This window comes from Rhodanobacter sp. Soil772 (genome assembly GCF_001428385.1).
GTDB lineage: Bacteria > Pseudomonadota > Gammaproteobacteria > Xanthomonadales > Rhodanobacteraceae > Rhodanobacter.
In genome coordinates this window covers 1,030,046-1,120,754 of the sequence record NZ_LMSK01000002.1, presented here as the reverse complement: position 1 = coordinate 1,120,754, position 90,709 = coordinate 1,030,046, and the positions used below count along the sequence as shown (strand labels likewise).

The window sequence follows — 90,709 nt, the reverse complement described above, 5'->3', positions numbered from 1 at the left end:
TTCAAGGCGGACGGCTTCGCCGCCGCTTAACTCCAGCGTTAGGCCTCAATGAGAAACTTCGCTCGTATATTGGCTTTGTTGTATGCGGTCGTCGTTGGCTTGGCGGCACTTTGGGCTTGGTACACCGATGTGACGCTGCTTCATGCAGGGCGCGAGCACATGCTTCCTGACATTCTGTTGTTGATCGTGTCGCTGCCGACGTCCAACACACTTGATTTCTTCTACGAGCGTTCGCCGGCATTTTTTGCAGCGCCGTTCGCGCAGCTCACATGGCTAACGGCTTGCGGTGCTTTTCAGGCAGCTGTGCTTTACTTACTTGCCACGCTCGTACCAAAGGTGCGCAGTGCGGCCTAACATCTCGTTCAAGGCGGACGGATAGTTCCTTCGCTTTAGTGGACACCCTGAACTAACATTTCAGGAGTGTTCCATGCCCAAGCCAGGCCCCCGAACCACCACTCGCTACAGCGACGAATTCAAGGCCACTGCCGTGCGCTTGAGTTCGCTTCCCGGCGTGCTCGTGCAGGATGTCGCCGCGTCGCTTTACATCCATCCCTTCATGTTGTCTCGTTGGCGCAAACAGGCGCGCGAGGGCGAGATCATGACGAAGGGTGTGACGGTCGATCCGCCCACGAATTCAAAGCGACGGCCGTCGTTTGAGCCAGTTGCCTGGGGTCGCGGTGCAGGATGTCGCCGCGTCGCTTTACATCCATCCCTTCATGTTGTCTCGTTGGCGCAAACAGGCGCGCGAGGGCGAGATCATGACGAAGGGTGTGACGGTCGATCCGGCGGTRTCCGCCGAGCTGAAAGAGTTGCGGCGGGTCAAGAAGGCCTACGAGCAACTGAAGATCGAGCATGACGTTTTAAAAAAAGCGATCGCGTTCACTTCCGCTCGAAAAGCGAACGCTTTGCCTTCATCGAGCAGCAGCAGGAAGCCGTCCCGGTGAGAGTGCTTTGCCGCCTGTTCGGTGTCAGCGCCAGCGGCTACTACGCCTGGCGTGAACGCTTTGCCTTCATCGAGCAGCAGCAGGAAGCCGTCCCGGTGAGAGTGCTTTGCCGCCTGTTCGGTGTCAGCGCCAGCGGCTACTACGCCTGGCGTGATCGCCCGGCCAGCGAACGCGCGCAGGAGGATGCCCGCCTGATGGATCGGGTCCGTCGGGTGCACCGCGACAGCCGGGAAACCTATGGCAGCCCGCGCGTGCACGCCGAACTGCGCCAGCAAGGCGAGACCGTGGGTCGCCGCCGGATCGAGCGGTTGATGCGTGAGCATGCCGTACAAGCTTGCTCGGCCACGCTGTATCGGCGCACACCGGGGCTCGGGATAGTTCCTTCGCTTTAGTGGACACCCTGAACTACCATTTCAGGAGTCCTCAGCATGCCCGGACCGGGTCCAAGAACCACGTATCGGTACACCGATGATTTCAAGGCGCCGGCCGTCCGTCTGAGCCAGTTGCCCGGGGTCGCGGTGCAGGGTGTTGCCGCGTCGCTTTACATCCATCCGTTCATGCTGTCTCGTCGGCGCAAGAACGGCGCCAGGTCTCACCAGCGAGGGGATCGCCATGACCCACCCAAGCGCCATTGCACTGACCGGGTTCATTGCCTGGGCTCTTCTGCTGCTCGTACTGATGGAAATAATCCGGACGCAGCTTGTCCTGCGTAGGAAAATTCCCGCCAACGGGTTCGTTCCGGACAACGCAAACCTCTCGCCCTTCATGCAGCGGCTGGCCAGGGCCCATGCCAACTGTGTCGAAAGCCTTCCGGTGCTTGGCGGGCTGTTGCTGGTCGCCATCGTCACCGGACACACCTCGGTTACCGACCCGGCGGCCTATCTGTTCCTTGCTTGCCGCGTGTTCCAGTCGCTGGTGCACCTGGCGTCGGTGAGCGCGGCCGCGGTTACTGTTCGTTTCTCCGCCTTTGCCGTGCAGATGATCATCGGCGTGTACTGGGCCGTTGGCCTTCTTGCGCTGATGTGAGGCGCATGAAGGGCGCCGCTCGCGCCAAGGTGGAGCAAGCGCATCCTGACGCAGGCGGACGGCCGACCACGCATTCAAGCCGAGGCCGGTTCGCCGCCGGCATCGAGGCAAGGCAGGGGCGGGCAAACGAGCGAGAGCGCGTCGCCCGGGCCGGCCCGGCTTATGCATCGACTTAACCTGCCGGCGTGCAGGCTGGAAAGTAAACCCGATGTCCGGCATGTTGGCGGAACCGCGCCACGCCGCACCGCGTGCCTGGCGCGCCGCGTCGGGCAACGAAGCCTGCCAGCCTTATGGAGAGAGTCATCACCATGCCGACACCCCGCTCGGATGCCCTGGTCTTTTTCGGCGCCACCGGCGACCTGGCCTACAAGAAGATCTTTCCGGCATTGCAGGCGATGATGCTGCGCGACGGGCTGGACCTGCCGATCATCGGCGTGGCGCATTCGGGCTGGAACGTGGAGCAGCTGCGCCAGCGCGCGCACGACAGCCTGGCGCAGGCGGCGCACGAGCAGGGCGGCACCGTCGACGAGGCCGCGTTCGCGAAGCTGGCGGCGCGGCTGCATTACGTCGACGGCGACTACAACGACGCGGCCACGTTCCAGCAACTGAAGCTGGCGCTGGGCGAGGCGCAGCGGCCGCTGCACTACCTGGCGATCCCGCCCAGCCTGTTCGGCGTGGTGGCGAAGAACCTGCAGCAGGCCGGCTGCGCGGACGGCGCGCGGATCGTGGTGGAGAAGCCGTTCGGCCGCGACCTGGCCTCGGCGCAGGCGCTCAACCGCACGCTGCACGCGGTGTTCCCGGAGTCGGCGATCTTCCGCATCGACCATTACCTGGGCAAGGAGCCGGTGCAGAACCTGCTGTATTTCCGCTTCGCCAACACCGTGCTGGAGCCGGTGTGGAACAACCGCTACGTGGACCGCGTGCAGATCACCATGGCCGAGCAGTTCGGCGTGGACGGCCGCGGCGCGTTCTACGAAGGGGTGGGCGCGATCCGCGACGTGCTGCAGAACCATCTGCTGCAGGTGACCTCGCTGCTGGCGATGGATGCGCCGATCGGCAACGACCCGGAGGCGCTGCGCGCCGAGAAACTGCGGCTGTTCCGCGCGATGCGCCCGCTCGATCCGGCCGAGGTGGTGCGCGGCCAGTTCAGCGGCTACCGCAAGGTGCCGGGCGTGGCCGCCGATTCGAACGTGGAGACCTTCGTGGCGCTGCGCCTGCACATCGACACCTGGCGCTGGGCCGGCGTGCCGTTCTACATCCGCGCCGGCAAGCAGCTGCCGCTTACCACCACCCAGGTGGTGGTAGACATGAAGGCGCCGCCGCTGTCGGTGTTCGACCCGGTCGGCGCGACGCAGTCGAACTACTTCCGCTTCCGGCTCAGCCCGGAAGTGATCATCGCCGAGGGCATGCGGGTGAAGCAGCCGGGCGAGGAGATGCGCGGCGAAGCGGTGGAGCTGGTCGTGCGGCATGACCTGGCGCCGGAGAAGTCGCCGTACGAGCGCCTGCTCGGCGACGCGATCCGCGGCGACAACGCGCTGTTCACCAGCGACGAATGCGTGGAGGCGGCGTGGGCGGTGGTCGACCGCGTGCTCGCCCATGAGGGTCCGGTGGAATTTTACGAACCGGGCAGCTGGGGCCCGCCCGCGGCGGCGCGCATCGTCCGCGGCGACGAAGGCTGGCACGACCCGCAGATGGAGGAGGGCAAGCCATGTTGAGCAACCACGCGCCCGAGGCCGCCGCGGTGGTGTTCCTGCTCGACGTGGACAACACCCTGCTCGACAACGACCGCTTCGGCGCCGACCTCGGCGAGACGCTGGAAGCAGCGTTCGGCCCGGCCGGGCGCGAACGCTACTGGACGATCTACGAGGAGCTGCGCCAGCAGACCGGTTACGCCGATTACCTGGGCGCGCTGCAACGTTTCCGTGCCGGCCTGGACAACGACCCCTCGCTGCTGCAGATGTCGGCCTACCTGCTGGACTACCCGTTCGCCGACCGGCTGTACCCGCACGCGCTGGAAACCATCGCGCATCTGCGCACGCTGGGGCCCACGGCCATCCTTTCCGACGGCGACGTGGTGTTCCAGCCGCGCAAGATCCAGCGCGCCGGACTGTGGGCAGCGCTGCGCGGCGAGGTGCTGGTCTACGTGCACAAGCAGCAGATGCTGGTGGCGATGCAGCAGCGCTATCCGGCCGCGCACTACGTGATGGTCGACGACAAGCCGCACATCCTCGCCGCGATGAAGCAGCGCCTGGGCCGCAAGCTGACCACGGTGTTCGTGCGCCAAGGCCATTACGCGGCCGACAGCGCTGACGAAACCATCGAGCCGGCGCCGGACCTCACGATCGCGTGCATCGGCGATCTGCGCCGGCGTAAGCTTGAAGACTTCCTGCCGAGCGCACCCGCGATCAACCTGCCGGCAGACTGAAATTCTCGTATCGATCGCATCGGAAACATGGAGCAAGCATGAAAGCGACCCGCCAATTGCACGACCTCGGCCAGAGCCTGTGGCTGGACAACATCACCCGCACCCTGCTCGACGACGGCACGCTGGCGCGCTACATCGCCGAGGACTCGATCACCGGACTGACCTCGAACCCGAGCATCTTCGACGCGGCGATCGGCGGCGGCGACGCCTACGACGCCGGCATCCACGCCAAGACGCTCTCCGGCATGGGCGGCGAGGCGCTGTTCACCGAGCTGGCGCTGGAGGATCTGCGTCGCGCCGCCGACCTGTTCAAGCCGGTGTTCGACGCCACCGCCCAGGTCGACGGCTGGGTCTCGATGGAAGTCTCGCCGCTGCTGGCCGCCGACACCGCCGGCTCGATCGCGGCGGCGCGGCACATCCATCACCAGGGCAATCGCGACAACCTGTTCGTGAAGATTCCCGGCACCCCCGAAGGCGTGCCGGCGATCGAGGAAGCGATCTTCCTCGGCATCCCGATCAACGTGACCCTGCTGTTCTCCTGCGCGCACTACCAGGCCGTGGCCGAGGCGTACCTGCGCGGCATCGAGCGGCGCCTGGAAGCCGGGCTGGACCCGCACGTGGGCTCGGTCGCCTCGCTGTTCATCAGCCGCTGGGACGTGGCCGCCAACCCGCAGCTGCCGGCCGAGCTGCACAACCGACTGGGCATCGCGGTAGGCCGGCAGACCTACCGCGCCTACCGCGAACTGCTGGCATCGAAGCGCTGGCAGAAACTCGCCGCCGCCGGCGCCCGGCCGCAGCGCCTGCTGTGGGCCAGCACCGGCGTCAAGGACCCGTCCGCACCGGACACGCTGTACGTCAGCGCGCTGGCCGCGCCGGACACCATCGACACGATTCCGGAAAAGACCCTGCACGCGTTCGCCGATCACGGCCAGCTGCACGGCGTGCTGCCGGATGACGGCGGCGATGCGGATGCGCTGCTGGCGCAGGTCGCCAAGGCCGGCGTGGACATCGACGCCTTGGCGCTGAAGCTGCAGCAGGACGGCGCCGCGGCGTTCGTGAAATCGTGGCAGCAGTTGCTGCAGCGAATCGCCGACAAGGCCAGCGCGCTCGACGCGAAATCGCGGGAACCGATTGCCCGATGAGCCACCTCGCCCTCACCACGCGCCCGCAGTGGCAGGCGCTGCAGCAGCACGTCACCACCCTGGGCCAGCAGCACCTGCGCGAGCTGTTCGCCGCCGACCCGCGGCGCGGCGAACGATTCGTCGTCGAGGACGTCGGCCTGTATCTGGATTATTCCAAGCAGCGCGTCGACGCCGATACCCTGCGCCTGCTGCGCGAATTGGCCGAGGCGTGCGGCCTGCCGCAGCGGATCGAGTCGATGTTCCGCGGCGACAAGATCAACACCACCGAGAACCGCGCCGTGCTGCACGTGGCGCTGCGCGCGCCGGCGGGCGAGAAGATCCTGGTCGACGGCCACGACGTGGTGGCGGACGTGCACGAGGTGCTCGACCGCATGGCCGCGTTCTCGGACAAGGTGCGCAGCGGCGCGTGGCTGGGCCACGGCGGCCGGCGCATTCGCAACGTGATCAGCATCGGCATCGGCGGTTCGGATCTCGGCCCGGTGATGGCGTACGAGGCGCTGCGCGACTACAGCCGGCGCGACATGACGTTCCGCTTCGTCTCCAACGTGGACGGCACCGACTTCGCCGAGGCCGTGCGCGAACTGGACGCCGCCGAGACGCTGTTCATCGTCTGCTCGAAGACCTTCACCACGCTGGAAACGCTGGCCAACGCGCACGCCGCGCGCGCCTGGTGCCTCGCCGCGCTGGGCGACGAGTCGGCGGTGGCGAAGCACTTCGTGGCGGTTTCCACCAATGCCGACGAGGTGGCGAAGTTCGGCATCGACACCGCCAACATGTTCGGCTTCTGGGACTGGGTGGGCGGGCGCTACTCGATGGATTCGGCGATCGGCCTGTCCACCATGCTGGCGATCGGCCCGGAGCATTTCCGCGCGATGCTCGCCGGCTTCCACGCGATGGACGAACACTTCCGCCACGCACCGCTGGAACGCAACCTGCCGGCGCTGATGGGCCTGCTCGGCATCTGGAACAGCAACTTCCTCGACGCCGCCACGGTGGCGGTGCTGCCGTACGAGCAGTACCTGAAACGCTTCCCCGCCTACCTGCAGCAGCTGACCATGGAGAGCAACGGCAAGCGCGTCACGCTGGACGGCAGCGCGGTCGACTACGCCACCGGGCCGATCTACTGGGGCGAGCCGGGCACCAACGGGCAGCACTCGTTCTATCAGCTGATCCACCAGGGCACGCGCCTGGTGCCGTGCGATTTCATCGGTTTCGGGCAGCCGCTCAATCCGCTCGGCGATCAGCACGATCTGCTGATGGCGAACCTGATTGCCCAGGGCGAGGCGCTGGCGTTCGGCAAGACGGCCGAGGAAGTGCGTGCCGCCGGCACCGATGCGGCCCTGGCCCCGCACCGCACCTTCCCCGGCAACCGACCCAGCACCACGATCCTCGCGCAGCGGCTGACGCCGCGCGTGCTCGGCAGTCTGATCGCGCTGTACGAGCACAGCGTGTTCGTGCAGGGCGCCATCTGGGGTATCGACTCGTTCGACCAGTGGGGCGTGGAACTGGGCAAGCAACTGGCGAAGACCACCATCGCCGAACTGACCGCACCGAGCGAGCCCGCGCTCGCGCACGACAGCTCCACCAACGCCTTGATTCGCCGCTATCGCCAGCTGCGCGACAGCCAGACAACGGAAGGTCCATGAGCCAGCAGATCAGCCCTCTCGCCGGCAAGCCGGCACCGTCGTCGATCCTGGTCGACATCCCGCAACTGCTGGCCGCGTATGCGGACCTGAAGCCCGACCCGTCGGTGCCGGCGCAGCGCGTGGCCTTCGGCACCTCCGGCCATCGCGGCAACTCGTTCGAGCGCAGCTTCAATGAGGCGCACATCCTGGCGATCAGCCAGGCGATCTGCGAGTACCGCCGTTCGAAAGGTATCGACGGCCCGCTGTTCATCGGCGCTGACACCCACGCACTGTCGCAGCCGGCGTTCGAGAACGCGCTGGAAGTGCTGGCCGCGAACGGCGTCGAAGCGATGATTTCCAGCGGCGGCGAATACACCCCGACGCCGGCGGTATCGCACGCGATCCTGGTCTACAACCGTGGCCGCAGCTCGGGCCTCGCCGACGGCATCGTGATCACGCCGTCGCACAACCCGCCGGACAACGGCGGCTTCAAGTACAACCCGACCAACGGCGGCCCGGCCGACAGCGACATCACCAAGTGGGTGGAGAACCGCGCCAACGCCCTGCTCGAAGGCGGCCTGAAGGAAGTGCGCCGGATGCCGTACGCGCAGGCACGCAAGGCGGCCACCACGCACGAACACGACTATCTCAACAGCTACGTCGCCGACCTCGCGAACATCGTCGACTTCGACGTCATCCGCGGCGCCGGCGTGCACATGGGCGTCGACCCGCTGGGCGGCGCCGGCGTGCACTACTGGGCGCCGATCGCCGATCGCTACAAGCTCGACCTCACCGTGGTCAGTTCGGTGGTCGACCCGCAGTTCGCCTTCATGAGCGCGGACTGGGACGGCAAGATCCGCATGGACCCGTCGTCGAAGTACGCGATGCAGCGGCTGATCGGGTTGAAGGACCGCTACGACGTGGCGTTCGCCTGCGACACCGACCACGACCGCCACGGCATCGTTACCCGCAGCAGCGGGCTGATGGAGCCGAACCACTATCTTTCGGTGCTGGTCGACTACCTGTTCCGCCATCGGCCGCAGTGGGGCGCGCATGCCGCGGTGGGCAAGACCGTGGTCAGCACCGCGCTGATCGACCGCGTGGCGAAACGGCTGGGACGACGGCTGTACGAGGCGCCGGTCGGCTTCAAGTGGTTTGCGCCGGGCCTGTTCGACGGCTCACTCGGCTTCGGCTGCGAGGAAAGCGCCGGCGCCTCGCTGCTGCGCCGCGACGGCACGGCCTGGTCCACCGACAAGGATGGCCTGGTGCCGGCGCTGCTGTCGGCCGAGATCACCGCACGCGAGGGCAAGGACCCGGGCGAGCTGTATGCGCAGCTGACCCGCGAACTCGGCAAGCCATTCGCCAGCCGCGTCGACGCCGCCGCCACGCCGGCGCAGAAGGCGAAGCTGGCGAAACTGTCGCCCGATCAATTGAAGAGCGACCAGCTGGCCGGCGAGAAGATCGAGCAGGTGCTGGACAAGGCGCCCGGCAACGGCGCCGCGATCGGCGGCATCAAGGCCGTCGCCGCCAGCGGCTGGTTCGCCGCGCGGCCGTCCGGCACCGAGGCGATCTACAAGGTCTACGCCGAAAGCTTCCAGAGCGAAGAACACCTGCAAGCGTTGTTGAAGGAAGCCCAGAGCATCGTCGATAGCGCGCTGACCTGAGCTTGCCTTTGTCCGTCATTCCCGCGCAGGCGGGAATCCAGTGACTTCAAGGGAAAAGACACTGGGTCCCCGCTTCCGCGGGGATGACGGGAGTACCCCCACTCACCCGGAGAACCGCCATGTCCCACACCCTCGACCAGCAATGCATCGACCTGCTGCGTTTCCTGTCGGTGGACATGGTGCAGAAGGCCAACAGCGGCCACCCCGGTCTGCCGCTGGGCGCCGCGCCGATGGCCTACGCGCTGTGGACGCAGCACCTGAAGCACAACCCCGCCAATCCGCACTGGCCCGACCGCGACCGCTTCGTGCTGTCCGCCGGCCACGGTTCGGCGCTGCTGTACAGCCTGCTGTTCGCCACCGGCTACGACCTCACCCTGGACGACCTCCAGCAGTTCCGCCAGTGGGGCAGCAAGACGCCCGGGCATCCCGAGTACGGCCACACGCCAGGCGTCGAGATCACCACCGGCCCGCTTGGTCAGGGCCTGGCGAACGCGGTGGGCATGGCGATCGGCGAGGCGCATCTGGCCGCACGCTACAACCGCGACGGCCACGGCGTGATCGACCACCACACCTGGGCCATCGTCAGCGACGGCGACCTGATGGAAGGCGTGGCCAGCGAGGCGGCGTCGCTGGCCGGTCATCTCAAGCTGGGCAAGCTGGTGTGCCTGTACGACGACAACTATGTGACGCTGGCCGGCGGCACCGACATCACCTTCTCCGAAGATCGCGCGAAACGCTTCGAGGCGTACGGCTGGCAGACCATCCAGGTGGCCGACGGCAACGACCTGGCCGCGATCCATGCCGCGCTGGACGCTGCCCGCGCCGACACCACCCGGCCCTCGCTGATCCTGGTGCGCACGCACATCGGCTACGGCTCGCCCGAGCAGGACACGTTCAAGGCGCACGGCTCGCCGCTGGGCGTCGAGGACGTCAGGAAGACGAAGGAGAAGCTGGGCTGGCCGGTCGAACCGGATTTCCTGCTGCCGCCGCCCGCGCTGGCACATTTCCGCGAGGCGCTAGACCGCGGCGTGGAGGAAGAACGCGCATGGAATAGCCGTATGGACGTCTATACGAAAGCCTTCCCCGAGCTGGCCACCGAGTTGCAGGGCCGTCTGGATGGCGAACTGCCGACGGGCTGGGACGCGGATATCCCGGTGTTTCCCGCTGACGCCAAGGGCCTCGCCACCCGCGTCGCCGGCGGCAAGGTGATGAACGCGGTCGCACCGAAACTGCCCGCGCTGGGCGGCGGCTCGGCCGACCTCGATCCGTCCACCCACACCGCGCTGAAGGACCTGGGCGACTTCAATCCGCCGCTGGCGGCAGGCGAGGACAGCCAGGGTTCCGACGGCGGCGGCTGGAGCCATGCCGGGCGCAACCTGCACTTCGGCGTGCGCGAGCATGCGATGGGCGCGATCGCGAACGGGCTGGCCGTGCACGGCGGCTTCGTGCCGTACGGTTCGACCTTCCTGATCTTCTCCGACTACATGCGCCCGGCGATCCGCCTGGCCGCACTGATGGGCCTCCACGTGGTGCACGTGTTCACCCACGACAGCGTGGCGCTGGGCGAGGACGGCCCCACCCACCAGCCGGTGGAACAGCTGGCCAGCCTGCGCGCGATCCCCAACCTCAGCGTGATCCGACCCGCCGATGCGAACGAAACCGCGGTGGCGTGGAAGGTGGCGCTGGAAACGAGGAAACGGCCGGTGCTGCTGGCATTGACCCGGCAGAACGTGCCCACGCTGGACCGCAGTCGCTACGCCAGCGCCGACGGCTTGCGCAAAGGTGCGTATGTGCTCAGCGATGCAAAGGACGGCAAGCCGTCACTGATCCTCATCGCCAGCGGCTCCGAGGTCGGCCTGATCGTCGAAGCCGCCGAGCAGCTGCAGGCCGACGGCATCGCCGTGCGCTGCGTCTCGATGCCGAGCTGGGAGCTGTTCGATGCGCAGCCGCAGGCGTATCGCGACAGCGTACTGCCGCCTGATGTTTCAGCACGGCTAGCGGTGGAACTGGGCGTCTCGCAAGGCTGGGACCGCTACGTCGGCGCGAAGGGCGACATGCTCGGCATCGACCACTTCGGCGCCTCCGCCCCCGCCGAGGTGCTGCTGCGCGAATTCGGCTTTACCGTCGACAACGTCGTGAAGCGGGCGAAGGCGTTGCTGGCTCGGTAACACCGAATCCCGCGCAATCGTGCGGGATCACAAAACGTGTCCCGACAAACCATCAAGGCGACGGACGGAAGGCGCGCCCGAGCATTTATTAACGGCTTATATCAACTTCTATGCAATTCTTGCTATAAATGCCAAGAACTCGCTAGAGATGGCCATGGATCCCTACAGCAATCCCTTCAATCCCGGTGCCGGCGTCAGTCCACCCGAACTGGCCGGACGCTCGGAGGTGCTCAGCCAAGCCATCACCGCACTGGAACGCACCAAGCGCGGTCGGCACGCCAAGTCATTGATGATTCTTGGCTTGCGCGGCGTGGGCAAGACCGTATTGCTGAACGAGATCGCCCGGGAAGCCAGTGAACGGGGTTATCTCATCGAGCAGATCGAAGCACGCGACGGCGAAGATTTGCGCCAGTTGCTGATACACACCCTACGCAAGGTGCTCCTGCAACTGGATCGAAGCGCGCAGGCCATCGAAGCCGTGAAAAGAAGTCTCCGCGTGCTGCGCAGCTTCATCGGCAATGTCACCGCAAGCGCCGGCGGCGTGGACGTGACCTTGGGCGTGGACCCGGAAATCGGACAGGCGGACAGCGGCGATCTGGAAGCAGACATCAAGGACGTTCTGGTAGCTGCTGCACGAGCCGCGCAGGCGGCCTCCCGTCCGGTGGCCTTGTTGATCGACGAACTGCAATACGTGCCGCGCGTGGAACTGGGAGCGCTGATTCGCGCCATTCACGCCATAAACCAGGCGGGATTGCCGCTGTTGCTGTTCGGTGCGGGCTTGCCGCAGTTGGCAGGCCAGGCCGGCGATGCCAAGAGTTATGCCGAACGGCTGTTCGATTTTCCGCGACTGGACAGGCTGCTGGAAGAGGATGCATACAAAGCGATCCGCGAACCCGTGGAGGAAGAAGGCGCCCGTATCGAGGACGCCGCACTGGCGGAAATCTATGCGCAGACCCGTGGCTATCCTTACTTTCTGCAGGAATGGGGTTACAACGCATGGAACGTGGCTGCTGCCAAGGTCATCACGGTGGACGCCGCCACTGCCGCTACCGACCAGTCCATCCGCAAGTTGGACCAATCCTTCTTTCGTGTGCGCTTCGACCGGTTGACACCGCTGGAACGCGACTACATGCGTTACCTGGCAGAACTTGGCGAAGGCCCCCAGCGGTCATCCGACGTCGCCAAAGCCATGGGCCGGGGCGGAAGCAGCCTGGGACCAACCCGCGACAACCTGATCAAGAAAGGCATGATCTACGCACCGGAACACGGCCTGATCGCTTTCACCGTGCCGCTGTTCGATGAGTTCATGCGGCGCGTCATGCCGCTGCCGCCATAACGGAGGCGCCTCGACACGACGGGACAAGAATCCTCAGTTGCGCGACTGCAGCTTCGACAGCAGGCGCAGCAGTTCCAGGTACAGCCAGACCAGGGTCACCACCAGTGCGAACGCGCCGTACCACTCCATGTACTTCGGCGCGCCGGACTGGGCGCCGGTTTCGATCAGGTCGAAGTCGAGGATCAGGTTGAGCGCCGCGATCACCACCACCACCGCGCTGAACGCGATGCCGACGCCGCTGCTGCCGCTGATGAAGCCCATCGAGTGGCCGAAGAAGCCCATCGCGAAGTTCGCCAGGTACAGCAGCATGATGCCGCCGGTGGCGGCGACGATGCCGAGCTTGAACTTCTCGGTGGCACGAATCAGCCCGCTGCGGTAGGCCAGCAGCATCGCCGCCATGGTGCCGAAGGTCAGCCCCACCGCCTGCATCACGATGCCGGGATAGCGCATCTCGAAGATCGCCGACAGCGCGCCGATGAAGACGCCTTCCACCACGGCGTACAGCGGCGCGGTGATCGGCGCCCAGGTCTTCTTGAACACGGTGACCAGGGCCAGCACCAGGCCGCCGATCGCGCCGCCGAGCACCAGCGGCAGCATCGCCGGCAGGCTGTCCGGGCCGCTGAAGCGACCCCAGCTGAACATCGCGCCGACCAGGACCAGGATCAGCAGCAGACCGGTCTTGTTGACCGTGCCGTTGATCGTCATCGCTTCGTCGCCGCGCGTGAATACCGCGCCGCTGGCGGCGTCGAGGAAGGTGTTCTTGTTGAGCGCCGGATTGCCGCTTTGCATGATCTGCTCCCGTGGTTTGCCGCCATCGTAGCGGCTTTGCCGTCGCCCTGCGCCAACGTGCCGTTGTGCCGGCACGCGGAAACTACGCGACAATGGCAGCCTGTCGAATGTCGCGGAGTCCCGATGAACCCTTCCACCCTGCGTATCGCCACCCGCAAGAGCGCGCTCGCGCTGTGGCAGGCCGAGCACGTCGCCGCGCTGCTGCGCGCGGCGCATCCGGGGCTGACGGTGGAGCTGGTGCCGATGAGCACCCGCGGCGACGAGATCCTGGACCAGCCGCTGGCCACGATCGGCGGCAAGGGGCTGTTCCTGAAAGAGCTGGAGGTGGCGATGCTGGAAGGCCGCGCCGACCTCGCCGTGCATTCGCTGAAGGACGTGCCGGCGCAGCTGGAGCCGGGCTTCGTGCTGCCGGCGATCCTGCCGCGCGCGGATGCGGCCGATGCGTTCGTCAGCAACGATTACGCCGACCTCGCCGCGCTGCCCCACGGCGCGCGCGTCGGCACCTCGTCGTTGCGGCGGCAGGCGCAGTTGCGCGCGCTGCGGCCGGATCTGGTCCTGCTCGACCTGCGCGGCAACGTCGGCACCCGGCTGGGCAAACTCGACGCCGGCCACTACGACGCGATCGTGCTGGCCTGCGCCGGGCTGGAACGGCTGGGCCTGGCCACGCGCATCCGCGCGCGGCTGGCCGCGCCGGACTGGCTGCCGGCGCCGGGCCAGGCGGCGATCGCGATCGAGGCGCGCGAGGGCCAGGTCGGCGTGCTGGCGCTGCTGGCCGTACTGGACGATGCCGATACCCGGCTCACCGTGAGCGCCGAGCGCGCGATGAACCAGGCCCTGGGCGGCAGCTGCACCGTGCCGATCGGCGCCTGGTGCATGCTGGGCGAACACGGCCTGCACCTGCGCGGCCTGGTCGGCGACGCGGCCAGCGGCCGGTTGCTGCACGCCGAAGCCAGCGGCCCCAGCGACCAGGCGGTCGCGCTGGGCCGCAAGGTGGCGGCGACGCTGCTGGCGCAGGGCGCCGGCACCCTGCTCGGGCTCTGAGACACCACCTCACGCAAACGGCCCTCCCGCCGACGCGGAAGGGCCGTCATGGCCGCGCTTCGGAAGTAGCGGCTTAGAAGCTGTAGACCAGGTTGGTGGTGGTCAGCGTGTCGGTCTTCTTGGTGCCCGGCAGCACGTCGCTGTTGTGGCGCACCTGGAAGCCGACCTTCAGCGCCAGCTTGGTGGTCATGCTGACCGCCAGGCCCGCGTCGTTCTGCAGGTAGGTGTTCTTCGAACCCGCTTCCATCAGGAACGTGTCCTCGAACGCGGTGTTCTCGGTGAGCTTGTACTTGTAGTTGGCCAGGCCGCGGGCAACTATCTCGCCCTCGGTCGGCTGCTGCTGGTGCACCACCACGCCACCGACCACCGTGTCGACGTCGGCCGGGCGGTAACGCTTGTAACCAGGGCCGATTTCGAACGACAGCTCGTTGCGCTCGTCCTTCAGCGCGATGTAGCCGTAGCCGAGCGAGACGATGCCCTGCCACAGGTTCGCGCCGAAGTCGTCGTGCTCGTAACGGGCGGCGCCGACGATGTAGCTGCGCGGGTCGAGCTTGAGGCCGACCGAGGCACCGCCGTCATAGCGGTTCGCGGTGGTGTTGAACTGCTCGACGGTGTTGCCGGCCGTATCGACCACGGTCTGCTGGCTCTTCGAGCGCAGCGCGTCGATGAAGAAGTTGTTCTTCCACTGCTCGTTTTCCTGGCTCAGGCCAAGCTTGGCGTTGACGTTCTCCGAGCGGGAGTTGCCGGTGGCCGAGGCAAAACCGAATTCGCCCGAACCGGTCCAGCCGCCGTTGTTGGCCGGGCTGGTGTCGGCGTCCTGAGCCTGGACGGCGAAGCTTGCGAAGGCAGCCAGCAGCAGGCCGGCGATCAAGGTCTTTTTCATCGAGAAACGATCCATTTGTTAAACAAAAGTAAGCTAGCTACCTTAACGGGACGGCTTGAACTCGCAATGAACGGCGCTGCAAAGCCATCCGCACGTGCTTCACCCGGCCGCCAGCAATTCGCCTGCCAGCGCCGTTTCGTAGACGTGCTGTTCCAGCATCTTGCCCAGCAGGCAGCTGGGCACCGCCACCGCCGCGGCCAGCAGGCCACCGCCGAAGCGTTCGGTCAGCAGCAGCGCGGCGCACGGCAGCACGTAGACGAAGAGCGCCGCCACGAAGCGCGCCGGCGGCACGTTGCGCATGTCCATGTCGCTGCCCCCGCCATGCGGTGCGCCCAACGACTGCCAGCGCATGCCTTCGAGCAGGCCCAGCAGCAAGGCCAGCGCCAGCAGCAGCAGAATCCAGGGATATACGCTGTGCGGCGGCTCCAGCCCGCCCTGCGCCATCGTGCACAACCATAGCCACAGCCCGCCGCCATACCAGGCGGTGACCAGTCGGCTCACCGGCAGCGACGACGACACCCGCTGCAGGCCGGGCGACAACTGGCTGCGGTAGCGGTAGGCCGTATAGACCAGGCTGACCAGGCTGCACAGCATCAGCACCGCCCCGGCCACGCGCATCGCCAGGGTATGCCCGTGGCCATCGCCCAGGATGATCACCAGCAGTACCGGCAGGAAGGTCACCAGCGCCATCAGCGCCGCGCGGGTGGGCCAGCGGTCGCGGCCGGGCTGCCAGCCGTACCAGTCCGATGCCGCCGGCAGCCGCAGGCAAACCAGCAGCAGGCCGGCACCGACCAGCGCGGTGCCGAGTATCAACGGCATCCGCATGTCGCAGCGGCCGATCTGCTCCATCCCCAGCGCCAGGCCCATGCCGAGCCAGATCCACAGGCCGTAGCCGCTGATCGCCAGCACCCGCAGCAGGATCTCCGCGTAACCCGGCAGGTGCGCGTGGACACCGCTGGCGTCGGGGTCGGGCATGGCGTCGGGCGACAGTTCGCGGATGGGCGGCATGGGACGTCCAATGGGAGTCGGTGGCGATGCACGCGGCGACTTGCGGCCGCCACAGGCCGCCGCCATGCTACACAACGCCTCTTCCCCACGATATGCCGACGACCCCATGGATCGCTACGAACGCATACTGACCCTGCACCGACTGCTGAAGTCGGCGCACTACCCGATTCCGCTGTCGCGCCTGCTCGGCGAGCTGGAGTGCTCGCGCGCCACGCTGTACCGCGATGTGGCCTTCCTGCGCGATGCGCTGGGCGCGCCGATCGAAAGCGCCGGCACCGACCAGGCCGCGTTCCGCTATGAAGTGGGCGAGGGCGCGAAGTTCGAGCTGCCCGGGCTGTGGCTGACGTCCGACGAACTGGCCGCGCTGCTGGCGCTGAACGAGCTGATCAGCCGCTCCGGCCCCGGCGTGCTGGCCGGCGCGCTGGCGCCGTTCAAGGCGCGCATCGAGGGCCTGCTGTCGCATCAGGACAGCGGCAAGGCGCTGCCGATCGAGCGCATCCGCGTGGTCGCCTGGGGCGAACGCAAGCTCGACCAGCAGGTGTTTCGCATCGTCGCCGGCGCGGTGCTGGAGCGCAAACAGCTGCGCTTCCGCTATCGCGCACGCACCACCAACGCGGACAGCCGCCGCACGGTGTCGCCGCAGCGGCTGACCCACTACCGCGACAACTGGTACCTCGACGTGTGGGACCACGACCGCCACGCGCTGCGCAGCTTCGCGGTCGACCGCATCGCCGACGCGCAGGCGCTGGACACAGCCGCCACCGACGTGGCCGATGCCGACCTCAACGAGCTGCTCGCCTCCAGCTACGGCATCTTCGCCGGCAAGCCGAAGGCGTGGGCGACGATCCGTTTTTCGCAGCACGCCGCTCGCTGGGTCGCCGACGAGCACTGGCATTCGCAGCAGAAGGGCGAGTGGCTGCCGGACGGCCGCTACGAGCTGAAGCTGCCCTACTCCAACTCGAAGGAACTGCTGATGGACGTGCTGAAGTACGGCCCGGACGCGGAGATCGTGGCGCCGCTGTCGCTGCGCGAGGAAATGAAGATCCTGCTGCAGCTGGCCCTCGGCGGCTACCAGCCGCCGCAAGGCTGAGCGATGGGCGCCGCCGATGTCGCCACTGCCGCCCCGGCACCCGTGCCGCGCAAGCCGACCGTGGCGCTGGCACTCGGTGCCGGCGGCGCGAAGGGGCTGGCGCACATCGGCGTGATCGAGGAAATCGAGGCGCAGGGTTTCCAGATCGTGGCGATCGCGGGCGCCTCGATGGGTGCGCTGATCGGCGGCATCCATGCGGCGGGCAAGCTCGACGTGTATCGCGACTGGGTCTGCGCGCTGGCCAAGCTCGACGTGCTCAAGCTGGTCGACTGGACGTTCACCGGCGGCGGCCTGATCAAGGGCGAAAAGATCATCGAGACCATGCGCGGGCTGATCGGCGACGTGCAGATCGAGGAGCTGCCGCTGACCTTCACCGCGGTGGCCACCGACATCGAGCGCGGCCGCGAGGTGTGGCTGAGCCGCGGCGGCCTGTTCGATGCGATCCGCGCGTCGATCGCGATCCCCACGGTGTTCCGCCCGCACCTCATCGACGGCCGCCGGCTGGTCGACGGCGCCCTGCTCAATCCGGTGCCGGTGACGCCGCTGATCCGCGAAACCGCGGACTACCTGATCGCGGTCAGCGTGGACGGCCCGGCGGTGACGGTCACGCCGCCGGAACCGCCGATCCAGCCGACGACCGTGGAAAACGGCTATCGCCACCGCATCGGCGAGTTCATCGGCCGGATGATCCCGCGTGGTGAAATCCGCCCGCGCGAGCCGGGCACGTTCGAACTGCTGGCGCAGTCGATGGACCTGATGCAGGCGAACCTGTCGCGCCTGCGCCTGGCCGCGTACGCGCCGGATCTGCTGATCCAGCTGCCGCACAACATGGCCCTCGCCTACGAGTTCTACCGCGCGCGCGAACTGATCGAGCTGGGCCGCGTGCAGGCGCGCGTGGCGCTGGCGAACTGGCCGCGCGCCGGTACGCCGCAGCGCGAGGCCTGAGTCGCGCGCCTCAGCCTCAACGCGGGCCGTGCGTGTGCAGCCAGTTTTCCAGATACGCCTTCATCGCCACCGCGTTGTTGTGCTCTTCGTCGCGTGCGCCGTAGAGCAGGGTGACGTGGTGCCGCGCGGCCCGTTCGGCCAGCGGCTGCCAGTGCTCGGCCAGCGCATCCAGCTCGCTGGCGTAACGGTGGCGGAAACCGTCCCACAGTGCCGGATCGTGCCCGAACCACTGGCGCAAGGCGGTCGACGGCGCCAGCTCCTTCGCCCACAGGTCCAGCAGCACCGCCTCTTTCTTCAGCCCGCGCGGCCACAACCGGTCGATCAGCACGCGATAGCCGTCGGCTTTCGCGGCCGGTTCGTAGACACGTTTGACGGTGATGCTCATGGGCGGTCTCCCGAAAGGAAGATCCCCAGCATACGACGACCGGATCAGCCCGACGTGATCTGGATCAGAGTTCCTCGACCGCTGTCACCTTGCCGCGACGCATCAGCCACGCCACGCCACGCAGGTCGGCCAGACCGACCCACAGCCGATCAAGCATGCCGTACTTGGACACGCCGGCGGTGCGCGGGCGATGGCCGACCGGCACGCTCTGGCTGGCGAAACCGGCGCGTTTGACCAGCGCCGGCAGGTAGCGGTGCATGTGGTCGAAGTAGGGCAGGCGCAGGAATACCTCGCGCTCGAACAGCTTCAGGCCGCAGCCGGTGTCCGGGGTGGCGTCCTTCAGCATGCGCGAGCGCACCGCGTTGGCGACCTTCGAGGAGATGCGTTTGTTGAAGCTGTCGCGGCGGGTGGTGCGCCAGCCGGCGAGCAGCCGCGTGTCGGCCGATGCCGCGTCGCGCGCGGCGAGCAGCTTCGGGATGTCGGCCGGGTCGTTCTGGCCGTCGCCGTCGAGCGTGGCGATCCACGGCGACACAGCCGCACGCACGCCGTTCCACACCGCCGTGCTCTGGCCGCTGCGGGTGACGTGGTGCAGCACGCGCAGCTCCGGGTGCAGCGCCTTCTGCGCGGCGAGCACGGCGCGGCTGTCGTCGCTGGAATCGTCGTCGACGTAGATCACTTCGTAGTCGACCCGGCCGCGCAGCGCGGCGGCGATCTCGGCCAGCAGCGGCGGAATGTTGTCGCGTTCGTTGAAGACGGGGACGACGACGGAGAGTTGCGGCATGGGGCAGGCCTTTCAGCGGAACGGGCGCTGCGCCTGACGCAGCAACGGGGCAGTTTAATGCCAAAGCGCAGACGGCTCCTCCCCTGCGCATCCCAAGGGGAATCTCGACAGCGAAAGCTGGAATCCAGTGCCGTTGCGTTTCAAGGGCTTGGAGTCGCTGGATCCCAGCTTTCGCTGGGATGACGAGCTTGAAGCAGGGTTATTCGAGGTGTCCCAAAGGGACTTCCTTCAGGCGAGGGGGTTTGCCTTTGACTTGAAAGACACGATCAAGAGCGACCCCACCCCAGCCCTCCCCTGCTTTGCGAGGGAGGGGGCAAAGCAGGGCTTCAGCGGATCTTGCCGAGAATGCCTTCCAGCTCGTCGTTGCTGTGGTAGTGGATCACCAGCTTGCCGTGGCCGCCGCGGCCCTGGGCCAGTTCGACCCGAGTGGCCAGACGCTCGGCCAGTTCGCGTTCCAGCGCGGCGATGTTCGGGTCGCGCGTGGACGCGTGCTTGGCCTTGCCTTTCGGCGCGGTCTGCGCGCGGCGCGCGGCTTCTTCCAGCTCGCGCACCGACCAGCCCAGGGTCGAGGCCTGGCGCGCCAGCGGTACGGCGATGGATTCGTCCAGGGTCAGCAGGCAGCGGGCGTGGCCCATCTCCAGCTTGCCGTCGTCGAGCAGGCGCTTGATCGACTCCGGCATCTCGGTGAGCCGCAGCATGTTCGACACCGAGGCGCGCGAGCGGCCGACTGCGTCGGCGGCTTGCTGGTGGGTGAGGTCGAAGTCGTCGATCAGCCGCTTCAGCGCGTCGGCTTCTTCCAGCGGGGTGAGGTCCTGGCGCTGGATGTTCTCGATCAGCGCCATCGCCGGCACCGCCGCCTCCGGCACCGCCTTCACCAGTGCCGGCAGTTCGCTCAACTGGGCGCGCTGCGCCGCCCGCCAGCGGCGCTCGCCGGCGATCAGCTCGTAGCTGTTCCTGCCGATCTCGCGCACCACCACCGGCTGGATCAGGCCCTGCGCCTTGATCGACGCGGCCAGTTCGTCCAGCGCCTCGTCGTTCCAGTGCCGCCGCGGCTGGTACTTGCCGGGCTGGATCTGCTGGATCGGCAGCACGCGCAGTTCGCCTTCCTGGGTCAGCACCGACGGTGCGGCATCGCCGGCGCCGCCGAGCAGGGCGTCCAGCCCGCGTCCCAATCCACGTTTTTTTGCAGCAGCCATGCCTTATTCCTGATGGTTGGCGGCCGGCGCCTTGAGCGTCGGACCGCTGTCGCCGTGCGCAGGCGCGGGTGGTTCGATGTCTTCGACCGGAAGATCGACCGGCCCGCTGCGCGGCAGCCCGCGCTCGCGCCGGATCACCTCGCCGGCCAGGCCGATGTAGGCGATCGCGCCGCGCGAGCTGCGATCGTACAGATGGATCGGCTGGCCGTGGCTGGGCGCCTCGGCCAGGCGCACGTTGCGCGGGATGATCGAGCGCAGCACCTTGTCGCCGAAATGCTGGGTGAGCTGGGCGGAGACTTCGTTGCCGAGGTTGTTGCGCACGTCGTACATAGTGCGCAGCAGGCCCTCGATCTCCAGCGTGGGGTTCAACCGGTGGCGCACCGCCTTGACCGTGTCGAGCAGGCTGGACAGGCCTTCCAGCGCGAAGTATTCGCACTGCACCGGAATCAGCACGCCATCGGCGGCGGTCAGTGCGTTCAGCGTGAGCAGGTTCAGCGACGGCGGGCAGTCGATCAGGATGGTGTGGTAGTTCGGCGCGATCTTCGCCAGCACTTCCTTCAGCCGGTGCTCGCGGGCCAGCGCGTCCATCAGTTTCAGCTCGGCCGCGGTGAGGTCGCCGTTGCCCGGCAGCAGGTCGTAGTGCGCGTCGGTGGGCACGATCGCCGCGGCGATCTCCACTTCCTCCAGCAGCACTTCGCAGCCGCTCGCCTTGATGTCGCGCTTGTTGATGCCCGAGGCCATCGTGGCGTTGCCCTGCGGGTCCAGGTCGACCAGCAATACCTTGCGCTTCGCGGCGGCGAGCGCAGCGGCGAGATTGACGGCAGTGGTGGTCTTGCCGACGCCGCCTTTCTGGTTGGCGACAGCGATGATGCGGGCCATGGATGGATAGCTACCGTACGCGGGAGGGCTAGTGTAATGCCTCGCCCAGCCGAGTGCTGCCTGCGCTCAGGGCCCGATCCGCGCGCCGCTGGCGGCATCGAACAGGTGCAGCCGCTGTGCCACCAGCCCCAGCGCCAGCGTGCTGCCCGGTTCGGGCAGGGCCCGTGGCGCCACCCGCGAGACCAGCGCCTGGTCGCCGTAGCGCAGGTTGAGAAAAACCTCGTTGCCGACCGGTTCGAGCACCTCCAGCTGGGCGCTGAGCGCGGCGTCGCCGGCAGCGTGCGGCTGCAGGTCTTCCGGACGGATGCCCAGCACCACCTCGCGATCGCGCCACGGCTGCCATGCCGCCGCCTGCGCCGGTTCGCCCAGTGCGATCCCGCCGTGCGCGGTGGCCAGCGTCCAGCCGCGGTCGTGACGCAAAGTGCCGCGCAGCTGGTTCATCGCCGGGCTGCCGACGAAGCCGGCGACGAACAGGTTGGCCGGTTTCTCGTACAGGTTCATCGGCGTGTCGATCTGCTGGATCACCCCGCCATCCAGCACCACGATGCGCTGGCCCAGGGTCATCGCCTCGATCTGATCGTGGGTGACGTAAATCATGGTGGCCTTGAGCTGACGGTGCAGCCGCGCGATCTCCACCCGCATCGACAGGCGCAGCTTGGCGTCCAGGTTGGACAGCGGCTCGTCGAGCAGGAATACCTTGGGATCGCGCACCAGCGCCCGGCCCAAGGCCACACGCTGGCGCTGGCCGCCGGACAGCGCGCCGGGGCGCGAAGCCAGCCGCGCTTCCAGCTCCAGCGTCTTTGCCGCCGCGGCCACGCGCTGGTCGATATCGGCCTGCTTGTGGCCGCGCAGCTTCAGGCCGAAGCCGAGGTTCTCGGCCACCGTCATGTGCGGGTACAGCGCGTAGTTCTGGAACACCATCGCGATGTCGCGGTCCTTCGGCGCCACCTCGTTGACCACGCGGCCGTCGATGCTCAGCGTGCCGCCGCTGATCGACTCCAGCCCGGCGATCATCCGCAGCAAGGTGGTCTTGCCGCAGCCGGACGGCCCCACCAGCACCAGCAACTCGCCGTCGGCGATCTCGAAACTGGCCTCGGCCACGCCGACGTGACCGTTGGGGTAGACCTTGCGCAACTGGTCCAGACGTACGGCAGCCATGGGTATCTCCGGTGGGGGTTGGCCACGACGGCCCGTCTCCGCCGCAGCATGCGCTTGCCTGCACATCGGCGAAACATTCGGCTATTCTGCCCATGTAATCGTTTACATCAAGCGCTTTGATCGCAGGACCTCTCATGACGCACCCCCGCTTCCGCTTTCCCGACGGTTTCCACTGGGGTGCCGCCACCTCGGCCTACCAGATCGAGGGCTCGCCGCTGGCCGACGGCGCCGGCCCCAGTATCTGGCAGCGTTTCGCGCATACGCCGGGGATGATGGTGAACGGCGACACCGGCGACGTCGCCTGCGACCACTACCGTCGCTACAAGGACGACGTGCAGCTGATGAAGGCGCTCGGCCTCAAGGGCTACCGCTTCAGCATCAACTGGGCGCGGGTGCTGCCCGAAGGCACCGGCCGGGTCAATCCGAAGGGGCTGGATTTCTATTCGCGGCTGGTCGACGAATTGCTGGAAAACGGCATCGCGCCGAACGCCACGCTGTTCCACTGGGACCTGCCGGCCGCGCTGGACGACCGCGGCGGCTGGCTCAACCGCGACAGCGCGCACTGGTTCGCCGAGTACGCCGAGGTGATGTTCAAGGCGCTGGACGACCGCGTGCCGCGCTGGTCCACGCTCAACGAGCCGTGGGTGGTCACCGACGGCGGCTACCTGCACGGCGCGCTGGCACCGGGCCATCGCAACAAGTACGAGGCGCCGATCGCCGCGCACAACCTGATGCGCGCCAGCGGCGCCGGCATCCAGGCGTATCGCACGCATGGCCAGCACGAGATCGGCGTGGTGTTCAACATCGAGCCGAAATACCCGCACTCGGACAGCGCCGAAGACCTCGCCGCCACCCGCCGCGCGCATGCCTACATGAACCAGCAGTTCGCCGATCCGGCACTGCTGGGCAGCTACCCGCCCGAGCTGAAGGAGATCTTCGGCGACGCCTGGCCGGAGTTTCCGGAAGACGATTTCAAGCTGACGAAGCAAAAGGTCGACTTCGTCGGCATCAACTACTACACCCGCGCCGTGGTGAAGCACGACCCGAACCAGTACCCGCTTAAGGCCTCGCCGGTGCGCCAGCCGAACAAGACCTACACCGAGACCGGCTGGGAAGTATTCGAGCAGGGCCTGACCGACACGCTGACCTGGTTCAAGCAGCGCTACGGCGACATCCCGCTGTACATCACCGAAAATGGCTCGGCGTTCTACGACCCGCCGGTGGCCGAGAACGGCGAACTCGCCGATCCGCTGCGCACGAACTACCTGCGCAAACACCTCAAGGCGCTGCACAAGGCGATCGCGGCCGGGGTGAACCTGAAGGGCTATTACGCGTGGTCGCTGATGGACAACCTGGAGTGGTCGCTGGGTTTCTCCAAGCGCTTCGGCCTGTACCACGTCGATTTCGCCACCCAGCAACGCACGCCGAAGGCCACCGCGAACCTGTATGCGCAGGTGATCGAAAGCAATGGCGGCGTGCTGGACGAATAAGCTCGCTCAGACGCGGCCCAGCACCAGCAGATGGCGCTCGGCCGGCAGCCCCGGCACCACCAGCTCGTGCGTGCCGCGCACTTCGAACCCGGCCGGAATACCCGGCAATTCGTCGTCCGGCCGCTTGCCCTTCATCGCCAGCCAGATCCCGTCCGGCGCCAGCAGGTGGCCGCCCCAGCCGAGCATGTCGGCGAGGCTGGCGAACGCGCGCGCGGTGACGCAGTCGTACTGGCCCGCGACGTCTTCCACCCGCGACTGCACGGCGCGCACGCCGTCGAGTTTCAGCGCGCGGATCGCTTCGCGCAGGAAGCGCACCTTCTTGCCGTTGGAATCGACCAGCAGGATCTCCCGCCCCGGCGCGGCGATCGCCAGCACGACGCCGGGCAGGCCGGGACCGGTGCCCAGGTCGGCCAGGGTTTCTCCTTGCACGTACGGCAGGATCGCCAGCGAGTCGAGCAGGTGGCGGGTAACCATTTCCGCCGGGTCGCGCACGGCGGTGAGGTTGTACGCCGCATTCCAGCGCTCCAGCAAAGCCTGGTAGTCGAGCAGCCGCGGCACCGCGCCGGCCGGCAGCTGCAGCCCCAGCGTGGCAATGCCCTGTTCGAGTCGGGCCTGCAAGGCGTCGCGCGTGGTCATCGGGGGTACTCGGGGAGCGTGGGGCGCAAAGTATCCGTGGCTCGCGCCGGCATTGCCAACTCCGGCAAAAGAAAACCCGCCGAGGCGGGTCGAAGACTTGCAAATCCCCTGCAGCGCGGGCGCTCTCGGGCGCCCTGGCGCAATGCCGTGGTCAGGCGACGTCGAGGTCGACCCGGGTCACCATCATGCCGCGCTCGCGCAGCGCGCTGTTCAAGGATTGCTTCACCCGCGCGCCCAGATCGCGGCGGTCGGCACGATCGGCGGCCGGCTCGCTGCGCAAGGCTTCCTGCGCGCCGCGGCGGATCAGCTGGTCGACCTGCTCGAACACCGCATCGGCGCGCTCCGGCTCCAGCACCTGCCAGTACACCGTGCCGCGCACGTCGTGCGCGTCGGCCAGCGGCTCCTCGAAACGCAGGGTCTGGCCGGCCAGGTTGATCTTGTGCGTGACCCGATCCAGCACCGGCAAGACCAGGTGCGTGCCCGCCTGCAGCACGCGCAGCAGCTTGCCGCGGCGATACAGGCTGTAGACCTGACCGGCCGGCACGTGCTTGACCGCGCTGGCGATCAGCACGGCGGGCACAACAAGCAGCAGGGTCAGCAGAATCATCATGGTCTGGGAAAACAGTAGCTTGCCTATGGTTTCTACAAATTCGCGGTAGCTTGAGGGTACAGCTACCTGAGCCCACAAAGATTAACCTTCATTTAACGGCGAAATCGAATCTTTAACAATAGACCGCAACCCGCGTATTGGCGACGCCATTCACAGAATCGACAAGTCCTTGAAGGGCATGCCCGAATCATGCCAACGAGCCGGTTGCTGCACTGCCGTAGCACGTTTTCCACGCATCACCGGCGACGCACTGGCGATCTATCCGGCATGCCCGTCGCGAATGGCCAAAAACTGCTGCGACGCAGCATAAAGCCGACTTTACAAGCACTTTACAATGCGCCATGAAAACGTTTACGTTGCCGCTGCAATGCGGTTTCCGAGCCCTTCCCGGACAACTCACGACATGTCGGCAGCAACCATCAAAGATGTAGCGCGCGAGGCCAAGGTATCCGTGGCATCGGTGTCGCGCGCACTGAATGGCGGCCGCGGGGTGACCGCGGAGACCAGCCAGCGCATCCGCGAGGCCGCGCTGCGCCTGCGCTACGTGCCGCACGCCGCGGCGCGCATGCTGATCACCCGCCGCACCAACACCGTCGGCGCGCTGCTGCCGGACCTGTACGGCGAGTTCTTTTCCGAGCTGATCCGCGGCATCGACCTGGCCGCGCGGGCGCGCGGCCTGCACTTGCTGGTGTCCAGCTCGCACGACGATGCCGCGGCCGCCGCCGTCGCGCTGCGCGCGATGCAGGGCCGCGTCGACGGCCTGCTGCTGATGTCGCCGCACGCCGATGCTGACTTTCTGCGGCAGAATCTGCCGCAGGATCTGCCCACCGTGCTGATGAACACCCGGTTGGCCGGCACCGACTACTGCGCGCTGTCGGTGGACAACGACGGCGGCGCCCGGCTGATGGTCGAGCACCTGCTGTCGCTGGGCCACCAGCGCATCGCGTTCATCCAGGGCCCGTCCGGCAACCGCGACGCCAGCGAGCGCGAGTTCGGCTACCGCGAAGCACTGGCCAGCCATGCGCCGGGCAACCCGGTGACCACCCTGGGCGGCGATTTCAGCGAGGAATCCGGCTATCGCGCCGGCCAGCAGGTGCTGGCGATGCGACCGCGGCCGGACGCCGTGTTCGCCGCCAACGACATGATGGCGATCGGCTGCATGGCAGCCTTGCGCGAGGCCGGCATCTGCGTGCCCGAGGAAATCGCCGTCTGCGGTTTCGACGACGTGCCGATGGCGCGTTACGTGACGCCGCCGCTGACCACGATCCAGGTGCACATCGCCGAGCTCGGCGAACAGGCGATGGAGCTGCTGGGCAAGCAGATCGACAACCCCGGCAGCGTCGCCACCGGCACCCGCCGCCGCGTCCGCGCCGAACTGGTGGTACGCGCGTCCAGCGGCGCGCCGATCGCGTAGCAGGCAGGAAATCAGGACCGGCGCAGGACCGCGCTGGCTGAAACCGCATCGACACGAGGCGGTTTCTCATGAACGGATCGTGGGGGCATTCCGCCCGCGGGCAACACAAAGCAACGTGACAGCACTGTCTGTCGTATCGAAATTTTGCCGGGGAGGGTAATCATGAAAACGTCTTTGCACTTCAGAAAGAAAATGTTGGCGAGCCTGATCAGCGCGTCGGTGGCCGCCATCGCCGGCGCACCGGCGGTCTCATGGGCGCAGACGGCCAATGCCACCTTGCGCGGCAACGGACCGGCCAACACCGATGTCACCGCCAAGAATGTCGCCACTGGCAGCACACGCCGCACCAGGATCGGAGCCGACGGCAGTTATGCGCTGGTCGGACTACCGCCAGGCACTTATCAGGTTGATGCCGGCCCCGGCACCCAGCAAACCGTCACGCTATCGGTGGCGTCTACCGCGACGCTCAACTTGGCGGCCGCCGCTACGGCACCGACCGGCCCGGTCACCACGCTCGGTGGCGTCACCGTTACCGGCATCAGCCTAGTGGAAGTAAAGACATCCGAAGTTGGCGCGACAATCTCGCAGCACCAGATCGATACGATCCCGCAGGTATCACGCAACTTCCTCGAGTTTGCGGACACCGTCCCGGGCATGGTCTTCAACGTCGATTCCTCCGGTCATACCTCGCTGAAAGGGGGCGCGCAAAACGCCAGTTCGGTAAACGTCTACATCGACGGCGTCGGCCAGAAGAGCTATGTCAAGGAAGGTGGCGTCAGCGGCCAGTTCGCCAGCCAGGGCAACCCGTTTCCACAACTGGCGATCGGTCAGTACAAGGTGATCACGTCGAACTACAAGGCAGAGTACGACCAGATATCCAGCGCTGCCGTCACCGCCGATACCAAGTCCGGTACCAACGAATTCCACGGCGAAGTATTCGGCACCTATACCAACGACAGCCTGCGCGCCGAGACACCCGCTGAAGAAGCGGCGCACAAGAAATCCAAGTCACACGAGAAAGAATACGGCTTCGCCATCGGCGGCCCGATCATCCAGGACAAGATGCATTTCTTCTTCACTTACGAGGCGAAGAAGTTCGATACCCCGGTAACGGTGGTGCCGGGCGTTACCAACACGATCGGCTATCTGCCAGCGGATGTCGCGGCCCAGGCCGGTCCTTCGGATCTGCCTTTCACCGAAGACCTGTACTTCGGCAAGATCGACTGGGAGCCGACCGATCGTGACCGCTTCGAACTGAGCGCACAGAAGCGCCAGGAAGACCAGTACGACAACATCGGTGGCGCGACCGCGCCGCCGGCCGGCATCAACGCCATCAATAACGACACCCGTATTGCTTTGCGCTGGCAGCACAGCGGCGACGCCTATTTCAACGAGGTGCTATTCACTCACGAAAACGCCTACAACAATCCGACCTCTTTGGGCAGCGGCAACGGCGCGGTTTACACCTTCGATCCGATGAACGACCAGACGATCCTGATCACCGGCGCGGCGAATGCGCTGGCCACCCAGAAAAAGGGCCAGAAAGGTCCCGCGCTGCAGGACGACCTCACCTTCAACGATCTCAACTGGCACGGCGATCACGTTGTCAAGATGGGCGTGAAGTACAAGATGGTGGACCTCAACGCGCAGGATGCAGGCACCAGCAATCCGCAGTTCTTTTACAACGTGAACACGACCGGCACTTCGGCGACGCCGTACAAGGCGTTTTTCCCCAATCCGGTGCCGGGCCTGAGCCCGGTGGCGAAATCGTCGGACAAACAACTGGGCATGTATATCCAGGACGATTGGGCAGTCAACGACAAGCTGACCCTCAACCTGGGCGTGCGCTGGGACTACGAGCGGAATCCGTCTTACCTCAACTACGTGACGCCGGCCAACGTAGTAGCCGCGCTGAATGGCCCGAACCCGGATTCAACCGCGCCGGCGGGGCAAACCTATGCCCAGGCATTAGCTTTGGGCGGCGTCAATGTAAACGATTACATCAGCACCGGCCACAACCGCAAGGCGCAGAAGAACGAATTCCAGCCGCGCCTCGGCTTCTCCTATGACATCAGCGGCGACGAGGAGCACGTGGTCTTCGGCGGTGCCGGCCGTGCCTATGACCGCGACCTGTACGACTACCTTCAGCTGGAACAGACCAAGGCCTCACTGCCGGAATCCACCGTGTATTTCCGCCAACCCGGTGCCGTCGGCCCCTGCTACAACAACGGCGCGCCATGTTTCGACTGGGATCCGAAATACCTCAATGGCGTCGGCAACCTGCAGGCTTTGCTGACGACGACCAACGCCGGCAATGAAGTGGATGCCATCAACAACCATCTGAAGGCACCGTATTCGGACCAGTTCAGTCTCGGCATGCGCAACAAGATCGGCGACTGGAACACGAGCGTCGCGGTCGCGCGCATCCTCAGCCACGACGGCTTCGTGTTTACCCTGGGCAACCGCTACCCGGACGGCTCGTTCTTCAAGAACGGCAGCCAGCCCTGGGGCAACGGCGTGCCCGGCTTCGGCGGTCTGATCATCGGCAACAACGGCATCGAGACACGCACCACCCAACTACTGCTGTCGGCCGACAAGCCTTACACGAAGGAATCCGGCTGGGGCACCACGTTTGCCTATACCTATACCCGGGCGACGCAGAACCGCGACATCGGCGAGCACTACTCGTTCGACGAGGCGACGATTCACCAGTACCCGTTCATCGATTCCAATGCCGCCGCCAGGCACCGCTTCGTCGCCACCGGCGTGATCGATATCCCGTGGGGTATCACGTTGTCGGCCAAACTGACCCTCGCCACGCCGACTCCGTTCAACGGGATTGCCTGCTACGGCGCGACCTTCCCGAACGGCAGCGGTTGCACCCCGGCGGCGGCCACACCGGGCGGCAACGGCAAGTTCCTCGTCGGCGGCAAGGTCTTCGGCTATCGCGACGTCGACTTCCAGGCAACCAAGGACTTCGACCTCGGCCACGGCATCAAGCTCTATGGCCGCTTCGATCTGCTCAACGCTTTCAACTTCAGGAACTACACGGACATCCTGGTCAACTGGGGCTCCAATGGCGTGCCGAACAACAACCCCGCGATGTACAACCCAACCGGCAACATCACCTTCGTGCCGCGTACGATCAAGTTCACCTTGGGCATGAGGTTCTGATGCCACACCCGATCGCATCGAGGCGGCGATAGAGGCAGCACCGCAAAGCCCGCTCCTCTCGCGGGCTTTGCTTTTCACCCGACCCTGTCACAGGTTCCATATGACCGACTTGCGCATCAGGAACATTGTCATCGTCGGCGGCGGCACTGCCGGCTGGATGGCGGCGGCCGCCTTCGCCAAGGTGCTCGGCGCCGCCTATTCGATCCGGCTGGTCGAGTCCGAGGAGATCGGCACCGTCGGTGTCGGCGAGGGCACGGTGCCTCACCTCAAGCTGTTCAACAACCTGCTCGGCATCGACGACGTCGAGTTCGTGAAGAACACGCAGGGCACGTTCAAGCTTGGCGTGCAATTCAACGACTGGGGTCGGCTCGGCGACAGCTACGTGCACGGCTTCGGCACGATCGGCCACGACGTCGGCCTGCTGCCGTTCCACCAGTACTGGATCAAGGCGCACCGGGCAGGCAAGGCACAGGATATCGGCGCGTACTCGCTGAACACCGTGGCCGCGCCGCGTGGTCGCTTCATGCCGTCGGCAAGTGACGCGCCACCGGGCTCGCCGCTGGCAAACGTCGCCTATGCGTATCACTTCGACGCCGGAAAGTACGCGCGCTTTTTGCGCGGTTACGCCGAACAACGCGGCGTGCGCCGCACCGAGGGCAAGGTCGCACAGACCGTGCTGCACCCCGACAGCGGCTTCGTCGAAGCAATCGTGCTGGAAAGCGGCGAGCGCATTGAGGGCGAGCTGTTTATCGACTGCTCCGGTTTCCGCGGCCTGCTGATCGAGCAGGCGTTGCACACCGGCTACCTCGATTTCAGCCACTGGTTGCCGTGCGACCGCGCGCTGGCGGTGGCCTGCGAGAAGGTGGGGCCGCCGACGCCGTACACCCGCGCCTCGGCGCGACCGGCCGGCTGGCAGTGGCGCATCCCGCTGCAGCATCGCACCGGCAACGGCTATGTCTATTCCAGCGCCCACGTCAGCGACGACGAGGCGGCCGCCACCCTGCTCGGCCATCTCGACGGCAAGCCGATGGGCGAGCCACGGTTGCTGCGCTTCACCACCGGCGTGCGCCGACAGGCATGGAACCGCAACGTGGTCGCGCTGGGCCTGGCCGGCGGCTTCATGGAGCCGCTGGAATCGACCAGCATCTACATGATCCAGTCCGGTATCGCGCGCCTGCTCAACCTGTTTCCGCAGCGGGATTTCAGCTCGGTGCTGATCGAACGCTACAACACGCAGTCGCGCTTCGAATACGAGCGCATCCGCGATTTCCTGATCCTGCATTACCACGCGACCGAGCGCGACGACACGCCGTTCTGGAACCAGTGCCGCACAATGTCGATCCCGCCGCAGCTGGCGGACAACATCCGCCTGTTCCGCGATAGCGGTCGCTTCTTCCGCGACGGCGAGGAAATGTTCGCGGTGGTCAGCTGGGTACAGGTGATGCTGGGCCAGCACATCATGCCGCAGAGCTACCATCCGCTGGTCGACCAGATGCCGGACGCGGAGCTGGCCGAGTTCATGGCCAGCGTCGGACGCGTGGTGGCCAGCTGCGTCGACGTGATGCCGCCGCACCAGGCATTCCTCGACCGCTGCTGCACGGCGCCCGCGCTGGTCGCCTGATCGGCCTACCTCCGGACCGGGCGGTTTCCGTTGCCATGGCTGCACGCGACACTTCCCCCGCAACAAAGAGTGCCCCAGCATGTCCAAGTTTTTCCGGATCCTGCACACCGTCGCCTTCTCTGCTCTGCTGGTGTTCGGCGCCGGCTGGCAAACCCCGGTCGCGGCACGGTCGTCGGCCCTCGGCTACGCCGCCCTGCCCACACAGCAGCAGGCGCTGGTCGACGACCTCGAGCGACGCAGCTTCGACTGGTTCTGGCAGAGTGCGGATCCGAAGACCGGGCTGGTGCCTGACTCGTATCCGGGCCAGTCGTTCTCTTCGATCGCCGCGGTGGGCTTCGGACTGACCGCCTACGGCGTGGGCGTCGAGCGCGGCTACATCACGCGCGGACAGGCGGCGGCGCGCACTCTGGCAACATTGCGCTTCTTCGCCGCTGCGCCGCAGAACGACAGCGAAGACGATGCCACCGGCTACCACGGTTTCTTCTACCACTTCCTCGACATGAAGACCGGCCGGCGTGCGATGCGTTACGTCGAGCTGTCCAGCGTGGACACCACCCTGCTGCTCGGCGGCGTACTGTTCGCGCAGTCGTACTACGACCGCGACACGCCGCAGGAGACCGAGATCCGCCAGCTCGCCGACACGATCTACCGCCGCGTCGACTGGCCGTGGATGCAGCCGCGCAAGCCGCTGATCAGCATGGGCTGGACGCCGGGCGGCCAGTTCATCCCGGCGGACTGGAAGGGCTACAACGAAGGCATGCTGGTGTACATCCTCGCGCTTGGCTCGCCGACTCATCCGGTCGGGCCGGAAGCCTGGACGGCGTGGCTTTCCACCAATCATCTGACCTGGGGCAGCTTCCAGGGCCAAACCTTCCTCAATTTCGCACCGCTGTTCGGCCACCAGTACAGCCAGAGCTGGGTCGACTTCCGCGGCATCCGCGACGCCTGGAGCCGCGAGCACGATCTCGACTATTTCGAGAACAGCCGCCGCGCCGCCTACGCGCAGCGCAGCTACGCGATCGCCAACCCCGGCCACTGGACCGGTTATGGCGCCAACGTGTGGGGCCTCACCGCCAGCAACGGGCCCGGCGGCCTGGTCGTGAAGAGCGCCGCGGGCGATCGCACGTTCCAGGGCTATACCGCGCGCGGCGTCGGGCTCGACTACATCTCCGACGACGGCACCATCGCGCCGACCGCAGCCGCAGGCTCGATCGCGTTCGCGCCGGAAATCGTGGTGCCCGCGCTGGAAACCATGAAGCAGCGCTACGGCAAATACATCTACAACGACTACGGTTTCGTCGACGCGTTCAACCTCAGCTTCCACACCCCCACCACGCTGCGCACCGGCAAGCTGGTACCCGGCCTGGGTTGGGTCGACACTCTGCAGCTGGGGATCGACCAGGGCCCGATCGTGCTGATGACCGAAAACTGGCGCAGCGGCTTCGTGTGGAACGTGATGAAGAAGAACCCGTACATCCGCAAGGGACTTGAGCGCGCCGGCTTCGAAGGCGGCTGGCTGGGCGCCGGGACACCGGAAAAATGACCTGCGGCGCGCGCCCGCAGCGATCGCGGCGTAGCTTGTGGCTGGCCGCCGCGATCGCCTTGTGCGGCGCACTGCTGGGCAGCTGCGCGCCGGCACCGGCGGGGCACGAACTCACGTTCTGGACGATCGGCCGCGAAGGCGAGGCGATCGTGAAGTTGCTGCCGGCGTTCGAGCGCGCGCATCCGGACATCCGCGTGAAGGTGCAGCAGCTGCCGCTGACCGCGGCACACCAGAAGCTGCTCACCGCGTTCGCCGGCAACTCCACGCCGGACCTCAGCCAGCTCGGCAACACCTGGCTGCCCGAGCTGGCGGCGCTGCACGCGCTGGAGCCGCTGCAGGCACGCGTGGACCGCTCGGCGGTGGTGCAACCGCACGACTACTTCGCCAGCATCTGGGCCACCAACGTGATCGACGGCACGCTGTACGGCGTGCCGTGGTACGTCGACACGCGGCTATTGTTCTACCGCAAGGATCTGCTGCAGAAGGCCGGCTTCGACGCCCCGCCGCGCACCTGGGCCGAGTGGCGGAGCCAGCTCGCCGCGCTGAGCGATCCGTCGCAGCACCGCTACGGCATCCTGCTGCCGACCAACGAGTACGAGCAGCTGATGTCGCTGGCGTTGCAACAGCCCGAGCCGCTGCTGCGCGACGGCGGCCGCTACGGCAACTTCGAAAGCGCCGGCTTCAAGCGCGCGCTGGCGTTCTACGTCGACACGTTCAAGCTGAAGCAGGCGCCGGCGATCACCAACGTCGAGGCCGGCAACCCGTGGACAGAATTCGGCCGCGGCGTGTACGCGTTCTACCTGTCCGGGCCGTGGAACATCGGCGAGTTCCGTTCGCGCCTGCCAGCATCACAGCAGGACGACTGGGCCACCGCACCGCTGCCCGGCCCGGACGGCGCCGGCATCGGCGTGGCCGGCGGTTCCAGCCTGGTGATCTTCCGCGCCTCGAAACACAAGGACGCCGCGTGGCAGCTGATCGAATACCTGTCGCAACCAGCGGTGCAGCAGCAGTTCTACGACCTGCTCGGCGACATGCCGCCGCGGCGCAATTCGTGGGAGGGCGGCGCGCTGCGCGGCGACCCGAAGGCGCGCGCGTTCCGCGAGCAGCTGGAACAAGTGAAGCCGACGCCGCCGGTGCCGGAGTGGGAGCGCATCGCCAACGAGATGCAGCTGGTCGCCGCCGAGGCGATCGCCGGTCGGCTGACGATCGACCAGGCCGCCGCCGAGATCGATCGCCGTGCCGACGCGATCCTGGCCAAGCGCCGCTGGGTGCTCGACCATGCGCAGCGCGACCCTGCCCGGGAACCCACGCCATGAATTCGCAGCGCAGCGCCTGGCTGTTCCTCGCCCCGGCACTCGTCGTGCTGGGCGTGTTCTTCCTGCTGCCGGTGCTGGCCGCACTCGCGCTCAGCCTGACCGACTACGACCTCTACGCGCTGGCCGACATCCGCAATCTGCGCTTCGTCGGCCTCGGCAATTACTGGGAGCTGCTGCAGCGGCCGCTGTTCTGGTCCGCACTGGGCCACACGGTGTACTTCGTGGCGGTGGGCGTGCCGCTGTCGATGGGCGCCTCGCTGGGCGCGGCGATGCTGCTTAACTCGCCGCTGGCGCGCTGCAAGCCGTTCTTCCGCACCGCGCTGTTCGCGCCGGTGGTGACCACGGTGGTGGCGGTGGCGGTGATCTGGCGCTACCTGTTCAACACCAAGTACGGCATGGCGAACTACATGCTGGATCTGCTCGGCATTCAGCCGGTCGACTGGCTCGGCGATCCGCACTGGGCGATGCCGACGATCATCCTGTTCGCAGTGTGGAAAAACTTCGGCTACAACATGATCATCTTCCTGGCCGGCCTGCAGGCGATCCCGCCGGACCTGTACGAGGCCGCGCGCATCGACGGCGCATCCAGCTGGCGGCAGTTCCGCCATATCACCCTGCCGATGCTGAAACCGACCATGCTGATGGTCGGCATCCTCACCGTGTCGGGCTATTTCCAGCTGTTCGCCGAGCCCTACGTGATGACCGAGGGCGGCCCGCTGCAGAGCACCGTGAGCGTGCTGTACCTGATGTACGACGAAGGCTTCAAGTGGTGGAACCTCGGCTCGGCTTCGGCGGTGGCGTTCCTGCTGTTCCTGCTCATGTTCGCGGTGACCGTGCTGATGGTGAAGCTGTCGCAGCGCGGGGAGCATTCTGATGGAGAGCCGACATGAGCCCGCGGCTGATGAAGGCGCTGATCAACGGCTTGCTGATCGGCGCCGCGGCAGTCGCGCTGTTCCCGCTGCTGTGGATGCTGTCGGTGTCGTTCATGGCGCCGGGCGAAGCCAGTGCGTTGCCGCCGTCGTTGCTGCCGAAGCACTCGAGCTGGGCGAACTACCGCGAGCTGTTCGTGCACGCCGGCATGGGCCGCTACCTGCTCAACAGCCTGCTGGTCGCCGGCGCGATCACCGCGCTGTCGCTGGTGTTCAACCTGATGGCCGGCTACGCCTTCGCCAAGCTGCGCTTCGCCGGCCGCGAGCGCTTGTTCCAGGCACTGCTCGGCGCGCTGGTGATCCCCGCCCAGGTGGCGATGCTGCCGCTGTTCCTGTTGCTGAAATACATCGGCCTGATCAACAGCTACGCCGGCGTGGTGGTGCCCGCGATGGCCACCGTGTTCGGCATCTTCCTGGTGCGCCAGTACACCCGCAGTATCCCCGACGAACTGCTGGAGGCCGCGCGCATCGACGGCGCCGGCGAGTGGCGCATCTTCGCGCAGATCGTGTTGCCGCTGCTCAAACCCATCGTGGTGACGCTGGCGATCTTCACCTTTCTTGCCGCGTGGAACGACTTCATGTGGCCGCTGATCGTGCTGACCGGGCAGGAGCACTACACGCTACCGATCGGGCTGGCCTCGCTGGCGCGCGAACACGCGCAGGACAGCGAACTGATGATGGCCGGTTCGGTGGTCACCGTGCTGCCGGTGCTGCTGCTGTTCCTGGCGATGCAGCGCTACTACCTGCAAGGGCTGCTGCTGGGCAGTGTGAAGGGCTGAGCCCGCTTCAATGAAGAAACCCGCCTTTCGCCTTCGTACCCTCTCCCGGAGGGAGAGGGGGCAAAAGCGGGCGTGTTTCTCTACTCAGAACTTGCCGGCGCGAAAGTCGGCGATCGCTTCGTGGATCTGCTCGGGCGTGTTCATCACGAACGGCCCGTAGCGCGCCACGCTTTCGTTCAGCGGCTTGCCGGCGACCACCAGCAGGCGCGAGGGCTTGTCGCCGCCGGCCAGTTGCAACTGTTCGCCGTCGGACAGCACGCCCAGCTCGCTGCGCTGCAGTTGCTCGCCACCGACCAGGGCCGCCTCGCCGTCGAACACGTAGGCGAAGCCGTGATGCCCGGCGGGAATATCCAGCGTGAACCGCGCGCCCGGCTGCAGGGCGATGTCCAGGTACACCGGCGCGGTGACAATGCCCTCGACCGGGCCGGTGGCGCCGGCCAGTTCGCCGGCGATCACCTTGACCTCGACGCCCGCGGCCGGCTGCACCACCGGAATCCGCTCGGGGCCGATGTCCTGATAGCGCGGCGCGGTCATCTTGTCGGCCGCCGGCAGGTTCACCCACAGCTGGAAGCCCCACATCAGGCCGTTCTCCTGCTGCGGCATTTCCGAATGCAGGATGCCGCGGCCGGCGGTCATCCACTGCACGCTGCCGGGGGTGAGGTCACCGCGGTTGCCGTGGTTGTCCTGGTGCTGCATGTGCCCGGCCAGCATGTAGGTGACCGTCTCGAAGCCGCGATGCGGATGTTCCGGGAAGCCGGCGATGTAATCGTTCGCGCTGTCGGAACGGAACTCGTCCAGCAGCAGGAACGGATCGAGCATGTCCAGCCCGGGCTGTCCGATCACGCGCTTCAGCTTCACGCCGGCGCCGTCGGACGTGTCCATGCCGCGGATGCGGCGGGTGATGTGGCGGTCGCTCATGGCTTACTCCGGTAGGAATGACTGGCCGCCAAGATGGCCCCGTTCGCGCGCTTATCCAAGCGCCGGTGCCGGAACGGATCGTTCCGCCACGGCAACGCCGGCGCAGTCGAATCCAAGCCGGCGTCGCCGCTCCCGCTACGACGGCCTCAATGCACCCAGTGCCCGCTGCGCTGGCGCGGCGGGTTGCCATCGTCGTCGTCGGTGGGCTGCTGCTGGCGCACCATCGCCTCGACTTCCGCTTCGGTGGCGGGTTTGGCCTGCCAGTACTGGTTCACCGCGCCGAGCACGGCCGGCACCTGTGCCAGGCACTCGTCGTATTCGTCGTCGCTGAGTTTCTCGAACTCGGTGTCGGCGCTGAGGATGCCTTCGTCCACCGCCAGCGCCATCACCGGGCCGAGCAGTTCCATCAGCTGCGGGTCCTCGGCCAGGCGGCCTTCCCACAGCCCGGCGCGCAAGTCGATGCCGCGGCTGAAGCCTTCGCACCAGCCGGCGGCGGACAGCATCGGGCCGCCTTCCATCTCAACCTCGCCGAGGATCGGTTCGTAGGCGTCCACCTCGAGCTCGGCGACGATCGAATCGTTGAGCTTGGCCAGCAGCGCCAGCACGCGGTTGCCTTCGCCCTCGTCGGCGAACGGCTCGTGCAGTACTTCGGGCAGCCATTCGTCCGGCAGCACCAGCAGCGGGCCGACCGCCAGCGCGCTGAGCAGGCCGTGCACGCCGTCCAGCAGCAGGTCGCCTTCGCCGGTATGCGCGCGCAGATAGCGATCCAGCTCATCCAGCTCGTTGTCGTCCAGCGAGCTGGGCCATTCGGTTTTTGCGGTCATTACTTCAGATATCCAGTTCCAGCGTCACCGGCGTGTGGTCGGAGGGGCGCTCCCAGCGGCGCGGTTCGCGGTCGATCGCCGCCGCCGTGGCGGCGGATTTCAATGCCTCGCCGATCAGGATCAGGTCGATGCGCAGGCCCATGTTGCGACGGAACGCGGCCTGCCGGTAGTCCCACCAGCTGTAGTGTCCGGCCTCCGGCTGGAACAGCCGGAAGCTGTCGTGCAGGCCGAGGTCGGTGATCGCCTTGAGCGCGGCGCGTTCCGGCGGCGAACACAGAATGTCCTCGCCCCAGGCGGCCGGGTCGTAAACGTCGCGGTCGTCCGGGCAGATGTTGAAATCGCCCAGCACGACCAGGTTCGGGTGGCGTTCCTGTTCGCGCGCCAGGAACTCGCGCACCTTGGTCAGCCAGTCCAGCTTGTACGCGTACTTCTCGTCGCCGACCGCCTTGCCGTTGACCACGTACAGATTCACCACGCGCAGAACCTGCCCCGGACTCGATCCGGGGGTGCCGATGGTGGCGGCGAGGATGCGCCGCTGCGGGTCGTCCAGGCCGGGGATGTCGGTGACGATGTCGACGGGCTGGTCGCGGGCCAGGATCGCCACGCCGTTGTAGGTCTTCTGGCCCGAATACACCGCGCGATAGCCGGCCGCAGCCAGTTCGTCGACCGGAAACTTCGCGTCTTCTAGCTTGGTTTCCTGCAACGCCACCACGTCCGGCTGCGCGTCGGCCAGCCACTGGGTCAGGTGCGGCAGGCGCACCTTCAGCGAATTGACGTTCCACGAGGCAATTTTCATCGCGGCATTGTAAGGGAAGCGCCGCCACGGGCTACCGGACCGGGGATAAACCTGCGGCCCGGAAACCATCGCCAAGGCCCGCCGAGTGGCGCTGCAGCGCGGCTGGGCGGCACAAACCGGCCGGTCTGGATGCCTGAGGCGGGCCCACCTCAGGCAATTTGCACAGGAAAATCACCGAAAACCGGTATTCCGGTGTATGCTGGCTAAGCAAGAGTCCGAGGCAACTCCGATTTTCTTGCCCCTATTGCGGTCAAGTGCACTTCGCTCCGAGCCGCAAATCATCCATGCTTCAAAGGTAATGTTACATGTCGGATCGTCAGAGCGGTACAGTCAAGTGGTTCAACGACGCCAAAGGTTTTGGCTTCATCACCCCGGAAAGCGGTGACGACCTGTTCGTGCATTTCCGCGCGATCCAGGGCACGGGCTTCAAGTCCCTGCAGGAAGGCCAGCGCGTCACGTTCGTCGTCACCAAGGGCCAGAAAGGCCTGCAGGCTGAGGAAGTCCAGGTTGCCTAATTCCTTCGGGAATTGAGCGATCTTGAAAAGCCCGCTTCGGCGGGCTTTTTTTCGCCTGGCGTTTGGCAGTGCCCGGGCCTGGGCACTACCCCAGCCTGCCGCGATCAGGCCAGCCCGTGGCTGCGCAGCAGCGCCTCCGGCTCCGGCTTCCTGCCGCGGAAGGCGACGAAGCTTTCCAGTGCCGGGCGGCTGGCGCCGACTGCGAGGAACTCGCGGCGGAAGCGTTCGCCGGTGGCGCGATCGATCACGCCATGCTCCTCGAATTCGCCGAACGCGTCGGCGCTGAGCAACTCGGCCCACAGGTAGCTGTAATAACCGGCCGCGTAACCGCCGGCGAAGATGTGGCTGAAGCCGTGCGGGAAGCGCTGCCACGCCGGCGGATGCATGACCGCCACCTGCTTGCGCACCTGTTCCAGCACCGCCAGCGGGCGGGCGCCTTGCGCCGGGTCGTACTCCAGGTGCAGCAGGAAATCGAACAGGGCGAATTCCAGCTGGCGCACCAGGAACAGGCCGGCGTGGAAATGCCGCGCGGCCAGCATGCGTTCGAACAACGCGTCCGGCAGCCGCTCGCCGGTCTGCCAGTGCCTCGCGAACAGGTCCAGCGCCTCGCGGTTCCAGCCGAAGTTCTCCATGAATTGGCTGGGCAGCTCCACCGCGTCCCACTCGACGCCGTCGATGCCGCCGATCGAGGGCAGCGCGACCTCGGTGAGCAGGTGGTGCAGGCCGTGGCCGAATTCGTGGAACAGGGTCAGCACGTCGTCGTGGGTGAGCAGGGCCGGCTTGCCCTCGGTGGGCGGCGCGAAATTGCAGGTGAGGAAGGCCACCGGCAACTGCCATTGCGCGCCGTCGTCGAAGCGGGCGCGGCAGACGTCCATCCACGCGCCGCCGCGCTTGCCATTGCGCGCGTACAGGTCGACGTAGGCGCCGGCGAACACGCGGCCGTCGGCGTCGCGCACGTCGTAGTAGCGTACCTGCGGATGCCACACGTCGACGCCGTCGCGCGGGGCGAGGGTGATGCCGTACAACTGCGTGGTGAGGCCGAACAGGCCGTCGATCACCGCCGGCAGCGGGAAGTACGGCTTCAGCTGTTCCTCGTCCAGCGCATATTCGCGCTGGCGCAGTTTCTCCGCGGCGTAGCCGACGTCCCACGGTTCGAGGTTGTCCAGCTTCAACTCGGTGCTGGCGAACTCGCGCAGCGTGGCCAGCTCGCGTTGCGCCACCGGCTTCGCGCGCGCGGCCAGGTCGTGCAGGAACTCCATCACCTCGGTCGGCGAGACGGCCATCTTGGTCGCCAGCGACTCCTCCGCCGCGTTGGCGAAACCGAGCAGCCGCGCCGCCTCGTGGCGCAGCGCCATGATCCGCTCGATGCGCGCGCTGTTGTCGAACTTGCCCGCGTTCGGGCCCTGGTCGGAGGCGCGCGTCTGGTAGGCCCAGTACACCCGCTCGCGCAGGCCGCGATGGTCGGCGTAGGTCAGCACCGCCTGCACGCTGGGCTGCTTCAGGGTGACCAGATAGCCGTCCAGTTGCTGGTCCTGCGCATACTGGCGCAGCACCGCGCGGCCGGAGTCCGGGATGCCGGCGAGGTCGCGCTCGTCGCTGACGTGTTCGTGCCACGCCTCACTGGCGTCGAGCACGGCGTTGGAGAATTCGGTGGAGAGTTTCGACAACTCCACCCCGATCTCGCGAAAGCGCGAACGCGCCGGCTCGTCCAGCGCCACGCCGGACAACCGGAAGTCGCGCAGCGCATGTTCGACCAGCGCGCGTTCGGGGCGCGGCAACGCGGCGAAATCCGGCGCATCGGCCAGCGCCTGCACCGCGGCATACAGGTCGCGGTTCTGGCCCAGCTCGATCGCGTGCTCGGTGAGCTTCTCCTCGGCCGGTCCGTACACCGCGCGCAAGGCCTCGCTGTCGGCCACCGAATGCAGGTGCGACACCGGCGCCCAGGCCCGCGCCAGGCGCTGCTCCAGCCGTTCCTGGGTCAGCATCACCGTGGCGAAATCGCGTGGCGCGCCAGGCGCGACCAGCGCGTCGATGCTGGCGCGGTAGTCGGCCAGGATCGCGTCGATCGCCGGCGCAACGTGCTCGGGAAGGATCTGCGAAAACGTCGGCAGGGTGTCGTCGGCCAGCAGCGGGTTGTCGTGACTCATGAACGCTCCTTTCAGGCCGTCAGCGTGGCGATCGCGCCGGGCGAAATCAAGCATCACGATGTGACGGCCCGGCCGCGCCGCTAGAATGCCCGGATGAACCCCCTGCGCAGCTTCAAGGGCATCGCGCCCACCCTCGGCCAACGCGTCTACGTCGACCCCGCCGCCAGCGTGATCGGCGACGTGGTGCTGGGCGACGACGTGTCGATCTGGCCGGGCACGGTGCTGCGCGGCGACGTCAACCACATCCGCGTCGGCGCGAGAACCAGCATCCAGGACGGCAGCATCGTGCACGTCGCCCACGCCGGGCCGTACGGCCCGGGCTTCCCGTGCCTGATCGGCGAGGGTGTCACCATCGGCCACGCGGCGGTGGTGCACGCCTGCACGATCGGCGACTACTGCCTGATCGGCATGCACGCCAGCGTGCTGGACGGCGCGGTGGTGCACAAGTACGGCTTCATCGGCGCCGGCGCGCTGATCCCGCCGGGCAAGGTGGTCGGCGAACGCGAGCTGTGGCTGGGCAACCCGGCGAAGTTCGTGCGCCTGCTCAGCGACCGCCAGATCGAGCAGCTGCACTACTCCGCCGACCACTACGTGCGCCTGAAAGACGAGTACCTGGCGTCCGCCTGATGCCGCCGCGACGCGTACTGTTCCTGTGCAGCCGCAACCGCCTGCGCAGTCCCACCGCGGAGCAGGTATTCGGCACCTGGCCGAACCTTGAAGTCGACTCCGCTGGCTTGGCCGACGATGCAGAGACGATGCTGACGGCCGAGCAGCTGGACTGGGCCGAACTGATCGTGGTGATGGAGGCCAGTCACCGCCACCGGCTGCAGGCGCGCCACCGCACGCGGCTCAAGGGCAAGCGGGTGGTTTGCCTGGACATCCCCGACGACTACACGTTCATGCAGCCGGAACTGGTCGCGCTGCTGCTGAAGAAAGTCGGGCCGCTGTTGCGCTGACCCTGGCGCGGAATCACATCGCCGCGCCGCGCGCCGCGTTCGCCTGGCGGATGCGTTCGGCTTCGGCCTCGTGCTGCCGCATCACGATGTTGCGCGCGGCGGAGAGCTTGCCGCCGAGCAGGGCCAGCGTGAAGTTGTCGCGGTCGAATTCGCGCAACAGGTCGATCTCGCGCCGCGCCTCTTCCAGCTCCCTGCGGTTGATGGTGTGCTCGATCTCGTCCGCGGCGCGCGGGAAGGATTCGCGCAGAGCCTCACCGGCAGTCTTGTTGCCCGGATCCAGCTGCAGCACGCTCAAGTAAAACTCGAACGCATTGCTGCCGACCGGCGCGACCAGGCGGCCGTCGTGCATCGCATCGCGAGCCAACCCGAGCAGGATGCCGCTGCCGCTTTGCGCGTCATCGGCGGCGGTATCCACCGTATCGGCGGGCAGCGGCCCGAGATCCACCATCGCCGCCTCGGCGGTGGCGCGGCCGTACCAGAAGACGCCACCGCCGAACGCCAGCAGGACCATCAGCGGAACGAGGACAAGGGCGTGACGACGCGACGCGGCAAAAAGGGAGCGGAACATGACACCTGCTGCATGGACGGTCGCTCGCGAAGACGGCGCCGGCGGCGCGCTCCCGGCGACAGGCGCCACGGTAGCCGTCACGTGTTTCAGTCCCGTGTCGGTACCCGTCAGCGTCACCGAACGGACTGCCCGCTTTTCGATGAAAAGCCGGCCCAGCTTTCGACAGAAACCAGCAACCACAGATGATGGCTTTGACGATTTGCTCAAGTCGGAGCTACCGCTGTCTCCAAATGAGAATCTTTTGTCGCAGATGGAGAAGCAACACGCCGGGAGGCCTCCCTAAAGTCGAGACCGTCACCCAATAAAACCCGGAGTCCGACCACGTGGTCAAAGCCGTGCGATTTTATCAGACCGGAGCTCCAGAGGTCCTGGTTCTCGAGGACGTTGATGTCGGTGCCCCGGGTGTGGGGCAAGTCCGCCTGCGCCATGTTGCCGTGGGCCTGAATTATGCGGACACCTACTTCCGCAATGGAACTTATCCGATCCCATTGCCCTCCGGTATCGGGGTCGAGGCGGCAGGCGTCGTTACCGAACTGGGTCCAGACGTAACGAACGTCACGGTCGGCGACAAGGTCACCTATACCGGCTTCATCAATACCCTGGGTGCCTACAGCACGGAGCGCCTTGTTCCGGCGGCTTCGTTGATCAAGTTGCCCGAAGGCATCGACTGCGAGACGGCGGCGGCGATGACGATGCGCGGGCTCACTTCCGCGTATCTGATGCGCCGCATCCATGACTTCAAGCCGGGCGAAACCATTCTCCTGCACGCGGCCGCCGGCGGTGTCGGGCTGATCGTGACGCAGTGGGCGAAGCTGCTCGGCTTGCGAGTGATCGGTACCGTCTCGACCGATGAGAAAGCGGCCCTGGCGCGCAGCCATGGTTGCGACGAGATCATCAACTACACACGCGAGGCTATTGCCCCGCGCGTGCGCGAATTGACCGGTGGTCGCGGTGTCGATGTGGCGTTCGACAGCGTCGGCAAGAACACCTTCATGGCCTCGCTGGATTCACTGTGCCGTCGCGGCCTGATGGTTTGCGTCGGTACCGCCTCCGGCACCATTCCGCCGTTCGATCCGCAGCTCCTGGCCATGAAGGGGTCGCTCTATCTGACCCGTCCCGCGCTGGCGGATTACATCGCCGATCCCGCCGAGAAAGCCGCGCTGGCCGCGGAAGTATTCGGTCATGTCGCCGCCGGTCGCATCAAGATCGAAATCAACCAGCGCTATTCGCTGGAGCAGGCGGCGCAGGCACATCAAGACCTCGAGAGTCGCAAGACCACGGGCTCCTCGATCTTCGTGGTGTGAGCATGCGCATCGACCCCCTGACCTGTGCCATCGGTGCGGAACTGCTGGATGTGAATCTGGCGGATGCCGTGACCGACGATGGTCTGTTCGAGGAAATCTACGCGGCGCTGCTGAAGCACCGCGTGCTGTTCCTGCGCGACCAGACACTCGACAAGCTTTCGCGCCAGCAGCACATGGCATTCGCCCAGCGCCTGGGCGAGCTCGAAGACCATCCGCTCATCCCCAGTCACCCGGAAGCGCCGGGCTTGGTGCAGATCTACAAGAGCCCTGATACCCCGAGGGAGCGTTACGAGAACGCTTGGCATTGCGACGGCACCTTCCGCGGGAAGCCACCCATGGCCTGCGTCCTGCGCTGCATCGAATGCCCACCGACCGGTGGTGACACGATGTGGGCGAACATGGTGCTGGCCTATGAAAAGCTTCCTGCAGCGATCAAATCGCAGATCGACGGCCTGATCGCGAACCACAGCTTTAACGCGTCGTTCGCCGCGGCTTTCCCCGCCGAAAAGCGCCTCGCCTTGAAGGCCCGGTACCCAGACGCCGAACACCCGGTGGTCCGCACCCATCCGGATACGGGTGAGAAAGTCCTGTTCGTGAACGCCTTCGCCACCCACTTCGTCAACTACCACACCAGCGAACACGTGCGTTACGGCCAGGACTACAACCAGGTCGGAGCCGACTTGCTCAAGTACCTGATCAGCCAGGCGTACAACCCGGAGTACCAGGTGCGCTGGCGCTGGACGCCTTACAGCGTGGCGATCTGGGATAACCGCAGCACCAACCATTACGCGGTCATGGACTACCCACCGAGCTTCAGAAAGATGGAGCGCGCCGCGATCGTCGGCGCCAAACCGTATTGATGGCTTCGCGCTTTCAGCCTCCCCGGCACATCGACCTCCCACATCCTGCATGGAGTGACTCATGAATTTTCTAGACGGATCTCTATTCCCCGAAAACCAGCAGAAACTGGTCATCACCGTCGCCCCCTACGGTCCGGAGTGGGTGCCTGAGGATTTCCCCGAGGATCTTCCGCTCACCATGCAGGAACACATCCAGACGGCGGTCGATTGCTACAACGCCGGCGCCACCGTGCTGCACCTGCATGTGCGCGAGCTCGACGGCAAGGGTTCCAAGCGCCTTTCGATGTTCAACGAGTTGATCGCCGGCGTCCGCAAGGCCGTGCCCGACATGATCATCCAGGTGGGCGGGTCCATCTCCTTTGCACCGGAAAGCGATGGCGAGGCCGCGAAGTGGCTTTCGGACGATACGCGCCACATGCTGGCCGAGCTCGACCCGCGGCCGGACCAGGTGACGATTGCGATCAACACGAACCAGATGAACATCGTGGAGCAGATGTGTGAAGCCGATCTGCGCGGCACCAGCATCGCAAGGCCGGAGGTGTACCGCGCCTATCGTGAAATGACGATACCCGCCGGCCCGGAATGGGTCGAGGAACATATCCGCAGGCTCAGCGCCAGCGGTATCCAGACGCACTTCCAGCTGGCCAACATCACCCAGCTCGAGACGGTCGAGCGCATGATGCGGCGCGGTACCTGCAACGTTCCCCTCATTCTTACCTGGGTCGCCATCGGCGGCGGCTTCGACGCGCCGAACCTCTACAACCTGGCCAACTTCGTTCGCGCCGTGCCCGATGGCGCCGTGCTCACGCTCGAGTCGTCGATGTTGAACGTGCTGCCGGTCAACATGATGGCCATCGCGATGGGCCTGCATGTCCGTTGCGGCAACGAGGACAACCTCTGGGCCCAGGATCGCACGCGCAAGATAACCAGTGTGGAGCAGGTCCAGCAGCTGGTCCGGATAGCCCGCGAATTCGGCCGCGAAGTGGCGAGCGCCAAAGAGGCGCGCGAGATCTACAAGATCGGCACGTTCTACAACGACGCCGAAGAAGCCCTGCACCAGAATGGTTTTGCGCCCAGCCGCCGGCCGGGCCAGGTGGGAGCGACCCGGCACGGGGGATCACGACGCGCCAGCAACCGCACATGAGTGCTCCGGCAAAGCCAATGCTCGGCAACGTGATCCCGCAGGCACGAATCCATGGCGGTGCCGGCATCATGATGACCCCGCATGATGTAACCGTCGTGATCGTCCCCGGTCTGCGGGATCACGTTGCCGAGCATTGGCAGACGCTTCTCGCCGAACGCCTGCCACGCTCCCGTACCGTGCCTCCCCTGGAGACCGACAAGCTCAGTCGGGCGGCGCGCGTCAACGCGTTGCAATCGGTGGTGGCCGCCGTCGAAGGGCCCATCGTCTTCGTGGCCCACAGCGCGGGCGTCATGATCACCATCCACTGGGCAGCCGAACACGGCAGCAACCGGGCGATACACGGCGCGCTGCTGGCCGCGCCGGCCGACCTCGAACTGCCCATGCCGCCCGCGTATCCCGCGCTGGATGCGCTGCGTGCGGGTGGCTGGTTGCCGCTGCCGCGTGCGCAATTGCCATTTCGCAGCATCGTCGCTGCAAGCAGCAATGATCCTTTGGGAGAGGCTTCGCGAATTGCCGGCTTTGCCCGCGACTGGGGAAGCAAGCTGGTCGATCTCGGCGAGGTCGGCCACCTGAATCCAGCGTCTGGTTACGGTGATTGGCCCGAGGCGACCCACCATATCCATTCCTTGCTGACGGAAGGTTGAGGACGTCGTATCGTCCACGTCCGGTCGGCGCGCATCCACCCGTCTTGACGGATACGTCATGGGCACTGCCATTCATGTCCATGCCACGCATTTCAAGTTGATTGCACAAACTCCCGAGAGCGAGAATTCCATGCCCCAGCGCGATAACCCGGCGTTGTCATTGAACGGCGAATCCCTGCCGCCGCGGACCTACGCCTGGATGGTGTTCGCGCTGACCTTCGCACTTCTGTTGTCCGACTACATGTCGAGGCAGGTGCTGAATGCGGTATTTCCGCTGCTGAAAATGGAGTGGGGAGTATCCGACGCGAAACTCGGCGGACTGAGCAGCGTCGTTGCCCTCACGGTGGGCCTCCTGACGCTTCCGCTTTCGTTGCTGGCGGACAGGTACGGACGCATCAGGTGCCTGGTCACGATGGCCCTGCTCTGGAGTCTCGCAACGCTCGCCTGCGGGTTCGCCCGCACCTACGAAGAAATGCTGATCGCCCGCTTCTTTGTCGGGTTGGGCGAGGCCGCCTACGGTGCCGTCGGGCTCGCCGTGGCGCTGTCGGTGTTCCCGGTCCACATGCGCGCCACGATCACCGGCGCCTTCATGGCCGGCGGGTTGTTCGGGTCCGTGCTGGGAATAGCCTCCGGCGGCGCCATCGCGGCGCACTTCGGCTGGCGCGTGGCCTTTTACGCCATGGCGGCGTTCGGCCTTGTCTTCGCGGTGATCTACCCCTTCGTCGTGCGAGAGCGCAGGATGGCGCGGGCTCCATCGGGTGCCAGCGCCAGGGCCGCCTCGGGGCCCACGACAAGTCTGCGCAACCTGTTCACGAATCCGGTCCTGCTCTGTCTCTATGCCGCGAGCGGCGTGCAAATGTTTCTTCCCAGCGCACTGATGGCATGGACTCCAAGCTATATGGTGCGTTACTACGGAATGCAGACGGCCCAGGCCGCCAGCTTCGCGGCGATACTCGTCCTTTGCGGCGGCGTCGGAATGGTCGTGCTCGGCATAGTAAGCGATCGCAAGAGTCGCGCTGCGCCGGCGAGCGGGCAGCAGGTGCGTCTGGCCATGATCTATTGCGCGGTGTCTGCCGTGAGCCTCTTCATTGCGTTCGCGCTGCCGCCAGGGCCCGTGCAACTCGGCTTCATCGCACTCGGCTTTTTCTTTTCCGCCGGGATGGCCGGCCCAACCGGCTCGATGGTCACGCAGTTGTCGCACGTGTCGTTCCATGCGACCGCGCTTGCGGTTCTGACATTGGTAAACAACATACTCGGCCTCGCACCTGGCCCCTTCGTAACCGGTGTCATTGCCGACCATATCGGCCTTCGCAATGCGCTTCTGATCATGCCCGTCATGGGCCTGATGGCGATCTTCCTCTACCGTCTTGCCCTGTCGCTGTGGCGGCAACACAGCGGGAAGCCCCACGCCATTGACGGCATCGCCTGAAGGAGGCGAAGAACTGCTGGCGGCCCCTCGTGGCCCGTGCCCGGGCAACCTCGTCGCTACAGGGCTCGACGAATCCGCGGCTCGGGCAGTACGGCCTGCGGCATGACACCGCGGCGATAGCGAATGCCCTGTGTCGCACGCCAACGCGCCGGGGTGACGCCGAACTGGGTGGCAAACCAGCGCGTAAAAGAACTGGGGTTGCTGTAGCCAAGCTGCTCGGAAATATGGCCCAGCGCGCACGAAGGATCTTTCATGAATCGCAGCGCCTGTTCACGCCTTACTTCATTGATCAAGCTGACGAAAGTCTCGCCGTTTTCGTCAAGGCGACGCTGCAGCGAGCGCACGTTGAAAGCCAGCAGCTTGGCCACCTGCTCGATCGTCGCCGATCCCATCGGCAAAAGGATGTGAATGGACTTCCGCACTTCCTGGACGGTTGAAACGGTATCGCCTGACGACATCGTCTCGATGAATTGCCGGGCATAGGTGGCCATGACCGGATCGGTCAACGGATTCGAAATCTCCAGAATCTCGGTGGGGAGCACGATGCCGTTGAAGTCCGAGCCAAAGGATACCGGGCACTGGAAGACCCGCCGGTGGATGCGCAGACTCGCGGGAGCAGGGTGCGAAAAATTCACGCTCGACGGACGCCAGCGCGTGCCGAAAATCGAGCGGCAGGTCAGGAAGAGTACGGCGATGGCCAACTCAGTGGCCTGGCGCAGCGACTCCTGGGCACCGATGACGATTTCCTGCCGGAGAATGGTGGACTTGCCGGCATTCTCCATGTGTATGGCCAGCGCTTCATTCACGAGCTGGCGGTAGCTGATGATCGTGTTCAACACGTCTTTCAGCGTGCGCTGCTGCGACACCAGCAAGCTGACAGCCCCCAGCGCGGAAATATTCCTCGGCTCGGCCATCCTCAAACCGTAGGTTTCGCAGCCCGAGGCCGCTGCACTTTGTTCGAGCAGGCGAACCACGACCTCCGCCTGCAGGGTCTGATCCTGGTTCTCGAACATGTCCGGGCTCAAGCCGACATTCGCCAGCGTGGGATGCGGATCGAACCCGATCTCGCTGGCCACGTCGAGGTAATGCATGAGCACGGCCGCCCGGACTTTTCCGCCCGCTCCGGCTTGTCGCTTCAATGGCACTCTGCTCTCCGGGAAAGCCTGGGTGCGCTTTCGGCATGGAGGTGCGGCACGGGATACTGCCGATGCCGGATGCACCTGCGGCGGGCCTGTGCACGGTCGCCATTCATTGGCCCGCAACGCGATCCTTGCCAGCCTGCTTCGTCATACCGATACGCGAGAGAAACCGACGGGCACGCCATGCACGAGCGGCTGCGCGAAGCCGCCGCTGCATGAAATGCGATCGAGGAATTGTGGCCGCGCCCCACCATTTTTCGCCTCCCCGGACAGCACCCCGATAGTCGCCCGACTATACAGATTGGAGCTGACCACCCATCGACTCATCTTGCCAAGCCGCCAAACCTGGCGCCAGCACGGGCCGGCGCGTATGGCCCTCCCTGGTGCGGCGCCCCGCCCATGATGGAGCCGCGGCCGCCGACGCGTGACTGTTCGCCGAGCCGGTTACGTCTTCGGCGGGTGCCGCGGCATCACGACGAACCCTGGTTCTTCGAGGCTACCGTTACAGCCCGCAACTCGCGGCGCAGAATCTTGCCCACGGTGGACTTCGGCAGCGCATCGACAAAGTGGATCAGCCTGGGAACTTTGTACGCCGCAAGTTCATTACGGCAATGCGCAACCAGCTCCGCCTCGGTCAAGGTCGAACCCGCCGACCGGACCACAAACAGGGAAACTTTCTCGCCATCGCCGATATCTTGCGTGCCGATGCATGCGCACTCGGCCACCCCGGGGCAGGCGGACGCGATCGCTTCGACTTCGTTCGGGTACACGTTGAATCCGGAGACATTGATCATGTCCTTCTTGCGATCGACCACGCGCAAAAAGCCCGCCTCGTTGAACTGGCCGATGTCGCCCGTCCGGAAGTATCCGTCGCGGGTGAACGCGACCGCGGTCGCGTCCGGATTGCGCCAGTAACCCGGCATCACCTGCGGGCCCTTCGCGCAGATCTCTCCGGTCTGGCCGATGGCGACTTCGGCACCGTCGTCGTCGATCAGCCTGATATCCGTCGACGGCAGCGGCAGCCCGACCGTTGCGTTGAACTCGGTCAATTCCGCCGGGTTGAACGACAGCACCGGACTGGTCTCGGACAACCCATAGCCTTCGTGGATGATGACTCCAGTGACCTTTTGCCAACCCGCCGAGGTCACGGGAAGTATCGATGCTCCGCCACCGGCGGCGAGGCGGAGTTCGGAAAAATCCACTTCGCCGAGACCCGGGTTCGCCAGCAGCGCCGCATAAAGCGTGTTGACCCCGGCAAAGACCGTCGGCCTCGCGTCCTTGAGTGTCTGGACAAGACCATCGATATCGCGCGGATTGGCCACCAGCCAGTTCGTCGCGCCGATGGCGAAGTAGCTGACGAGGTTCACCGTCAGCCCGAAGATATGGTAGAGCGGCAAGGCCGTGACCACCCGTTCGATGCCGGGTCGCAGTGCCTGCGGAATCACGGCGCCGAACTGCTGGAAGTTGGCGACGAGATTGCGATGCGTCAGCACCGCTCCTTTGGACAGCCCCGTGGTTCCGCCGGTGTACTGCAGGAACAGCACGTCGCTGCCTTCGATGTCGACCGGCCGGAAGTCGAGGTCCTTTCCTACATGCAGCGCCTCCGCGAACGCGATCGCATCGTGCAACCGTGCATCCATGACGGGACCGACCGCGGGCACGTTGCCGCTATCGCCCGGCGTCACACTGATCACATGTTTGATCGCGGTCTTGCCGACCACCTCGGCCAGGGTCGGCGTGGAACCGGTGTAGACCACGATGACGCTGGCCCCCGCGTCCTGCAGCTGGTGTTCCAGCTCGCGGGCGGTATACATCGGGTTGACGTTGACCTGGATCGCGCCGGCCCGAATGATGCCGAGCATGGCGATCGGGAAGGCGAGGATATTCGGCAGCATCACCGCAATGCGATCGCCCTTCCTGACCCCGAGCCGGCCCTGCAGGAACGCAGCGAACGCGCGCGCTTCACGATCGACTTCCGCGTAGGTCAGGCGACCGCCGATGCCGACGAACGCGGTGTGGTCCGGATAGCGGGCGACCGCGGCATCGAACACATGAAGAAGGGTCGGGAAGGAATCCGCATCGATTTCTTCCGGGATGGTGCTGCCATAGGAAGCGATCCAGGGTCTTTTCATTTCCGTTCCGGATTCAATCGTCGCGCTGCTCCGCCTGGCTTCACTGCGCATGATCAATGCCGCCTGGCCGTTTCGAGCTCGCCCACGACGCGGTCGGCCTTGTACACCTTGCGGAGAACTTCGAGCACGGCGCCCGAAGGAACCGATACGGTGCGGTTGCTGCGCTCGTCAAACCAGAAGTCACCGCCCAGCGAGGCGACGTTTCCGCTGTAGACGATGCCTACGAGCTGACGGTCGCGGTCGATCAGCGCGGCGCCCTTGTCGCTGCCGATCACGTCGTTGCTGGTAACGAAGTTGAGGTGCTGCTTCGGATCGAGCGCGCCTTTCGCCGCGACCCATGACGGGGGCAGCATGAAAGGGGCTTCCGCGTTCGCGCGGGCGAAGAGGTCTGCGACGTCGGCAAATGGCGCGACCTGCCGCGTGCCGTCATGCCAGCCCGCGACCGTGCCAAACGAGAAGCGCTGGGTGGCGGTCGGGTTCGGATAGGCCGCGTCGCCGTACTTCTCGAAGCGCGCCTGCTCGATCAGGCGGCCGTTGCGGCCGACCCATGCCTCATAGTCGTCCATCTGCTTGCGGGCTTCTTTCGCATCGGGTTCGATGAGGCGCGCCAGCTTGATGAAGGTATCGTCGGAGCTCTCGATCGCGGCGGTGCCGCCTTGCTGGAGCGCCTTGCGGACAGCGATGTCGCCCAGCCGGGTGCCTTCGACCAGGCGGTTCGCCAGCGCCTTGGGCGACTCGTTGCCGATCGCCTTCTGCACGAAGGGATAGTAGAGACCCAGCCCGTCGCGCACCTGGGCGAGCGTGAAGGTGAACTTGACCTTCTCGTAATCCGGGTAGACGGGGGCGGTGGAGAACAACTGTTGCGTTTCGCTCTGCAGTTCCGGCACCGGCTCACCGCGTTTGATGGCGTCGTGCTCGGCGGCGCCGCGCACCAGCGCCTTGGCGAAACCCAGGTACTTGCTGAAGAAGCCGCCGCGACCTTCCTTGAACTGGAACGGCAACTCGATTTCGCGATAGGTGGCTTGTGCGCGTTCGATCTCGTCCCACGCCGCACCGTACCTTGCCTTGCGCGCGGGGTCGCCGGCGACGAAATCCTGCAGGCTTTGTTCGTCCGCGCGCTTGCGGGCAAGCATGTCGGCGTCCTGCAGGGCCTCGAACTTCCCCCGGAACGACTTGTACAGCCTCTCGATGGCGAAAAGGTCGGCCTGCGCAATGCGCCGGTGCTCCTCGCTTTCCGCGATGTAACGGGTCAGGACACCGCGCAGTTCACCGAAGCGCATGAGCGCGTGGGCGATGTCGCGGTCCTTGTCGGTCTGCAGTTGCGCCAGGGTTTTCGCCCGCGAGCCACCGGCCGGGTTGCTGATCGCGATCGTCAGTTCGCCGGCTTTCGCATCCTGGGTGGAAAGCGGAAAGAAGTCCGCGCTGGCGACCGGCTTGCCGTTGTCGTAGGCGCGCAGCAGCGCGACATCGAAGGCATAGCGGGGGAATTCGAAATTGTTCGGGTCGCCACCAAAGGTTGCCACCGACCCTTCGGGCGAGAAGACCAGACGCACATCGTCGAAGTGGTGATACCGGTAGAGCGAATGCGTCGCGCCGCCATGGAAACCGACCACCTCGCAGCGTGTGCCCGGGGCGCCCTTGCTGGCGCACTCCTTCTCGACATCCTTCTTCACCGCCCGCAGGTCGCCGGCAGCCTTGCCGGCCAGCGCTTGTCTGATGCGCACGGAAATGTCCTCGATGGCATCGAGGCGATCCATGCCCAGGCCCGGGCAGATCAGTTCGTCCTTGCCGGTTCTGGCGTAATAGCCGTTGGCCGCGTAATTCGTGGCGGCAGTCGAGACCTTCTGCACACAGGCCTCGATACACCGCGGGGTCGTCAGTACCAGGCCGTCCGGCGAGACGAAGGCACCCGAACAGCCTCCCGTCAAACGCACGGACGAGCGTTGCGTCCGGCTGATCCAGTCGGCGTCGGGTGCGAAACCATAGGCCTTGTTCACGGCGGCGAGCGGCAGATGGTCCGGTTGCCATAGCCCTTCGGAAGCGAAGGCAGGGGCACTCGCGAAAAACGCCGTGACAACAACTGCTGCAACCCTGACGAGCATGACCATCTCCCGGATCCACCCCACACGGGACAGATTGAATCATTGATGCCGATTTCCACCGGCCCGCCCCGCGCCGGCGATGCATCGGGCACCCGGGCGCCTTCGTGCAGCGTCATCTTGCGGAGGAGCCGTCGCTCCTTTCCGATCGCGCGAGGCGACCGGAAAGGGCGGACGAACCATGAAACATGTACCGCTCGCTGAAACCGCTTACTTCGCCAGCTCGTACAGGTAGTCGACGTACGCTTCGACGGCGCCATCGTAGCCCTTGATCTTGGGATGCTCCGACTTGATCACGAAGTACTCGTCGGGCGCGTGCTGCTGGCCGCCGTGACCGACACCCACCAGGGCCACCGGCAAGCTCAACGGCGGATCGGAGAAGATGTAGCCCGGGAACGATCCCGCGCCACGCGGCCACATCAGGGGCTCGATTCCTTCGTTCCGGAGCGCGGCGATCTGCGCCTGGATCAGCCTGGCGCTGGATGCCGTGGTGGTCGAGTTGTAGCCGCCGGTCTCGATGACTTCGATGTCGCCGTAGCCGTGCTTGATCAGGTGGGCCTTCACTTTCGCCACCGCCACGTCGTAGCTCATGCCCCTGGGCAGGCGGATATCGAACTTCGCCGAAGCGCGGGTGGGCAGCACGGTCTTGCCGCCTTCGCCGGTGTAGCCAGCGATCATGCCCTCGATGTTCAGCGTAGGCTGCGACACCAGCCGCTCGTTCGCTTCGCGCCACGACAGATCGTCGATCCAGCGCGAGACGCCGAACAGTTTCTTCATGGCCTCTTCGCTGCGGACCTTGGTCGCCTTGGCGATCATGTCCTTTTCTTCCGCGGTCAGCGGAGCGGCCTTGGGGAAGTCGTCGATCGTGATGGTGTTGCCGTCCTCGGACACCATCGAGGACATCGCCTTGACCAGGTGCCAGGTCGGGCTGTCCACCATCGCCTTGTACGACGAATGGATGTCCTTGGTCGGGCCACGGCCCCAGGCTTTGCCGGTGGAAACCAGCTCGAGTTCCACCATGCCCTTGGCGCCGAGATTGATGGTGACCGCACCATCCGGACCCTGCAACGGATAGGGCGCGAAGACGCCCATGCTCTTGCTCAGCGCTGCCTTGACCTTGGGGTTGAGCACCAGGTCGCCGATGTTCGGCGAACCGATTTCCTCTTCACCCTCGGCGACGAGGACGAGGTTCACCGGCGGCTTCTTTCCGGTGGCGCGGATGGCATGCAAGGCGGCCAGGAAAGCCGACTCGGGACCCTTCTGGTTGACCGCGCCGCGACCGACCATCACCTCGCCGAAGCCCGGCTTGTGGACCAGACGGCCCTCCGTCGGCGGCGAGGTCCACTCGGAGGCGACGAACTGCTTGACGTCGTACAGGAAGTACAGCGCCACGGTCTTTTCCGCGCCGGCATCCAGCGTGGCGAACACGCCCGGCTTGCCCTTGGTGGGAATGATTTCCACGTGCTGGAAGCCGGCATCCCTGGCCAGCTTCATCATGTGCTCGGCGCCAGCCGGATAGTTCAGGTTCTCCGCGGCGACTGCCGGTACGGAGATCCATTCCTGCAACCGCTTGATCGATGCGTCGTGCTGCTTGGCGATTTCCGCCTTGATCGCGGGGCTGGCGGCGAGCGCAGTGTTCGCGCCGCCGAAGGCACCGGCGACAAAGCTGGCGCCAAGCACGGCGGCGCACACCGCCAGCCGGTTGCGTACCGCTGGCTTGCCACCACTTGATTCAAATTTGGTCTTCATGAACTTGCCCTCGTTGTCGAGTCGCCAACACCTCCCAGGAGGTGTTGGCTCAATGGGTTTCCACGTGCCGCGGCGTCAGAATTCCAGGCGCGCCGAGACATACGCCATCCGACCCGGCAGAGCATAGGTCGAGCCGTCGTAGCTGTTGAGCGAGCAGGTCAGGCAGATCGGGGCTTCCTTGTCGAACACGTTGTTGATGCCCGCGGCCAGGGACAGGCCCGCGAAACCTTCGGGGAGTTTCCAGGACGCGCGCAGATCGTGGTACGTGGTCGCCGCCATGTAATGGCGGTTGAGCACCGGGTCGGAGCAGACCGAATAGGCGATGGCCGAACCGCAGGTTTCGCGCAGGCGGCTGGTGTAACGCACCGTCCAGTCCATCGCCCACGCGTTGCCGGGGCTCCTCCAGCCGACGTTGGCCGTGGTCTTCAGGCGCGGCAGGCCGCGGTCGGTCACTTCAATGCCGACACGCTCGGGCTGCTGCCGTCCGATGGCATCGGTGGCGGTATATTCCAGCGCGTACGTACCATCGATGCGGGCGCCGAAACGGCCGAACGAGGTTGCCGGAAGCTTCCAGTCCACGCCGAAGTCGATGCCATCCATGCGGATCGCGCCGAGATTTTCCAGTGCAATGACGAACTGCGTGATGTTGCCGAGACTGTCGCGGCGGATGCGCTGGCAATCGGACGACGCCGGGTTGGCGCTGTTGGCGCAGTTGAACAGCACGGTCTGCGCGTCAGGTGCCTGGATGGCGCCTTCGACGTTGATGCGGTAATAGCCGAGCGAGAAGTCCAGCTTGTCTGCCCATGCGCGCTGCGTGCCCCATTCCGGGCTGTACACCGCACCGAACGTCAGGCTTTTGGAGGTTTCCGGCTTGAGCCCGGCGTTGCCGTTCGTCGTCGTCAGGACCTGCGTATTGAGCTGCGTGTAACCCGCCGGCACGCCAATCGCACTGCAGTTGGCCAGCATCGCCCCCGTCGCTGCGGAGCACGGATCCCTGAGCAACGGTCCGGCGATCGCACCTGAAGCGTAGAGTTCGCCCAGCGAAGGCGCACGGAAGCCTTCCGCCCAGTTTCCGCGCAGGGTGAGGTCATTGAAGACCTGCCAGCGGAAACCGACCTTGTTGTTGGTGGTGCCACCGAAGTTGGAGTAGTCCGAATAGCGCGTGGCCAGCGACACGTCGAAGCTCTGGATGCCCGGCAATTCGGCCAGCAACGGCGCGTTGAGCTCCAGGTAGTACTCGTCCGTGGTGAACGAGCCCGACAGCGGCGGCATCGATACACCCGCGCCACCTACTTCACCGGCAACCGCGATCGGATTCGGGGTGTAGTAACCGGACTGCCTCCTGTTCTCGTAACCGGCCGCGAATTCGAGCGTCCCCGCCGGCAGGTCGAAGAGGTTGCCGCTGATGTTCGCGGTGTAGTCCTGCAGACGCTGCTGGCTGCGGTCCAGGCCCGTGAACATGATGTAGTCGAGCATCTCCCTGGTGACGCCCGCGGGGCCGCCGAAGAGATTGAACGGCACGCACGCTCCGGTGCATTGCGAAATCGGGCCCAACGCCTGCTTGAGCTTCGCCGCGTTGTACTGCGTGAACAACTCGTTCGTCGCCCTGTTGGTGGCGTCGACGTAGTTGACGTCCCAGTTGAAGAAGCGTGTTCCCAGGCTGAAATGGCCTTCCAGTCCGGTCGAGAAGTAGCGGGTATCCACTTCCTGCTTGAACCGGCGGGCACCGGCCGACACGAGGCGCATCTGGCCGGCCACCGGCACGATGGTCTGGCCGAACGGGTTGTACGGGTTGGTCGCATCGACGGTCGTGATGCTGCCGTACGGCGAGCTGCCGAACGAGGTGCCGAATGAGATATTCGTCGGCGCGGCGCGGTTTTCCGACTTGCGGCTGTTGTAGAGCCCCTTCACGTGGGCGCTGACGCTCTCGGAAAGCTGGAACTTCACCTGGCCGAAAAGGCTGTTGCGCTCGAGCGGGTTCAGCAGCAACCCGTACGGCGCGTGGTTGAAGCGGTCGGTCGCACCACTGAAGCGGTGGAAGTCTTGCGATGGGTCACCGGTCGAGGTGCCATTGGACACGATGTTGCAGTTGCCGCCGGGGCACAGGCCGCCAAAAGTGTCTTGGCCCCTGAAAATGAGCCGCGTGTATGGCGTCGACGTGCTGCCCAGGGCCAGGCCGGTACCCGGCACCGGAAAGGAGGAACGTTCCCACTCGTCCGACGAAATACCGTCCTGCTTCGAGAAGCCGAGGTCGAGGAACCATTCGACTTTTTCGCTCTTGCCGCCGTAGGACAGGCCCATCTGGCGGTTCGTGCCGCCGCCAAGCCGGAGGTTGTCGCCGGAGTAGAGGTTGACGGCGCCGCCTTTCTGCGACTTCTTGGTGATGATGTTCACCACGCCGGAGATCGCGTCGGAGCCATACAGCGAGGACGCGCCGTCCTGCAGGATCTCGATGCGCTCGATGATGCCGACGGGAATCGTGTTCATGTCGACCGAGTTCGACACGCCCGAACCGGAACTTTCATTGACCCAGCGCAGGCCGTCGACCAGCACCAGCACGCGCTTGGTGCCGAGGCTGCGCAGGTTGAGCTGGGACGAGCCCGCGCCGCTGCCGCTGCCGTCCGGCGGCAGGCCGGTGTTGCCGGAGGGGTTGAGCTGGGCATTGAAACCCGAACCCGCCGAGCTCAGCTGGGAAAGAATGTCCCCCACACTGGTCAGGCCGGACCGTGAAATTTCTTCCTGCGTGATCGAAATCACCGGGTTCTGGGTCGCCGCATCCGCACTTTTGATGCGCGATCCGGTGACTTCCACGGCGTCCAGCGTGCGAACTTTGTGATTGTCCGTCGGTGCGGCCTCCTGCGCGGAGGCGCTGGAACAGATCGCAATGGCGGAGAGTAAAATCGGCAAACCCTTTCTTACAGACGGCATACTCAGCCTCTCATTATTTGTTTTGGCCCGTTAAAGGGCATGCCCCATTCAAACTCAAACGATTTCGTATTCCGCAATCTTCCGATCCGCTACGAAACCCGTGCCTCTCGCACGCAATTGAGTTTTCTTCTCCCCCCACCCGAGGGCGCTGAGCCGCCTCAGCCGTTGCCGTAAATCTCGACCCACTGAGCGCGGTGGCTTCGAGTCTAGGAAGGCCCGTGGGTAATTCACTTACCAAATAATGACAAACATAACGCAGTTGACGACACTCAAACGTCGCCAGCGGAGAACCTGCAACGGTTCCGCAGCCGAGTCTCCACCGGGAACCGGATGGCTTGTCGCCCATGCGATGTGTGGGTACGGCCGGCCGCAGCGGTGCAACCGGTCGCCCAGGTCTGCAGCGTTGCCTTGAGGTCCGGCTGGCTCCTCACCGGCCTGTACTACGCGCAAGGTGACTGGGGCACGCCGCTCGCCAACGGCGTGCGGCCGGGAGCGCCGGAGCTGGATGGATGCGCTCGCAAGCGATGGCGGCGGCTCCGGATTGACGGGCCGGACTGCTGTCGACCACTGCTCGCCGGAGCCTCACGCCAACGGTGAGATCCTGTCACCCGTCTCCGACCGTTGCCACACGGAGAAGCACCGGGGCAATGTCAGCGCCGTGTCACGGCCTCGCCGTGAACTTGAAACTGATCGACAGCGATGCAACAGACGCCGCAATCGACCCGGCAGGCCAGCGTGCTCACGCCATCCGCTGACGCAACGCCTGGTACACCGGCTCGGTATCCGGACGCTGGCCGTGCCACAACTCGAACGCATCGGCGGCGGTTTCCACCAGCATGCCGAGGCCGTCGAATGCGTAGCGTGCACCCGCGGCCGTCGCCCAGCTCAGGAAGCCGCTGGCGGCGGCGCCGTAGGAAAGGTCGTAGCACAGCGCGCGCGCACCGACCAGCGCGGGCGGCAACTGCAGCGACGCACCCAGCACGCCGGCCGAGGTGGCGTTGATGATCATGTCGTAGCTGCCGATGTCGGCCAGATCGGACCAGTAGCGGGTATGCGCGCGCGCCGGTTCGCCAATCGCGTCGGCCAGCGCATCGGCGGTCTCGGCGGTGCGGCTCACGATGGTCAGCGTCTCCACGCCGGCATCCAGCAGATTCCAGGCCACGCCATGCGCGGCACCGCCGGCGCCCAGCAGCAGGGCGGTGTGGCCGCGCAGGTCCACGTGGTGACGCTCGGTGAGGTCGCGCACCAGGCCGGCGCCATCGGTGTTGTGCGCGGCCAGCCGGCCGTCGGCCAGCGGGGTCAGCACGTTCGCGCTGCCGGCGCGGGTGGCCGCCATACTGCGTTGCACGGCCAGCGCATAGGCGGCGGCCTTGTGCGGCAAGGTGACATTCGCGCCGCGGCCGCCGGCGGCGAAGAAGCGCTGCACGACCGCGGCAAACTCGACCGGCGCCGCGTCGATCGCGCGGTACTCCAGCTCGACGCCGAACTGCCGCGCAAATGCCTGGTGGATCTGCGGCGACCGCGAGTGGCTGATCGGATGGCCGAACACGGCGAACTGGGCGGCTGGCATGGGGATTCCCTGATGGTTACCTGGCTTCATTCTACAAGCCGCCCTTACGTCGCAAGCGGTGAGATGGGCACACCGCAACCTGCGGTCACTTTTCCGCGGAGACCGTCCATGCGCACGCAAGCCTTGTCTTCCCCACATCATCAACGCCTGCTCGGCGCCGCCGTGCTGTGGTTGCTTGGCGGCGGCGCGTTGCTGCTGAGCACGCTGGTACCGGCGCACACCGATCTGCTTGGCTGGACGCCGGCGTTCTGGCTGGTCGGGGCGCCGCTGATCGTGCTGCTGGCGCTGGAACCTTCGCTGCCGCGGCAGTTGCTGGCGCTGTACCGGCCGCGCCGGCGCATGGTTCGCCGCATGGCCTGGTATTAACCCCTGACGCGCAGGGGTGACGCCAGTCAGTGGGTGCTGCCGCCCTGGCGCTTGCGCTCCATCCGGCGCAGGAACTCCTGCATGATGCGCAGGTACAACTCGTCGCCCAGATGCGCGTCCTCGACGCCGGCGTCGATCGACGGGTTGTCGTTGACCTCGATCACCACCGGCTTGTTGCCGACCCGTTTCAGATCGACTCCGTACAGGCCGTCGCCGATCGGATGGGTCGCCTTCAGCGCCAGCTTGACCACTTCGGCCGGCGCATCCTTCACCGCGATGGTCTCGAAGCCGCCGGATTTCGCGGTGCCCTTGGCGCCGTGGTTGTAGATCTGCCAGTGGCCGCGCGACATGTAGTACTTGCACGCGTACAGCGGCTCGCGGTTGAGCACGCCGATGCGCCAGTCGAATTCGGTGTAGACGTATTCCTGCGCCAGCAGCAGCGCGCTGTGCTGGAACAGGCCGCTGGCCGCCTGCGTCAGTGCCTCTTCGTCTTCCACCTTGACCACGCCGCGCGAGAACGAGCCATCCGGGATCTTCAGCACCAGCGGGAAACCGAGCTTGGCGACGACTTCTTTCATGCCCTTGCTGTCGTCGCGGTAGAGAATCTCGGTGCGCGGCACTGCCAGCTTGCGCGAAACCATCAGGTCGTTGAGGTAGATCTTGTTGGTGCAGCGCAGGATCGAGCTGGGGTCGTCGATCACCACCATGCCTTCCTTCTCCGCGCGATGGGCGAAGCGGTAGGTGTGGTTGTCGCTGGCGGTGGTCTCGCGGATGAACAGGCCGTCGTACTCGGCCAGGCGCTGGTAGTCGTTCTTGCCGATCGGATCGACTTCGATGCCAAGCTCCTTGCCGGCGGCGACGAAGGATTTCAGCGCCTTCTTGTTCGACGGCGGCATCTGCTCCTTCGGGTCGACCAGCATCGCCACGTCGTAGCGGAACTGGCGCCGCGCGCGCGGCTTGCGCCACAGCTTGCGCGAGAAACCGTCGAGTTCCTCGGCGAACGCATCCTCCTGCGCGTCGTCCAGCGTGTGCAGACCGACCGGCTTGATCGAGCTGACCTGCCACACGCGGTCGCGCTCGAACTCGATCCGCAGCAGCGGGCAGGGAAACGTCTCGAACACCTGCCGCGCCAGATCCTGCAACGCCGGATAGGCGGTTTCGCCGAAGTAGACCAGGATGCCGAAGTCGGTGGTGTCGCGGCCGCCGGCCGGCAGGAAGTGGGTCAGCTTCTGGTTGAGGTCGTCGATGTCCACGCCGTACAACGAGCGCCGGCGCAGGTCGTTCACCGTGCGCACCGACGGCATCACCTTGTGCCCGCGCGCCTCGGCCAGCAGCGACACGTAGTAGCCGGCACCGAGGTACTTGTAGCTGCGGCACAGGTTGATCACGTGGGTGCGTTCGTCGTCGCTGCCGACCGGCTTGCGCAGGTAGTCCATCGCGCTCATCACGTCGACGGACGGATAGTACGAACTCCAGTCGGAGGCTTTTTCGACAACGATGACCAGACGGGTCATGGCACCACTCGGGCGATACGGCGATGGCGGGGCTGCCCCTGCGCGGGGCGCGGCAGCATGTACAAAACGCGCAGTTTGGCACAGCGTCGCCGTGGCACAAGGGAAAGCGCTGAAGCGCGAATAAACGGCGCCGGCGCGCGCCGGTACGCGGAAATCGCCCGCGCGCGCTGTCGGCTGCTAAAGTCCGCGTGTGCCGACCACCTTTCCCCTGCCGTCATACGAGCACGCCCGCCGCGTCGTGGCGGAATCCGCCGACCTGCCGCCTGCTCCCGCCAGCCTGCTGCGCGTGCGCCGCGCCGCTTCGTCCGACCTGGACGACCTGGTTGCGCTGGAGCAGCGCAGCTTCAACAGCGACCGGCTGAGCCGCGCGCAATACCGCCGCCACCTGGACAGCGATTCGGCCCTGGTGCTGGTGGCCAGCGCCAACCACCGCCACTTCCTCGGCAACGCCGTGCTGTTCTTCCGCAAGGGCAGCGGCGCGGCGCGGCTGTACTCGCTGGCGACCCAGCCCGAGGCTCGCGGCCAGGGTGTCGGTGCGGCGCTGCTGGAAGCCGCCGCCGAGGTTGCCCGTCGCCGCGGCTGCCGCGCGCTGCGCCTGGAAGTACGCGCCGACAATCACAGCGCGATCAAACTCTACGAACGACTCGGCTATCGACGCATCACCGCACTGGCGGCTTACTACCAGGACGGCGCGGATGGCTGGCGCTACGAGAAGCTGCTGGACTGAGCGGGTGCAGTTGTGCGGTTCGAGCCGCGACGTGGCCGCTTAATGTGGCGCTACCAGCAGGTTGACCAAGGAAGCCCCGAGAATCTCGGCATAGCCGCTTACGACCCATGACGCAATCGGCGTCAGCGGCCTTCCGCAGACACCCGTACTGTTTTGCGAGATGCATTCTTTGCGTATTCCCGCTCGGCGTTCGAGCGGCTGTTGCAAAACGACCGCTGACAGCTCCGCAAGAGACTTCCCGCCGACGCCAGGCCCCCTAACCACCCAGCGGCTGTCCAATCCTTCGCTCGGTCACCTCGTCGGGCCGCGCCACCAGCGCGCCGGTGCGCATCAGGCTGACGCTGTAGTGGCCCTGGTCGACCAGCGGCAGGAACGCGCCGCTGCCGTAGACGGTGTCGATTTCCGGCACCCAGCGCGGGTACTGCTTTTTCAGGTTGAGCAGGTCGAAGGCGCCGGCTTCGCCGAAGCCGATCACGGTGCGGGGCGCGCTGGCTTCCTGCGCCGGATCGTCGTAGCGGCCGGACAGCCGGTCGAGCCGGTACAGCGGCGGCACGCCGGCCAGCAGGGCGGGCAGTTTCCACTTCAGCACGATCGCCTCGACGCGCCAGTCGTCGCCGGCCAGCTGCACCTGGCGCGTGCTGCCGTCGGGCCAGGTGAGGGTGAGCGCCCAGCGCTGCGGCGACAGGATGCGTGCGTCGATCTCGACCACCGGCGCCTCTTCGCCAAGCAGCCGGTAGCCGCGCAGCGCATAGCCGGTGCCGGCCAGCAGCAGGGTCAGCGCGAAGCAGGCCAGGCACAGCAGCGCGCGCCAGCAGGCGGCCAGCCGGCGGCCGTCGTACAGGCGCTGGCGCAAGGCCACCAACTGCACCAGGGTGGCCACGCCGAACACCACCGCCAGCACCAGCAGCACGGTCATCGGCATGCGCAGCAGCGCGCTCCAGTCCATCGTCGTTCCCTCATCGCCTCGTCGTGCGATTCATCCGCGCATCATAGCGGCGATGCCGCGGCCGGTTCAGCGCGGCTCGCTATACTGCAGCCGTCTCCAGGAATTCCGATCATGCGCCGATCCCTCTTGCTGCTGCCGTTCTGCCTCGCCCTCGCCACGCTTGCCGGCTGCGGCAACAAGGGCCCGCTGGTGCTGCCGAGCCAACCCGCCGCGGCGTCGACCACGGTGAAACCGGCCGCGCCGGCACTACCGGCCAGCGTCGACAACCCGGCTACCGACCAGTACTGATTCCGCCCATGCAGCTGCGCTTCTCGAAAATGCACGGCATCGGCAACGACTTCGTCGTGCTGGACTGCCGGCAGCGCGCGTTCCCGCTGGACGCGGCACAGATCCGCGCGCTGGCCGACCGCCACACCGGCGTGGGCTTCGACCAGTTGCTGAGCATCGAACCGGCGCGCAACCCGGCCTGCGCGTTCTATTACGGCATCTGGAACGCCGACGGTTCGTCGTCCGGCCAGTGCGGCAACGGCGTGCGCTGCGTGGCGGCGTGGCTGCACCGCGCCGGTGCGCTGGCGCTGGGCGACAGCGTGGCGATCGAGAGCCCGTCCGGCCCGGTGACGGTGTGTCTGCTCGGCGCCAACCAGGTCACCGTGGACATGGGCGAGCCGGTATTCGAACCGGCGCGTATCCCGTTCGCGGCCGACGCCACGGCCGATCGCTACGAAATCGTCGTGGGCGACGAACGGCTGGACATCGGCGCGGTATCGATGGGCAACCCGCATGCGGTGGTGGCGGTGGAAGACCTCGCCAACCCCGCGCTGCAGCGGCTCGGCCCGCTGCTGACGAACCATCCACGCTTCGCGCAGGGCGCCAACGCCGGCTTCGTGCAGCGGCTCGATCGTGGCCAGCTGCGCCTGCGCGTGCACGAACGCGGCGCCGGCTGGACCCGCGCCTGCGGCACCGGCGCCGGCGCCGCGATGGCAGTGCTGCACCAGCGCGGCGACGTCGACGACTCGGTGGCCGTCGAGCTGCCCGGCGGCACGCTGCGGATCGACTGGGCCGGCCCCGGCCACACGCTGTGGATGACCGGCCCGGCCGCGTTCGCGTTCGAGGGCGAATGGCCGGTTCCGGCCGCCGGCACCTGACGCGGCGGTTGAAGCGCGCCCGCGTCCATCGCACACTCCAGCCGGACGGCGCGCATCTTTCGCGCGCCCCGCAACGGTTCGAGGACATTCACGCATGACCGCCACCCTGCTCGACGACGCCACCCAGGCCCGCGTGGTCGCCGCCTACCTGAAACGCCACCCGGAATTCCTCAGCGAATACCCCGAGCTGGCCGCCCGGCTGACCATGCCGCCGCGCGAGCAGGGCGGCGCGGTGTCGTCACTGGCGGTGTACCAGTTGCAGAGCCTGCGCGACAAGAACGCGGAACTCGAACGCCAGCTGGCCGAACTGATCGCGATCGCCGCCGAGAACGAAAAGCTGATGGAACGCGTGCACGCGCTCACCGTGGCGCTGCTGCGCGCGAACACGATGGAGGTGACCGCGCGCACGGTGATCGCCAAGCTCGGCGCGGATTTCCACACCGAGCAGGTACGTCTGCTGCTGTTCGGCGACGAGCCGCAGCTGCCGCGCGCGGACTGGCTGCAGCAGATCCCCGGCGGCGGCGCCGCGCTGCCGGAGTTCGCCGAATTCCTGCGCAAGGGCGAGCCGGTCTCCGGCCGCCTGTCCGCCGAGAAGCTCGAGCGCCTGTTCGGCGCCGACGCCGGGCAGATCCGTTCGGTCGCGATGATGCGGCTGGGCGACTGCGGCATCCTGGCGATCGGCAGCACCGACCCGGACCGCTTCCAGCCCGGCATGGGCACGCTGTTCCTGAAGATGATCGCCGCCACCATCACCGCCGCGCTGGCACGCTCGCGGGATATTTCCTGAGCCGGCGATGACGCCCGAACAACAGGTCGAGCAATGGCTCGATCGCCTCGCCGGCGAACGCCACGCCTCGCCGCACACGGTCGCCGGCTACCGCCGCGACCTGGCCAAGCTGCTGCACTTCATGCGGGAACAGCAGCTGGCTTCGTTCGATGCGCTGGATGCGAACCGGATGCGCACGTTCGTGGCCGGCGAGCATCGCGGCAAGACCGGCAAGGATGGGCTGGCGCCGAAAAGCCTGCAGCGCCTGCTGTCGTCCTGCCGCAGCCTGTTCCGCCAGCTCAACCGCGAAGGCCAGCTGGCCGGTGATCCGCTGCTCGGCGTGCGCGGCCCCAAGGTCCGCCGCAAGCTGCCGCAGGTGCTCGACGTCGACGAGGCCGCCGCGCTGGTGGAGACCGACAGCGGCGGCAAGCTGGCGCTGCGCGACCGCGCGATGCTGGAGCTGTTCTACTCCAGCGGCCTGCGCCTGTCCGAACTGTGCGGCTTGCGCTGGCTCGACCTCAACCTCGACGAGGGCGAAGTGCGCGTGCTCGGCAAGGGCAACAAGACCCGCATCGTGCCGGTCGGCCGCCACGCCATCGCCGCGCTGCGCGCGCTGGGCACGGAAGAAGGCACGTCGGCGGACAGCCCGATCTTCCGCGGCCGCGGTGGCGCGCCGATCAACCCGCGCACGGTGCAGCTGCGCATGAAGACGCTGGCGCTGCAGCAGGGCATTCCCAAGCACATCCATCCGCACCTGCTGCGGCATACGTTCGCCAGCCACATGCTGGAATCCTCCGGCGACCTGCGCGCCGTGCAGGAACTGCTCGGCCACGCTGACATCGCCACTACCCAGATCTACACCCACCTGGATTTCCAGCACCTGGCCAAGGTCTACGACGCCGCGCATCCGCGGGCCAAGCGCAAACCCTGACGTTGTGCCCCTCCCCTGCCTGCAGGGGAGGGTTGGGGAGGGGTGCTCTTGATCTTTCTCGCCAACCTGAGCAACCCCCTCACCTGAAGGACTCCCTTCGGTCGCCAGCCTCCCCCTGCGAGCAGGGGGAGGAGCCAAAAGCCCCCGACATTGAAGCGAAACCGCTGCGGCCCCATCTCATTCGCTCAGGCACATTCTTGCGGAGCTCCCATGGAATCGTTTCACGCCACCACCATCGTCTGCGTGCGCCGCGAGGGCCGCGTCGTGATCGGCAGCGACGGCCAGGTCACGCTGGGCAACACGGTGATGAAGGGCAATGCGCGCAAGGTCCGCCGGCTGGGCAAGGCGGGCGACGTGGTGGCCGGCTTCGCCGGCGCCACCGCCGACGCGTTCACCCTGTTCGAACTGTTCGAGCAGAAGCTCGAGAAGCACAACAGCAATCTCACCCGTGCCGCGGTGGAAATGGCCAAGGAATGGCGCACCGACCGCCGCTTCGGCCGGCTCGAGGCGATGCTGGCGGTGGCGGACAAGGAGGCGTCGCTGCTGATCTCCGGCAACGGCGACGTGGTGGAACCCGAACACGGCCTGATCGCGATCGGCTCCGGCGGCCCGTTCGCGCAATCCGCGGCGATGGCCCTGCTGGAAAACACCGAACTGGATGCGCGCACCATCGTCGAGAAGGCGCTGAAGATCGCCGGCGACATCTGCATCTACACCAACCACAACGTGTCGATCGAAGAGCTGTGATTCGAAGGCCGGGATTCGGGAGACGGGATTGGGGATTCGCAAGAGCCCGCATTCCCAACCCCGCCGCGTCCCTCAGCTTTTCCGAATCCCAAATCCCCAATCCCGAATCCCGGCGAAGCCCATGAGCGAACTCACTCCCCGCGAAATCGTCAACGAACTCGACCGCTACATCATCGGCCAGCACGACGCCAAGCGTGCGGTGGCGGTGGCGCTGCGCAGCCGCTGGCGGCGCATGCAGCTGCCGGTGGAGATGCGCAACGAGATCACGCCGAAGAACATCCTGATGATCGGCCCCACCGGCGTGGGCAAGACCGAGATCGCGCGGCGCCTGGCCACGCTGGCGAATGCGCCGTTCGTGAAGGTCGAGGCGACCAAGTTCACCGAGGTGGGCTATGTCGGCAAGGATGTGGAATCGATCATCCGCGACCTCGCCGACGTGGCCTACAAACTGACCCGCGAGCAGGCGATCAAGCGCGTGCGCACGCAGGCCGAGGACCGCGCCGAGGACCGCATCCTCGACGCGCTGCTGCCGCGCCGGCAAACGCCGACCGACTGGACCCACGACCCCGCGCCGACGATCGACAGCGACACCCGCCAGAAGCTGCGCAAGCAGCTGCGCGAGGGCGCGCTGGACGAGCGCGAGATCGAGCTGGACTTCGCCATGAACGTGGGCGTGGAGATCATGTCGCCACCGGGCATGGAGGAGATGGGCGCGCAGCTGCGCCAGATGTTCCAGAACCTGGGCGGGGCCAAGACGCAGCAGCGCAAGCTGGCGATCAAGCTGGCGCGGCCGCTGCTGATCGACGAGGAAGCCGGCAAGCTGCTCAACGACGAGGAGATCCGCGCCCAGGCGATGGAATCTGCCGAGCAGAACGGCATCGTCTTCATCGACGAGATCGACAAGGTGGCGCAGCGTTCCGACTACGGCCACTCCGGAGTCAGCCGCGAAGGCGTGCAGCGCGACCTGCTGCCGCTGGTGGAAGGCTCCACCGTGTCGACCAAGTACGGCCCGATCAAGACCGACCACATGCTGTTCATCGCCTCCGGCGCGTTCTCGCTGGCCAAGCCGTCCGACCTGATCCCCGAACTGCAGGGCCGCCTGCCGATCCGGGTGGAGTTGTCCGCGCTGAGCGTGGACGACTTCAAGCGCATCCTGCGCGAACCGCACAACGCACTGACCAAGCAGTACGTGGCCCTGCTCGGCACCGAAGGCGTCGGCATCGAATTCACCGACTCCGGCGTGGACCGGCTGGCCGAGGTGGCGTTCCAGGTGAACGAGCGCACCGAGAACATCGGCGCACGCCGGCTGCACACCGTGATGGAGCGCCTGCTGGAAAAGATTTCCTTCGAGGCCGCGGACAAATCCGGCGAAAAATACCTTATCGACGCCGAACATGTAGACAAAAACCTTGCAAGCCTGGCCCAGAACGAAGATCTCAGCCGCTACATCCTCTAAACAAGCCGGTCACCCCCATCTGCTAAAATAGGCGCCGTGAGCAACATTATTGAACTGAAAAACACCGGCCAGCGCGCCCAGTTGCGCGAGGCGCAGCAGAAGCAGACGCTGGTGCGGTTGTGGCGCGAGGAGCTTGAACACGGCAGCTTCTGCGGCTACGTGGGTGGCGTGGGACGCGAATTCTTCCTGCTCTGGGTGGTCGGCGACGGCGTCACCTACGACGGCATGTACGTGATGCGCCATCGCGACGTCAGCGAACTGGAAGCGCCCGACAAACACCATGTGTTCTTCGAGAAGGCGCTGGCGCTGAAGCACATCCTGCCGCGCATGCCGCGCGGCTTCCCGCTGGACAATATCCGCGAAGTCATCCAAGCCGCCGGCGCGCAGGCCGCGGTGATCGGCGTGCACGTGGACAGCGAGGACGAGTCCGAGGTCTGCTACATCGGCCGCCTGATCGACGTCGAGGAAGACGGTTTCAACATGCAGGAACTGAGCCCCGACGCGGAGTGGATGCGCGAGCCCTCGTTCTTCGCCTGGGACGAAGTCTCCACCGTCAGCATCGAGGACAGCTACGCGCAATCCCTGCTCGCCGTGGCCGGCCCCGCGCCGGCCCTGCTGCCCGGCGACACCGGCATCGGCCGCGCGCCATCCCCCTGAGAACTCTGCGCCCTCCCCTGGGGCTGGGCGACCGAAGGGAGTCCTTCAGGTGAGGGGTTGCTCTTTGCGCTCGCAATTCCAGCGCCATCGCGTCAGCGGTTAAGCTCTCACGTTCATCGTGAAGCAGCGCCATGGCGGGGAACAACAGATGACACGCATCGTCGTCGTCGGCAGCATCAACATGGATCTGGTCACCCAGGCGCCGCGTTTCGTCGGCCCCGGCGAGACCATCCTGGGCGAACGTTTCCTCACCGTACCCGGCGGCAAGGGTGCCAACCAGGCCGTGGCCGCGGCTCGGCTCGGTGCTGAAGTGGCGCTGGTCGGCGCCATCGGCGACGACGCGTTCGGCCGGCAACTGCGCGAGAGCCTGGCCGCCGAAAAGGTCGACCTCAGCCACATCGCGCAACTCGCCGACAGCGCCAGCGGCACCGCCTCGATCACCGTCGCCGGCGGCGAGAACCAGATCATCGTGGTCCCCGCCGCCAACGCACGGGTCACCCCGGCACAGGTCGAACACGCGCAGTCACTGATCGCCCGCGCCGACGCCGTGCTGGTGCAGATGGAAATCCCGCTGGAAACCGTCGAAGCCACTCTGCGCCTGGGCCACCGCCTCGGCGTGCCGGTGATCCTCAACCCCGCCCCCGCGCAGAAGCTGCCGGTCGACTGGTTGCAACTCGCCCGCTACGTCACCCCGAACCAGCACGAACTGGCGATCCTGCTCGGCGCCGATCCGGATGAGGATTTCCGCAGCCTGATGCAACGCGCGCCATCTCCGGTCGTGCTCACCCGCGGCGGCGACGGCGCCTGGTACCGCGAACAAGGCGAGCCGATCCACCAATCCGGCTTCAACGTCGAGGTGGTCGACAGCACCGGCGCCGGCGACACCTTCAACGCCGCGCTGGCCGTGTTCCTCCACGAAGGCTTGGCCGACGCCGTACGCAAGGCCTGTGCCGCGGCCGCGCTGTCGGTCACCCGGCTCGGTGCGCAGGGCGGCATGCCGGGCCTGCATGAAGTGGATGCTTTCCTCGCGCAGCAGTCTGGTTGATCACTTGCCAATACAGAACGAACTGAAGATCGCCCCGAGCAGATCGTCGCTGCTGTAGCTGCCGGTGATTTCGCCCAGCGCGTGCTGAGCCTGGCGCAGTTCCTCGGCGGCGAGTTCGCCGGCGCGACTGCCGGCGAGGATGGCGGCGGTGCGATCGAGATGCGCGCCGACCTGCTGCAGCGCCAGCACGTGGCGTCGACGGGCGCTGAAGGCGCCTTCGCCACTGCCGGCACCGGCGAGATGCTTGAGGTGCTCGCGCAAGGTGTCGAGGCCGGCGCCGGTTTTCGCCGAAGCCCACAACCAGTGCATGCCTTCGCACTGGTTGTGGCGGGCGGGAATCTGGTCGAGGTCGATCTTGTTGATCAGCACCACGCGCTCGACGCCGGCGGGCAGGGCATCGAAGAACGCCAGGTCGGCGGCGTAGTCGGCGGTAGTGGTGACCAGCAGGGCCACGTCGGCGCGCTGCAGTTCGCCGTGAGCGCGGCGCACGCCTTCGCGTTCGACTTCGTCGTCGGTGTCGCGCAGGCCGGCGGTGTCGGCCAGTTCCAGCGCAATGCCGTCGAGGCTGAGCGCTTCGCGCAACACGTCGCGGGTGGTGCCGGCGACCGGCGTGACGATGGCGCGATCGCTGCCGGCCAGTGCGTTGAGCAAGCTGGACTTGCCGGCATTGGGGCGGCCCACGATGGCCACCTTGAGGCCGTCGTTCAAACGCAGGCCTCGTTGCGCCTCGCGCAGCAGTTCAGCCAGTTCGACACGCAGGCTTTCGAGTTGAGCAGCGATCGCCGGGTCGGCAAGGAAGTCGATTTCTTCCTCGGGAAAGTCGATCGCCGCCTCGATATGCACACGCAAGGCGATCAGCGCCTGCAGCAGCGCCTCGACCCTGCGCGAGAACACGCCTTCCATCGACTGCAGCGCGGCACGCGCACCGGCCTGCGAGCGTGCCGCGATCAGGTCGGCGACGGCTTCGGCCTGGGTCAGGTCGAGCTTGCCGTTCAAGAACGCGCGCTCGGTGAATTCGCCGGGCCGCGCCAGCCGGACACCGAGTTCGCAGCAGCGGTGCAGCAACGCGTCGAGCAGCACGGCGCTGCCGTGGCCTTGCAGTTCAAGCACGTGTTCGCCGGTGTACGAGGCGGGAGCGGGGAAATGCAGCAGCAGGCCGCGATCGATCAGCCCGCCGGCGGCGTCGCGGAACGCGGCGAAGTGGGCGTAACGAGGTTGCGGCAGGCGGCCGAGCAGGGCCCGCGCGATCGCCGGCACCGCCGGCCCGGATACGCGCAGCACGCCCACGCCGGCGGCACCGGGCGCGCTGGCGATGGCGGCGATGGTGTCGCTGGAGTGCTCGGTCATGATGCGGTGACTCTAAACGAAGTCAGCCGCGACGGTTGCCCGCTCGCGGCTGACGATGCAAACGCGGCGGCTCGGGCTCAGGCCGGCTTGACCACGTCCTCGCGATCGACGTGGTGGGTGATCCACCACTGCTGGCCGAGGCCCACGATGCCGTTGACCGCGTAATACAGGCACAGGCCGGCCGGGAAGAACGCGAACATCACGGTGAACAGCAGCGGCATCACCTTCATCATCTTCGCCTGGGTCGGGTCCATGCCCGCGGCGACCGGGTTCAACCACTGCGTGCCAAGCATCACGATCGCGTAGATGATCGGCAGGATGTAGAGCGGATCGGGTGCGCTGAGGTCGGGGATCCACAGGAACGGCGCGTGGCGCAGCTCCAGGCTGTACTCGAGCACGAAGAACAGGCCGTAGAACACCGGCATGGTGATCAATACCGGCAGGCAGCCACCCATCGGGTTGACCTTCTCCTTCTTGTACAGCTCCATGGTGGCCATCTGCATCTTTTGCTTGTCGTCGCCGTAGCGCTCCTTCAACGCCTGGATGCGCGGCGCGAGCTTGCGCATCTTCGCGCTGGAGCGGTACTGCACCGCCGTCAGCTTCCAGCTCAGGCCCTTGATCAGCAGCACCAGCAGGATGATCGCCACGCCCCAGTTTTTGGAGACCGCGTGGAACTGCGACAGCACCCAGTGCATCGGCACCGCGATGATCTTGAACATGCCGTAGTCGATGGTCAGGTCCAGTCCCGGCGCGATCGTGTCCAGCGTGCCTTGCAGGTTCGGGCCCACGTACAGGCGCGACTGGCTGGTGAGGCTCTGCCCCGGCGCTACGCTCAGCGCGGGGCCGACCGTGCGGATCAGGTAGCGCGGATGCGCGCTGTCCGGGTTGATCGTCTGGGTGACGTACTGCTCGGTCTGGCCGGTCGGCGGGATCCACGCGGCGAAGAAGTACAGCTTCAGCATCGCCGCCCAGCCGCCTTTGATCGGGGCGTTGAGCAGGTCCTTCGGTTCGGCGAAATCCTTGAACGACAGCTTCTCGAACTTCTCGCCGGTGTACCAGGCGGCACCCTGGAAACTGCGCGTCTCCGGGTCGGTGTAGTTCTTCAGCCAGTTGCTGGCCTTCGGCGGCTCGACGCGCAGCAGTTGCTGATAGGCGTTGCCCTGCCATGGCGTGGTGGAGCCGTTGTCGATGCGCTGGCTCACGCCGATCACATAGCTGCCGCGCTTGAAGCTGTAGGTCTTGGTGACCTTGAGGCCGGCGGCGTCCTGCCAGGTGAGGTCGACCTTCAGTTCGGTCTGACCGTCGGCCAGCGCGTAGGTGGTCTTCTCACTGTGGAACAGCGCCAGGTGGTTCGGCTGGTCGGCCGGCGCGCTGTCGCTGCTGCTGACCAGGCCGTTCTGGGCCACGAAGTAGTGCGCGTCGTCGTTGGCCAGCAGCACGGTCGGCGGCGGGTTCGGCGCCTTGTGCGTGCGCGGCGCTTGCGGGTAGGCCAGCAGGTCGGCGTGCACCAGGCTGCCGCCGCGGGTGTCCACGCTCAGCTTCAGCACGTCGGTGTCGATGGTGATCAGCTGCGCCGACGCTGGCGCGGCAGGGCCGGCGGTGGTGGTGATCGTCGGCGTGGCTGCACCCGGCACCGAGGCCACCGGGATTGCGCCGGGCACGCTGGCATCAGCTGTCGGGGTGGCCGCGCTCGCTGCGCTGGCCACCGCGGCCTGCGGCGGCGGTGGCGCGTAATCCTTCTCCCAGGCCAGGAACAGGAAGTAGGCCACGGCCAGCAGGGCGAACATGAGGAAGGTGCGCGTTTGATTCATCGCGTAGCAGATCCGGGTAACGCCACGACACGTGTCAACGCCGCGGAGACAGGAAGGAAAAAGGTCAACGCTCGATTGTGGTGGTGTCGTCGGCGGGCTTCAATGGCCCCGACGTCTCGGCATGGCTGGCCAGCAGTTTTTTCCACAGGCCGTCGAGTTCGGCCAGCAGTTGCGGCCCGGGTACGCCGGCGGCCTGTTCGCGCGCCATCACCATCATGTCGACCGCCGGCAGCTGGTGGCGCACGCGCCGGAACGACTCACGCAGCAACCGCTTGATCCGGTTGCGCTCGACCGCTCGCTTGGAGACGCGCTTGGAAATCGCCAGGCCAAGCCGGGCATGGCCCAGGTCGTTGTCGCGATAGCGCATATGAAAACAGCGGCCGCCTGCGCGTCCGCTGCTTGTCCGCAAGGCGGCGAAGTCACCCGGCCGACGTAACCGCGCTTCGCGCGGCAGCCCGGCGGTGGACATGACGCTCGTCCCCAATACTTGATCGGTACTTACGGGATCAGGCGCTTGCGGCCCTTGGCGCGACGGGCGTTGAGAATCTTGCGGCCGTCGGCGGTGGCCATACGGGCACGGAAACCGTGCGTGCGAGCGCGCTTGAGCTTGCTGGGCTGGAAGGTCCGCTTCATGGCTTACTCCGAAGGGAATGTGGATAAAAAGGTCAGAAAGTATGTGGGGTATTCGCCGCCGCTGTCAAATGACGCCGGAAGGCGCCCTGTGGATACCCATGTGGATATCTGCGCCGCGAGGGCGTGGAGGCTGCTGCTAGACTAACCCATCACCCCGCGCGCAAGCGCTTTGAAGCTGTGGTCGATTTTATTCATGAGTGATCTGTGGCGGCGCTGCCTTGAGCGCCTCGAAGGCGATTTGAGCGCCGAAGACCTGCACACCTGGCTGATGCCGCTGCAGGCGCGCGACGATGCCAACGGCCTGCAGCTGTTTGCGCCGAATTCCTACACCCTGGACACCGTGCGCGGGCGCTACCTGGAACAGATCGAGGCGGTGCTGCTGCAGCTTGGCGGCAAGCCCTGCCCGGTGCGGCTGGAAGTCGGCTCCAGCGCGGTCCGGCCGGCGGCGCCCGCCAAAGCGGCGGCAACGCCCCGGGCGGCGGCGGCGGCCCCTGCGCCCGCGTTCAACCACAACCTGGACCCGCATTACACCTTCGAGACCTTCGTCGAGGGCAAATCGAACCAGCTCGGCAAGGCCGCTGCGATGCAGGTGGCAACGAACCCGGGCCGGGCCTACAACCCGCTGCTGCTGTACGGCGGCACCGGCCTGGGCAAGACCCACCTGATGCACGCTGCCGGCAACCTGATGCGCGAGCGCAATCCGGACTTCAAGGTGATGTACCTGCGTTCGGAGCAGTTCGTCGGCTCGATGATCGAGGCCCTGCGCGCCAAGAGCATGGACCAGTTCAAGCAACGCTTCCGCTCGGTCGATGCGCTGCTCATCGACGACATCCAGTTCTTTGCCGGCAAGGACACCACGCAGGAAGAATTCTTCCATACGTTCAATGCGTTGTTCGAATCCAAGCAGCAGATCATCCTGACCTGCGACCGCTACCCGAAGGAAGTGGACAAGCTCGAGCCACGGCTGAAATCGCGCCTGGGCTGGGGCCTCTCGGTGGCGATTGAGCCGCCGGATTTCGAGACGCGGGCGGCGATCCTGCTGGCCAAGGCGCACGAGAAGGGCGTGGCGGTCGACGAGAACGTGGCGATGCTGCTGGCCAAGCGGATCCGCTCCAACGTACGCGACCTCGAGGGTGCGCTGAACACGCTGGCGGCACGGGCGAACTTCTACGGCAAGCCGATCACCACCGACTTCGCCGAGGAAACCCTGCGCGACCTGCTGGCCACGCATGCGCAGGCGATCACCATCCCGAACATCCAGAAGATCACCGCCGAGTACTTCAACGTGCGCCTGCAGGACCTGCTGTCCAAGCGACGCGTGCGCTCGCTGGCGCGGCCGCGGCAGATCGCGATGACGCTGTCCAAGGAACTGACCGAGCACAGCCTGCCGGAGATCGGCGAGGCGTTCGGCGGGCGCGACCACACCACGGTGATGCATGCCTGCAAGACGATCCGGAAATTCGTCGAGACCGACGCACGCATGCGCCAGGATTGGGAACAACTGATTCGCACCCTGACCGGTTGAGCGACGACGCGTAAAGATTATGGATAAGCGGGGGCTCAAGCTGTGGATAATGGGTGGATGGATTCGTGCTTTGAGTTATCCACATATCATCCACCGTCAGGCAGGCGCTCCAAGCACAGCCATAAAATCGCTCAAACAATTGATTTTCAATCAAAAATCAAGATATAAAAGTTACCCACAGCACCAACAACCACTACTAAACTTCTTTTAAAGACAGAACAGCAGGTATAGGGGAAGCACAGCCATGCAATTCAGCATCCAACGAGAAGCGCTGCTCAAGCCGCTGCAGCAGGTGGTTGGTGTCGTTGAACGTCGCCAGACGCTGCCCGTACTGGCGAACCTGCTGGTCAAGGTCGGTGACGGCAAGCTGTCGCTGACCGGCACCGACCTCGAGGTGGAGATGGTGGCCACCACCGAGGCGGAAAAGCTGGTCGACGGCGAGATCACCATTCCCGCGCGCAAACTGTTCGACATCGTGCGGGCCCTGCCCGACGGCGCGCGGATCGACCTCAAGCTCAATGGCGACCGCGTGGCGCTGAACGCCGGGCGCAGCCGCTTCACCTTGACGACCCTGCCGGCCAGCGAATTCCCCACGGTCGACGAGATCGAACTGGTGGAAAAGGTCAGCCTGCCGGAAGAAGTGCTGCGCGACCTGATGGAACGCACCGCGTTCGCGATGGCGAACCAGGACGTGCGCTACTACCTCAACGGCATGCTGCTGGACCTGCAGGAACACACCCTGCGCTGCGTGGCCACCGACGGCCACCGCCTGGCGATGAAGGAAACCGAGTTGCAGAGCTCGGTCAGCACGCGCCGGCAGATCATCATTCCGCGCAAGGGCGTCAACGAGCTGATCGGTCTGCTGGAAACCGGCGACGGGCAGGTCGAGCTGGAATTCGGTCGCAACCACCTGCGCGTGCGTCGCGGCGACGTGGTGTTCACCTCCAAGCTGATCGACGGTCGTTTCCCGGATTACGAGGCGGTGATCCCGCTCGGCGCCGACAAGACCGCCACGCTGGACCGCGAAGTGCTGCGTGGCGCCCTGCAGCGCGCCGCGATCCTGTCGAACGAGAAGTACCGCGGCGTGCGGCTGGAACTGTCGCCGGGCAAGCTGCGCATCGTGGCGCACAACCCGGAACAGGAGGAGGCGGTCGAGGAAGTCGAGGCCGATACCCACGTGTCCGACCTAGCGGTCGGTTTCAATGTGGGTTACCTGCTCGATGCGCTGGCCGCCCTGCGTGGCGACCAGGCCCGGCTCAGCCTGCGCGATGCCCAGTCCAGCTGCCTGGTGCAGGAACACGACAACGAGCATGCCCGTCACGTGATCATGCCGTTGCGGCTCTGACGGCCACCGCATGGTCTTCGCCATGTGCAGCAAGAACAGGCGACGCCGGGATTCCCATCAGGGACCCCGGCGTTCCTGTTTGTGGGCGCACTGCGCATGAGGCTGGAACAGCTGCGCATGCGCGGACTGCGCTGCCTCACCGACGTCGGTGTGGTGCTGGACCCGGCGGTCAACGTCTTCGTGGGTGCCAACGGCGCCGGCAAGACCAGCGTGCTGGAGGCGGTGTTCCTGCTGTCGCATGCACGCTCGTTCCGCAGTGGCGCGAAAGAGGCGCTGTTGCAGCGGGGCACGCCGCAGCTATCGATCTTCGCCGAACTGCGCCATGCCGATCAGCGTGTCTGCCGGCTTGGCCTGGGCCGGGACGGAGTGCGCTGGGAAGCAAAAGTGGACGGCGAGAACGTGGCGATCGGGCAACTGGTGCGCGAATGCGCCGTGGTCTGCTTCGAGCCTGGTTCGCATGCACTGATCGCGGGCGCGGCCGAAGAGCGTCGTCGTTATCTGGACTGGGGCGTGTTCCACGTGGAACACGATTTCCTGTCCGGCTGGCGCCGTTATCAACGCGCGCTGAAACAGCGCAACAGCTTGTTGCGTTCTGCGTCGGCACCGACTGATGCATTGTTTGCGCCGTGGGAGGCGGAGCTGGCGCAGTCCGCCCACCAGATCGACCTGCAGCGACGCGCCTATCTGGACCTGCTACGTCCGAAGCTGCTGGCCAGCGTTGCCGGCTTGCTGCCGGAACTGGGCGCGCTCGACCTGCGTTATCGACGTGGCTGGTCAGAGGAGCACGACCTGGCTCGGCAGTTGCGCGAACAGCGGGGCAGGGATCTGGCTCGCGGGCATACCACGCTGGGTGCGCATCGCGCCGACTGGTCGGTCGGGTTCGAACATGCTCCGTTGCGCGAGCATCTGTCGCGTGGCCAGGAAAAACTCACCGCACTGGCCTGCATGCTGGCTCAGGCCGAGCTGTATGCCGAACATCGCGGCGAATGGCCCATCGTGTGCCTGGACGACCTCGCCTCGGAACTGGACCAGTCCCATCAAGCCGCCGTAGTGGCCCAGCTGATGGCGGCTCGTGCCCAGGTTCTGCTGACCGGCACCGAGCTGCCGGCGGCGCTGCAGGGGCTTCCCGCACACGTGTTCCACGTGGAACAAGGCGAGCTGGCGCGCCTGCTATAATCGAAGGGTTGCATCTCCCAAGGATTGCATAACCCTGTCCGGCCTTTCACGGCGCCGTGTCGGGCGGGTCGCTGGCGCCAGGAAACGGTCAACGCATGAACGAATCCATCAACGAAAACCATTACGACTCCAGCAACATCAAGGTGCTGAAAGGCCTGGAGGCGGTGCGCAAGCGTCCGGGCATGTACATCGGCGACACCGATGACGGCACCGGCCTGCATCACATGGTGTTCGAGGTCGTCGACAACGCGATCGACGAGGCGCTGGCCGGCTATTGCGACAAGGTGGTGGTCACCATCTTCGACGATGGCTCGGTCAGCGTCAGCGACAACGGTCGCGGCATTCCGGTTGACATGCACCCGGAGGAGGGCCGTTCCACCGCCGAAGTGGTGATGACGGTGCTGCACGCCGGCGGCAAGTTCGACGCGAATTCCTACAAGGTTTCCGGCGGTCTGCACGGCGTGGGCGTGTCGGTGGTCAACGCGTTGAGCGAGCATCTGTGGCTGACGATTTATCGCGACGGTTACGAGCACCTGCAGGAATACTCGCTCGGCGAACCGCTGTTCCCGTTGAAGGTGGTCGGTCCGTCGAGCAAGCGCGGCACCCTGGTGCGCTTTCTGCCCAGCCCGGCCACGTTCACCAGCAATATCGACTTCCACTACGAGATCCTGGCCAAACGCCTGCGCGAGCTGGCCTTCCTCAACTCGGGCGTCACCATCGAACTGAAGGACGAACGCGGCGACGGCCGCCAGGATACGTTTGCCTACAACGGCGGCATCCGCTCGTTCGTGCAGCACCTGGCCCAGCTGAAGACCGCGCTGCACCCGAACGTGATCAGCCTGACCGCGGAGCAGGATGGCATCGTGGTGGAAGTGGCGATGCAGTGGACCGACTCCTACCAGGAGTCGATGTACTGCTTCACCAACAACATCCCGCAGCGCGACGGCGGTACCCACCTCACCGGCTTCCGTGCCGCGTTGACCCGCTCGCTGCAGAGCTACATCGAGAAATCCGGGTTGGCCAAGAACGCCAAGGTGGCGTTGTCCGGCGACGACATGCGCGAAGGCATGATTGCGGTGCTGTCGGTGAAGGTACCCGACCCGAAATTCTCCTCGCAGACCAAGGACAAGCTGGTCTCGTCCGAGGTCAAGACGGTGGTCGAGCAAGTCGTCAACGAGAAGCTCGGCGAGTTCCTGCTGGAGCACCCGAACGAGGCGAAGGCGATCGCGTCCAAGGTGGTCGATGCCGCGCGTGCGCGCGAGGCCGCCCGCAAGGCGCGCGAGATGACTCGGCGCAAGGGCGCGCTGGACATCGCCGGCCTGCCCGGCAAGCTGGCCGACTGCCAGGAAAAGGACCCGGCACTGTGCGAACTGTTCCTGGTCGAGGGTGACTCCGCCGGCGGCTCGGCCAAGCAGGGCCGCAACCGCAAGACCCAGGCCGTACTGCCGCTGAAGGGCAAGATCCTCAACGTCGAGAAGGCGCGTTTCGACCGCATGCTGGCCTCGGCCGAGGTCGGCACCCTGATCACCGCGCTCGGCACCGGCATCGGCAAGGACGAGTACAACCCGGACAAGCTGCGCTACCACCGCATCATCCTGATGACCGACGCGGACGTCGACGGCTCACATATCCGCACCCTGCTGCTGACCTTCTTCTACCGCCAGATGCCCGAGCTGATCGAGCGCGGCCACATCTACATTGGCCTGCCGCCGCTGTACAAGGTGAAGCAGGGCAAGCAGGAGCTGTACATCAAGGACGACACCGCACTGAACGACTACCTGATCTCCAGCGCGGTCGACAACGCCGCGCTGACTTACAACCCGGACGCACCGCCGATCACCGGCGAGGCGCTGGAAAAGCTGTTGCGCGGCTATCAGCATGCGCTGGACCAGATCGCCAAGCTGGCCCATCGTTTCGATGCCGCCGTGTTGAACGCCTTGCTCGAACACTCGCCGATGGCACCGGCGCTGTGGTCCGATCCGGTTGCCATGCAGGTCTGGCTGGACGGCGCCACCCAGCGCCTGGCCGCCAGCGGCCTGGGCAAGCCGCACTACCGCATGGCGCTGCGCCCGGCCTACGACGAGCAGCCGGCCGCGATCGAGGTGGTGAAGGAACAGCATGGGCTCAGCCACACCTGGTTCCTGCCGCAACCGTTCTTCGGCAGCAACGAGTTCCGTCCGCTGCTGGCGATCAGCCAGCAGATCGCCGGCATGATCCAGCCCGACGCCGTGGCGCGCCGAGGCAATGCCTCGCGCGGCGTGCTCAGCTTCCTGGAGGCGCGCAACTGGCTGCTGGACGAGGCCAAGAAGGGCCGCAGCATCCAGCGCTTCAAGGGCCTGGGCGAAATGAATCCGGAGCAGTTGTGGGACACCACGGTGAACCCGGAAACCCGGCGCATGCTGCAGGTCGGCATCGAGGACGCGATCGCGGCCGACCAGATGTTCTCGATGCTGATGGGCGAGGCGGTCGAACCGCGCCGCGAATTCATCGAGGCGAACGCACTGAAGGTCGCCAACCTGGATATCTGAGCGGTTCTCACTGGTGTCACGGCATACGTCGGGCACCAGTGACGGGTTTTCAGATCAGGCGCGCAGGCTTGTGGAAAGGCTGCGATGGCGACCGGTGAAAGACAAATAATTTGCCCGATCGACCAGGGAAGGTCGTCAAGTAATTGATTTTTAACAAACTTTGATGCGGCACTGCAACTTGTTATCGCTTGCCGGGACGCGTTACGCTTCACAGTCCCCCGCGTCATTAACGACACGCCCAGAACATTACGAGGATCACCATGAAGCATGTCCGAGGGTTAACCATGCTGGCCAGCGTTGCGCTGCTGCTGGGCGTGGTCAGCAGCCCGGTGCTGGCACGCAAGAGCGACGATGCCAAACCCAAGAAGGAAGTGCTGTATCCGAACGCGACCCGCGCCGAGCCGAAGCTCGACCTGACCAGCGAGAAGGATCAGAAAAACCTCAACGACGGCCTGGATGCGGTCAACGCAGGCGACAAGGCCAAAGCCGAGCAGATGCTGCAGCCGATCATCGACGGCAGCAAGAGCAAGTACGCGCAAGCGCTGGCGCTGCAGGGCATGGCCAGCCTTCACTACAACGACAGCGACTACAAGGGCGCGATCAGCTCGCTGCAGCGCTCGCTGGCACTCGGCGTGATGCCGAACGACACCTACTTCCAGTTGATGTACATGCTGGCGCAGTTCCAGATGGCCGACGAGCAGTACCAGCCCGCGCTGGACACGATCGCCAAGTGGCGCGCCGAAGGCAAGAAGGAAACCGCCGATTCGTACGCGCTCGAGGGCAACGCCCAGTACCGCCTGAGCAAGTACCCGGAGGCAATTGCCTCGATCAACAAGGCCAAGTCGCTGACCGACAAGCCGCAGCCAACCTGGGACCAGATCCTGATGGCCAGCTATGCCGAATCCGGCCAGGACGAGAAGGCCGCCGAGTTGGCCAAGAACCAGCTCAACTCCAATCCAAGCGATCCGAACGCGCTCAACAACGCGGTCGCGGTGCTGATGCAGGCGCACAAGTACCCGGAAGCGATCCAGATGATGGAGAAGGCCCGCGCCGGCGGCACGCTTACCAAGGACTCGCAGTACGTGAACCTGGCCAAGCTGTACCTGATCACCGGCCAGGAAAGCTCCGATCCCGCGCCGAACGCGATCAAGGCCGGGCAGGTGCTTGAGGAAGGCATGAGCAAGGGTGTGCTCAAGCCCGACGCGGAAACCTACGTGCTGCTGGGCCAGTCCGCCGAGATCGCGAACAACATCGACAAGGCGATTGGCTACTACAACAAGGCCCAGCCGATCGCCACCGATGGCGAGGCCGCATTGCGCGCCGGACGCCTGCTGCTGAGCGAGAACAAGTACAGCCAGGCCAAGGGCCTGATCCAGCAGGCCATCGACAAGGGCGTGAAGCACAAGGGCACGGCGTACATGCTGCTGGCCGAGTCCGAGCGTGGCTTGAAGAACAAGCCTGCTGCGATTGCCGCAATGAAGAAGGCCGCACAGGATCCGGAGACGGCTGCGAAGGCCAGGGACTGGCTGAAAAAGACCGGCGCGGGCTGACCGATCGAAGCGCGCGGCAGGCCGCGGGGTGGATGGACGTCCATATCATCTGCCCCGTGGTGCTATACAAATGCCATGTGCTGTTGTACCGTTGAAACCTTTCCCTAGCGTCTCCCCAGTGGCTAAGTTCCTTCCGGGTCCGTCCAGGCATCAGACGGTTTCGGGCCAAGCCCTGCGGCAACGTTCTCCTTCGGTTTGATCAGCTTCAGATAGTGACAGATGGCCTCAAGTAACGAAGAAATCGGGCGCGAGCCGTTTAGTTGGAAACGCACCTGGGCATTGGCAGTTGCCATCGGGCTGCATGCGTTTGCATTCCTGTTGATCGTGGCGCCGATGGCGCCGCCGAATCAGAACCACAAGGAAAAGGAACGCATCGTCCAGGTGAACTTCATCGAGCCGCCGCCGCCGCCGCCGCCGCCACCGCCGCCGCCGCCGGAGCCGCCGAAGCAGCCGCCGCCGAAGATCATCCAGCAGATCAAGCCGCCGCCGACTCCGCCGCCGCCGACTCCGCCACCACCGGTGGAAGAGGTTTCGGCGAATGCGACCCCGGCACCACCGCCGGCACCGCCAGCTCCACCGGCGCCGCCTTCGGATATCACGGCCAGTTCGGATCTGAGCTACAACAGCCGTCTTCAGCCGAAGTATCCACCGCAGGCGATCCGTCAGCGGCACGAAGGTACGGTGGTGCTGATGATCCTGGTGGGCGTGGATGGTTCGCCGAAGGACATCAAGATCGACCGGTCCAGCGGCTACCACGAACTCGATCGTGCTGCCATGGATGCCGCACGTCGTTGGCGCTTCAATCCAACGATTCGAAATGGACAAAAAGTTGAAGGGTACGCACGCGTTCCGGTCAACTTCAATCTCAACCAGCTGTAACCGGATCCTTCCGGTTTACAGTTACAGTTCACGCTTGACTTCCCTAGGGTAGCGTTATGTTCCTACAGACTCCTGCAACGACCGATGCCGCACAGGCCATGGGTGGCAATACCAACGCCGAAGCCATGAAAGCCATGGGCTTCGACAATTTGATCCAGAACTTCGACTGGCTCGGCTGGGTCGTCTTCGTGACCCTGGTCGTGATGTCGTTCCTGTCGTGGTACTTCATCATTGCCAACGGCATCCGCAATGCGACAGTGAAGGCTCGCGCCGACAAGGTCATCGGCGGCTTCTGGGGCAACGGCTCCACCCAGGACGCGATCCGCGAACTGGAAGCCCAGCCGCGCAGCGAACCGTTCTCCAAGATCGCGCTCGACGCCGCCTCCGCGGTGGCCCATCACCAGCAGGCCACGTCGGCGGCAGGCACCACCGGCCGCCTGGCCGAGTCGCTGAGTCGTTCGGAGTTCATCGACCGCGCCCTGCGTCAGGCCGTGGCTCGCGAGAGCATGCGTCTGGAAGGCGGCATGACCCTGCTCGCCACGGTCGGTTCCGCTGCACCGTTCGTCGGTCTGCTCGGTACCGTGTGGGGCATCTACCACGCCCTGATCCGCATCGCCGCCTCCGGTAACGCGTCGATGAACGCGGTGGCCGGCCCGGTCGGTGAGGCGCTGATCATGACCGCGTTCGGTCTGTTCGCCGCCATCCCGGCGCTGTTCGCCTACAACTTCTTCAGCCGTTCGAACCGCGTGGTCTACGCCCGCTTCGACGAGTTCGCGCACGACCTGCACGACTTCTTCGCGACTGGTTCACGCGTCGAAAGCTCGAAGTGAGGGATTGACCCATGTCGATGAGCGTAGGAGACAATTCCGGCGGCCCGATGTCGGAGATCAACGTCACGCCGCTGGTCGACGTGATGTTGGTGCTGCTGATCATCTTCATGATCACCGCGCCGCTGATGTCTCACTCCATCACGATCGATCTGCCCACGGCGAACCCCAAGACCAAGGATGCGGAGCTGCCGGTGGCGCCGCTGGATCTGGCGGTCAAGCAGGACGGCAGCATGTACTTCAATGACCACTTGGTCACCGAAGCCGAGTTGCGGGCGCAGTTTGCGGTGAATGCGCAGAAGTCGCCCCAGCCGGAACTGCAGATTCGTGCGGACAAGAACACCGAGTTCAAGATCGTGAAGAAGATCATCGGCGACGCCAAGGATTCGGGCATGGTGCATGTCGGCTTCATGACCACTGACGCGCCGAAGGGGTGACGAGATGTCTTTCTCTACCAACACCAGTGGACCGATGTCGGAGATCAACGTCACGCCGCTGGTCGACGTGATGCTGGTGCTGCTGATCATCTTCATGATCACGGCACCGGTACTGGCGCACAAGATCCAGGTCGATCTGCCGCAGCCGAATCCGAACCCCACGCCGCCGACCACGCCGCTGGATCCGATCCATCTGAAGATCGACCAGGCCGGTTCGCTGTACTGGAACGACACACCGGTCGACGAGTTGGGCCTGAAGGCGCAGCTCGCGGTGATCGCCCAGCAGAGCAACCAGCCGGAAATCCAGATCGCCGCGGATGACGCGGTGGCCTATCAGCACGTGGCACGAGTGCTGGCCGACGCGAAGAGCTACAACCTGGTCAAGATCGGTTTCACCGAGAACTTCTGACCTGGTGCTGCTGCGGCAGCGCGCAACATCGAAGACCCCCGCCCTGCGCGGGGGTTTTTGTTTGTGCGGGCGGACCCGGGTGCAATCCTCAGCGCAGGATCTGCAGGTAGTTGCGCACGGTAGTGGCCAATCCCTCGTACAGCGCCTCGCCGATCAGGGCGTGCCCGATGGAGACCTCGGCCAGCCCGGGGATCGCCGCCTTGAACGTGCCCAGGTTCGCCTGACTGAGGTCGTGCCCCGCGTTCACCGCCAGGCCGGCCTGTTGCGCGCGCCGCGCGGTGTCGGCACAGGTCGCCAGGGCTGCCGCGGGCTGGCCGTCGGCGAACGCCTCGGCGTAGGGGCCGGTATAGATCTCGATGCGCTGCACGCCGATTACCGCGGCCAGGTCGAAATCCTGGCTGCCGGCATCGACGAACAGGCTGACCCGGCAACCGAGGTCGCACAGCTCGCCGACCAGCGGACGCAGCTGCGCGATGTCGCGGCGCAGGTCGAAGCCGTGGTCGGAGGTGATCTGGCCGTCGCTGTCCGGCACCAGGGTCACCTGGGTCGGGCGCACTTCGCGGGCCAGCGCGAGCAGGCCCGGGTACTCGCCGCGGGCGTCGGCGAACGGATTGCCTTCGATGTTGTACTCGACCCGCCCGCGCAGCATCGCGGCCAGCGCACGCACGTCGTGCGGCCGCACGTGGCGCTGGTCCGGGCGCGGGTGCACGGTGATGCCGCCGCAGCCGGCCTCGATGCAGGTCTGCGCGGCGCGGCAGATATCCGGTTCCCGGCCGCCGCGCGAATTGCGCAGCACGGCGATCTTGTTGAGGTTGATGCTGAGCAGGGTCATGGCGGGCAGACGATCCTGGGCGGTTGAGGGCGATCGGCATGGCGGCCCCGGTTCGCGCGGGGCCGGTCGATGGGCCGGAAACAGTGCACCGATCAGTCGCCGCTGGCAAGCGCACCGAAGCGGATCCGGCGCTCGTCGCCGCGCCACGCCAGCGCCGCGACCAGGCTGCTGTCGATATCCAGCCGTTGCAACTGCCAGGCGCCGACGTCGTCGCCCTCCAGCCGTTGCAACTGCAACCGATCGGCGGCGCTGGCGATGCTGAGCCGGTTCAGGCCGAACGCGATGCCGCGTCCCAGCGCCTTCAACACAGCTTCCTTGGCGGTCCACAGTTCGAGGAAGGCGGCGCTGCGCTGCGCCGCCGGCAACGCGGCCAAAGCCGCGGCTTCGTCGGCGCTGAAATAGCGTTCGGCGATCTCCAGTGCGCGTGCGCGCGGACGCAGGCGCTCGAGATCGATCCCCGGCGCAAGGTGCCGGCCGATCGCGATCAGCGCCTGCCCGTCGCTGTGCGACCAGTTGAAGCCGAGCGACGGATCGTGCCCGGCGGCGAGTGCCGGCCGGCCGTGTTCGCCGTCGGTCAACGTCACCTGCTCCGCGGCGATGCCGAGGTAGGCGGCCAACACCGCGCGCAATGGTGCCCGCCCGTGCGCCGGTCGGTAGTCCAGCCGCCACACATGAATCTCGTCATCGCGCAGGTGCTCTGCTACGTTGGCAAGCGTCGGTGCGTGCGCGGCGGTCATTCGTGCATGGTGCCGCCGGCGCCGCCACGGCACAAGCGCGCGACTCGCGTGCAGCCGTGTCGGCTGTCGATCCGTCTGGCTGGGGAGAACGAGGCTTGATCCAGGGTTGGTTGCTGCTGCTGGTGTCGCTGCTGTACGTCGGGCTGCTGTTCGTGGTGGCCTACGCGGGCGACCGTCGGCCGCTGTACCCGCGACAGCCGCGCCTGCGTCCGATCGTCTACAGCCTGGCGCTGGCAGTGTATTGCTCGTCGTGGACGTTCTACGGTGCGGTCGGCACGGCGGCGCGCGACGGCCTGGCCTATCTGCCGATCTACCTCGGTCCGATCCTGCTGTTCGTGTTCGGCTTCGGCCTGCTGCGCCGGCTGGTGCAGGTGGTGAGGCAGCGCAACATCACCTCGATCGCGGACTTCATCGGCGCGCGCTTCGGCAAGTCGCACGGCCTGGCGGCGCTGGTGGCAGTGATCGCGGTGATCGCGGTGGTGCCGTACATCGCGCTGCAGTTCAAGGCGGTGGCGATGTCGTTCGGTGTGCTGGGCGGCGTCAGGCACGGCATGGTGACGGCCGGCGGCATCGACAGCGCGATGTGGTGCGCGGCGCTGCTGGCGGTGTTCGCGATCCTGTTCGGCACGCGCAGCATCGACGCCACCGAGCATCACCACGGCATGATGCTGGCGATCGCGCTGGAGTCGCTGATCAAGCTGCTGGCCTTCGTGGCGCTGGCCGGCTACGCGCTGTGGCAGGGGCCGGGGCTGGTCAGCACGGTGCAGCTGCCGCTCACGCAGTTGAGCCACGGCCTGTCACCGGGTTTCCTGGCGCAGACGATGCTGGCGTTCTGCGCCATGTTCTGCCTGCCGCGGCAGTTCCAGATCGGCATGGTCGAGTGCGAGGACGCCAACGACCTCACCCGCGCGCGCTGGATGGTGCCGCTGTACCTGGCCATCGTCAGCATGGCGGTGCTGCCGATCGTGGCGGCAGGCGCGCACATGCCGCTGGTGCGCGATGGCGCCGCCGACGCGTGGGTGCTGACCCTGCCGATGGCGTACGGCGATCGCGGCATGGCGCTGCTGGCCTTCATCGGCGGTTTCTCGGCGGCGACCGGCATGGTGATCGTGGCCTCGGTGGCGCTGTCGACGATGATCAGCAACGACCTGGTGATGCCGGCGCTGCTGCGCATCCGCCGGCTGCGGCTGGAGCAGCGCAGCGACCTGTCGCACCTGGTGCTGGGCGTGCGTCGGGTGGCGATCATCCTGCTGGCGGTGATGGCCTACGCCTATTACCGGGTCGCGGCGAACGCGGAGAACCTGGCCGCCACCGGCCTGCTCGCGTTCGCCGCGGTGGCGCAGTTCGCGCCGGCGCTGATCGCGGCGCTGTACTGGCGCGGTGCCAGCCGCCGCGGCGTGATGGTGGGCCTGGCCGCCGGCTTCGTGATGTGGCTGTACACCTTGCTGCTGCCGGCGCTGATCCGTTCCGATCAGTGGCTGCAGGCCGGGCCGTTCGGCTGGGACTGGCTGCGCCCGCAGGCGCTGTTCCACCTCAGTGGCTGGGAGCCGGTGATGCACGGCACGTTCTGGTCGCTGCTGGTCAACGTGGGCTGCCTGGTGTTCGTCTCGCTGCGCCTGCGGCCCAGCCTGGAGGAACGCCTGCACGCGGCGATGTTCATGGACGCCGATCCGGCCAGCGGCAGCGGCAGCGGCGACTGGCGCGGCCGCGTGGCGGTGGCTGACCTGCGCACCATCGCCGAGCGCATCGTGGGCGAGCGCAGCAGCGTGCGCGCCTTCGAGGAATACGGCCAGCGCCGCGGCAAGCCGCTGCTGCCCGGCGAAGCGGCCGACCGCGCCTTGATCCAGTACACCGAGCGGCTGCTGGCCTCGGCAGTGGGCGCGGCCAATGCGCGGCGCATCCTGATCAGCGCGCTGTCCGGCAGCGGCCTGGACGTGGCCGAGTCGATGGCGCTGTTGGACGAGGCTTCGCAGGAACTGCGCTTCAATCGCGAGCTGCTGTCCACCACGCTGGAAAACGTCTCGCAGGGAATCAGCGTGGTCGACGCGCAAATGCGCCTGGTGGCGTGGAACCGGCGCTACCTGGAGCTGTTCGACTACCCCGACGGCATGGTGCACGTCGGCGTGCCGGTGGCCGAGCTGATCCGCTGGAACGCCGAGCTGGGCGAATGCGGCCCCGGCGAGGTGGACGGCCATGTGGCCAAGCGCATCGACTACATGCACGCCGGTTCGTCGCACCTGTTCCAGCGCATCCGCCCGGACGGCACGGTGATCGAGATGCGCGGCCGCGCGTTGCCCGGCGGCGGCTACGTCACCACCTACACCGACGTCACCGCATACAAGCACGCCGAGCAGGCGCTGATCGAGGTGAATGAGACGCTGGAGCAGCGCGTCGAGCAGCGCACCGCCGAACTGTCCGAGGCGCTGGTCGCCACCGCGCAGGCGCGCCGTGCGGCGGAGACCGCGAACATCTCCAAGACCCGCTTCCTCGCCGCGGCCAGCCACGACCTGCTGCAGCCGTTGAATGCGGCGCGCCTGTTCACCTCGGCGCTGCGCCAGCACCCCGGCCTGGATGCGGAGGCGAGCGGGCTGGCCGAACGCATCGACGCTTCGTTCCGCGCCGCCGAAGACCTGCTCGATGCGTTGCTCGACGTCTCGCGGCTGGATGCCGGCAGCTACCACCCGGAAGTCGGTGCGTTCGCGCTGGCCGAACTGTTCGATTCGCTGCGGGCGCAGTTCGCGGTGGTCGCCGAGCAGCGCGGATTGCGCCTGCGCGTGGTGCCGACGCAGCTGGCGTTGCGCAGCGACCCGCAGCTGCTGCGCCGGATCCTGCAGAACTTCCTCTCCAACGCCTTGCGCTACACCAGCAAGGGCAGCGTGCTGCTGGGCGCGCGGCGGATGGGCGCCGACGAGGTGCGCATCGAAGTGTGGGATTCCGGTCCCGGCATCGCGGCGGAGCAGCGCGCGCGGATCTTCGGCGAATTCCAGCGGCTGGAACAGCCTTCGCCGTGGGGCGAGAAAGGGCTGGGGCTGGGCCTGTCGATCTGCGACCGCCTGGCCGGCATCCTCGGCCACCGGCTCGATCTGCATTCGCGGGTCGCGCACGGCAGCTGCTTCGCGGTGACGGTGCCGCGCAACGAGGCGGTGCCGGCGCGCCGCCAGCGGGTGCAGCGCGCCGGTCCGGACAAGCAGCTGCCGCTGACCGTGCTGTGCCTGGACAACGACGCCGCCATCCTCGACGGCATGCGCGCCCTGCTCAGCCGCTGGGGCGTCGATTGCCGCATCGCGCTGGATGTGGAACAGGCCCGCGGGGAACTGGCGCGGGGTTCGATCGACCTGGTCCTGGCCGACTACCACCTGGCCGATGGCGTCGACGGCCTGCAGGCGCTGCAGCAACTGCGCGGCGTGCTGGGCAAGTTGCCGCCGGTGGCGATGATCACCGCCGACGGCAGCAGCGAGCTGAAGCAGAAGGCGCGGGCGCTCGGTTATCCGGTACTGCACAAGCCGGTGAGGCCGGCCGCGTTGCGTGCGTTGTTGACCGCTCTGCTGCGCCGATAGGGCGGCCGCCGCATCAGTCTTCGCCGTCGGGCAGTGCCGGCATGTTTCCCTGGTCGACCGCCAGCTGGCTGGCGAGCAGCGCGACCTGGGTGCGGTTGTTGACGCCGAGCTTGCGCATGATCGCGGTCATGTGCGCCTTCACGGTGGCTTCGGAGACGCCGAGTTCCCACGCGATCTGCTTGTTCAGCAGGCCTTCGGCGATCATCGTCATCACGCGGAACTGCTGCGGCGTCAGCGCGGCGATCTGTGCGGCGGCGGCGGCTTCGTCGGGCCGCAGTTCGCCCGGAGCGCCGAGCAAGGCCGGCGGCAGCCAGACGTCGCCGTCGAGCACGGCACGGATCGCCGCCACGATGTCCTCGCCGGCGGTGGATTTGGGAATGTACGCCGAGGCGCCATGCGCCAGCGCGCGGCGCGCTACTTGCGCTTCCTCGTGACCGGACACCACGATGGTCGGCAGCCCGGGGTACTGCCCGCGGATATGCGCCAGCGCGGAGTAGCCGCGCGCGCCCGGCATGTGCAGGTCGAGCAGCAGCAGTTCGGCGTCGGGGAATTGTTCGATCAGGCCGAGCAGCGCATGCACGCTGTCGGCGCTGTGCACGTGCGCCTGCGGCAACGCGGTCAGCACCGCCCGCTGCAGGGCGTCGCGGAACAGCGGATGGTCGTCGGCGATCAGGATGTCGGGCATGGAGTCGAAGCCGGGATTGGGGATTCGGGATTGGGGATTCGGAGGAGCGGCTCTTGCAAATCCCGAATCCCCAATCTCGAATCCCGCTACTTGATCAGCCGCTCGTCGACCAGGTTCTTCACCACGCCGGGATCGGCCAGGGTGGTGATGTCGCCGAGCTGGTCGGGCAGATTCTCGCCGATCTTGCGCAGGATCCGGCGCATGATCTTGCCCGAGCGGGTCTTCGGCAGGCCGGGCGCCCACTGCAGGTAATCCGGCGTGGCGATCGGGCCGATCTCCTTGCGCACCCAGGCGACCAGTTCCTTGCGCAGTTCGTCGCTACCGGTTTCGCCGGCGATCAGCGTGACATAGGCGTAGATGCCCTGGCCCTTGATCTCGTGCGGGCAGCCGACCACGGCGGCCTCGGCCACCT

At 66.2% G+C, this 90,709-nt stretch carries 81 protein-coding genes and 1 pseudogene (1 of these 82 only partly in view); 51 read left to right on the top strand and 31 right to left on the bottom strand.

Features of this window, described 5'->3' with window-relative positions; all coding sequences use genetic code 11:
• Nucleotides 1-48 precede the first annotated feature (48 nt).
• The 12 genes and pseudogenes from ASG75_RS11440 to ASG75_RS11390 all read left to right on the top strand — a co-directional run bounded on the left by ASG75_RS11440 (nucleotide 49) and on the right by ASG75_RS11390 (nucleotide 12,330).
• Nucleotides 49-354 carry a hypothetical protein gene (locus tag ASG75_RS11440; RefSeq protein ID WP_056388981.1) on the top strand — a complete coding sequence of 102 codons (306 nt, stop codon included), beginning with the start codon at nucleotides 49-51 and terminating at the stop codon, nucleotides 352-354.
• Between the two features lie 73 nt (nucleotides 355-427).
• Nucleotides 428-601, top strand: a pseudogene (locus ASG75_RS16685) (transposase); the annotation flags it as partial.
• Nucleotides 602-653: 52 nt separating this feature from the next.
• Nucleotides 654-944, top strand: a complete 291-nt coding sequence (locus tag ASG75_RS16680) for a transposase (protein WP_056388978.1) — start codon at nucleotides 654-656, stop codon at nucleotides 942-944.
• Nucleotides 941-1,336, top strand: coding sequence for an IS3 family transposase (locus tag ASG75_RS11430; RefSeq protein WP_157616943.1), 396 nt, complete (start codon nucleotides 941-943; stop codon nucleotides 1,334-1,336). The genes ASG75_RS16680 and ASG75_RS11430 overlap by 4 nt, the downstream gene beginning before the upstream one ends.
• A 220-nt stretch (nucleotides 1,337-1,556) precedes the next feature.
• Nucleotides 1,557-1,970 carry an MAPEG family protein gene (locus ASG75_RS11425; protein ID WP_056388972.1) on the top strand — a complete coding sequence of 138 codons (414 nt, stop codon included), beginning with the start codon at nucleotides 1,557-1,559 and terminating at the stop codon, nucleotides 1,968-1,970.
• Nucleotides 1,971-2,278: 308 nt separating this feature from the next.
• Nucleotides 2,279-3,685, top strand: a complete 1,407-nt coding sequence (zwf, locus tag ASG75_RS11420) for a glucose-6-phosphate dehydrogenase (RefSeq protein WP_056388970.1) — start codon at nucleotides 2,279-2,281, stop codon at nucleotides 3,683-3,685.
• Nucleotides 3,679-4,395 carry an HAD family hydrolase gene (locus tag ASG75_RS11415; protein ID WP_056388963.1) on the top strand — a complete coding sequence of 239 codons (717 nt, stop codon included), beginning with the start codon at nucleotides 3,679-3,681 and terminating at the stop codon, nucleotides 4,393-4,395. Before zwf ends, ASG75_RS11415 begins: the two co-directional genes overlap by 7 nt.
• Before the next feature lie 38 nt (nucleotides 4,396-4,433).
• On the top strand, nucleotides 4,434-5,537 hold the full coding sequence (tal, locus tag ASG75_RS11410) for a transaldolase (protein ID WP_056388959.1): 1,104 nt from the start codon (nucleotides 4,434-4,436) through the stop codon (nucleotides 5,535-5,537).
• Complete coding sequence (gene pgi, locus ASG75_RS11405) at nucleotides 5,534-7,183, top strand: glucose-6-phosphate isomerase (RefSeq protein WP_056388957.1); 1,650 nt, start codon at nucleotides 5,534-5,536, stop codon at nucleotides 7,181-7,183. The genes tal and pgi overlap by 4 nt, the downstream gene beginning before the upstream one ends.
• Nucleotides 7,180-8,826, top strand: coding sequence for a phosphoglucomutase (alpha-D-glucose-1,6-bisphosphate-dependent) (pgm, locus tag ASG75_RS11400; protein WP_056388954.1), 1,647 nt, complete (start codon nucleotides 7,180-7,182; stop codon nucleotides 8,824-8,826). Before pgi ends, pgm begins: the two co-directional genes overlap by 4 nt.
• Nucleotides 8,827-8,945: 119 nt before the next feature.
• A complete protein-coding gene (tkt, locus tag ASG75_RS11395) occupies nucleotides 8,946-10,994 on the top strand; it encodes a transketolase (protein ID WP_056388951.1) in 2,049 nt (682 codons plus the stop codon).
• Nucleotides 10,995-11,148: 154 nt separating this feature from the next.
• Nucleotides 11,149-12,330 (top strand): ATP-binding protein, encoded by a 1,182-nt coding sequence (locus ASG75_RS11390; protein WP_056389383.1) that lies wholly within the window; start codon nucleotides 11,149-11,151, stop codon nucleotides 12,328-12,330.
• A 33-nt stretch (nucleotides 12,331-12,363) separates the two neighbouring features.
• On the opposite strand, the gene ASG75_RS11385 is transcribed toward ASG75_RS11390, so the two are convergent.
• Nucleotides 12,364-13,119 (bottom strand): Bax inhibitor-1/YccA family protein, encoded by a 756-nt coding sequence (locus ASG75_RS11385; RefSeq protein WP_056388949.1) that lies wholly within the window; start codon nucleotides 13,117-13,119, stop codon nucleotides 12,364-12,366.
• Nucleotides 13,120-13,242: 123 nt separating this feature from the next.
• On the opposite strand from ASG75_RS11385, the gene hemC reads away from it, so the two are divergent.
• Nucleotides 13,243-14,160 carry a hydroxymethylbilane synthase gene (gene hemC, locus ASG75_RS11380; RefSeq protein WP_056388944.1) on the top strand — a complete coding sequence of 306 codons (918 nt, stop codon included), beginning with the start codon at nucleotides 13,243-13,245 and terminating at the stop codon, nucleotides 14,158-14,160.
• Between the two features lie 73 nt (nucleotides 14,161-14,233).
• Here the strand turns inward: hemC and ASG75_RS11375 are convergent, their stop codons facing one another.
• Nucleotides 14,234-15,043, bottom strand: a complete 810-nt coding sequence (locus tag ASG75_RS11375) for a DUF481 domain-containing protein (protein ID WP_056389381.1) — start codon at nucleotides 15,041-15,043, stop codon at nucleotides 14,234-14,236.
• Between the two features lie 99 nt (nucleotides 15,044-15,142).
• Nucleotides 15,143-16,051 (bottom strand): hypothetical protein, encoded by a 909-nt coding sequence (locus ASG75_RS11370; protein ID WP_235580201.1) that lies wholly within the window; start codon nucleotides 16,049-16,051, stop codon nucleotides 15,143-15,145.
• A 106-nt stretch (nucleotides 16,052-16,157) separates the two neighbouring features.
• On the opposite strand from ASG75_RS11370, the gene ASG75_RS11365 reads away from it, so the two are divergent.
• Nucleotides 16,158-17,141, top strand: coding sequence for a YafY family protein (locus tag ASG75_RS11365; RefSeq protein WP_056388941.1), 984 nt, complete (start codon nucleotides 16,158-16,160; stop codon nucleotides 17,139-17,141).
• A gap of 3 nt (nucleotides 17,142-17,144) precedes the next feature.
• Entirely contained in the window at nucleotides 17,145-18,086 is a 942-nt protein-coding gene (locus tag ASG75_RS11360; protein ID WP_056388938.1) for a patatin-like phospholipase family protein, read from the top strand.
• Nucleotides 18,087-18,102: 16 nt separating this feature from the next.
• On the opposite strand, the gene ASG75_RS11355 is transcribed toward ASG75_RS11360, so the two are convergent.
• From ASG75_RS11355 to ugpC, 5 genes are all read right to left on the bottom strand, one after another.
• The gene (locus ASG75_RS11355; RefSeq protein WP_056388936.1) at nucleotides 18,103-18,471 is read right to left on the bottom strand and encodes a DUF488 domain-containing protein; all 369 of its coding nucleotides are present in this window, start codon (nucleotides 18,469-18,471) and stop codon (nucleotides 18,103-18,105) included.
• A gap of 64 nt (nucleotides 18,472-18,535) precedes the next feature.
• A complete protein-coding gene (locus ASG75_RS11350; RefSeq protein WP_056388934.1) occupies nucleotides 18,536-19,252 on the bottom strand; it encodes a glycosyltransferase family 2 protein in 717 nt (238 codons plus the stop codon).
• Nucleotides 19,253-19,578: 326 nt separating this feature from the next.
• Entirely contained in the window at nucleotides 19,579-20,448 is an 870-nt protein-coding gene (locus ASG75_RS11345) for a ParB/RepB/Spo0J family partition protein (protein ID WP_056388932.1), read from the bottom strand.
• A gap of 3 nt (nucleotides 20,449-20,451) precedes the next feature.
• A complete protein-coding gene (locus ASG75_RS11340; RefSeq protein WP_056388931.1) occupies nucleotides 20,452-21,327 on the bottom strand; it encodes a ParA family protein in 876 nt (291 codons plus the stop codon).
• Between the two features lie 66 nt (nucleotides 21,328-21,393).
• Entirely contained in the window at nucleotides 21,394-22,485 is a 1,092-nt protein-coding gene (gene ugpC, locus ASG75_RS11335; RefSeq protein WP_056388930.1) for a sn-glycerol-3-phosphate ABC transporter ATP-binding protein UgpC, read from the bottom strand.
• A 134-nt stretch (nucleotides 22,486-22,619) separates the two neighbouring features.
• Between ugpC and ASG75_RS11330 the strand changes: the two genes are divergently transcribed.
• The gene (locus tag ASG75_RS11330) at nucleotides 22,620-23,975 is read left to right on the top strand and encodes a GH1 family beta-glucosidase (RefSeq protein WP_056388928.1); all 1,356 of its coding nucleotides are present in this window, start codon (nucleotides 22,620-22,622) and stop codon (nucleotides 23,973-23,975) included.
• A gap of 6 nt (nucleotides 23,976-23,981) precedes the next feature.
• On the opposite strand, the gene rsmG is transcribed toward ASG75_RS11330, so the two are convergent.
• Nucleotides 23,982-24,611, bottom strand: coding sequence for a 16S rRNA (guanine(527)-N(7))-methyltransferase RsmG (gene rsmG, locus ASG75_RS11325; protein ID WP_056388925.1), 630 nt, complete (start codon nucleotides 24,609-24,611; stop codon nucleotides 23,982-23,984).
• 151 nt (nucleotides 24,612-24,762) lie between these two features.
• Complete coding sequence (locus tag ASG75_RS11320; RefSeq protein WP_056388922.1) at nucleotides 24,763-25,221, bottom strand: SPFH domain-containing protein; 459 nt, start codon at nucleotides 25,219-25,221, stop codon at nucleotides 24,763-24,765.
• 403 nt (nucleotides 25,222-25,624) lie between these two features.
• On the opposite strand from ASG75_RS11320, the gene ASG75_RS11315 reads away from it, so the two are divergent.
• The 7 genes from ASG75_RS11315 (at nucleotide 25,625) to ASG75_RS11285 (ending at nucleotide 35,997) form a co-directional block, all read left to right on the top strand.
• Nucleotides 25,625-26,635 (top strand): LacI family DNA-binding transcriptional regulator, encoded by a 1,011-nt coding sequence (locus tag ASG75_RS11315; RefSeq protein WP_056388919.1) that lies wholly within the window; start codon nucleotides 25,625-25,627, stop codon nucleotides 26,633-26,635.
• 219 nt (nucleotides 26,636-26,854) lie between these two features.
• Nucleotides 26,855-29,809, top strand: a complete 2,955-nt coding sequence (locus ASG75_RS11310; protein ID WP_235580200.1) for a TonB-dependent receptor — start codon at nucleotides 26,855-26,857, stop codon at nucleotides 29,807-29,809.
• A 100-nt stretch (nucleotides 29,810-29,909) separates the two neighbouring features.
• Nucleotides 29,910-31,430, top strand: a complete 1,521-nt coding sequence (locus ASG75_RS11305) for a tryptophan halogenase family protein (RefSeq protein ID WP_056388914.1) — start codon at nucleotides 29,910-29,912, stop codon at nucleotides 31,428-31,430.
• Between the two features lie 79 nt (nucleotides 31,431-31,509).
• Nucleotides 31,510-32,973 carry a glucoamylase family protein gene (locus ASG75_RS11300; protein ID WP_082547572.1) on the top strand — a complete coding sequence of 488 codons (1,464 nt, stop codon included), beginning with the start codon at nucleotides 31,510-31,512 and terminating at the stop codon, nucleotides 32,971-32,973.
• On the top strand, nucleotides 32,970-34,289 hold the full coding sequence (locus tag ASG75_RS11295; protein WP_056388912.1) for a sugar ABC transporter substrate-binding protein: 1,320 nt from the start codon (nucleotides 32,970-32,972) through the stop codon (nucleotides 34,287-34,289). The genes ASG75_RS11300 and ASG75_RS11295 overlap by 4 nt, the downstream gene beginning before the upstream one ends.
• Nucleotides 34,286-35,179, top strand: a complete 894-nt coding sequence (locus ASG75_RS11290; RefSeq protein WP_056388909.1) for a sugar ABC transporter permease — start codon at nucleotides 34,286-34,288, stop codon at nucleotides 35,177-35,179. The genes ASG75_RS11295 and ASG75_RS11290 overlap by 4 nt, the downstream gene beginning before the upstream one ends.
• Nucleotides 35,176-35,997: a carbohydrate ABC transporter permease gene (locus ASG75_RS11285; RefSeq protein ID WP_056388906.1), complete on the top strand. Its 822-nt coding sequence runs from the start codon at nucleotides 35,176-35,178 to the stop codon at nucleotides 35,995-35,997. Before ASG75_RS11290 ends, ASG75_RS11285 begins: the two co-directional genes overlap by 4 nt.
• Before the next feature lie 84 nt (nucleotides 35,998-36,081).
• Here the strand turns inward: ASG75_RS11285 and ASG75_RS11280 are convergent, their stop codons facing one another.
• The 3 genes from ASG75_RS11280 to xth all read right to left on the bottom strand — a co-directional run bounded on the left by ASG75_RS11280 (nucleotide 36,082) and on the right by xth (nucleotide 38,535).
• Entirely contained in the window at nucleotides 36,082-36,915 is an 834-nt protein-coding gene (locus tag ASG75_RS11280) for a pirin family protein (RefSeq protein ID WP_056388905.1), read from the bottom strand.
• 146 nt (nucleotides 36,916-37,061) lie between these two features.
• Entirely contained in the window at nucleotides 37,062-37,739 is a 678-nt protein-coding gene (locus ASG75_RS11275; protein WP_056388902.1) for a YecA family protein, read from the bottom strand.
• 4 nt (nucleotides 37,740-37,743) lie between these two features.
• A complete protein-coding gene (gene xth / locus ASG75_RS11270; RefSeq protein WP_056388898.1) occupies nucleotides 37,744-38,535 on the bottom strand; it encodes an exodeoxyribonuclease III in 792 nt (263 codons plus the stop codon).
• A gap of 305 nt (nucleotides 38,536-38,840) precedes the next feature.
• Between xth and ASG75_RS11265 the strand changes: the two genes are divergently transcribed.
• Nucleotides 38,841-39,050: a cold-shock protein gene (locus tag ASG75_RS11265; RefSeq protein ID WP_007809889.1), complete on the top strand. Its 210-nt coding sequence runs from the start codon at nucleotides 38,841-38,843 to the stop codon at nucleotides 39,048-39,050.
• Nucleotides 39,051-39,154: 104 nt separating this feature from the next.
• Here the strand turns inward: ASG75_RS11265 and ASG75_RS11260 are convergent, their stop codons facing one another.
• Entirely contained in the window at nucleotides 39,155-41,197 is a 2,043-nt protein-coding gene (locus tag ASG75_RS11260; RefSeq protein ID WP_056389372.1) for a M3 family metallopeptidase, read from the bottom strand.
• A gap of 93 nt (nucleotides 41,198-41,290) precedes the next feature.
• On the opposite strand from ASG75_RS11260, the gene ASG75_RS11255 reads away from it, so the two are divergent.
• On the top strand, nucleotides 41,291-41,824 hold the full coding sequence (locus tag ASG75_RS11255) for a gamma carbonic anhydrase family protein (protein WP_056388895.1): 534 nt from the start codon (nucleotides 41,291-41,293) through the stop codon (nucleotides 41,822-41,824).
• A complete protein-coding gene (locus ASG75_RS11250; RefSeq protein WP_056388891.1) occupies nucleotides 41,824-42,153 on the top strand; it encodes a low molecular weight protein tyrosine phosphatase family protein in 330 nt (109 codons plus the stop codon). The genes ASG75_RS11255 and ASG75_RS11250 overlap by 1 nt, the downstream gene beginning before the upstream one ends.
• 13 nt (nucleotides 42,154-42,166) lie before the next feature.
• Here the strand turns inward: ASG75_RS11250 and ASG75_RS11245 are convergent, their stop codons facing one another.
• Nucleotides 42,167-42,928, bottom strand: a complete 762-nt coding sequence (locus tag ASG75_RS11245; protein WP_235580199.1) for an energy transducer TonB — start codon at nucleotides 42,926-42,928, stop codon at nucleotides 42,167-42,169.
• A gap of 116 nt (nucleotides 42,929-43,044) precedes the next feature.
• Between ASG75_RS11245 and ASG75_RS11240 the strand changes: the two genes are divergently transcribed.
• From ASG75_RS11240 to ASG75_RS11220, 5 genes are all read left to right on the top strand, one after another.
• Complete coding sequence (locus ASG75_RS11240) at nucleotides 43,045-44,025, top strand: quinone oxidoreductase (RefSeq protein ID WP_056388888.1); 981 nt, start codon at nucleotides 43,045-43,047, stop codon at nucleotides 44,023-44,025.
• Between the two features lie 2 nt (nucleotides 44,026-44,027).
• A complete protein-coding gene (locus ASG75_RS11235) occupies nucleotides 44,028-44,885 on the top strand; it encodes a TauD/TfdA family dioxygenase (RefSeq protein WP_056388886.1) in 858 nt (285 codons plus the stop codon).
• A gap of 61 nt (nucleotides 44,886-44,946) precedes the next feature.
• Nucleotides 44,947-46,029 carry a 3-keto-5-aminohexanoate cleavage protein gene (locus tag ASG75_RS11230; protein WP_056388884.1) on the top strand — a complete coding sequence of 361 codons (1,083 nt, stop codon included), beginning with the start codon at nucleotides 44,947-44,949 and terminating at the stop codon, nucleotides 46,027-46,029.
• The gene (locus tag ASG75_RS11225) at nucleotides 46,026-46,673 is read left to right on the top strand and encodes an alpha/beta hydrolase (protein ID WP_200935673.1); all 648 of its coding nucleotides are present in this window, start codon (nucleotides 46,026-46,028) and stop codon (nucleotides 46,671-46,673) included. Before ASG75_RS11230 ends, ASG75_RS11225 begins: the two co-directional genes overlap by 4 nt.
• A gap of 58 nt (nucleotides 46,674-46,731) precedes the next feature.
• A complete protein-coding gene (locus ASG75_RS11220) occupies nucleotides 46,732-48,102 on the top strand; it encodes an MFS transporter (protein WP_200935671.1) in 1,371 nt (456 codons plus the stop codon).
• Between the two features lie 56 nt (nucleotides 48,103-48,158).
• Here ASG75_RS11220 and ASG75_RS11215 read toward each other — a convergent pair whose 3' ends face one another.
• The 6 genes from ASG75_RS11215 to aroE form a co-directional block, all read right to left on the bottom strand.
• Nucleotides 48,159-49,193 (bottom strand): AraC family transcriptional regulator, encoded by a 1,035-nt coding sequence (locus ASG75_RS11215; protein ID WP_082547571.1) that lies wholly within the window; start codon nucleotides 49,191-49,193, stop codon nucleotides 48,159-48,161.
• Between the two features lie 518 nt (nucleotides 49,194-49,711).
• Entirely contained in the window at nucleotides 49,712-51,424 is a 1,713-nt protein-coding gene (locus ASG75_RS11210; RefSeq protein WP_235580198.1) for an AMP-binding protein, read from the bottom strand.
• Between the two features lie 2 nt (nucleotides 51,425-51,426).
• Nucleotides 51,427-53,481, bottom strand: coding sequence for a S46 family peptidase (locus tag ASG75_RS11205; protein WP_082547570.1), 2,055 nt, complete (start codon nucleotides 53,479-53,481; stop codon nucleotides 51,427-51,429).
• Nucleotides 53,482-53,682: 201 nt separating this feature from the next.
• Complete coding sequence (locus tag ASG75_RS11200) at nucleotides 53,683-55,221, bottom strand: M20/M25/M40 family metallo-hydrolase (protein WP_082547569.1); 1,539 nt, start codon at nucleotides 55,219-55,221, stop codon at nucleotides 53,683-53,685.
• 75 nt (nucleotides 55,222-55,296) lie between these two features.
• Nucleotides 55,297-58,128 carry a TonB-dependent receptor gene (locus tag ASG75_RS11195; protein WP_056388878.1) on the bottom strand — a complete coding sequence of 944 codons (2,832 nt, stop codon included), beginning with the start codon at nucleotides 58,126-58,128 and terminating at the stop codon, nucleotides 55,297-55,299.
• Nucleotides 58,129-58,888: 760 nt separating this feature from the next.
• The gene (gene aroE / locus ASG75_RS11190; protein WP_056388876.1) at nucleotides 58,889-59,719 is read right to left on the bottom strand and encodes a shikimate dehydrogenase; all 831 of its coding nucleotides are present in this window, start codon (nucleotides 59,717-59,719) and stop codon (nucleotides 58,889-58,891) included.
• Nucleotides 59,720-59,827: 108 nt separating this feature from the next.
• Between aroE and ASG75_RS11185 the strand changes: the two genes are divergently transcribed.
• Nucleotides 59,828-60,085, top strand: coding sequence for a hypothetical protein (locus tag ASG75_RS11185; RefSeq protein WP_056388874.1), 258 nt, complete (start codon nucleotides 59,828-59,830; stop codon nucleotides 60,083-60,085).
• A gap of 26 nt (nucleotides 60,086-60,111) precedes the next feature.
• Here ASG75_RS11185 and ASG75_RS11180 read toward each other — a convergent pair whose 3' ends face one another.
• Nucleotides 60,112-61,599 carry a RimK family protein gene (locus tag ASG75_RS11180; protein WP_056388871.1) on the bottom strand — a complete coding sequence of 496 codons (1,488 nt, stop codon included), beginning with the start codon at nucleotides 61,597-61,599 and terminating at the stop codon, nucleotides 60,112-60,114.
• Nucleotides 61,600-61,837: 238 nt separating this feature from the next.
• Between ASG75_RS11180 and ASG75_RS11175 the strand changes: the two genes are divergently transcribed.
• Entirely contained in the window at nucleotides 61,838-62,326 is a 489-nt protein-coding gene (locus ASG75_RS11175) for a GNAT family N-acetyltransferase (protein ID WP_235580197.1), read from the top strand.
• Nucleotides 62,327-62,582: 256 nt separating this feature from the next.
• On the opposite strand, the gene ASG75_RS11170 is transcribed toward ASG75_RS11175, so the two are convergent.
• Nucleotides 62,583-63,272 (bottom strand): hypothetical protein, encoded by a 690-nt coding sequence (locus tag ASG75_RS11170; RefSeq protein ID WP_056388864.1) that lies wholly within the window; start codon nucleotides 63,270-63,272, stop codon nucleotides 62,583-62,585.
• 111 nt (nucleotides 63,273-63,383) lie between these two features.
• On the opposite strand from ASG75_RS11170, the gene ASG75_RS11165 reads away from it, so the two are divergent.
• The 8 genes from ASG75_RS11165 (at nucleotide 63,384) to rbsK (ending at nucleotide 70,019) form a co-directional block, all read left to right on the top strand.
• Complete coding sequence (locus tag ASG75_RS11165) at nucleotides 63,384-63,560, top strand: lipoprotein (protein WP_056388863.1); 177 nt, start codon at nucleotides 63,384-63,386, stop codon at nucleotides 63,558-63,560.
• An 8-nt stretch (nucleotides 63,561-63,568) separates the two neighbouring features.
• Nucleotides 63,569-64,417, top strand: a complete 849-nt coding sequence (gene dapF / locus ASG75_RS11160; RefSeq protein WP_056388861.1) for a diaminopimelate epimerase — start codon at nucleotides 63,569-63,571, stop codon at nucleotides 64,415-64,417.
• A gap of 94 nt (nucleotides 64,418-64,511) precedes the next feature.
• On the top strand, nucleotides 64,512-65,204 hold the full coding sequence (locus tag ASG75_RS11155) for a DUF484 family protein (protein ID WP_056388859.1): 693 nt from the start codon (nucleotides 64,512-64,514) through the stop codon (nucleotides 65,202-65,204).
• Nucleotides 65,205-65,211: 7 nt separating this feature from the next.
• A complete protein-coding gene (gene xerC, locus ASG75_RS11150; protein WP_056388857.1) occupies nucleotides 65,212-66,114 on the top strand; it encodes a tyrosine recombinase XerC in 903 nt (300 codons plus the stop codon).
• A gap of 210 nt (nucleotides 66,115-66,324) precedes the next feature.
• Nucleotides 66,325-66,861, top strand: coding sequence for an ATP-dependent protease subunit HslV (gene hslV / locus ASG75_RS11145; RefSeq protein WP_015449209.1), 537 nt, complete (start codon nucleotides 66,325-66,327; stop codon nucleotides 66,859-66,861).
• 121 nt (nucleotides 66,862-66,982) lie between these two features.
• Nucleotides 66,983-68,317: an ATP-dependent protease ATPase subunit HslU gene (gene hslU / locus ASG75_RS11140; protein ID WP_056388856.1), complete on the top strand. Its 1,335-nt coding sequence runs from the start codon at nucleotides 66,983-66,985 to the stop codon at nucleotides 68,315-68,317.
• A gap of 36 nt (nucleotides 68,318-68,353) precedes the next feature.
• The gene (locus ASG75_RS11135) at nucleotides 68,354-68,974 is read left to right on the top strand and encodes a hypothetical protein (RefSeq protein WP_056388854.1); all 621 of its coding nucleotides are present in this window, start codon (nucleotides 68,354-68,356) and stop codon (nucleotides 68,972-68,974) included.
• A 148-nt stretch (nucleotides 68,975-69,122) separates the two neighbouring features.
• Nucleotides 69,123-70,019: a ribokinase gene (gene rbsK / locus ASG75_RS11130; protein WP_056388852.1), complete on the top strand. Its 897-nt coding sequence runs from the start codon at nucleotides 69,123-69,125 to the stop codon at nucleotides 70,017-70,019.
• Here rbsK and mnmE read toward each other — a convergent pair whose 3' ends face one another.
• From mnmE to rpmH, 4 genes are all read right to left on the bottom strand, one after another.
• Nucleotides 70,020-71,366 carry a tRNA uridine-5-carboxymethylaminomethyl(34) synthesis GTPase MnmE gene (gene mnmE, locus ASG75_RS11125; protein WP_056388850.1) on the bottom strand — a complete coding sequence of 449 codons (1,347 nt, stop codon included), beginning with the start codon at nucleotides 71,364-71,366 and terminating at the stop codon, nucleotides 70,020-70,022. It lies immediately after the preceding gene.
• Between the two features lie 77 nt (nucleotides 71,367-71,443).
• Entirely contained in the window at nucleotides 71,444-73,177 is a 1,734-nt protein-coding gene (yidC, locus tag ASG75_RS11120) for a membrane protein insertase YidC (RefSeq protein WP_056388847.1), read from the bottom strand.
• Between the two features lie 64 nt (nucleotides 73,178-73,241).
• On the bottom strand, nucleotides 73,242-73,646 hold the full coding sequence (rnpA, locus tag ASG75_RS11115) for a ribonuclease P protein component (RefSeq protein ID WP_082547567.1): 405 nt from the start codon (nucleotides 73,644-73,646) through the stop codon (nucleotides 73,242-73,244).
• 29 nt (nucleotides 73,647-73,675) lie between these two features.
• Nucleotides 73,676-73,810, bottom strand: coding sequence for a 50S ribosomal protein L34 (gene rpmH, locus ASG75_RS11110; protein WP_008211413.1), 135 nt, complete (start codon nucleotides 73,808-73,810; stop codon nucleotides 73,676-73,678).
• A 193-nt stretch (nucleotides 73,811-74,003) separates the two neighbouring features.
• On the opposite strand from rpmH, the gene dnaA reads away from it, so the two are divergent.
• The 9 genes from dnaA (at nucleotide 74,004) to ASG75_RS11065 (ending at nucleotide 84,486) form a co-directional block, all read left to right on the top strand.
• The gene (gene dnaA / locus ASG75_RS11105) at nucleotides 74,004-75,335 is read left to right on the top strand and encodes a chromosomal replication initiator protein DnaA (RefSeq protein ID WP_056388844.1); all 1,332 of its coding nucleotides are present in this window, start codon (nucleotides 74,004-74,006) and stop codon (nucleotides 75,333-75,335) included.
• Between the two features lie 244 nt (nucleotides 75,336-75,579).
• Nucleotides 75,580-76,680, top strand: a complete 1,101-nt coding sequence (dnaN, locus tag ASG75_RS11100) for a DNA polymerase III subunit beta (RefSeq protein ID WP_056388843.1) — start codon at nucleotides 75,580-75,582, stop codon at nucleotides 76,678-76,680.
• A gap of 96 nt (nucleotides 76,681-76,776) precedes the next feature.
• Nucleotides 76,777-77,856 (top strand): DNA replication/repair protein RecF, encoded by a 1,080-nt coding sequence (gene recF, locus ASG75_RS11095; protein ID WP_056389360.1) that lies wholly within the window; start codon nucleotides 76,777-76,779, stop codon nucleotides 77,854-77,856.
• 95 nt (nucleotides 77,857-77,951) lie between these two features.
• Nucleotides 77,952-80,384 (top strand): DNA topoisomerase (ATP-hydrolyzing) subunit B, encoded by a 2,433-nt coding sequence (gene gyrB / locus ASG75_RS11090; RefSeq protein WP_056388842.1) that lies wholly within the window; start codon nucleotides 77,952-77,954, stop codon nucleotides 80,382-80,384.
• A 284-nt stretch (nucleotides 80,385-80,668) separates the two neighbouring features.
• Nucleotides 80,669-81,934, top strand: coding sequence for a tetratricopeptide repeat protein (locus tag ASG75_RS11085; protein WP_056388841.1), 1,266 nt, complete (start codon nucleotides 80,669-80,671; stop codon nucleotides 81,932-81,934).
• 219 nt (nucleotides 81,935-82,153) lie between these two features.
• Nucleotides 82,154-82,813, top strand: coding sequence for an energy transducer TonB (locus ASG75_RS11080; RefSeq protein WP_056388840.1), 660 nt, complete (start codon nucleotides 82,154-82,156; stop codon nucleotides 82,811-82,813).
• Nucleotides 82,814-82,911: 98 nt separating this feature from the next.
• On the top strand, nucleotides 82,912-83,643 hold the full coding sequence (locus ASG75_RS11075; RefSeq protein ID WP_056388839.1) for a MotA/TolQ/ExbB proton channel family protein: 732 nt from the start codon (nucleotides 82,912-82,914) through the stop codon (nucleotides 83,641-83,643).
• Nucleotides 83,644-83,654: 11 nt separating this feature from the next.
• Nucleotides 83,655-84,077, top strand: a complete 423-nt coding sequence (locus ASG75_RS11070; protein ID WP_056388838.1) for a biopolymer transporter ExbD — start codon at nucleotides 83,655-83,657, stop codon at nucleotides 84,075-84,077.
• Nucleotides 84,078-84,081: 4 nt separating this feature from the next.
• Entirely contained in the window at nucleotides 84,082-84,486 is a 405-nt protein-coding gene (locus tag ASG75_RS11065; RefSeq protein WP_056388837.1) for a biopolymer transporter ExbD, read from the top strand.
• Between the two features lie 88 nt (nucleotides 84,487-84,574).
• Here ASG75_RS11065 and ASG75_RS11060 read toward each other — a convergent pair whose 3' ends face one another.
• Nucleotides 84,575-85,318: a pyridoxine 5'-phosphate synthase gene (locus ASG75_RS11060; RefSeq protein WP_056388836.1), complete on the bottom strand. Its 744-nt coding sequence runs from the start codon at nucleotides 85,316-85,318 to the stop codon at nucleotides 84,575-84,577.
• Between the two features lie 92 nt (nucleotides 85,319-85,410).
• Nucleotides 85,411-86,055, bottom strand: a complete 645-nt coding sequence (locus tag ASG75_RS11055; RefSeq protein WP_056388835.1) for a 4'-phosphopantetheinyl transferase superfamily protein — start codon at nucleotides 86,053-86,055, stop codon at nucleotides 85,411-85,413.
• Between the two features lie 95 nt (nucleotides 86,056-86,150).
• Between ASG75_RS11055 and ASG75_RS11050 the strand changes: the two genes are divergently transcribed.
• On the top strand, nucleotides 86,151-89,612 hold the full coding sequence (locus ASG75_RS11050) for a PAS domain-containing hybrid sensor histidine kinase/response regulator (RefSeq protein ID WP_200935669.1): 3,462 nt from the start codon (nucleotides 86,151-86,153) through the stop codon (nucleotides 89,610-89,612).
• A 13-nt stretch (nucleotides 89,613-89,625) separates the two neighbouring features.
• Here ASG75_RS11050 and ASG75_RS11045 read toward each other — a convergent pair whose 3' ends face one another.
• Together ASG75_RS11045 and acs are read right to left on the bottom strand one after the other, a co-directional pair.
• Nucleotides 89,626-90,297: a response regulator transcription factor gene (locus ASG75_RS11045; protein ID WP_056388834.1), complete on the bottom strand. Its 672-nt coding sequence runs from the start codon at nucleotides 90,295-90,297 to the stop codon at nucleotides 89,626-89,628.
• An 86-nt stretch (nucleotides 90,298-90,383) separates the two neighbouring features.
• On the bottom strand, nucleotides 90,384-90,709 hold the 3' end of the coding sequence (acs, locus tag ASG75_RS11040; RefSeq protein ID WP_056388833.1) for an acetate--CoA ligase. 1,615 nt of this gene lie beyond the right edge of the window; 326 of the gene's 1,941 nt are visible here — the last part of the coding sequence; its start codon lies beyond the right edge, outside the window; the stop codon is at nucleotides 90,384-90,386.

Coding starts and splice junctions, on each gene's coding strand:
- ASG75_RS11440 (WP_056388981.1), top strand. CDS start 49: ATGAGAAACTTCGCTCGTATATTGGCTTTGTTGTATGCGGTCGTCGTT.
- ASG75_RS11425 (WP_056388972.1), top strand. CDS start 1,557: ATGACCCACCCAAGCGCCATTGCACTGACCGGGTTCATTGCCTGGGCT.
- zwf (WP_056388970.1), top strand. CDS start 2,279: ATGCCGACACCCCGCTCGGATGCCCTGGTCTTTTTCGGCGCCACCGGC.
- ASG75_RS11415 (WP_056388963.1), top strand. CDS start 3,679: ATGTTGAGCAACCACGCGCCCGAGGCCGCCGCGGTGGTGTTCCTGCTC.
- tal (WP_056388959.1), top strand. CDS start 4,434: ATGAAAGCGACCCGCCAATTGCACGACCTCGGCCAGAGCCTGTGGCTG.
- pgi (WP_056388957.1), top strand. CDS start 5,534: ATGAGCCACCTCGCCCTCACCACGCGCCCGCAGTGGCAGGCGCTGCAG.
- pgm (WP_056388954.1), top strand. CDS start 7,180: ATGAGCCAGCAGATCAGCCCTCTCGCCGGCAAGCCGGCACCGTCGTCG.
- tkt (WP_056388951.1), top strand. CDS start 8,946: ATGTCCCACACCCTCGACCAGCAATGCATCGACCTGCTGCGTTTCCTG.
- ASG75_RS11390 (WP_056389383.1), top strand. CDS start 11,149: ATGGATCCCTACAGCAATCCCTTCAATCCCGGTGCCGGCGTCAGTCCA.
- ASG75_RS11385 (WP_056388949.1), bottom strand. CDS start 13,119: ATGCAAAGCGGCAATCCGGCGCTCAACAAGAACACCTTCCTCGACGCC.
- hemC (WP_056388944.1), top strand. CDS start 13,243: ATGAACCCTTCCACCCTGCGTATCGCCACCCGCAAGAGCGCGCTCGCG.
- ASG75_RS11375 (WP_056389381.1), bottom strand. CDS start 15,043: ATGAAAAAGACCTTGATCGCCGGCCTGCTGCTGGCTGCCTTCGCAAGC.
- ASG75_RS11370 (WP_235580201.1), bottom strand. CDS start 16,051: ATGCCGCCCATCCGCGAACTGTCGCCCGACGCCATGCCCGACCCCGAC.
- ASG75_RS11365 (WP_056388941.1), top strand. CDS start 16,158: ATGGATCGCTACGAACGCATACTGACCCTGCACCGACTGCTGAAGTCG.
- ASG75_RS11360 (WP_056388938.1), top strand. CDS start 17,145: ATGGGCGCCGCCGATGTCGCCACTGCCGCCCCGGCACCCGTGCCGCGC.
- ASG75_RS11355 (WP_056388936.1), bottom strand. CDS start 18,471: ATGAGCATCACCGTCAAACGTGTCTACGAACCGGCCGCGAAAGCCGAC.
- ASG75_RS11350 (WP_056388934.1), bottom strand. CDS start 19,252: ATGCCGCAACTCTCCGTCGTCGTCCCCGTCTTCAACGAACGCGACAAC.
- ASG75_RS11345 (WP_056388932.1), bottom strand. CDS start 20,448: ATGGCTGCTGCAAAAAAACGTGGATTGGGACGCGGGCTGGACGCCCTG.
- ASG75_RS11340 (WP_056388931.1), bottom strand. CDS start 21,327: ATGGCCCGCATCATCGCTGTCGCCAACCAGAAAGGCGGCGTCGGCAAG.
- ugpC (WP_056388930.1), bottom strand. CDS start 22,485: ATGGCTGCCGTACGTCTGGACCAGTTGCGCAAGGTCTACCCCAACGGT.
- ASG75_RS11330 (WP_056388928.1), top strand. CDS start 22,620: ATGACGCACCCCCGCTTCCGCTTTCCCGACGGTTTCCACTGGGGTGCC.
- rsmG (WP_056388925.1), bottom strand. CDS start 24,611: ATGACCACGCGCGACGCCTTGCAGGCCCGACTCGAACAGGGCATTGCC.
- ASG75_RS11320 (WP_056388922.1), bottom strand. CDS start 25,221: ATGATGATTCTGCTGACCCTGCTGCTTGTTGTGCCCGCCGTGCTGATC.
- ASG75_RS11315 (WP_056388919.1), top strand. CDS start 25,625: ATGTCGGCAGCAACCATCAAAGATGTAGCGCGCGAGGCCAAGGTATCC.
- ASG75_RS11305 (WP_056388914.1), top strand. CDS start 29,910: ATGACCGACTTGCGCATCAGGAACATTGTCATCGTCGGCGGCGGCACT.
- ASG75_RS11300 (WP_082547572.1), top strand. CDS start 31,510: ATGTCCAAGTTTTTCCGGATCCTGCACACCGTCGCCTTCTCTGCTCTG.
- ASG75_RS11295 (WP_056388912.1), top strand. CDS start 32,970: ATGACCTGCGGCGCGCGCCCGCAGCGATCGCGGCGTAGCTTGTGGCTG.
- ASG75_RS11290 (WP_056388909.1), top strand. CDS start 34,286: ATGAATTCGCAGCGCAGCGCCTGGCTGTTCCTCGCCCCGGCACTCGTC.
- ASG75_RS11285 (WP_056388906.1), top strand. CDS start 35,176: ATGAGCCCGCGGCTGATGAAGGCGCTGATCAACGGCTTGCTGATCGGC.
- ASG75_RS11280 (WP_056388905.1), bottom strand. CDS start 36,915: ATGAGCGACCGCCACATCACCCGCCGCATCCGCGGCATGGACACGTCC.
- ASG75_RS11275 (WP_056388902.1), bottom strand. CDS start 37,739: ATGACCGCAAAAACCGAATGGCCCAGCTCGCTGGACGACAACGAGCTG.
- xth (WP_056388898.1), bottom strand. CDS start 38,535: ATGAAAATTGCCTCGTGGAACGTCAATTCGCTGAAGGTGCGCCTGCCG.
- ASG75_RS11265 (WP_007809889.1), top strand. CDS start 38,841: ATGTCGGATCGTCAGAGCGGTACAGTCAAGTGGTTCAACGACGCCAAA.
- ASG75_RS11260 (WP_056389372.1), bottom strand. CDS start 41,197: ATGAGTCACGACAACCCGCTGCTGGCCGACGACACCCTGCCGACGTTT.
- ASG75_RS11255 (WP_056388895.1), top strand. CDS start 41,291: ATGAACCCCCTGCGCAGCTTCAAGGGCATCGCGCCCACCCTCGGCCAA.
- ASG75_RS11250 (WP_056388891.1), top strand. CDS start 41,824: ATGCCGCCGCGACGCGTACTGTTCCTGTGCAGCCGCAACCGCCTGCGC.
- ASG75_RS11235 (WP_056388886.1), top strand. CDS start 44,028: ATGCGCATCGACCCCCTGACCTGTGCCATCGGTGCGGAACTGCTGGAT.
- ASG75_RS11230 (WP_056388884.1), top strand. CDS start 44,947: ATGAATTTTCTAGACGGATCTCTATTCCCCGAAAACCAGCAGAAACTG.
- ASG75_RS11225 (WP_200935673.1), top strand. CDS start 46,026: ATGAGTGCTCCGGCAAAGCCAATGCTCGGCAACGTGATCCCGCAGGCA.
- ASG75_RS11220 (WP_200935671.1), top strand. CDS start 46,732: ATGGGCACTGCCATTCATGTCCATGCCACGCATTTCAAGTTGATTGCA.
- ASG75_RS11215 (WP_082547571.1), bottom strand. CDS start 49,193: ATGCATTACCTCGACGTGGCCAGCGAGATCGGGTTCGATCCGCATCCC.
- ASG75_RS11210 (WP_235580198.1), bottom strand. CDS start 51,424: ATGCGCAGTGAAGCCAGGCGGAGCAGCGCGACGATTGAATCCGGAACG.
- ASG75_RS11205 (WP_082547570.1), bottom strand. CDS start 53,481: ATGGTCATGCTCGTCAGGGTTGCAGCAGTTGTTGTCACGGCGTTTTTC.
- ASG75_RS11200 (WP_082547569.1), bottom strand. CDS start 55,221: ATGAAGACCAAATTTGAATCAAGTGGTGGCAAGCCAGCGGTACGCAAC.
- aroE (WP_056388876.1), bottom strand. CDS start 59,719: ATGCCAGCCGCCCAGTTCGCCGTGTTCGGCCATCCGATCAGCCACTCG.
- ASG75_RS11185 (WP_056388874.1), top strand. CDS start 59,828: ATGCGCACGCAAGCCTTGTCTTCCCCACATCATCAACGCCTGCTCGGC.
- ASG75_RS11180 (WP_056388871.1), bottom strand. CDS start 61,599: ATGACCCGTCTGGTCATCGTTGTCGAAAAAGCCTCCGACTGGAGTTCG.
- ASG75_RS11170 (WP_056388864.1), bottom strand. CDS start 63,272: ATGGACTGGAGCGCGCTGCTGCGCATGCCGATGACCGTGCTGCTGGTG.
- ASG75_RS11165 (WP_056388863.1), top strand. CDS start 63,384: ATGCGCCGATCCCTCTTGCTGCTGCCGTTCTGCCTCGCCCTCGCCACG.
- dapF (WP_056388861.1), top strand. CDS start 63,569: ATGCAGCTGCGCTTCTCGAAAATGCACGGCATCGGCAACGACTTCGTC.
- ASG75_RS11155 (WP_056388859.1), top strand. CDS start 64,512: ATGACCGCCACCCTGCTCGACGACGCCACCCAGGCCCGCGTGGTCGCC.
- xerC (WP_056388857.1), top strand. CDS start 65,212: ATGACGCCCGAACAACAGGTCGAGCAATGGCTCGATCGCCTCGCCGGC.
- hslV (WP_015449209.1), top strand. CDS start 66,325: ATGGAATCGTTTCACGCCACCACCATCGTCTGCGTGCGCCGCGAGGGC.
- hslU (WP_056388856.1), top strand. CDS start 66,983: ATGAGCGAACTCACTCCCCGCGAAATCGTCAACGAACTCGACCGCTAC.
- rbsK (WP_056388852.1), top strand. CDS start 69,123: ATGACACGCATCGTCGTCGTCGGCAGCATCAACATGGATCTGGTCACC.
- mnmE (WP_056388850.1), bottom strand. CDS start 71,366: ATGACCGAGCACTCCAGCGACACCATCGCCGCCATCGCCAGCGCGCCC.
- yidC (WP_056388847.1), bottom strand. CDS start 73,177: ATGAATCAAACGCGCACCTTCCTCATGTTCGCCCTGCTGGCCGTGGCC.
- rnpA (WP_082547567.1), bottom strand. CDS start 73,646: ATGTCCACCGCCGGGCTGCCGCGCGAAGCGCGGTTACGTCGGCCGGGT.
- rpmH (WP_008211413.1), bottom strand. CDS start 73,810: ATGAAGCGGACCTTCCAGCCCAGCAAGCTCAAGCGCGCTCGCACGCAC.
- dnaA (WP_056388844.1), top strand. CDS start 74,004: ATGAGTGATCTGTGGCGGCGCTGCCTTGAGCGCCTCGAAGGCGATTTG.
- dnaN (WP_056388843.1), top strand. CDS start 75,580: ATGCAATTCAGCATCCAACGAGAAGCGCTGCTCAAGCCGCTGCAGCAG.
- recF (WP_056389360.1), top strand. CDS start 76,777: ATGAGGCTGGAACAGCTGCGCATGCGCGGACTGCGCTGCCTCACCGAC.
- gyrB (WP_056388842.1), top strand. CDS start 77,952: ATGAACGAATCCATCAACGAAAACCATTACGACTCCAGCAACATCAAG.
- ASG75_RS11085 (WP_056388841.1), top strand. CDS start 80,669: ATGCTGGCCAGCGTTGCGCTGCTGCTGGGCGTGGTCAGCAGCCCGGTG.
- ASG75_RS11080 (WP_056388840.1), top strand. CDS start 82,154: ATGGCCTCAAGTAACGAAGAAATCGGGCGCGAGCCGTTTAGTTGGAAA.
- ASG75_RS11075 (WP_056388839.1), top strand. CDS start 82,912: ATGGGTGGCAATACCAACGCCGAAGCCATGAAAGCCATGGGCTTCGAC.
- ASG75_RS11070 (WP_056388838.1), top strand. CDS start 83,655: ATGTCGATGAGCGTAGGAGACAATTCCGGCGGCCCGATGTCGGAGATC.
- ASG75_RS11065 (WP_056388837.1), top strand. CDS start 84,082: ATGTCTTTCTCTACCAACACCAGTGGACCGATGTCGGAGATCAACGTC.
- ASG75_RS11060 (WP_056388836.1), bottom strand. CDS start 85,318: ATGACCCTGCTCAGCATCAACCTCAACAAGATCGCCGTGCTGCGCAAT.
- ASG75_RS11055 (WP_056388835.1), bottom strand. CDS start 86,055: ATGACCGCCGCGCACGCACCGACGCTTGCCAACGTAGCAGAGCACCTG.
- ASG75_RS11045 (WP_056388834.1), bottom strand. CDS start 90,297: ATGCCCGACATCCTGATCGCCGACGACCATCCGCTGTTCCGCGACGCC.